The sequence below is a fragment of the Bradyrhizobium sp. CCBAU 51627 genome (assembly GCF_028128765.1).
GTDB lineage: Bacteria > Pseudomonadota > Alphaproteobacteria > Rhizobiales > Xanthobacteraceae > Bradyrhizobium.
The window spans coordinates 57,899-168,937 of sequence record NZ_LBJG01000002.1; the positions used below are offsets into that span (position 1 = coordinate 57,899).

The 111,039-nt window shown below is 64.4% G+C and carries 112 protein-coding genes, 1 tRNA gene and 1 pseudogene (2 of these 114 only partly in view); 55 read left to right on the top strand and 59 right to left on the bottom strand.

All coding sequences use genetic code 11. The features are described 5' to 3' along the window. The 3 genes from XH88_RS00525 to XH88_RS00535 all read left to right on the top strand — a co-directional run. A protein-coding gene (locus tag XH88_RS00525; RefSeq protein ID WP_271613479.1) for a sn-glycerol-3-phosphate import ATP-binding protein UgpC crosses the window boundary here: on the top strand, positions 1–22 show its 3' portion. The gene continues 1,064 nt to the left of window position 1, outside the view; only the last 22 of its 1,086 coding nucleotides appear in the window; its start codon lies beyond the left edge, outside the window; the stop codon is at positions 20–22. Positions 23–268: 246 nt separating this feature from the next. After that, complete coding sequence (locus XH88_RS00530) at positions 269–694, top strand: Hsp20 family protein (RefSeq protein ID WP_209964972.1); 426 nt, start codon at positions 269–271, stop codon at positions 692–694. A gap of 50 nt (positions 695–744) precedes the next feature. After that, a complete protein-coding gene (locus tag XH88_RS00535; protein WP_271613480.1) occupies positions 745–1,017 on the top strand; it encodes a DUF1150 domain-containing protein in 273 nt (90 codons plus the stop codon). 89 nt (positions 1,018–1,106) lie between these two features. Here the strand turns inward: XH88_RS00535 and XH88_RS00540 are convergent, their stop codons facing one another. From XH88_RS00540 to XH88_RS00550, 3 genes are read right to left on the bottom strand one after another with little or no spacing between them, the layout of a single operon-like run. Further along, the gene (locus tag XH88_RS00540; protein WP_271613481.1) at positions 1,107–2,645 is read right to left on the bottom strand and encodes an AMP-binding protein; all 1,539 of its coding nucleotides are present in this window, start codon (positions 2,643–2,645) and stop codon (positions 1,107–1,109) included. 56 nt (positions 2,646–2,701) lie between these two features. Beyond that, entirely contained in the window at positions 2,702–3,832 is a 1,131-nt protein-coding gene (locus tag XH88_RS00545; protein WP_271613482.1) for a DUF5938 domain-containing protein, read from the bottom strand. Between the two features lie 33 nt (positions 3,833–3,865). Then, the gene (locus XH88_RS00550; RefSeq protein WP_271613483.1) at positions 3,866–4,669 is read right to left on the bottom strand and encodes an SDR family NAD(P)-dependent oxidoreductase; all 804 of its coding nucleotides are present in this window, start codon (positions 4,667–4,669) and stop codon (positions 3,866–3,868) included. 282 nt (positions 4,670–4,951) lie between these two features. Between XH88_RS00550 and XH88_RS00555 the strand changes: the two genes are divergently transcribed. After that, complete coding sequence (locus tag XH88_RS00555) at positions 4,952–5,590, top strand: TetR/AcrR family transcriptional regulator (protein WP_271613484.1); 639 nt, start codon at positions 4,952–4,954, stop codon at positions 5,588–5,590. A 78-nt stretch (positions 5,591–5,668) separates the two neighbouring features. On the opposite strand, the gene XH88_RS00560 is transcribed toward XH88_RS00555, so the two are convergent. The 10 genes from XH88_RS00560 to XH88_RS00605 all read right to left on the bottom strand — a co-directional run bounded on the left by XH88_RS00560 (position 5,669) and on the right by XH88_RS00605 (position 16,746). After that, positions 5,669–6,781, bottom strand: coding sequence for a tetratricopeptide repeat protein (locus XH88_RS00560; protein ID WP_271613485.1), 1,113 nt, complete (start codon positions 6,779–6,781; stop codon positions 5,669–5,671). A gap of 131 nt (positions 6,782–6,912) precedes the next feature. Further along, positions 6,913–7,374 (bottom strand): PTS IIA-like nitrogen regulatory protein PtsN, encoded by a 462-nt coding sequence (gene ptsN, locus XH88_RS00565; protein WP_008141251.1) that lies wholly within the window; start codon positions 7,372–7,374, stop codon positions 6,913–6,915. 197 nt (positions 7,375–7,571) lie between these two features. Further along, the gene (gene hpf, locus XH88_RS00570; RefSeq protein ID WP_271613486.1) at positions 7,572–8,204 is read right to left on the bottom strand and encodes a ribosome hibernation-promoting factor, HPF/YfiA family; all 633 of its coding nucleotides are present in this window, start codon (positions 8,202–8,204) and stop codon (positions 7,572–7,574) included. Between the two features lie 83 nt (positions 8,205–8,287). Further along, on the bottom strand, positions 8,288–9,913 hold the full coding sequence (gene rpoN / locus XH88_RS00575; RefSeq protein ID WP_271613487.1) for an RNA polymerase factor sigma-54: 1,626 nt from the start codon (positions 9,911–9,913) through the stop codon (positions 8,288–8,290). A 90-nt stretch (positions 9,914–10,003) separates the two neighbouring features. Beyond that, positions 10,004–11,005 (bottom strand): LPS export ABC transporter ATP-binding protein, encoded by a 1,002-nt coding sequence (gene lptB, locus XH88_RS00580; RefSeq protein ID WP_271613488.1) that lies wholly within the window; start codon positions 11,003–11,005, stop codon positions 10,004–10,006. A 217-nt stretch (positions 11,006–11,222) separates the two neighbouring features. After that, positions 11,223–11,948, bottom strand: coding sequence for an LptA/OstA family protein (locus tag XH88_RS00585; RefSeq protein WP_271613489.1), 726 nt, complete (start codon positions 11,946–11,948; stop codon positions 11,223–11,225). 5 nt (positions 11,949–11,953) lie between these two features. After that, positions 11,954–12,676 carry an LPS export ABC transporter periplasmic protein LptC gene (gene lptC, locus XH88_RS00590; RefSeq protein WP_271613490.1) on the bottom strand — a complete coding sequence of 241 codons (723 nt, stop codon included), beginning with the start codon at positions 12,674–12,676 and terminating at the stop codon, positions 11,954–11,956. A gap of 249 nt (positions 12,677–12,925) precedes the next feature. Then, positions 12,926–13,540, bottom strand: a complete 615-nt coding sequence (locus XH88_RS00595; RefSeq protein ID WP_271613491.1) for a ribonuclease D — start codon at positions 13,538–13,540, stop codon at positions 12,926–12,928. 153 nt (positions 13,541–13,693) lie between these two features. Then, positions 13,694–15,421: a hypothetical protein gene (locus tag XH88_RS00600; protein ID WP_271613492.1), complete on the bottom strand. Its 1,728-nt coding sequence runs from the start codon at positions 15,419–15,421 to the stop codon at positions 13,694–13,696. Beyond that, entirely contained in the window at positions 15,421–16,746 is a 1,326-nt protein-coding gene (locus XH88_RS00605) for a UbiA family prenyltransferase (protein ID WP_271613493.1), read from the bottom strand. The genes XH88_RS00600 and XH88_RS00605 overlap by 1 nt, the downstream gene beginning before the upstream one ends. Before the next feature lie 255 nt (positions 16,747–17,001). On the opposite strand from XH88_RS00605, the gene XH88_RS00610 reads away from it, so the two are divergent. The 3 genes and pseudogenes from XH88_RS00610 (at position 17,002) to XH88_RS00620 (ending at position 18,895) form a co-directional block, all read left to right on the top strand. Beyond that, the gene (locus tag XH88_RS00610) at positions 17,002–18,273 is read left to right on the top strand and encodes an MFS transporter (RefSeq protein ID WP_271613494.1); all 1,272 of its coding nucleotides are present in this window, start codon (positions 17,002–17,004) and stop codon (positions 18,271–18,273) included. Between the two features lie 95 nt (positions 18,274–18,368). Beyond that, a pseudogene (locus XH88_RS00615) lies at positions 18,369–18,625 on the top strand (type II toxin-antitoxin system ParD family antitoxin). 51 nt (positions 18,626–18,676) lie between these two features. Then, complete coding sequence (locus XH88_RS00620; protein ID WP_442868401.1) at positions 18,677–18,895, top strand: type II toxin-antitoxin system RelE/ParE family toxin; 219 nt, start codon at positions 18,677–18,679, stop codon at positions 18,893–18,895. A gap of 21 nt (positions 18,896–18,916) precedes the next feature. Here XH88_RS00620 and XH88_RS00625 read toward each other — a convergent pair whose 3' ends face one another. From XH88_RS00625 to XH88_RS00635, 3 genes are all read right to left on the bottom strand, one after another. Then, positions 18,917–20,251 carry an MBL fold metallo-hydrolase gene (locus tag XH88_RS00625; protein WP_271613620.1) on the bottom strand — a complete coding sequence of 445 codons (1,335 nt, stop codon included), beginning with the start codon at positions 20,249–20,251 and terminating at the stop codon, positions 18,917–18,919. Continuing rightward, positions 20,235–20,621: a hypothetical protein gene (locus XH88_RS00630; RefSeq protein WP_271613495.1), complete on the bottom strand. Its 387-nt coding sequence runs from the start codon at positions 20,619–20,621 to the stop codon at positions 20,235–20,237. Before XH88_RS00630 ends, XH88_RS00625 begins: the two co-directional genes overlap by 17 nt. Positions 20,622–20,776: 155 nt before the next feature. Beyond that, positions 20,777–20,863, bottom strand: a tRNA-Leu gene (locus tag XH88_RS00635). Positions 20,864–21,024: 161 nt separating this feature from the next. On the opposite strand from XH88_RS00635, the gene XH88_RS00640 reads away from it, so the two are divergent. Next, a complete protein-coding gene (locus XH88_RS00640) occupies positions 21,025–21,990 on the top strand; it encodes a complex I NDUFA9 subunit family protein (RefSeq protein WP_271613496.1) in 966 nt (321 codons plus the stop codon). A gap of 78 nt (positions 21,991–22,068) precedes the next feature. On the opposite strand, the gene XH88_RS00645 is transcribed toward XH88_RS00640, so the two are convergent. The 3 genes from XH88_RS00645 to XH88_RS00655 all read right to left on the bottom strand — a co-directional run bounded on the left by XH88_RS00645 (position 22,069) and on the right by XH88_RS00655 (position 25,060). Next, entirely contained in the window at positions 22,069–22,809 is a 741-nt protein-coding gene (locus XH88_RS00645; protein WP_271613497.1) for an SDR family oxidoreductase, read from the bottom strand. Between the two features lie 3 nt (positions 22,810–22,812). After that, the gene (locus tag XH88_RS00650; protein ID WP_271613498.1) at positions 22,813–24,138 is read right to left on the bottom strand and encodes an FAD-binding oxidoreductase; all 1,326 of its coding nucleotides are present in this window, start codon (positions 24,136–24,138) and stop codon (positions 22,813–22,815) included. A 115-nt stretch (positions 24,139–24,253) separates the two neighbouring features. Further along, complete coding sequence (locus tag XH88_RS00655; RefSeq protein ID WP_271613499.1) at positions 24,254–25,060, bottom strand: undecaprenyl-diphosphate phosphatase; 807 nt, start codon at positions 25,058–25,060, stop codon at positions 24,254–24,256. A 170-nt stretch (positions 25,061–25,230) separates the two neighbouring features. Between XH88_RS00655 and XH88_RS00660 the strand changes: the two genes are divergently transcribed. From XH88_RS00660 to XH88_RS00670, 3 genes are all read left to right on the top strand, one after another. Continuing rightward, a complete protein-coding gene (locus tag XH88_RS00660) occupies positions 25,231–25,923 on the top strand; it encodes a glutathione S-transferase family protein (protein ID WP_271613500.1) in 693 nt (230 codons plus the stop codon). Beyond that, a complete protein-coding gene (gene queG / locus XH88_RS00665; protein ID WP_271613501.1) occupies positions 25,872–27,047 on the top strand; it encodes a tRNA epoxyqueuosine(34) reductase QueG in 1,176 nt (391 codons plus the stop codon). The genes XH88_RS00660 and queG overlap by 52 nt, the downstream gene beginning before the upstream one ends. 201 nt (positions 27,048–27,248) lie before the next feature. Further along, the gene (locus XH88_RS00670; RefSeq protein ID WP_271613502.1) at positions 27,249–28,037 is read left to right on the top strand and encodes an acyl-CoA thioesterase domain-containing protein; all 789 of its coding nucleotides are present in this window, start codon (positions 27,249–27,251) and stop codon (positions 28,035–28,037) included. A 10-nt stretch (positions 28,038–28,047) separates the two neighbouring features. On the opposite strand, the gene XH88_RS00675 is transcribed toward XH88_RS00670, so the two are convergent. Further along, entirely contained in the window at positions 28,048–28,836 is a 789-nt protein-coding gene (locus XH88_RS00675) for an alpha/beta hydrolase (RefSeq protein WP_271613503.1), read from the bottom strand. Positions 28,837–29,087: 251 nt separating this feature from the next. Here XH88_RS00675 and infC point away from each other — a divergent pair, with 251 nt between their 5' ends. Further along, positions 29,088–29,627 (top strand): translation initiation factor IF-3, encoded by a 540-nt coding sequence (gene infC / locus XH88_RS00680; protein ID WP_271613621.1) that lies wholly within the window; start codon positions 29,088–29,090, stop codon positions 29,625–29,627. A gap of 63 nt (positions 29,628–29,690) precedes the next feature. On the opposite strand, the gene XH88_RS00685 is transcribed toward infC, so the two are convergent. Next, the gene (locus XH88_RS00685) at positions 29,691–30,089 is read right to left on the bottom strand and encodes a hypothetical protein (RefSeq protein ID WP_271613504.1); all 399 of its coding nucleotides are present in this window, start codon (positions 30,087–30,089) and stop codon (positions 29,691–29,693) included. Positions 30,090–30,364: 275 nt separating this feature from the next. On the opposite strand from XH88_RS00685, the gene rpmI reads away from it, so the two are divergent. Both rpmI and rplT read left to right on the top strand, forming a co-directional pair. Then, positions 30,365–30,565, top strand: coding sequence for a 50S ribosomal protein L35 (gene rpmI, locus XH88_RS00690; RefSeq protein WP_027535561.1), 201 nt, complete (start codon positions 30,365–30,367; stop codon positions 30,563–30,565). 94 nt (positions 30,566–30,659) lie between these two features. Next, positions 30,660–31,019, top strand: coding sequence for a 50S ribosomal protein L20 (gene rplT / locus XH88_RS00695; RefSeq protein WP_014490867.1), 360 nt, complete (start codon positions 30,660–30,662; stop codon positions 31,017–31,019). Between the two features lie 8 nt (positions 31,020–31,027). On the opposite strand, the gene XH88_RS00700 is transcribed toward rplT, so the two are convergent. Beyond that, positions 31,028–31,441, bottom strand: a complete 414-nt coding sequence (locus XH88_RS00700; protein WP_271613505.1) for a hypothetical protein — start codon at positions 31,439–31,441, stop codon at positions 31,028–31,030. Positions 31,442–31,592: 151 nt separating this feature from the next. Between XH88_RS00700 and pheS the strand changes: the two genes are divergently transcribed. The 4 genes from pheS (at position 31,593) to XH88_RS00720 (ending at position 36,526) form a co-directional block, all read left to right on the top strand. Beyond that, positions 31,593–32,675 carry a phenylalanine--tRNA ligase subunit alpha gene (gene pheS, locus XH88_RS00705; RefSeq protein ID WP_271613506.1) on the top strand — a complete coding sequence of 361 codons (1,083 nt, stop codon included), beginning with the start codon at positions 31,593–31,595 and terminating at the stop codon, positions 32,673–32,675. 215 nt (positions 32,676–32,890) lie between these two features. Continuing rightward, the gene (locus XH88_RS00710; RefSeq protein ID WP_271613507.1) at positions 32,891–33,337 is read left to right on the top strand and encodes an endonuclease domain-containing protein; all 447 of its coding nucleotides are present in this window, start codon (positions 32,891–32,893) and stop codon (positions 33,335–33,337) included. Next, positions 33,334–35,742 carry a phenylalanine--tRNA ligase subunit beta gene (pheT, locus tag XH88_RS00715; protein ID WP_271613508.1) on the top strand — a complete coding sequence of 803 codons (2,409 nt, stop codon included), beginning with the start codon at positions 33,334–33,336 and terminating at the stop codon, positions 35,740–35,742. Before XH88_RS00710 ends, pheT begins: the two co-directional genes overlap by 4 nt. Before the next feature lie 13 nt (positions 35,743–35,755). After that, the gene (locus tag XH88_RS00720) at positions 35,756–36,526 is read left to right on the top strand and encodes a sulfite exporter TauE/SafE family protein (RefSeq protein WP_271613509.1); all 771 of its coding nucleotides are present in this window, start codon (positions 35,756–35,758) and stop codon (positions 36,524–36,526) included. Positions 36,527–36,678: 152 nt separating this feature from the next. Here XH88_RS00720 and XH88_RS00725 read toward each other — a convergent pair whose 3' ends face one another. Next, on the bottom strand, positions 36,679–38,070 hold the full coding sequence (locus XH88_RS00725) for a flavin monoamine oxidase family protein (protein WP_271613510.1): 1,392 nt from the start codon (positions 38,068–38,070) through the stop codon (positions 36,679–36,681). Positions 38,071–38,257: 187 nt separating this feature from the next. On the opposite strand from XH88_RS00725, the gene XH88_RS00730 reads away from it, so the two are divergent. Beyond that, on the top strand, positions 38,258–39,169 hold the full coding sequence (locus tag XH88_RS00730; RefSeq protein WP_271613511.1) for a YiiX/YebB-like N1pC/P60 family cysteine hydrolase: 912 nt from the start codon (positions 38,258–38,260) through the stop codon (positions 39,167–39,169). Between the two features lie 168 nt (positions 39,170–39,337). Here the strand turns inward: XH88_RS00730 and XH88_RS00735 are convergent, their stop codons facing one another. Continuing rightward, positions 39,338–39,613 carry a metal-sensitive transcriptional regulator gene (locus tag XH88_RS00735; RefSeq protein ID WP_024338640.1) on the bottom strand — a complete coding sequence of 92 codons (276 nt, stop codon included), beginning with the start codon at positions 39,611–39,613 and terminating at the stop codon, positions 39,338–39,340. A gap of 86 nt (positions 39,614–39,699) precedes the next feature. On the opposite strand from XH88_RS00735, the gene XH88_RS00740 reads away from it, so the two are divergent. Both XH88_RS00740 and nikR read left to right on the top strand, forming a co-directional pair. Beyond that, positions 39,700–42,162: a heavy metal translocating P-type ATPase gene (locus tag XH88_RS00740; protein WP_271613622.1), complete on the top strand. Its 2,463-nt coding sequence runs from the start codon at positions 39,700–39,702 to the stop codon at positions 42,160–42,162. A 57-nt stretch (positions 42,163–42,219) separates the two neighbouring features. Beyond that, on the top strand, positions 42,220–42,663 hold the full coding sequence (nikR, locus tag XH88_RS00745; RefSeq protein WP_271613512.1) for a nickel-responsive transcriptional regulator NikR: 444 nt from the start codon (positions 42,220–42,222) through the stop codon (positions 42,661–42,663). A 162-nt stretch (positions 42,664–42,825) separates the two neighbouring features. On the opposite strand, the gene XH88_RS00750 is transcribed toward nikR, so the two are convergent. Together XH88_RS00750 and XH88_RS00755 are read right to left on the bottom strand one after the other, a co-directional pair. Beyond that, positions 42,826–43,773 (bottom strand): hydroxymethylglutaryl-CoA lyase, encoded by a 948-nt coding sequence (locus XH88_RS00750; RefSeq protein WP_271613513.1) that lies wholly within the window; start codon positions 43,771–43,773, stop codon positions 42,826–42,828. Then, positions 43,770–44,945, bottom strand: coding sequence for a CoA transferase (locus tag XH88_RS00755; RefSeq protein ID WP_271613514.1), 1,176 nt, complete (start codon positions 44,943–44,945; stop codon positions 43,770–43,772). Before XH88_RS00755 ends, XH88_RS00750 begins: the two co-directional genes overlap by 4 nt. Before the next feature lie 119 nt (positions 44,946–45,064). On the opposite strand from XH88_RS00755, the gene XH88_RS00760 reads away from it, so the two are divergent. The 3 genes from XH88_RS00760 (at position 45,065) to XH88_RS00770 (ending at position 48,667) form a co-directional block, all read left to right on the top strand. Beyond that, entirely contained in the window at positions 45,065–46,021 is a 957-nt protein-coding gene (locus XH88_RS00760) for a LysR family transcriptional regulator (protein WP_271613515.1), read from the top strand. 407 nt (positions 46,022–46,428) lie between these two features. Continuing rightward, the gene (locus XH88_RS00765; protein WP_271613516.1) at positions 46,429–47,841 is read left to right on the top strand and encodes an MFS transporter; all 1,413 of its coding nucleotides are present in this window, start codon (positions 46,429–46,431) and stop codon (positions 47,839–47,841) included. 85 nt (positions 47,842–47,926) lie between these two features. Next, the gene (locus XH88_RS00770) at positions 47,927–48,667 is read left to right on the top strand and encodes a sulfate transporter family protein (RefSeq protein ID WP_271613517.1); all 741 of its coding nucleotides are present in this window, start codon (positions 47,927–47,929) and stop codon (positions 48,665–48,667) included. A 6-nt stretch (positions 48,668–48,673) separates the two neighbouring features. Here XH88_RS00770 and nth read toward each other — a convergent pair whose 3' ends face one another. After that, entirely contained in the window at positions 48,674–49,423 is a 750-nt protein-coding gene (gene nth / locus XH88_RS00775) for an endonuclease III (RefSeq protein ID WP_271613518.1), read from the bottom strand. Positions 49,424–49,445: 22 nt separating this feature from the next. Between nth and XH88_RS00780 the strand changes: the two genes are divergently transcribed. Together XH88_RS00780 and XH88_RS00785 are read left to right on the top strand one after the other, a co-directional pair. After that, the gene (locus tag XH88_RS00780) at positions 49,446–49,964 is read left to right on the top strand and encodes a DUF2244 domain-containing protein (RefSeq protein WP_271613519.1); all 519 of its coding nucleotides are present in this window, start codon (positions 49,446–49,448) and stop codon (positions 49,962–49,964) included. A gap of 56 nt (positions 49,965–50,020) precedes the next feature. Next, positions 50,021–50,917: a bifunctional helix-turn-helix domain-containing protein/methylated-DNA--[protein]-cysteine S-methyltransferase gene (locus tag XH88_RS00785; protein WP_271613520.1), complete on the top strand. Its 897-nt coding sequence runs from the start codon at positions 50,021–50,023 to the stop codon at positions 50,915–50,917. A 124-nt stretch (positions 50,918–51,041) separates the two neighbouring features. Here the strand turns inward: XH88_RS00785 and XH88_RS00790 are convergent, their stop codons facing one another. The 8 genes from XH88_RS00790 to dnaK all read right to left on the bottom strand — a co-directional run bounded on the left by XH88_RS00790 (position 51,042) and on the right by dnaK (position 58,418). After that, positions 51,042–51,665, bottom strand: coding sequence for a 2,3-bisphosphoglycerate-dependent phosphoglycerate mutase (locus XH88_RS00790; protein ID WP_271613521.1), 624 nt, complete (start codon positions 51,663–51,665; stop codon positions 51,042–51,044). Positions 51,666–51,692: 27 nt separating this feature from the next. Beyond that, positions 51,693–52,508, bottom strand: a complete 816-nt coding sequence (gene dapB / locus XH88_RS00795) for a 4-hydroxy-tetrahydrodipicolinate reductase (RefSeq protein ID WP_271613522.1) — start codon at positions 52,506–52,508, stop codon at positions 51,693–51,695. 253 nt (positions 52,509–52,761) lie between these two features. Next, positions 52,762–53,073, bottom strand: coding sequence for a DUF1330 domain-containing protein (locus XH88_RS00800; RefSeq protein ID WP_128948834.1), 312 nt, complete (start codon positions 53,071–53,073; stop codon positions 52,762–52,764). 24 nt (positions 53,074–53,097) lie between these two features. After that, the gene (gene pyrF, locus XH88_RS00805) at positions 53,098–53,808 is read right to left on the bottom strand and encodes an orotidine-5'-phosphate decarboxylase (protein WP_271613523.1); all 711 of its coding nucleotides are present in this window, start codon (positions 53,806–53,808) and stop codon (positions 53,098–53,100) included. 6 nt (positions 53,809–53,814) lie between these two features. Continuing rightward, positions 53,815–54,393: an NADPH-dependent FMN reductase gene (locus XH88_RS00810; RefSeq protein ID WP_271613524.1), complete on the bottom strand. Its 579-nt coding sequence runs from the start codon at positions 54,391–54,393 to the stop codon at positions 53,815–53,817. Between the two features lie 56 nt (positions 54,394–54,449). Continuing rightward, positions 54,450–55,049: a class I SAM-dependent methyltransferase gene (locus tag XH88_RS00815; RefSeq protein ID WP_271613525.1), complete on the bottom strand. Its 600-nt coding sequence runs from the start codon at positions 55,047–55,049 to the stop codon at positions 54,450–54,452. A gap of 88 nt (positions 55,050–55,137) precedes the next feature. Beyond that, positions 55,138–56,274, bottom strand: coding sequence for a molecular chaperone DnaJ (gene dnaJ / locus XH88_RS00820; RefSeq protein WP_209965054.1), 1,137 nt, complete (start codon positions 56,272–56,274; stop codon positions 55,138–55,140). 242 nt (positions 56,275–56,516) lie between these two features. Next, a complete protein-coding gene (gene dnaK / locus XH88_RS00825; RefSeq protein ID WP_092289553.1) occupies positions 56,517–58,418 on the bottom strand; it encodes a molecular chaperone DnaK in 1,902 nt (633 codons plus the stop codon). Between the two features lie 334 nt (positions 58,419–58,752). Between dnaK and XH88_RS00830 the strand changes: the two genes are divergently transcribed. Next, entirely contained in the window at positions 58,753–59,694 is a 942-nt protein-coding gene (locus XH88_RS00830) for a hypothetical protein (RefSeq protein ID WP_271613526.1), read from the top strand. 185 nt (positions 59,695–59,879) lie between these two features. Next, the gene (gene pncA / locus XH88_RS00835) at positions 59,880–60,602 is read left to right on the top strand and encodes a bifunctional nicotinamidase/pyrazinamidase (RefSeq protein ID WP_271613527.1); all 723 of its coding nucleotides are present in this window, start codon (positions 59,880–59,882) and stop codon (positions 60,600–60,602) included. Between the two features lie 99 nt (positions 60,603–60,701). Here pncA and grpE read toward each other — a convergent pair whose 3' ends face one another. Continuing rightward, a complete protein-coding gene (gene grpE, locus XH88_RS00840; RefSeq protein WP_271613528.1) occupies positions 60,702–61,307 on the bottom strand; it encodes a nucleotide exchange factor GrpE in 606 nt (201 codons plus the stop codon). 99 nt (positions 61,308–61,406) lie between these two features. Beyond that, entirely contained in the window at positions 61,407–62,495 is a 1,089-nt protein-coding gene (hrcA, locus tag XH88_RS00845) for a heat-inducible transcriptional repressor HrcA (protein WP_271613529.1), read from the bottom strand. 169 nt (positions 62,496–62,664) lie between these two features. Here hrcA and rph point away from each other — a divergent pair, with 169 nt between their 5' ends. Genes rph through hemW form a run of 3 tightly spaced genes read left to right on the top strand, consistent with a single transcriptional unit; the run spans position 62,665 to position 65,169 of the window. Beyond that, the gene (rph, locus tag XH88_RS00850) at positions 62,665–63,378 is read left to right on the top strand and encodes a ribonuclease PH (RefSeq protein WP_271613530.1); all 714 of its coding nucleotides are present in this window, start codon (positions 62,665–62,667) and stop codon (positions 63,376–63,378) included. Positions 63,379–63,389: 11 nt separating this feature from the next. Then, positions 63,390–64,025, top strand: coding sequence for an RdgB/HAM1 family non-canonical purine NTP pyrophosphatase (gene rdgB, locus XH88_RS00855; RefSeq protein ID WP_271613531.1), 636 nt, complete (start codon positions 63,390–63,392; stop codon positions 64,023–64,025). Continuing rightward, complete coding sequence (gene hemW / locus XH88_RS00860; RefSeq protein ID WP_271613532.1) at positions 64,012–65,169, top strand: radical SAM family heme chaperone HemW; 1,158 nt, start codon at positions 64,012–64,014, stop codon at positions 65,167–65,169. The genes rdgB and hemW overlap by 14 nt, the downstream gene beginning before the upstream one ends. Before the next feature lie 102 nt (positions 65,170–65,271). Here hemW and XH88_RS00865 read toward each other — a convergent pair whose 3' ends face one another. Further along, positions 65,272–66,504 (bottom strand): penicillin-binding protein activator, encoded by a 1,233-nt coding sequence (locus tag XH88_RS00865; RefSeq protein WP_271613533.1) that lies wholly within the window; start codon positions 66,502–66,504, stop codon positions 65,272–65,274. Between the two features lie 344 nt (positions 66,505–66,848). Between XH88_RS00865 and rsmI the strand changes: the two genes are divergently transcribed. From rsmI to XH88_RS00900, 7 genes are all read left to right on the top strand, one after another. After that, entirely contained in the window at positions 66,849–67,799 is a 951-nt protein-coding gene (gene rsmI, locus XH88_RS00870; RefSeq protein WP_271613534.1) for a 16S rRNA (cytidine(1402)-2'-O)-methyltransferase, read from the top strand. Continuing rightward, the gene (locus XH88_RS00875) at positions 67,786–68,187 is read left to right on the top strand and encodes a YraN family protein (RefSeq protein ID WP_271613535.1); all 402 of its coding nucleotides are present in this window, start codon (positions 67,786–67,788) and stop codon (positions 68,185–68,187) included. Before rsmI ends, XH88_RS00875 begins: the two co-directional genes overlap by 14 nt. 10 nt (positions 68,188–68,197) lie before the next feature. After that, a complete protein-coding gene (gshB, locus tag XH88_RS00880) occupies positions 68,198–69,142 on the top strand; it encodes a glutathione synthase (protein WP_271613536.1) in 945 nt (314 codons plus the stop codon). A 316-nt stretch (positions 69,143–69,458) separates the two neighbouring features. Continuing rightward, positions 69,459–70,274: a Flp pilus assembly protein CpaB gene (gene cpaB / locus XH88_RS00885; RefSeq protein WP_271613537.1), complete on the top strand. Its 816-nt coding sequence runs from the start codon at positions 69,459–69,461 to the stop codon at positions 70,272–70,274. Positions 70,275–70,284: 10 nt separating this feature from the next. After that, positions 70,285–71,802: a type II and III secretion system protein family protein gene (locus tag XH88_RS00890; RefSeq protein WP_271613538.1), complete on the top strand. Its 1,518-nt coding sequence runs from the start codon at positions 70,285–70,287 to the stop codon at positions 71,800–71,802. A gap of 51 nt (positions 71,803–71,853) precedes the next feature. Next, positions 71,854–72,591: a CpaD family pilus assembly protein gene (locus XH88_RS00895; protein ID WP_271613539.1), complete on the top strand. Its 738-nt coding sequence runs from the start codon at positions 71,854–71,856 to the stop codon at positions 72,589–72,591. Then, on the top strand, positions 72,588–73,877 hold the full coding sequence (locus XH88_RS00900; protein WP_271613540.1) for an AAA family ATPase: 1,290 nt from the start codon (positions 72,588–72,590) through the stop codon (positions 73,875–73,877). The genes XH88_RS00895 and XH88_RS00900 overlap by 4 nt, the downstream gene beginning before the upstream one ends. Before the next feature lie 42 nt (positions 73,878–73,919). Here the strand turns inward: XH88_RS00900 and XH88_RS00905 are convergent, their stop codons facing one another. Both XH88_RS00905 and XH88_RS00910 read right to left on the bottom strand, forming a co-directional pair. After that, positions 73,920–74,696 carry a tetratricopeptide repeat protein gene (locus XH88_RS00905; RefSeq protein WP_271613541.1) on the bottom strand — a complete coding sequence of 259 codons (777 nt, stop codon included), beginning with the start codon at positions 74,694–74,696 and terminating at the stop codon, positions 73,920–73,922. 82 nt (positions 74,697–74,778) lie between these two features. Next, positions 74,779–75,024 carry a PilZ domain-containing protein gene (locus XH88_RS00910; protein ID WP_011083489.1) on the bottom strand — a complete coding sequence of 82 codons (246 nt, stop codon included), beginning with the start codon at positions 75,022–75,024 and terminating at the stop codon, positions 74,779–74,781. Positions 75,025–75,241: 217 nt separating this feature from the next. Here XH88_RS00910 and XH88_RS00915 point away from each other — a divergent pair, with 217 nt between their 5' ends. From XH88_RS00915 to XH88_RS00925, 3 genes are all read left to right on the top strand, one after another. Further along, on the top strand, positions 75,242–76,780 hold the full coding sequence (locus tag XH88_RS00915; RefSeq protein WP_271613542.1) for a YifB family Mg chelatase-like AAA ATPase: 1,539 nt from the start codon (positions 75,242–75,244) through the stop codon (positions 76,778–76,780). 97 nt (positions 76,781–76,877) lie between these two features. Next, entirely contained in the window at positions 76,878–77,345 is a 468-nt protein-coding gene (locus XH88_RS00920; RefSeq protein ID WP_271613543.1) for a hypothetical protein, read from the top strand. 126 nt (positions 77,346–77,471) lie between these two features. After that, entirely contained in the window at positions 77,472–79,697 is a 2,226-nt protein-coding gene (locus XH88_RS00925) for an ATP-binding protein (RefSeq protein ID WP_271613544.1), read from the top strand. A 78-nt stretch (positions 79,698–79,775) separates the two neighbouring features. Here the strand turns inward: XH88_RS00925 and XH88_RS00930 are convergent, their stop codons facing one another. The 8 genes from XH88_RS00930 to hisB form a co-directional block, all read right to left on the bottom strand. Continuing rightward, complete coding sequence (locus XH88_RS00930) at positions 79,776–80,015, bottom strand: hypothetical protein (protein WP_271613545.1); 240 nt, start codon at positions 80,013–80,015, stop codon at positions 79,776–79,778. Positions 80,016–80,115: 100 nt separating this feature from the next. Further along, positions 80,116–81,072 (bottom strand): type I pantothenate kinase, encoded by a 957-nt coding sequence (gene coaA, locus XH88_RS00935; RefSeq protein ID WP_271613546.1) that lies wholly within the window; start codon positions 81,070–81,072, stop codon positions 80,116–80,118. A 35-nt stretch (positions 81,073–81,107) separates the two neighbouring features. Then, a complete protein-coding gene (locus XH88_RS00940) occupies positions 81,108–81,431 on the bottom strand; it encodes a phosphoribosyl-ATP diphosphatase (protein ID WP_271613547.1) in 324 nt (107 codons plus the stop codon). Positions 81,432–81,507: 76 nt separating this feature from the next. Continuing rightward, positions 81,508–82,281, bottom strand: coding sequence for an imidazole glycerol phosphate synthase subunit HisF (hisF, locus tag XH88_RS00945; protein WP_271613548.1), 774 nt, complete (start codon positions 82,279–82,281; stop codon positions 81,508–81,510). 3 nt (positions 82,282–82,284) lie between these two features. After that, entirely contained in the window at positions 82,285–83,031 is a 747-nt protein-coding gene (hisA, locus tag XH88_RS00950; RefSeq protein WP_271613549.1) for a 1-(5-phosphoribosyl)-5-[(5-phosphoribosylamino)methylideneamino]imidazole-4-carboxamide isomerase, read from the bottom strand. Further along, positions 83,019–83,669, bottom strand: coding sequence for an imidazole glycerol phosphate synthase subunit HisH (gene hisH / locus XH88_RS00955; RefSeq protein ID WP_271613550.1), 651 nt, complete (start codon positions 83,667–83,669; stop codon positions 83,019–83,021). The genes hisA and hisH overlap by 13 nt, the downstream gene beginning before the upstream one ends. Further along, positions 83,666–84,196, bottom strand: a complete 531-nt coding sequence (locus XH88_RS00960) for a DUF2628 domain-containing protein (RefSeq protein ID WP_271613551.1) — start codon at positions 84,194–84,196, stop codon at positions 83,666–83,668. The genes hisH and XH88_RS00960 overlap by 4 nt, the downstream gene beginning before the upstream one ends. 68 nt (positions 84,197–84,264) lie before the next feature. Then, positions 84,265–84,858, bottom strand: coding sequence for an imidazoleglycerol-phosphate dehydratase HisB (gene hisB / locus XH88_RS00965; protein WP_271613623.1), 594 nt, complete (start codon positions 84,856–84,858; stop codon positions 84,265–84,267). A gap of 191 nt (positions 84,859–85,049) precedes the next feature. On the opposite strand from hisB, the gene hslV reads away from it, so the two are divergent. The 5 genes from hslV to XH88_RS00990 are packed head-to-tail and all read left to right on the top strand — an operon-like array spanning position 85,050 to position 89,212. Next, the gene (gene hslV / locus XH88_RS00970; protein ID WP_271613552.1) at positions 85,050–85,610 is read left to right on the top strand and encodes an ATP-dependent protease subunit HslV; all 561 of its coding nucleotides are present in this window, start codon (positions 85,050–85,052) and stop codon (positions 85,608–85,610) included. 4 nt (positions 85,611–85,614) lie between these two features. Continuing rightward, positions 85,615–86,100, top strand: a complete 486-nt coding sequence (locus XH88_RS00975) for a GNAT family N-acetyltransferase (protein WP_271613553.1) — start codon at positions 85,615–85,617, stop codon at positions 86,098–86,100. Beyond that, positions 86,100–86,702: a DUF2585 domain-containing protein gene (locus XH88_RS00980; protein WP_271613554.1), complete on the top strand. Its 603-nt coding sequence runs from the start codon at positions 86,100–86,102 to the stop codon at positions 86,700–86,702. The genes XH88_RS00975 and XH88_RS00980 overlap by 1 nt, the downstream gene beginning before the upstream one ends. A 52-nt stretch (positions 86,703–86,754) precedes the next feature. Beyond that, positions 86,755–88,059: an ATP-dependent protease ATPase subunit HslU gene (gene hslU, locus XH88_RS00985; RefSeq protein WP_271613555.1), complete on the top strand. Its 1,305-nt coding sequence runs from the start codon at positions 86,755–86,757 to the stop codon at positions 88,057–88,059. Positions 88,060–88,087: 28 nt separating this feature from the next. Next, positions 88,088–89,212 (top strand): hypothetical protein, encoded by a 1,125-nt coding sequence (locus XH88_RS00990; protein WP_271613556.1) that lies wholly within the window; start codon positions 88,088–88,090, stop codon positions 89,210–89,212. Here XH88_RS00990 and XH88_RS00995 read toward each other — a convergent pair. Genes XH88_RS00995 through XH88_RS01005 form a run of 3 tightly spaced genes read right to left on the bottom strand, consistent with a single transcriptional unit; the run spans position 89,209 to position 91,980 of the window. Next, positions 89,209–89,802, bottom strand: a complete 594-nt coding sequence (locus tag XH88_RS00995) for a Smr/MutS family protein (RefSeq protein WP_271613557.1) — start codon at positions 89,800–89,802, stop codon at positions 89,209–89,211. The genes XH88_RS00990 and XH88_RS00995 overlap by 4 nt on opposite strands. Next, positions 89,799–91,298 (bottom strand): murein transglycosylase A, encoded by a 1,500-nt coding sequence (gene mltA / locus XH88_RS01000; RefSeq protein ID WP_271613558.1) that lies wholly within the window; start codon positions 91,296–91,298, stop codon positions 89,799–89,801. The genes XH88_RS00995 and mltA overlap by 4 nt, the downstream gene beginning before the upstream one ends. Further along, positions 91,276–91,980 (bottom strand): Tim44/TimA family putative adaptor protein, encoded by a 705-nt coding sequence (locus XH88_RS01005; protein WP_271613559.1) that lies wholly within the window; start codon positions 91,978–91,980, stop codon positions 91,276–91,278. The genes mltA and XH88_RS01005 overlap by 23 nt, the downstream gene beginning before the upstream one ends. 411 nt (positions 91,981–92,391) lie before the next feature. Here XH88_RS01005 and secB point away from each other — a divergent pair, with 411 nt between their 5' ends. Continuing rightward, positions 92,392–92,877 carry a protein-export chaperone SecB gene (gene secB, locus XH88_RS01010; RefSeq protein ID WP_209965116.1) on the top strand — a complete coding sequence of 162 codons (486 nt, stop codon included), beginning with the start codon at positions 92,392–92,394 and terminating at the stop codon, positions 92,875–92,877. Here the strand turns inward: secB and dnaQ are convergent. The 4 genes from dnaQ to XH88_RS01030 are packed head-to-tail and all read right to left on the bottom strand — an operon-like array spanning position 92,874 to position 95,728. Continuing rightward, a complete protein-coding gene (dnaQ, locus tag XH88_RS01015; protein WP_271613560.1) occupies positions 92,874–93,590 on the bottom strand; it encodes a DNA polymerase III subunit epsilon in 717 nt (238 codons plus the stop codon). The two genes, secB and dnaQ, sit on opposite strands and share 4 nt — an antisense overlap. 40 nt (positions 93,591–93,630) lie before the next feature. After that, the gene (coaE, locus tag XH88_RS01020) at positions 93,631–94,230 is read right to left on the bottom strand and encodes a dephospho-CoA kinase (RefSeq protein WP_271613561.1); all 600 of its coding nucleotides are present in this window, start codon (positions 94,228–94,230) and stop codon (positions 93,631–93,633) included. A gap of 37 nt (positions 94,231–94,267) precedes the next feature. Next, positions 94,268–94,876, bottom strand: coding sequence for a Maf family nucleotide pyrophosphatase (locus XH88_RS01025; protein ID WP_271613562.1), 609 nt, complete (start codon positions 94,874–94,876; stop codon positions 94,268–94,270). Between the two features lie 9 nt (positions 94,877–94,885). Continuing rightward, complete coding sequence (locus tag XH88_RS01030; RefSeq protein ID WP_271613563.1) at positions 94,886–95,728, bottom strand: pyruvate, water dikinase regulatory protein; 843 nt, start codon at positions 95,726–95,728, stop codon at positions 94,886–94,888. A 460-nt stretch (positions 95,729–96,188) separates the two neighbouring features. Here XH88_RS01030 and hemJ point away from each other — a divergent pair, with 460 nt between their 5' ends. The 7 genes from hemJ (at position 96,189) to XH88_RS01065 (ending at position 104,818) form a co-directional block, all read left to right on the top strand. Further along, positions 96,189–96,623, top strand: coding sequence for a protoporphyrinogen oxidase HemJ (hemJ, locus tag XH88_RS01035; protein ID WP_271613564.1), 435 nt, complete (start codon positions 96,189–96,191; stop codon positions 96,621–96,623). 254 nt (positions 96,624–96,877) lie between these two features. Next, positions 96,878–98,143: a transcription termination factor Rho gene (gene rho, locus XH88_RS01040; RefSeq protein WP_271613565.1), complete on the top strand. Its 1,266-nt coding sequence runs from the start codon at positions 96,878–96,880 to the stop codon at positions 98,141–98,143. Positions 98,144–98,454: 311 nt separating this feature from the next. Next, a complete protein-coding gene (gene mnmE, locus XH88_RS01045) occupies positions 98,455–99,801 on the top strand; it encodes a tRNA uridine-5-carboxymethylaminomethyl(34) synthesis GTPase MnmE (RefSeq protein ID WP_271613566.1) in 1,347 nt (448 codons plus the stop codon). Positions 99,802–100,223: 422 nt separating this feature from the next. After that, the gene (mnmG, locus tag XH88_RS01050; protein WP_271613567.1) at positions 100,224–102,104 is read left to right on the top strand and encodes a tRNA uridine-5-carboxymethylaminomethyl(34) synthesis enzyme MnmG; all 1,881 of its coding nucleotides are present in this window, start codon (positions 100,224–100,226) and stop codon (positions 102,102–102,104) included. Between the two features lie 149 nt (positions 102,105–102,253). Next, positions 102,254–102,886, top strand: coding sequence for a 16S rRNA (guanine(527)-N(7))-methyltransferase RsmG (rsmG, locus tag XH88_RS01055; RefSeq protein ID WP_271613624.1), 633 nt, complete (start codon positions 102,254–102,256; stop codon positions 102,884–102,886). A 28-nt stretch (positions 102,887–102,914) separates the two neighbouring features. Further along, a complete protein-coding gene (locus tag XH88_RS01060) occupies positions 102,915–103,781 on the top strand; it encodes a ParA family protein (RefSeq protein WP_271613568.1) in 867 nt (288 codons plus the stop codon). 149 nt (positions 103,782–103,930) lie between these two features. Next, positions 103,931–104,818, top strand: a complete 888-nt coding sequence (locus XH88_RS01065) for a ParB/RepB/Spo0J family partition protein (protein WP_271613569.1) — start codon at positions 103,931–103,933, stop codon at positions 104,816–104,818. A gap of 140 nt (positions 104,819–104,958) precedes the next feature. Here the strand turns inward: XH88_RS01065 and holA are convergent, their stop codons facing one another. From holA to leuS, 3 genes are all read right to left on the bottom strand, one after another. Next, complete coding sequence (gene holA / locus XH88_RS01070; protein WP_271613570.1) at positions 104,959–105,987, bottom strand: DNA polymerase III subunit delta; 1,029 nt, start codon at positions 105,985–105,987, stop codon at positions 104,959–104,961. A gap of 131 nt (positions 105,988–106,118) precedes the next feature. Then, positions 106,119–106,670 (bottom strand): LPS assembly lipoprotein LptE, encoded by a 552-nt coding sequence (locus tag XH88_RS01075; RefSeq protein WP_271613571.1) that lies wholly within the window; start codon positions 106,668–106,670, stop codon positions 106,119–106,121. Continuing rightward, entirely contained in the window at positions 106,657–109,293 is a 2,637-nt protein-coding gene (gene leuS / locus XH88_RS01080; RefSeq protein ID WP_271613572.1) for a leucine--tRNA ligase, read from the bottom strand. Before leuS ends, XH88_RS01075 begins: the two co-directional genes overlap by 14 nt. A gap of 196 nt (positions 109,294–109,489) precedes the next feature. On the opposite strand from leuS, the gene XH88_RS01085 reads away from it, so the two are divergent. Further along, positions 109,490–110,536, top strand: coding sequence for a GGDEF domain-containing protein (locus XH88_RS01085; RefSeq protein WP_271613573.1), 1,047 nt, complete (start codon positions 109,490–109,492; stop codon positions 110,534–110,536). Between the two features lie 34 nt (positions 110,537–110,570). On the opposite strand, the gene XH88_RS01090 is transcribed toward XH88_RS01085, so the two are convergent. After that, on the bottom strand, positions 110,571–111,039 hold the 3' end of the coding sequence (locus XH88_RS01090; RefSeq protein WP_271613574.1) for a diguanylate cyclase domain-containing protein. The gene runs 1,229 nt beyond the window's last position; only the last 469 of its 1,698 coding nucleotides appear in the window; its start codon lies beyond the right edge, outside the window — the gene reads right to left on this strand; its stop codon occupies positions 110,571–110,573.

Consider the following 111,039-nt stretch of genomic DNA (forward strand, 5'->3'; position numbering starts at 1 on the left):
GCGCAAGCGGATCGAAGCCTGACCGGTTCCGAAGGCGCCGGCCGGCACGATTCGCGAAAACAACCCCATGCACAGTAGAGGGGGCGCTGTTTTCATTGGGATAAATCGCTCCCCGATTCCTCATTGCCGGGCGAGGGCCGAAGCAGTGAATCCACAGCCCTCCGCTACGTCCTTGAACCCGCAGGGGGATATGCCCATATTGCTGACCAAGGGGTGCCTCAATCGGGCCCCGAAACACCAAAGTCGCTTCGAGAGGACTTTGTAAACTATGTCTCGTGTTCCCACGTTATCCAGTCCGTTTCTTCTGGGCTTCGACGAGATCGAGCGCGTGCTCGACCGTGTCGTCAAAGGCGCCGACGGCTACCCTCCCTACAATATCGAGAGGTGCAGCGGATCGGAGGGCCAGCCCGAGCGCTTGCGCATCACGCTGGCGGTCGCCGGCTTCACCCGCGACCAACTCGATGTAACCATTGAGGAAAACCAGCTCGTGATCCGCGGGCGGCAGCAGGACGACAAGTCCCGGCAATACATCCATCGCGGCATCGCCGCGCGCCACTTCCAGCGCACCTTCGTGCTGGCGGAGGGGATGCTGGTGCTGGGTGCGGATCTGAAGAACGGGTTGTTGTCGATCGACCTCGCCCGGCCCGAACCGGAGAGGATCGTTAAGACAATCGCTATCAATGAGCACGAATAATGGAACGAGTAGCGGACTCGACCGCTTAGTTCGTTAGAGGAGTCGAGACCATGAGTGAAGGTCACGTTGCGTTCGAATACGAAGCCAAGGCCGTCTCGCCCGAGACGCTGGCAACCCTTGGCGAAGGCCATATCGCCTATGTGAAGCAGATCCGCTCCGAGGACGTACCGGACCTGTTCCCCGAGGCGCCGAAGATTGCGCCCGGCCTGAAGCTGTTCGCACTCCACGCCGCCGACGGCACGCCGATCATGCTGACCGACAGCCGCGAAGCCGCGATCGCCAACGCCTGGAGCAACGAGCTGCAAGCCGTGAGCGTGCACTGACACGCGCTTAACGCGCTCAATTGACGAATTCGAATACGCGGGCATGCCTTAATCGAGGTGGCCCGCGTATTTTTTGCGCCAGGCGCCCGCTACTCGCCTGAGCGATCTGCCAACCGCGCGCGGATGCCCGGTTTCAGCACCTTGCCCACCTTGGAGCGCGGAAGGTCGTCCCAGATCTCGATCTGCTTCGGTGTCTTGACGCTGCCGATCCGCTGCTTGACGAAAGCGGCCAATGCGGTCGCATCGACGCGCTGGCCGGCGCGTGGCTGCACCACGGCGACGATGCGTTCGCCCCATTTGTCGTCGGGCAGGCCGATGACGGCGCAGTCCTGCACAGACTCGTGCGCACGCAACGCGTTTTCGACCTCGATCGAATAGACGTTGAATCCGCCTGATATGATCATGTCCTTGGCGCGGTCGACGATGTAGAGGTAACCGTCGCCGTCGATGTAGCCGACGTCACCGGTGTGATGCCATCCATGCGCGGATGCCTCCGCGGTGGCGTCGGGATTTTTGTAGTAGCCCTCCATCACGAGCGACCCGCGCACCACGATCTCGCCGCGCTCGCCCGATGGCAGCAGATTGCCGTCCGCATCCATGATGCCGGCCTGCACCAGCGGGCTGATGCGCCCTGCCGAGGCCAACCGCGGCATCGCGATCGTGCCGTCGGCATTGTAGTGCTCGTCGGGGGACATCATCGAAATCATCATCGGCGCCTCGGTCTGGCCGAACAACTGCGCCATCGGCCCGATGCGCCGCAGCGCGTCCGCAAGCCGCGTGGCCGAGATCGGCGCCGCGCCGTACCAGAAGCATTGCAGCGACCCGAGCTTCGCCGTGTCGAGCCTCCGATGATCGAGCAGCATGTAGATCACGGTCGGCGGCACGAACGTATGCGTGACGCCAAAGCGCTCGATCAGATCGAGGAATTCGCCGATGTCGGGGTGATGCATGATGACGATGCGGCCGCCGAGCGTCATGATCGGGAAGCACAGCACGCCGGCGGCGTGCGTCAGCGGCGCCAATGCGAGGTAGACCGGGCGCCCCTTGAACGGATAGCCCATCAAGGTCAACGCCGACATGGTTTCGATGTTACGGCCCGAGAGCATGACGCCCTTCGGCTTGCCCGTGGTGCCGCCGGTGCCCGGGATCATCGCGAGATCATCGATCGTCTCGCGCTGGTAGGGATCGTCGGCGAGGCCGGCGAGCCAGCCGTCGAACGACGGCGCGAACGGCAGCTCGGCATCGAGGCAGACCAGCACGCGCAGCTTCGGCAGGTCAGACCGGACCGCCTCCACCATCGGCGCGAAGCTCGAATGAAACAGCAGCGCAGAGCAATCGAACTGGTCGAGAATGAATTCATTCTCCGCCGTCTCGTTGCGCGGATTGATGGGGCACCAGACCGCACCGGCGCGTGAGATGCCGAACACGCAAGCGAATGCGCGCGGATCGTTTCCGGAGAGGATTGCGATCTTTTCGCCCGCAGCAATGCCCGATCGGTCGAGCCCGCGCGCGATCCGGTAGCTCAATCGCTGCACGTCGCGATAGCTGAGGTCGCGTCCATCCATGGTGAGGCACGGCGCGTCAGCGCCAAGGGAAGCACCTTTATCGAGATAGTCGATGAAGCGCATGATCGCTCCTGAAGCGGAAGCGGGTGACGCGGAGAACCGCGCCACCCGCGATCTGCCTATTCGTTCACTGTCAGGATCGGCTTGCTGACCAGCCCGAAGCTGCGGAGCTGGCCGAGCAGCTCGCGGTGGCCGAATGCCTGGCAGCCGGAAGCGAAACCGACCCGCTTCGGCGGCTGCTGCAGCAGATGCGCGGCCGCGTAGGCCTGCAGCATGCCGGTCTGTTTGTAGTTGCTGTTGCCGTAGATGATGCAGTGCGCGCGTCCCAATGGGCCGGAGGCATGCACCGAATCCAGCGACTTGTTGACGCGCGGGTTCTCGCGCGGCGGCATCGTGTTCATGACGCCCGCAGCGGTCTGGGCCAGCGCAGCGTAGCGATCGTCGGGGTTCAAATTCTTGGTCGCCTCCAGCGCGGCGGCGACGATCTGCGGCACGCCCAGCATCAGCGCGCGGTTGAACACACCGCCCAACACCTTCACGTTGGCCACGCGCGGATCGCGCTTGAACCACACCGGGTGCGAGGTACCACCCCAAGGCAGCGCCAGCGCGAGCTCATGTTGTCCGGGGATGGCGAGATTGATGAGGCCGGCGTCGGGCTGGTGCTCGACGTACTTGTTCTGCTCGAGGTAATAGGCCTTGGCCATCGCGGCGTTGACGAGGATGGTCTGCGTCGAGGCAATGGTCGGGCTGCCGCCCCAGAACACGGCGATGTCAAGCGTATCGAGGCCCGGCGTCTCCAGGCACAGCTGCGCGGCAATCTCGCCGGTGGTGTACATCTGCGCGATGCCGGGCGACAACAGCAGGCCGGCATTGGCGAACTTCGTGCCCCACTCCTGGTCCAGCGTGATCAGCCAGTCCTGCTCGCCAGTCGTATCGGTGTAGTGGCATCGGGCAGCCCAACAGGCCTGCACCACCTCGCTGCCGAACCTGGCGAAGGGGCCCACGGTGTTGAGCACCACCGAGGCGCCGCTGAACAACTCCGTCAGCGCACTCACGGTGTGCGGCACTTCCACCACCTCGTAGTCGGCGGTCTCGATGCCGGGCACGTTCGTCTTCATCGCGGCGTTGAGCTTCTCGGCGCTGCGGCCGGCGGCGATGAAGGGAATGTTGTACTCGCGCAGGTATTCACAGACCAGCCGGCCGGTGTAGCCGGACGCGCCATAGACGATGACGGGCTTCTTCGCGCTCATTGCTTTCCTCCGGGATGTTCGATGTCAGGTTTGCTACATGCCCATGCCGCCATCGACCGGCAGGCCAATGCCGGTGATGAAGCGCGCCTCGTTCGAGCACAGGAACACCGCGGCGTCGGCGATGTCGCCGACCTCCGCGAGCTTACCGAGGGGCGTCTGCTCCACCACTGAGCCGACCGCGGCATTGACGTCGGGCGCGAGGCCGATTTTCACGATGTCATTGGCGAGTTGCAGGCCCATGTCGGTCGGGATCAGGCCCGGATAGATGCAATTGACGCGGACGCCATAGCCGAGCTTGCCGGCTTCCATCGCAGCGACACGCGTCATGCGATCGACCGCGGACTTCGTGCCGGAGTAGACCGCGATGCTCGGAAAGGCGATCGTCGCCGCGACAGACGCGATGTTGACGACCGCGCCGCCCTTGCCCGCCGGTCCGCCCGGTCGCATCGCGCGGAAGGCGTGCTTCATGCCGAGCACGGTGCCGACGATGTTGACGTCGCACATCCGCCGCGCGTCCTCGGCCTTGACCTCGGCGATCAGCGACGTGATCTCGATGCCGGCATTGTTGATGAGGATGTCGTAGCCGCCGAGGGTGGCGACAGTCTTGGCCACCGCCCGCTCCCATTGCGCGTCATCGGCGACGTCGAGCTGGACGAAGCCCGTCGCGACCTCATCCGTTGCGATCGCGTCCGCACTGGCGCGGCCGGCCTCTTCCAGAATGTCGGCGATCATGATCGAGGCGCCGGCGCGCGCCAACGCCTGTGCGATCGCCGCGCCGATCCCTCGGGCACCGCCGGTGACCAGGGCTTTCCTGCCTGCAAGGCTCTTCCCACTCATGACGCACTCCTCCGTTGCTGGTGATTGATTCGTGCAGCGTCAAACGCGCGCACGTCAGGTCGATGGGCGCGGGCCATTCGGCTGCGCTCAGCGAAGCGTTTCCTCCATGATCGGACGTCTTGACGACTGTCCAAATTCTTGGCGCGCAACCTCGGCCAGAAACTTGACACTTGTCAAGAAGGAATTTGACAGATGTCAAGGAACGTGGTTGGGAGGAGTGGAGCTATCAGGCGGTCGACGCGGTATAAGCCGGTGAAAGAACGGGACTGAGGAAGGAACGGGATGGCGCGGCAGGTGACGGGGGCGGCCCGACGTGTGGCGGAAGCGGCCGAGGTGCTGCGCGACGAAAAGTTCAACGCGCGGCGCATCGAGCTGGCCGAGGCCGCGCTCGAAACGCTTGGAGAGCTCGGCTTCGCACGCACCAGCCTGCGCGAGATCGCGCAGAACTCGGCGTTTACGCACGGCGTGTTCCACTATTACTTCAGCGACAAGCTCGACCTGATCTGCTGCTGCGTCCGCCACTACAAGGCGAAATGCGTGACGCGATATGACGAGGTGGTCGCGACCGCAACCAGCCGCGACGAATTGACGGAGGGCTTTCTCGCCAAGCTTGCGGCCACACTGCAGAACGAAGCCCGCATGCACCGGCTTTGGTACGATTTGCGCGCGCAGGCGATGTTCGAGGCGGCGTTTCGCAAGGATGTACTGGAGATCGACAAGAGCCTGGAGGCAATGATCTGGCGGATCGCCTCGCGCTATGCCGAGCTCGGCGGCAAGCGCCCAGTATCGTCGCCAGCCGCGCTCTATGCGCTGTTCGACGGTCTATTCCAGAGTGCGCTGCTCAGGCATCTCGCGGATGACAAGACGGCGATTCCCGAACTGCTCGACGAGGTCAGGCGCCTGTTGCCGACAGTCTGTTGATGCGCGCGAGCAGCGCGCCAGCGCTTCGCTGCGTCCGGGGCACGAGAGCGGAGATGCAGGTTCGTTAGACGCCACGCATCACTTCACAAACCCAAGCCCTTCACGCGCCGTATCAACGGCCCATTTGTCGGTCGGCGGCAGCGCGAGCACGCTGTTGAAATCCGCGCGCGCGTGCTTGGAGTCGGACATCAGCATGTAGAGGAGGCCGCGATTGACCAGGGTGTCCTGGTTCTTGGGATCGATTCGAAGCGCCTCGCCATAGTCGGCGAGCGCGCGATCGTACTCTCCCAATTCGCGATATGCAGCGGCCCGGCGTTTGTAGGGCGTCGCATTTGTCGGCTGCAGCCTGATCGCTTCGTCGCAATCGGCAACGGCGCGTTTATCGTCGCCCTTCTTGTGCCACGCGATCGCGCGAATGAGATAGGCGTCGACGAAAGCCGGAGCGATCCTTGTGACCTCGTCAAACTCGCGGATGGCAGCATCAGCGTCGCCCTTTTTCAGGAAAACGACGGCCCGGCAATAATGGCCGCCGGATTTGTTGGGCTCCAGGCGCACCGAGCTGTTGCAATCGTCGAGAGCTGCGTCGAGCTCGCCTTTGCGAGCATAGATGTTGCTTCGCAGCTCGTAAGGCGCCCCGGCGGTCGGATTGCGCTGCATGGCCTCGCTGTAGTCAGCGGCAGCGCGATCGGCATCGCCCTTTGCTTCGTACGCTTCGCCCCTCCTCAGGAGAGCGAAATAGGCTTGCTTGGGATTGCGCTCGAGGGCCTCGGTGAACCCGGTGATCGCGAGATCGAAATCGCCCTTGTTGAAATATTCGAGGGCGCGCGAGGTATAGGACGGCCCGTAGCCGGGATCGAGGCGAATCGCCTCGTTGTAGTCGGCCATGGCGTGATCGCGATCGCCCTTGGCAGACGTGGCGCGGCCCCGGCAGTTGTAGGCGCGCCCGAAATTCGGATCGATCCGGATCGCCGCGCTGCAATCCTCAAAGGCGCGATTCCAGTCGTGCTTGAGGTACCAGGCTTCCCCGCGCAGCTCATAGGCCGTTGCGTTGGTCGGATCGGTTGCGATGACCTCGGTCTTCTCGGCGATGACGCGATCGTTTGACGCGTCGTCAGGGTGAGCCACGACGGTTGCGGCAATGGTGATGGAGCATACGAGACCGAAAATCCGGCCGAGCGAACCGCAAATCATTTTTCAAAATCCGCGCCAAATCCCTGAGGTCGCGTCGTGCGCAGCCGGGCGCGTGCGGATCTGATCGACAGCGCCCGGCTGCAAATAAGTCGCAGACGGCGCGGCGCCGGTTCGAACGGGAAGGAGACGGCTTACGCCGCGGTCGCCGGCGGCAGGGCCAGCACCGAATAGATCGCCTGGGCATCGCGCGAGGCGCGCAGCTTCTTGGCGATGTCCTGGTCGCGGAGCAGGCGGGCGATGCGGGCGAGCGCCTTGAGGTGATCGGCGCCGGCGCCTTCGGGCGCGAGCAGCAGGAAGACGAGATCGACCGGCTGGCCGTCCATCGCCTCGAAATCGATCGGACGATCGAGCCGCGCGAACAGGCCGAAGATCTTTTCCAGCTTGGGCAGCTTGCCGTGGGGAATGGCAACGCCATAGCCGACCGCGGTGGTGCCGAGTTTCTCGCGCTGGAGCAGCACCTCGAACACGGAGCGCTCGTTCTGCCCGGTCAACTCGGCGGCCTTGGCCGCGAGTTCCTGGAGCGCCTGCTTCTTGCTATTGACCTTCAATGCCGGGAGAATCGCCTCGGGTGCGACCAGATCGGTAATCGGCATGGAAGTCTTCCGAGGTGAATGAAGCCGTCAGGTTCCGAATTGGCCAACTTGATAGACCAAGCTGAGCCGGCGTCAATAACATGAAGCAGGAGGCGCACTTAGCCCCGTTCCTGATGTGGGGCGCTTCTACTCCAACGCAATCCCGGTGCCAACTGCCGCGTGCGGCTTTGCCCGGTCATTGTTAAGGGCTGTGGTTGCTACGGGGGCCCGGTTTCGGTCCTAACCGCCGCTTTGCCGTCCGGTTTGGCACCCGGCGGGTCAATCCAGCCGACATTGCCGTCGGCCCGTCGGTAGATGATGTTCACCCGGCCCGAGGAGCCATGCTGGAATACCAGGCAGGGTGCCCCGCTGAGGTCGAGTTCCATGACGGCTTCGCTGACCGACATCTGCTTCAGCGATGTCGTGGCCTCGGCGATGATCACCGGGCTGTAGCCGGTGACCTCGTCCTCGTCGTCCCCCTCGCCGGGGGCTTCCAGCACGTAACTGGTGGCGTCGAGCGCAGCCATGGCTGCGGAGGCGACGTGGGCCTTGCGGGCCGAGCGGTCCTTGAGCCGGCTCTTGTAGCGCTTCAGCCGCTTCTCGATCATGATCAGCGCCTGGTCGGCGCTGGCATAGGCGTCCGGCGCATTCGAATCGGCCTCGAGCGTGATTCCCGAATCCAGATGCAGCGCGCAGTCGGTGCGGAAGCCGAAGCCGTCCTTGGACAGCGTGATGTGGCCGGAATAATTGCCGTCGAAATATTTGCGCAGGACCTCTTCAGTCCGGTCGGTCACGCGGCCACGCAGGGCCTCGCCGACGCTGACGCTCTTGCCCGAAATCCGAAGAGTCATGTGATGCCTCGCTTGGTTTGATTGCCCAGCTTGGATCGGTCGCGATGGGACGGTGAGAGTAGCGCGATTTCGCGCCAGCGCAATCAGGCCGGCTCGGGATTGCGGGAGCGATCGGACAATGCGGTGGAGAGGACGTTACCAAGAGCGCTCTGCTTGTCGCGACGGCGTTGCACCGAGGACGGAATGCGCATGGCTTCGCGGTACTTCGCGACCGTGCGGCGGGCAATATCAATGCCCGAAGCGCGTAACCGTTCCACGATGGTGTCGTCGGACAGGATCGCCGACGGCTCTTCCGAATCGATCAGCTGCTTGATGTGGTGACGAACCGCTTCGGCCGAATGGGCCTCGCCGCCGTCGGCCGAGGCGATCGAGGCCGTGAAGAAATATTTCAGCTCGAACGTACCGCGATTGGTCGCCATGTATTTGTTGGCGGTGACGCGCGACACCGTGGATTCGTGCATCTGGATGGCATCGGCGACCGCCTTCAGATTCAGCGGCCGCAGATGGGCGACGCCGTGGGTGAAGAAGCCGTCCTGCTGGCGCACGATCTCGGTTGCAACTTTCAGGATGGTGCGGGCGCGCTGGTCGAGCGCGCGCACCAGCCATGTCGCGTTCTGCAGCGCGTCGGTGAAGTAGGATTTGTCGCCGTCCTTGCCGATCTTCTTCGACAGCTCGGAATAATAGGTCTGGTTCACCAGCACGCGCGGCAAGGTGTCGCTGTTGAGCTCGACATGCCAGCCGCCGTCCGGCCCCGGCCGGACATAGACGTCGGGCACCATGGTCTGCAGCCGCGCCGAGCCGAACTTCATGCCGGGCTTGGGATTGAGACGCCTGATCTCGCCGATCATGTCGGCGATGTCCTCGTCGTCGACGCCGCAGAGCTTGCGCAGGCTCGCAATGTCGCGCCTGGCGAGAAGATCGAGGTGCTCGACCAGCGCCTGCATTGCGGGATCGTAGCGGTCGAGCTCGCGGAGCTGGATCGCCAGGCATTCGCTCAAATTGCGCGCGCACACGCCGGGCGGATCGAATTTTTGCAGCACGGCAAGAACGTCCTCGACATCCTTTTGCGAGGCGCCAAGACGTTCGGCGGCCTGACCGAGATCACCAGGCAAATAGCCGGCCTCGTCGACGAGGTCGATCAGATACTGCCCGATCATACGCTGCGCCGCGCCGGTGAAGGCGACCGACAGCTGCTCGGCAAGGTGGTCGGACAATGTTGTCTCGGCCGCGACAAAGGCTTCGAGATTGTAGTCCTCGTCGCTGGAGGCACCGCCGCCCCATTCGGTGTAGGTGGTGGGCGCAGCGTCCTGGGCGTTGCGCGCGGCCGCCTCCGCCGGCTCCTCGGAGAAGACGTTGTCCAGGCCCGTGTCCAGCGTCTGCTCGATCTCGGCGCGGGTGCCGAGATCCTTGCTCATCCATTCTTCCTGGCCGGGCTCGAAGGCCTCGCCGCTGCCGCCAAAGCCGTCAGTGTCGCCCGAACTGCCCGAATCGTCGCCATCCTGGTCGTTGAACTGGCCGGCCTCGGCCGGAGCCTCGCCGGGGGCCTCGTCACTCGCCCGCTCCAGCAGAGGGTTACGCTCGAGTTCCTCCTCCACGAAGGTCGTGAGATCGAGATTGGACAATTGCAGCAGCTTGATCGCCTGCATCAGCTGCGGCGTCATGACCAGCGACTGCGATTGCCGGAACTCTAATCTCTGCGAAAGCGCCATCTAACAAGAACCGTTACCGAAAATTGGTCCAATTCTTGCTTATCTTAGTCTGAGCCCGATGTACACGCCTTGACGAAACGCAAAAACGGGCTAAAGGCGGAATTCCTCGCCAAGGTAAAGGCGGCGGACGTCGGGATCGGCGACGATCTCGTCAGGGGTCCCCTCCGTCAGGATTTCACCGGCATAGACGATGTAGGCGCGGTCGGTGAGGCCGAGCGTCTCGCGCACATTGTGGTCGGTGATCAGGACGCCGATGCCGCGGTTGGTGAGATGGCGGACGAGGTCCTGGATGTCGCCAACCGCGATCGGATCGATGCCGGCAAAGGGCTCGTCAAGCAGCATGTAGTTCGGACGCGTCGCCAACGCGCGCGCAATCTCGACGCGGCGGCGCTCGCCGCCGGACAGCGCGATCGACGGGGATTTCCGCAGGCGCGTGATGTTGAACTCGTCGAGCAGCTCGTCGAGCTGCTGCTCGCGCTTCTTGCGCGAGGGCTCGACCACTTCGAGCACGGCGCGGATATTCTGCTCGACTGTGAGGCCGCGGAAGATCGAGGCTTCCTGCGGCAGATAGCCGATGCCGAGGCGCGCGCGCTGGTACATCGGGAGCTTCGTGACGTCATGACCGTCGAGCTCGATGGCGCCGCGATCGGCCTTGATCAGGCCGGTGATCATGTAGAACACGGTGGTCTTGCCGGCGCCGTTGGGGCCGAGCAGGCCGACCGCCTCGCCGCGGCGGACATAGATGCTGACGCCACGCACCACCTGGCGGCTGCCAAAGCTCTTTTCCACGCTATGCACAGCCAGGAAGCCGGGCCGGCGCAACAGCTGCGGCCCGCCGGAGCCGTTCGATGTGGAACCGGATCTGGCCCTGGGAGGCTGCGCCGGGGCCGGACGCGGCCGTGGCGGGGCCTCGACCCCATAGGGATCGGAAGCCTGCATGGCCTGGTCACGGGCAATCGGCGGCGCGTCCCGCACCGGGCTCGGCACCAGGCCCCCGATGCTGTCACCGAGCGCGGTGATGTCCTGACGGGCAAATCCTGGCCGGCCGCGCTTGGCGGGACGCCGACGGAACATGCTGAAGAGATCGACCATCCCCGCCTTCTAGCCTTCTACTGACCCTGCGCGGTGCTCGCGCGGTCGCGCCGGCCTCTCGATTCGCCGACGCAGCATGAATGAAGGGATGTCTCATGCGCAGTGAAACACGCCCGAAAAGCGGCAGACCCCGCTTCGAAAGCCCTGCGCGCTAGATACAGTCTCGCCGCGCAAGCTTCAACCTCGGATCGGCCGCATCAGGGCCAACTTATTGAATTCACTTTTGTTTACTTCCACCGGGCAATTGCAGGGGCGAACCTGGGCCCGGTGTCACGGGCGTTCCGCATTTGCCGTTCGAGCCGCCCTGGGTCTGGATGAACAGGCCCTGCACCTTGCCGCTGTCGGACTCCACCCGGGAGACGCCGGTGGTCATGTCGACCATGAGGCGGTCGCCGCGCAGCACGTTCTGGCATTGGGTCAGCACCACCTGGCTCCCAGCGCCACCGACCATGGTGATGAGGTTGGTCTTGGTGTCGAACACGGCGGTCTCGCCGGTCACGACCTGATCCTTCTGGGTCACCACGACGTTGCCGCGCGCTTCCAGCCGCTTGATCGAGGAGGCGCCGCCCGGCCCAGGCGTCGCAGCTTGCATCGGCGCTGCCTTCGCGCCCTTGGCAGGAGCCGCCTGAGGCGCGGCCTGCTTGTCGCTGCTCGATTCATAGAACACCACCAGCGTCTTCGAGGTCATGGTGGTGTCGCCCTGCACGACCTTCACATTGCCGGAGAAGGTCGCCTCCTTCTTCTTGTCGCGCATCTCGAGCGAGGCGGCTTCGATCTGGATCGGCTGATCGCGGTTCTGCGAAAAGCCCTGCATCGCGTTAGGCACGCCTTGCATGCTGCCTTGCGCGCGCGCCGCATCCATTGCGCCCAGCGCGAGGCCCGCGGCAAGCCCAGCCGTACAGAGGAACGCGCACCATTCATTGCGCAGGAAAATATTGGCCATGAAAATCACTTTGGGTTCGCAGATTTGTTCCGGGACTTCGCCGGCGGCGGCGCGGGCTGCTCGACGGGAGCAGGCGTCGCGTCATCCATGCTGATCTTGTCCAGATGCATCACGACATTGCCTTCGAAACGAATGACGTCACCGCCTTCCGTGATGCGCAGCCGATCGGCCGTCAGCGTGCCGTTGGTCAGCTTGACGTCGACACGCTCGTCCGAGGAGACCGTGCCCTTGTTCATGTCGACGAAAGCCGAATTGAGCCGCGCCTCGTAGCCGGTCGAGGTGCGCAGGAAGATGTCCTTGTGCAGGTCGAGCTGCTGCTGCTTGTTGTCGAAGCGGCCGGTGCGGGCATCGAGCAGCAGGGTCGACCTGTCTTCCATCAGCACCTTTGCACGCAGATCATTGAGATCGACATGATCAGGGTCGGTGATGTCCTGCGTCGCGGTCTTGGCCCATAGCTCGTAGGGACGCTGGTCCGGGGTGAAGCCGGAGAGGTGCGGCGATTCCATCGTGATCTTGGTGCCTGTCACCACGAGATTTCCGGAGTCGAGCTTGATCGGGATCTTGAAGGGATTGAGGAAGGTCGAGACGGCGACGATCGCGGCAATGGACGCGGCCACCGTCGCCGGCACCGCGATGCGCAGAATCCGCACCAGGCGGCTGTGGCGCGCCGCGCTGGCGAACTTCGCCGCTAGCGCGGCGTCATAGGTGGGGTTCTGGGCCGAATTCACCGCTGCTCCAGGGTGCCGCTCGCCTTGTCCGGTTGAAGGCCGCGCCATTGTACCCGGCAACGTCCGAAGATGCAGCCCGCGAGAGGCCGCAGGAAAGTGTCCGAAACGGGGCGCCGGCCTCCGCCCGCGTGCTTCAATCGTTCCGGCGCGATGCAAGGCATCGAACTACGGTGCGCAGTTGCATACCTGAGAATCTCGAGATTCCCAGTTCGGTTCTTCGAGCCGCCCCGGAATGACGGCGAAACCGGCCTAGGAATGCGCGAAAATGTCCTCTTCCGCCCAGCCCTGGAGGTCGAGCAGGGCCCGGGTCGGCAGGAAGTCGAAACAGGACCTGGCCAGCTGGGTACGGCCCTCCCGGACCAGCATGGCATCCAGCCGCTCGCGCAGGGCATGCAGATGCAGCACGTCGGAGGCGGCATAGGCGAGCTGCGGTTCGGTCAGGCTGTCGGAACCCCAGTCGCTGGACTGCTGCTGCTTGGAGAGATCGACATTGAGCACCTCTCGCACGAGGTCCTTGAGGCCGTGGCGGTCGGTATAGGTGCGGGTCAGGCGGGAGGCGATCTTGGTGCAGTAGATCGGGCCGGTCATCACGCCGAAGGTCTGGTACAGCACTGCGACGTCGAACCGGGCGAAATGGAAGATCTTCGTGTTGGCGGGATTGGCGAGCAGGGCCTTCAGGTTCGGCGCGTCAGTGTGCCCCTTGGGGATCTGCACCACGTCGGCGCTGCCGTCGCCTGGCGAGAGCTGGACCACGCAGAGCCGGTCGCGATGCGGGTTGAGCCCCATGGTCTCGGTGTCGATCGCCACCGCGCCGGTGTAGCGGGAGAGATCGGGCAGGTCGCCGCGATGCAGGCGTACGGTCATGGCGTTTCAAACCTTCAATCTAATCTGCGCTGGACCAAATTACCGCCTCAAGCAGCAACTGGCGAGAGCCGGCCGGGTCGAAGACCCGCCAGCAACCTTGCGCGCCGCGATGTAGCTGCTGGTCACGGCCGGCGCAAGCATCGGCACCGTATTTCAACCGGCCGGCGCGCGTTCGGCGGCCGAGACGCAGAGCCTTCTGGTCCGGAACACCACGTCACGCTGCGAGGACAACGTCTCGCAGCGGTCGACGACGTAATCGATGCCGTGCCCCGCGGCGTAGGCCATTCGTGCCCCGTGGGACTCCAGCGCTTCCGTCTCGCTCATCCGCTCGTGCCAGATCCGGTAGTAGGACGGTGTCCACATCGCGGCGGCACCGCGCTTGTAGTCGACCCAGATGCGGCGATGCGCCACGAATTCGAAGATGCTCACGCGCGCGAGCGCGAGGTCCGCGGGATGCGCCATCGCGGTTTCCGGACGATGAGGAAGCGGCAGGAAGATCGCATCGGTCCGTGTCGCAGCGCTCGCCCAATCGCCGAGGCTCTTCCACTCACCGATCGCATCGTTGTAGAGGCGGTTGTCGGCGACGTTCTGCCAGACCGCAAGCGGCCATAGCACCAGGCCCGCCAGCGCCAACGCCGCATAGCCGAATCGGCGATGCCAGGCGGGCACGTCGTCCGTCACGCCCCTGGCCAGGATCACGCCCACAACCAGCAGAACGACGAGCGCGATTGCGATGCCGTTGATGCCAAGGCAAAGCACCAGCAGGCAGCCCGGCAGGAAGGCCATCGCACGGCCACGGCTCAGCCAGTTGGTCGCGAGCGCCGCCAGGGCAAGTCCGGCCAACAGATAGATCTGCGTCCCCGAGCGCAGCAGTTGAAGATTGAGAACGAGATTCGCGCTTGAGACGAATGGAATGACGATACCGGCCGCATAGACCAGGAGCGCGCCGAGATAGGCCGCCTGCAACGCGCGCGCCCGGGGTCCGAACCACGCAAACGCGGCGGCGCCGGCGGCGATCACCGCGACCATCGCGAGGATGCTGTCGAGATCGACCGCCGAGATCAGCGAATGGCCGGCATAATATTCACGAAGATAGGACGGATAGTCGAAACCGGACGGCTTGCCGAACTCGGGATTGCTGAGCACGGCATGCAGGACCGGATAGGCAATCGGGAGCGAGATCATGAGGCCGCCGAGGGTCCGCCAGCAGACGGTCCGCAGCGTCGTCTCGCCTTGAACCACCGCGTTGACCGCGACGAGAACCAGCAGCGGCGCCAGCCAGACGGCAACGAAGGCATTGACAAAGAAGGTGACGCCGCAGGCGATGGCCGCCGACATGAACCATCGCCGCGCCGCAAAATAGATTGCGAGCAGGACGGTTCCGTTGGCGATCTCGGAATGCGTGAAATAATCCACGAACAATCCGCCCATGCCGACCCGGCTGTAACCGTCGAGGAACGCGATCGCGCACAGGATCAGGCTGAAGACGATCTTGTCGCGCCGCGTGACGACGCCCAGCAGCGAAGCGCAGCACAGGAAGCCGACGAAAGACAACAGGCGCGACAGATAATTCAGGACGAAGAACAGCAGTTCCGTCTGCCCCACGTCCTTCTGCGTATCGCTCAACAGGATCCAGACGCCGGAGGCGAAATAGCGCAAGGACTGGATGAAGGCGTCATCGTGGAACTGCGGCTCGTTGCCGAGTCCGGCGACGATCGGCAAATGGAACAGGTTGTTCTCGATGCCGAAGACGAAGCCGGTGCGCAGCAGGGACACCACGGCGGCGAACGCCGCAATCACCAGCGTATCCACGATCGCAGGCGAGAGCGCCCGCAAACTGCTCCGGCCCGCCGTAGCCAGGCTCGATGTCGCGAGGCTCATCAGATCGCCGCCAGCATGATGCAGACCATCGCCGCCACGGTGGCGCGGCTGGCGCCGTCCCGGAAGGCATAGAGAATCGGATCATCCGGCATCTCGCGGCGATGCGCGATCATCAGGGCGCGGCCGAACCAGTAGAGCAGCAAAGGCGCGAGCAGCCACAGCATCCAGGGCCGGCTGTAGAGCGGCGTGACCGCAGAGGAGGAGACATAGAGCGCAAACACCGTCACCGCGTTCATGGCGCTCGCGGCCGCCATCGCGGCGATGACGTGCAAATCGCTGATGCGATAGTCGCGGTTGGACGGATCGGAAAGGCCTTCGCCCTGGCGCATGCTGAGCTCGCTGAAGCGCTTGATCAGCGCGAGCGATGTGAAGACGAACAGCGAGAACACCATCAGCCATTCCGACAGCACGACGCCGGCCGCGACCGCGCCGGCGACGATGCGCAAGGAATAGAGGCCGGCGAGCGTGACGACGTCGACCAGCATCTTGCGCTTGAGCACGAGCGAATAGGCGATGGTGGTGGCGAGATAGGCGGCGAGCACGCCGAGGAAGAGCGGCGAGATGCATAGGCTGGCGACGAGCGCAAAGCCCCACAGCACAGGGATCGCCGAGAGCGCCGACGAGATCGGCAAATCGCCGGCCGCAAGCGCGCGATGGCGCTTGGTCGGGTGCTGGCGGTCGGCGGCGAGATCGAGCAGATCGTTCATCAGATAGGCGCCGGACGCGCAGGCCGAGAACGCCAGGAACGCCAGCAGCGTCGTGCCGAGCGTGGCAGGATTGATCTGATGCGCGGTGATGACGGGCACGAACAGCAGCGTGTTCTTGGCGTATTGATAGACCCGCAGCGCCTTCGCCCAGGTCTTCAAGCTCGCGCGGCCGCGGCTGGCGCGGTCGATACGCTCGATCGCGGCGGGATCGAACGGCAGACGATCGCCGGCGGCAAGATCCGAGGGCGTCACCACGCCGTCGAAACCGAGATGCGCGGCGATGCCCGCGGCATGGGCAGCGAAGCGGCCCGCGACCAGAAAGATCTTCGCGCCCCGCGCCCGCGCCGCCAGCGCCTGGTTCAGCATGTCGGCATCGTAGGGCAGGTGGGCGTAGTCGAGCTCGGCGCGTGCCAGGATCTCCGTGAGCGCCGCCATGCCGGCGCGGCCGCCCGCGCCGAAGCGGGCGAGCATGCGGGCAGGGCTGGAGAACAGCGCCTCCATCAGCAGCTCGGAGCGCAGCAGCGCGCCTTCGAGATCGATCACGAGCGTGCGAGCCTGCGCCGGGGCGGCCTGCGGCGCGGTCTCGCGCGAATCGTACTGCCTGACGGGCTGCTCCATCCGAAAACGCTCTGACTTGCCGCCAGACGCCGGTCCATAGGCTGGCCGGAGGCGGAAAAAGGACGGCCGCGAGCCTAGGCGGGATTGGCTAAGGGCGGCTTAACCGGCCAGGGAAGGGGCCGGCCGCCAAGCTGTTGCACGGATCACACAATCCGGCGCGGTCGCGATATACCAGCGGAACTTGATGCACGCGGCGGTGGAAATCGCTCGCGCCAATCCTATCTGAGGCCAGCTTCTCTTCACGCCTCAGGTGCCATGACAGACCAGACGCTCGCCGCGCCGATCGACGATCAGCAGGAACGCCAGCGCGGCTTTACGCGCTATCAGTCACTTCTGGTGGCGCTGCTCGCATTCGCGCAGTTCACCATCATTCTCGATTTCATCATCATGTCGCCGCTCGGCGCCATCATGATGCCCTCGCTCAACATCACGGCCGCGCAGTTCGGCGTCGCGGTGTCGGCCTATGCGTTCAGCGCCGGCTTGTCGGGCATCCTGGCGGCCGGCTTTGCCGACCGGTTCGATCGCAAGCGGCTGCTGTTGTTCTTCTATACCGGCTTCACGCTCGGCACCGCGCTCTGCGCCGTCGCGCAGGACTACCATGTGCTGCTGCTCGGCCGCGTCGTGACCGGCTTGTTCGGCGGCGTGATCGGCTCGGTCGTGCTCGCCATCGTCACCGACCTGTTTCCGCTGCATTTGCGCGGCCGAGTGATGGGATTCGTCCAGACCGCCTTTGCCGCGAGCCAGGTGCTCGGCGTGCCGGCCGGGCTGTTTCTCGCCAATCGCTGGAGCTGGCATGTCTGCTTTGCCGCGATCGTCGGCCTTGCGATCGTGACCATCGCCATCATCGCCTTCGCCATGGAGCCGGTCGATGCGCATCTGAAGCTGAAGCAGGACAGAAACCCGTTCCACCATCTGGTCGCGACCGTGTTCGAGCCGCGCTACACGCTGGCATTTGCGGTCACGACCTTGCTGGCGACCGGCGGCTACATGCTGATGCCGTTCTCCAGCGCCTTCACCGTGAACAATATCGGCATCGACATCGTGCACCTGCCAACGATCTATCTGGTCTCCGGCCTGTTCAGCATCGTCACGGGCCCGCTGGTCGGCCGCGCGGCCGACAATTTCGGCAAATATCCGACCTTCGTGTTCGGCTGCGCCATGACCGTGCTCATGGTGCTGATCTACACCCATCTCGGCCACGTCTCGCTGGTGACCGCGATCACCGTCAACGTGCTGCTGTTCATCGGCATCTTCTCGCGCATGATCCCGTCGCAGGCGGTGATGTCGGCGATTCCCGATCCGAGCCAGCGCGGCTCGTTCAGCGCCATCAGCGCCTCGCTCCAACAGCTCTCCGGCGGCCTCGGCTCGGTGCTCGCGGCCGCGATCATCTCGCAGCAGCCCGACGGTTCGCTGCTTCATTTCGAGCGGATCGGCTACGTCGTCGTCACGACCACGCTCATCACGATGGTCGCGATGTATTTCGTGCAGAAATCGGTGGCGGAGCGGACGGGGAAACGGGTGGTCTAGGGGCGGCCCCTTTTGGCCGAAAGGACCATTACTCGCTTGATTGAAAGTGCAATCCAATAATAGTTATTGGCTGACCATCGATGGTGAAGCGCGGCATGGCGGTCAGTGCGGATCTGGGCGAAGCCCTTGAAAACTTTGTAATAAAGCTGGTTGCTTCGGGTCGTTACCACTCTAAAAGCGAAGTGCTGCGGGAGGGTGTGCGGCTCATTCAGGAGCGCGAAGCTCGGCTGGCGGTATTGGACGCTGCGATCGCACGCGGACTTGATGATGCCGATGCGGGTCGGCCAAAGCAAGCTCCGAAGTCTTCGACCGGCTAGAGGCCAGACTAACGAGTAAAGCAGACCGCACGTGATTGTCGTCATCACCGCGGAAGCCGAAGCTGACCTCGAGGACATCGCATCATATGTCGCCGAGCAAAGCCCGCGGAGCGCTCACGCTTTTGCACGCGCTACGAGAGAAGTGCGAATCCCTTGCTGACGCACCGCGCGGCTATCCCTTGGTCCCGCGCTACGAACACAAAGGCATTCGTCGGCGGCCATTCGGAAACTATCTGATCTTTTACCGGATCGGTCGCGATTGCCACCGCCAGCAATTGCAGCCCGTTCGCGGGCGCGAGCATTAGGATTGCGCGTGCCCTTCTTGCTCAGGCAGCGAAGATGAAGCGTGTGCCCGTGTAGGAACGGAGGAGCTTGTTCGGTATCTCGGCCTTGGCTATCTCGTAGAACGGCTCACCAGTGCAGTGCAGCGGAATGACGTAGTCGATATCCATATTCTTCAGCGCTGCGATCGTGTCGCGCACATAGTCCTCCTTGTAGGGCGCGAGGTGGAACCCGCCGATCACCGCATGAACCTTGCTGATACCCGAAGCCGCTTGGGCTTGTTTGATTGCGTTGATTACTCCGCGATGGCTGCAAGACGTCAACACTATCAATCCGCGGTCTTTTAGATTGAATGCGGTGGCGATCTCGTGCCGGAACTGGTCCGGGATGACAGCCTTCGTCCGTTCGTCCTCCGGAAGCTTGTCCGCATAGCATCCAATGCCGTGGTCCACGCCGATCTTCATGGCGCTGGGTGAGAGCAGCTTCTCGAAGCTCGTCTGACCGATTGGGCCGGTGGAGAAGCCGTGATCGGCGACCAGTGCCGGTCCTTCTGCATAGGTTACCACCACATTCGCGTCTTCTAGCGCCTTGCGATCCAGGGCTCCGAAATCGCCGCGTACCGGCGGGGCTGTCCACTCGCGCGAGCAGAATGCCTCCTCGCCGCCGATGTAGAGGGGCAGCTTGGCTTTCAGCTTGCCGTTGCTTTGCTTCAGGAAGCCGGCGAGACCACCGAAATGATCGTAATGACCGTGGCTCAGGACAAGGGCGTCAAGCGCGGTTGGATCTATCCCTACGAGATTGGTATTGTTGACCAGCGCGTCCGGCGTGAAGCCGAAATCCATCAGGACATTTCGTGTTTCGGTGCCGCGCCGTGACTCGACGTGCATCGACAGTCCGAACTCGCTGATGAGCGTTTTGCCAGGTGGCTTGCCACCACCTATGCCCCAGCCGAAGTGCTCGATCTCGACACCGGAAACTTTCCGGCTCGGCGCGACAGCGAATTGATAGCTATCGACGACCACGCGCACGGCCACGCGATCGACCTCCGGAAGCTTGCCGGAGATCGTTTCTGCGCGCACCGGCTTGCCGCTGCCGATCAGCGTCGCCACAATAGCGCTGAGCAGAACGGCACCGCCACCGCACACCACGTCGCGTCGATGAATTGCGTTGCACTGGCATATGAGCATGATTAATCCTCCCTCTGCGTGGCCTTGCTGCCGCAAGGCGTCACGCGAAAAACGCACCCAGGGCGGAGGCGTTGGGGTGCCGAACACGCCAGCGTCTGGCAGTCCGCACACCGAGGAATAGACGCATTCTATCCCGCGCAGGATACCGTGGCCAATCACATTGGTCCGGTACGGGTCACAGGCAGAAATCACCAATAGGGCCGCCTCTGTGATTTCCGCTCTCGCTCTTGTAGCCGGCCTTCGCCAGCTCATCGGCGATAGCCCTGAGCGACCGGCGACCGTCCTTTGGCGTCTTTCGGCGCAGCCGCTTCGCCATGGCAACGGCGTTGAGCTTCGCGACCAGCCGGGCCTTCTCAAGCTGGGCGAATACGCCCGCGATCTGGCGCATGGCGATCTTGAACGGGTCGCTGGTCTCCGTGAGATCGTCGCCCGAACAGGTAAGCACCCGAACACCTCGCTGTCCGCGTGGCATCACGCCAGAAGTATCGGCCGGCCCATGAACCGCTTCGTCACTTTCCGGCCCGGCGGTATCGATGACCAAAACCCGGAGCAGCGCATCCAAACCTGGACCATGTGGCGAAACAAGTTGAGAAGTGCGTGTCTAGATGGATGTGAGAGTCATTCGATAGCTCATACACGCTGTGTCTCCGGTTATGTGTACCGGTCAGCGGCTCAAATTCCCTGCAAATGAGCGATTTCAACCACTTGGGTTAGGGGTGGTGCCCAGGAAAGGACTCGAACCTTCACGGCCGTTAAGCCACTGGCACCTGAAGCCAGCGCGTCTACCAATTCCACCACCTGGGCATGCCGTTTGGGGCACCGAGGCGGTTACTACGGTTCGGTGACGCCGTTGTCAATTCATGCGTGCCCCCCGTTTGGGCTTGCCGATTGCGCATTGCAAACCGGGCCGATACAAGCCTGATATCTCGCACTTGTTCGCAGAAATGGACCGCAGGATAGCTCCCATGGCATCGAATCTGGAAACTCTCGTCACGGTTTTCGGCGGATCGGGCTTTTTGGGCCGGAATGTCGTCCGCGCGCTGTGCCGGCGGGATTACCGTATCAGGGTCGCGGTGCGGCGGCCGGAACTCGCCGGATACCTCCAGCCCTCGGGCAAGGTCGGGCAGGTCCACACCATCCAGGCGAATCTGCGCTATCCGGCCTCGGTCGAGGCGGCCGTGCGTGATTCGCATGTCGTGATCAACCTGGTCGGCATCCTCGCCGAGGGCGGCGAACAGACCTTCGACGCCGTCCAGGCCAAGGGCGCCGAGACCGTCGCCAAGGCGGCGGCCGCCGCCGGCGCCAGCCTGGTGCATGTCTCGGCGATCGGCGCCGACGCCGAATCGCCCTCGCGCTATGCCAAGGCCAAGGCGGCCGGCGAGGCCGCGGTGCTGGCCGCCGTGCCGTCGGCCACGATCTTCCGCCCCTCCGTGATGTTCGGCCCCGAGGACCAGTTCACCAACCGTTTTGCGGCGCTGGCGCGGATGTCGCCGGTACTGCCGCTGATCGGCGGCGAGACGAAGATGCAGCCGGTCTATGTCGGCAACGTCGCCACCGCGATTGCCGATGCCGTCGACGGCAAGGCCAAGGCGGGCGCGACTTACGAGCTCGGCGGCCCGGAAGTACTGACCATGCGCGAGATCATCGAGGCGATCCTCGCAATCACCCACCGCGAGCGTGCGCTGCTGCCGCTGTCGTTCGGCCTTGCCCGCCTCCAGGCCGCGGTCCTGCAATTCGCACCGGGCGCGTTCAAGCTGACGCCGGACCAGGTGACGCTGCTCGAACGCGACAACATCGTGTCGGATGCGGCGAAGGCCGCAGGCCTGACGCTGGAGGGCCTCGGCATCACCCCCGATTCGCTTGAGGCGATCGCCCCGCAATATCTCTGGCGCTTCCGCCCACAGGGCCAGTTCCAGCGCAAGAGCGCGTAGCCGACGCCAACGGCGGTCTTTCTTGACCTCTCCCGCAAGCTTGCGGGAGAGGAAGCGCACCGTCAGCGCGGCGAGATCTCAAAACTTCAGCTGCTTGAACACCGCCTCCGGCAGCGTCTTGATGATCAGCATCACGAGGCGCCATTTGCCGCTGACGTAAACAACGTCAGTCTTGTTCTCGACGGCGCTGAGGATCGCATCGCCGACCACAGGCGCCTCGACGGTGAGCGGGCCGATCAGCTTCATGCCCTCGGTCATTCTGGTGCGGACGAAGCCGGGCTTGACGGTGACGACATGCACGCCGCCGCGGCTGGCGCGGGCGCGCAGGCCCGAGAGGAAAGCCGTGAAACCGGCCTTCGCCGATCCGTAGACATAATTCGAGGCGCGGCCGCGATCGCCGGCCACCGACGAGACGCCGACGATCGTGCCGCTGCCGCGGCCAAGGAACTTCTCCGCGAACAGGCCGAGGATCAATGCGGGGCCTTCGTAGTTCGAGCGCATGATCGTGGTGGCATGCGCGAGATCGCTCTCGGCGTCTTGCTGCACGCCGAGCAGGCCGACGATCGAGATCACGACGTCGGGCAACGCGGCAAGGCCGGCGACAAAGCTCTCGAAAGACGCCGTATCGAGCACATCGAATTTGTGCGTGCTCGCTTCGACGCTGTAGCGCGCGCGCAGATCGGCGGCGTCCGGCTCCAGCGCGACGGCGTCGCGGCCTGCGAGGGCGACGTCGTAGCCTGCCTTGGCAAAGGCGCGCGCCGCGGCGCGGCCGATATCGGAGGAGCCACCGAGCACCAGAACGGACTTGCGTGACGTCACGGTTTAAACCTCGTCGAACAGGCGTTGTGAAAGTCTGGAGCGAATGTTTCCGGCGGGATCGAGCGCTTTGCGGATCGCATTGAAGCGCGACAGCGCAGGATAGCCGGCCGCGAAGGTCGCGCGCGACTGCCGCGCGTCCTTGGCGAGATAGAGCCGTCCGCCCGCCGCGACGACCAGGCGGTCGATCTCGTCGAGGAAGTTCAGGATGTCACCCTTGACAGGAAAATCCAGCGCCAGGGTGTAGCCGGGCAGCGGAAACGACAGCAGGCCGTCGCCATGGCCGAGCTTCTTCAGCACCGCCAGGAACGACGCATCGCCGCGCTTCGAGACGCGCCCGAGGATCTCGCCGAGAACCTCGCGCGCGCGGACTTCCGGAATCACGCATTGATGCTGCAGGAAGCCGCGCCGTCCATAGATGCGATTCCAGTCGGCAATGCTGTCGAGCGGAAAGAAATACGGATAGAGCGAGACCACATGCTCGCCGCCGGCGCGCCGCGCGCCCATGCGGTAATAGAGCTCGTTGAAGGCGCGGATGCTGTAGCGGTTCAGCGTCATCGACGGCAGGTCGACCGGCACGGCGAGCCCCGGATCTTTGCCGACAGGGAATCGATCGGCGCCTTGGGCAAGCTCGTCAGCGCGCGCGTGCTCACCGAGATAAATCAGCGAGCGGCCGAGCTCGCTGCCGCGGGCCACACAATCGATCCACGCCACCGAATAGGTCGCAGAGTTGCCTGCCTCGAGCGCGCGCATGGCGGCATCGAGGTCGGACGCGGAGATCACCCGCTCGCGGATCCACCCCGTTTCGACGCGGCGCAGCCGCACCGTCGCCTCCAGGATCACGCCGGTGAGGCCCATGCCGCCTGTTGTCGCGAAGAAGGCATCGGAATTCTGCTCGCGCGAGACTTCGATGGTCTCGCCCGCGCCTGATCGTAGCAGGATGCTGTCGACATAGCGGCCAAAGCCGCCCTCGCAATGATGGTTCTTGCCATGCACGTCGGCGGCGATGGCGCCGCCGACCGAGACGAAGCGCGTGCCCGGCACCACTGATGGCAGGAAGCCGCGGGGACCAAAGGTGTCGATCAGGTCGGACAGCAGCACGCCGGCCTCAACGCGAATACGCCCGGTCGCCGGATCGAACCACCTGACCCGGTCGAACCCGGTCATGGCGATGGTCCTGGCAGCGCCGATCGCGGCATCGCCATAGGCGCGACCGTTGCCCCTCGCCACCGATCCGGCAACGACAGCGCCGGCCACCGCCTCGAACGAGCGCGGCCGCAGCATTTCGCTTTCGACGACCGGGAAACGTCCCCAGCCGCTGACTGTCGTCATCGTTCAGCTCCGCCCGCGGGCCACCCCGCTTTCGGGAACCTGCCTAGCGGCGAAAAGCTGATTTTGCGTTGAAAAGACCGCTCCAACCGGGCTGCGTAGCCCGGATGGACCGTATTTACCGCCCCAGCGCCAGCGCGATCAGGCCGAGCGTGCCGACGATGACGCGCCACCAGGCGAACACCACGAAGCCGTGGCGGGTGACGTATTCCAGGAACGACTTCACCACGATGATCGCGGTGATGAACGACACCACGAAGCCGATCGCGACAATGCCCATGTGGTCCATCGTCATCTCGGCGCGGCTCTTGTAGAAATCGTAGGCGAACGCACCGATCATGGTGGGGATGGCGAGAAAGAACGAGAACTCCGCCGCCGCCCGCTTGTCGGCGCCCAGCAGCATCGCGGCGACGATGCTGGCACCGGAGCGCGACACGCCCGGGATCATCGCCACGCACTGGGCGATGCCGATATAGAGATACATCAGCAGCGGAAACTTGGTGGCGTCATGCTCGCGCGGCTTGAGATCGAGCCTGTCGACGCAGAGCAGGATGGCGCCGCCGACGATCAGCGTGAAGCACACGACCCACGGATTGAACAGCACGCTCTTGATATATTTGCCGGCGATGAGGCCGACGATAACAGCGGGCAGGAACGCCACCAGCACGCCGATCACGAAGCGGCGCGAATAGGTGTCGCCCGTGAAGAAACCGATCACGACATCCCACAGCTTCTTGAAGTACAGCCCGACGATCGCGAGGATCGCACCCAGCTGGATCAGAACCGTAAACGAATCCCAGAACGCTCCCTCGCCAAGGCCGAAGAAACGTTCAGCGAGCAGCAGATGGCCGGTCGAGGAGACGGGAAGGAACTCGGTCACGCCCTCGATGATGCCGAGGATCACTGCCCGTATTGTATCTGACATATTTACGGTCCATTTCCGCTGGAAAAGCGGGGCTCTTCTCGCCTATTCGCCCCCATGCCGCAATCGCAAAAATGCGCCATCACGCCCTTGCTTCGCGGTTTTGAGGAACTAGTGTGGCGTCGCACAAACATTGATGGATTCTTAAGCACCATCAAATAGTCAAAGGATTCATGTTTACCCTGTTTCATCATCCGTTCTGTCCGCATTCGCGCTTCATCCGCCTGATCGCGGGCGAATATGGGCTCGAACTGAAGCTGATCGAGGAGCGCAGCTGGGAACGCCGCGAGGCATTTCTGCTGCTCAATGCGGCCGGCACGACACCGGTTCTGGTCGACGACGAACAGCCGCCTGTCCCGGGCGGAGCCATCATCGCGGAGTATCTCGACGAGGCCTACGGCGCCGAGATGGGCGCCAAGCGACTGATGCCGGAGACGCTTGCCGAGCGCGTCGAGGTGCGCCGGCTGATGGCCTGGTTCAACGAGAAGTTCTTCGAGGAGGTCTCGCACCCGCTCGTCACCGAGCGCATCTACAAGCGCTTCATGAGCGAGGAGAATGGCGGCGGGCCGCCTTCGGCCGACGTGATGCGCGCGGCCAAGGCCAACGTGCGCTATCATCTCGCCTATATCGGCTGGCTGGCGCAGACGCGTAATTTCCTTGCCGGCGACCGGCCCACCTACGCGGATCTCGCCGCCGCGGCGCATCTCTCGGCGATCGACTATCTGGGCGACGTGCCATGGAGCGAGGACGACGCAGCAAAGGCGTGGTACGCGCGGGTGAAATCCCGCCCGTCGTTCCGCCCGCTCTTGAGCGAATGGCTGGCCGGCGTGCCGGCGTCGCGGACCTACGTGGACCTGGATTTCTGAAGACCGATCCGACTGAACTGAAGACGGCCCTGGCGCGCGAGGCGCGTGCGCTCGGCTTCGACTGCATCGGCATCACCGCGCCCGGCACGATCGACAAGGCCGGCGCACATTTCCTCGAATTCATCGCGTCGGGCGGCCACGGCGACATGGACTGGCTCGCCAACCAGCCGGAGCGGCGCGTCGATCCGCGCGGGCTGTGGCAGGACGTGCGCAGCGTCATCATGCTCGGCGTCAACTATGGTCCTGACCAGGATCCGCTCGCAATCCTCAAGCATCGCACGCGCGCGGCGATCTCGGTCTATGCACAGGGCGACGACTATCACGACCTCATCAAGAAGCGCCTGAAGGCGCTGGCGCGCTGGCTGGTCGCGACCGCGCCGTCGGACGTGAAAGTGTTCGTCGACACCGCGGCGGTGATGGAGAAGCCGCTTGCGCAAGCGGCGCATCTGGGCTGGCAGGGCAAGCACACCAACCTGGTCTCGCGTGAATTCGGCTCATGGCTGTTTCTCGGCGCGATCTACACCACGCTCGACCTGCCGCGCGACATGGCCGAGATCGATCATTGCGGCTCGTGCCGGGCCTGCCTCGACATCTGCCCGACCGCGGCCTTCCCCGCGCCCTACAGGCTCGATGCGCGGCGCTGCATCTCGTATCTCACCATCGAGAATAAGGGGCCGATCCCGCAGGAATTTCGCAAATCCATCGGCAACCGAATCTATGGCTGCGACGACTGCCTCGCAGCCTGTCCTTGGAACAAGTTTGCGCAGGAGGGCCGTGAGGCCAAGCTCGCCGCGCGCGAGGAGCTGCGTGCGCCTGATCTCGCCGAGCTTTCGCGGCTGGATGACGCGGCGTTTCGCGCGCTGTTCACGAAGTCGCCGGTGAAGCGGATTGGCCGCGACCGCTTCTTGCGGAACGTGCTGATTGCGATCGGCAACTCGGGTGATGCGGCGCTGGCGCAGGAGGCGCGGCGATTGCTCGAGGATGAAAGCGCACTTGTGCGTGGCGCTGCAGTGTGGGCGTTGAGCCAGTTGGTACCGAGCGATGAGTTTGCGGCGATGAAGCTGGCCGTGCTGAGCAGCGAGCACGACGATAGAGTTCGTGAAGAGTGGCACGCCGCCTCCTAGCTATCGGTGTCATTCCCCGCGAAAGCGGGGAATCCAGTACGCCGCGGCTTCTCGATCCATCACTGCCGTCTCGGCGTACTGGATCGCCCGGTCAAGTGTTTAGACCGGGCGATGACAGCGTTTGTGTGGCTACACGCGCGCATCTCACCACCCTTGATTTCCTCATCCATTCCCGCAAAGTCGCGCATCATGACAACAAACATGCCTTTCTTCACCCGCGACGGCGACACATTCCATCCGACGGAAGTCGCCAACGGCCCGTGGGATCCGAAATCGCTGCACGGACGCGTCATCGTCGGCCTGCTCGGCTTCGCCATCGAGGAGCGCCACTCCGGTCCTGAATTCGTGCCGGCACGGTTGACCGTCGACATGTTTCGGCTGCCGACCATCGACAAGGCGATTCAGGTGACGACGCGCCTGGTGCGCGACGGCCTGCGCATCCGCGTGGTGCAGGCGGAGCTCTTCTCCGGCGGCATCAGCATGGCGCGCGCCTCGTGCCAGCTGCTGCGCAAGACGCAAAACCCTGATGGCAACGTCTGGTCGCCGCCGAACTGGGACGTGCCGAGGCCCTCAGACATTCCAAAGCCCACCGATCCCCGGCTCGGCATGAACGGCAAATGGACCACGCGCCCCATTGTCGGCCATATGGGTTCGCTCGGCCCGCGCCGGCTGTGGATGAGCGAGGTGCGCGAGCTTGTTGCCGATGTGCCGATGACGCCGTTCGTCCATGTCGCTGTGGGCGCCGACTTCGCCAGCCCGTTTGCAAATGCCGGCGACAAGGGACTCGCCTACATCAACAGCGACGTGACGATTTATCTGCACCGTCTGCCGGTGACGAACTGGATCGGCTTCGATGTGGTGAACCACCAGGCCGCCGACGGCGTCGCGATTGGTGAATGCTGGCTCTACGACGAGCAGGGCCCGATCGGCACCGCGACGGTCGCCGCACTGGCACAGCGCAAGCCGATGGCGAATCCGTCGAAGCGGTAGTTCGCCTTCGTCACAAGATCTCCGCCACCGCGGCAAGAATGCGCGCGATGTCTTGCGGCCGGGACAGACGGTGATCGCCGTCCTGGATCAGGGTGAGCACAACATCGTCGGCCGGCAACCGATGCGTCAGCGCGAAGGCGTGCTGCCACGGCACATCAGGATCCTGCGCGCCTTGCAGGATGCGGACGGGACAGCCGAGATCGATGGCGCTGCCGAGCACGAGATGGTTGCGTCCCTCCTCGATCAGCCGGCGCGTGATCGGATAGGGCGTGCCGTCGCCATATTCGGATGGCCTGAGCCAAAAGCCCTTGGTCTCGATCTCCTTCTTCACGTCGGGCGAGAATTTCTTCCACATCAGCTCTTCCGTGAAATCGGGCGCGGGCGCGATCAGCACCAGGCCCGCCAATGAGGCTTTGCCCGCACGCTTCCTGATCTCGCGCGCGAGCAGCAGCGCCATCCAGCCGCCCATGGAGGAGCCGATCAGGATTTGCGGACCGGTGCAGAACCGCTCGAACACCGCGACGCTGTCCTCGAGCCAGCTCCCGATGGTTCCGTCGGCGAAATCGCCGCCGGATTCGCCATGACCGGAATAGTCGAACCTCACAGCGGCACGGCCGTGCTCTGCGGCCCAGCCATCCAGTGCCACCGCCTTGCCGCCCTGCATGTCCGACTTGAAGCCGCCGAGCCAGACGAGACCGGGTCCGTTTCCGGCGCGGCTGCGCACCGCGATCCTGCGCGCTGACGGACCCTCGCCAACATTGATGAAGTCGAGCGCGGCATCGGAAATAGCTGAGGTCATGGAACGTTTACTCTGGCTGTGGGGTTTGAGGTCTCGAGAAGCGTCCGGCGGGCAACCGTATCTTGGTATTGATCCTTTGGGACGCTTGCGGAACAGGGGCAAGGTGTCTATGTCGAGCACCGTGCCGATAGGCGTGGCCAAAATGCCTCGCATTTGAGGGTTTTTCGCTTCTCGCACGGGCGACTTGCTTGCCGGCATCAGTATCTTCCTTCAAAATAGCCGCTTCCTTTCACAGCTTTGGAGAACCACCCATTCGCCGTCCCAATAGAGCCCCGGCCCCTGCTGCCAAAGACGGGCCGCGCATCAATGATGATATTCGCAACGCGCAGATCCAGCTGATCGATCAGGCCGGTGACAACAAGGGCACCGTCGAGACGATGCTGGCCATCAAGATGGCCCAGGAAGCTGGCATGGATCTCGTCGAGATTTCGCCGAATACCAGCCCTCCCGTCTGCAAGATCATGGACTACGGGAAGTACAAGTATTCAGCGCAGAAGAAAGCCGCCGAAGCCCGCAAGCGACAGAAGACCGTCGAGATCAAAGAGATCAAGCTCCGCCCGATGATCGATGACCACGATTATGACGTGAAGATGCGCGCGATGCTGCGGTTCTTCGAAGAGGGCGACAAGGTCAAGATCACCCTGCGCTATCGCGGCCGCGAAATGGCGCACCAGGAGATCGGCACCAAGCTGCTGGACAAGATCAAGACCGACGTCGCCGAGCTCGCCAAGGTCGAGCAGGACGCCCGGTTCGAGGGCCGTCAGGTCGTCATGGTGCTGGCGCCGCGCTGAACTCAGCTTTTCAGGACCGAGAATTCAACGGCCCGTCCGGATTTCCGGCGGGCCGTTTTGTTTTCAGGTTCGTGTCGCCTGCCAGGTGCCGCTGCACTGGTCGCCTGAGATGACGCCCCTCCAGGAACCGGCCCCTGCTGCGCCACCGAGCCGGCCGCCGCCGCTGGCGTGGGAGGCGCCGACCGACACCTGGACGGCGACGGCGCCACTGCGATTGACGGTGCCGGACACCCGGCCGCCGCCGGCGGACGAGACCCGGCTGCCTGTGACGGTGAAGGGGACACTGTAGCCCGAGCTGCAGACGCCGCGTGTGGTGGCGAAGGTGACATTCCAGACGCCGTCATAGCCACCGATGCGAGCATCGGCGGTCGACGGGACAGCGGCCGCGGCGAGCGCGGCGAACAGCGCGAGATGACGCGGACGGGTCAAACCAGACGAAATCGATGGGAAAAAGTGGGCCATTTTGGTCCTGCTCCGGACGGGACGGCGTGAACATCGGGGTGGCAACCCCCAATAGTCGGCGAGCGGGTTCCGGCGGTTCATCGTTGCCTTCTGGCCCGTCCTCTGTCATAAGCCCAGCCTTCATCGCCCGGCTGATTTACGGGCTGCCGTGGCGGTGTCTCGTGCGGGTTTTGCGCTTATTCGCTAAAACCTGAGCACAATCAACGCTCTAACGAGCATTTTTGACGGCCATGCCGCCTTCGCGGGCGGAATTCTGTGGCCATGAGGAGAGCCAAATGCCCAAGCTGAAGACCAAATCGGGCGCTAAAAAGCGCTTCAAGGTGACTGCCACTGGCAAGGTGATGTTCGCCCATCGCGGCAAGCGTCACGGCATGATCAAGCGGACGAAGAAGCAGATCCGTCAGCTCCGCGGCACCAGCGTGCTGTTCAAGACCGACGGCGACAACGTCAAGAAGTACTTCTTGCCGAACGCCTGATCGCGTCCAAAGGACGTCGAAGATCATTGCCATCTCTGCCGCGCTCTTCGCGCGGCAATCCGAAACCTAAGTCATCTTTCGAAGGATACTCGTCATGTCTCGCGTCAAACGCGGTGTGACCGCCCACGCCAAGCACAAGAAAGTCTACAAGGCCGCCAAGGGCTTCTACGGCCGCCGCAAGAACACCATCCGCGCTGCCAAGCCGGCCGTGGAGAAGGCCCAGCAGTACGCCTTCCGTGACCGCAAGCGTAAGAAGCGCACCTTCCGTGCGCTCTGGATCCAGCGTCTCAATGCGGCGGTGCGTCCGTTCGGCCTGACCTACAGCCGATTTATCGACGGTCTCGCCAAGTCGGGCATCACCGTGGACCGCAAGGTGCTGTCGGATCTCGCGATCCACGAGCCCGCGTCGTTCCAGGCGATTGCCGAGAAGGCCAAGGCCGCGCTCGCCGCCTGAGGCTTGCGCTAGCGGGCCGTCTGGCCCGCAGCCTTCAGCGCGCGCTCAGAGTAACGCTGGGCGACCTCCGCCCGGCAGAATGCCGTAAACGAGACATACATGGTGCCGGACTTGTTCCGGTACTTGATATCACATGCGTGCATCTCGCGCTTGTAGGCTTGGTTCTGCGACGCGTTGAGGCCGGGCTTGAAGTCGGATTCGCATTTCTTTTCGACGGCAGCGCCGAGTTCGACATCGCCGCTCGCGGTCAGTTCGCAATCCCTGAAGACTTTCATCGCGCTTTCGCAGCCCTTCTGCGCGCTGATGGTGTCGGCAACCTCGTCCAGCGTCATGGATTTGTCCATGCAGACCATGGCACGCGCCGGGGTGCCGGCTACCGACAGAACCACGGCCACAGCGGCCAAACAGCATTTCGAAAGCATCGCACAGGTCTCCTCGTATCATGTCTTGGTGCCGGGTCCCCACGCGAGGTTCAATCCAGCCGTTCAGAGGCTCGAATGACCGGCTTTTTGCTTGACGTTACGCCCTTCCGGCGGCGACAACCCAGCCGAATTTGGAGCTAAGGATTTGACAGTGTCCGACCTCGCAACGCTCGAAACATCCATCCTCGACCAGATCGCCGCCGCAGGCGATGAAGCCGTGCTCGAAGCGGTGCGCGTCGCAGCGCTCGGCAAGAAGGGCTCGATCTCGGCGCTGCTCGCCACGCTCGGCAAGATGTCGCCGGACGAGCGCAAGACCCGGGGCGCGGCGATCAACCAGGCCAAGGACAAGGTCACCGAGGCGCTCGCTGCCCGGCGCGACGTGCTGAAGTCGGCTGCGCTCGATGCGCGGCTGGCATCCGAGACGGTCGACGTCACGCTCCCCTTGCGCGATGCGCAGGCCGAGGCCGGCCGCATCCATCCGCTCAGCCAGGTCTGGGACGAGCTGACCACGATCTTCGCCGACATGGGATTCTCGGTCGCCGAAGGTCCTGACATCGAGACCGACGACTACAACTTCACCAAGCTGAATTTCCCGGAAGGCCATCCCGCGCGCGAGATGCACGACACGTTCTTCTTCCATCCGAAGGAAGACGGCTCGCGCATGCTGCTGCGAACCCACACCTCGCCGGTGCAGGTGCGCACCATGCTGAGTCAGAAGCCGCCGATCCGCGTGATCTGCCCGGGCCGCACCTATCGCATCGATTCGGATGCGACCCACACGCCGCAATTCCACCAGGTCGAAGGCCTCGTCATCGACAAGCACTCGCATCTCGGCCACCTCAAATGGATCCTGCACGAGTTCTGCAAGGCGTTCTTCGAGGTCGACCACATCAACATGCGCTTCCGCCCCTCGTTCTTCCCGTTCACCGAGCCGTCGCTGGAAGTCGACATCCAGTGCCGCCGCGACAAGGGCGAGATCCGCTTCGGCGAGGGCGAGGATTGGCTGGAGATTCTCGGCTGCGGCATGGTGCATCCGAACGTGCTGCGCGCCTGCGGCATCGATCCCGACGAGTACCAGGGTTTTGCCTGGGGCATGGGCATCGACCGCATCGCCATGCTGAAATACGGCATCGCCGATCTGCGCCAGCTGTTCGACAGCGACGTCCGCTGGCTGAGCCATTACGGCTTCAAGCCGCTGGAGGTGCCGACGCTGGCGGGAGGGCTGAGCGCGTGATGGCGGTGATTGGCCATACGACGACTTCCTCCGTTCCCGCCGCGGAGACAGCCCTCTTCCTGACCCTCCCCCGCATGCGGGGAAGGGAATGGATGGAGCTTGCGCGTGGCTTCTATTTCGTGGGGACGTATTCTGTACCCACTCGACAGGTCGAACTCCCTCCCCCGCTTGCGGGGGAGGGTTGGGGAGAGGGTTTCTCCGCAATGGGGCTGCCAATGGTCGATCCCAAACATCCCGAATGGAAAGTGCCGGCCAAACTGCGCGAAAATGCCCGCGCACTCAGGCGCAACTCGACTGATGCAGAACGAATCCTCTGGTCGGAGCTGCGAGCCGGTCGATTGAACGGCGCGAGCTTCCGCCGCCAAGTGCCAATCGAGCACTACGTCGCCGATTTCATCTGCCATGCAGCCAAGCTCGTCATCGAGCTCGATGGCGGTCAACACTTTTCCGATGAAGGCGAGCGCGCCGACGCGCGCCGCTCTGCCGAGATCGAATCGAAGGGATTTCGTGTCCTCCGCTTCAGCAATCTCGACGTCATGACCAACCGCACGGGCGTTCTCGAAACAATCGCGGCTACCATCGTGGAGAGAGCCCCCACCCCAACCCTCCCCCGCAGGCGGGAGAGGGAGCAGACCGTCTCCGTGGAGAAAAAGCAGCCATGAAATTCACCCTCTCCTGGCTGAAGGATCATCTCGACACCGACGAGCCCCTGGAAAAGCTCGCCGACAAGCTCACCATGATCGGGCTCGAGGTCGAGAACATCGAGGACAAGGCGAAGGCGCTCAAGCCGTTCACCATCGCAAAGGTGATCTCGGCCGAGCAGCATCCGAACGCCGATCGCCTGCGCGTCTGCATGGTCGACACCGGCGACGGGGCTGCGCCGGTGCAGGTCGTGTGCGGCGCGCCGAATGCGCGCGCCGGCCTCGTCAGCGTGTTCTCGGCCCCCGGCACCTACATTCCCGGCAAGGACATCACGCTCGGCGTTGGCACCATCCGCGGCGTCGAGAGCCGCGGCATGCTGTGCTCGGCGGCCGAACTGCAGATCTCCAACGACCATGACGGCATCATGGAATTGCCGGCGGACGCGCCGATCGGCGCGGCTTACGCCGAATGGGCCGGGCTCGGCGATCCCGTGATCGAGATCAATCTGACGCCCAACCGGCAGGACTGCACCGGCGTGCACGGCATCGCGCGCGATCTTGCCGCTGCTGACATGGGCAAGTTCAGGGATCCCGGCATCAAGCAGATCAAGGGCGAATTCCCCTGCCCGGTGAAGGTCACGGTCGAGGACGCCGCGCTGTGTCCGGGCTTCGCGCTGCGCCTCGTGCGCGGCGTCAAGAACGGCCCGTCGCCGGAATGGCTGCAGAAGCGGCTGACCGCGATCGGCCTGCGTCCGATCAATGCGCTGGTCGACATCACCAACTTCATGACCTACGACCGCGCCCGCCCGCTGCACGTGTTCGACGCCAGGAAGGTGAAGGGCAATCTGGTCGTGCGCCGCGCACGCGAGGGCGAGAGCCTGCTTGCGCTCGACGGCCGCACCTACAATCTCGATCCCGCCATTTGCGTCATCGCCGATGAGCACGGTGTCGAATCGCTTGCCGGCATCATGGGTGGCGAGGCCTCCGGCTGCGACGAGACCACCACCGACGTGTTGATCGAGTCGGCGCTGTGGAACGAGATCAACATCGCCCAGACCGGCCGCAAGCTCGGCATCACCTCGGACGCGCGCTATCGTTTCGAGCGCGGCGTCGATCCGGCCTTCATGGTGCCGGGGCTGGAGCTCGCGACCAAGCTGGTGATGGAGATGTGCGGCGGCACGCCGTCGGAGAACGTCGTGGTCGGCAACGCGTTCGGCGACGACCGCCTGATCGAGTTCCCGGTGACCGAGGTGAAGCGTCTCTCCGGCATCGAGGTGCCGATGCCGGAGATGAAGCGCATCCTGACCCATCTCGGCTTCATGATGGCCGGTCCCGGCCCCGTCGTGAAGGTCGCGGTGCCGTCCTGGCGCTCCGACGTGCATGGCAAGGCCGACCTCGTCGAGGAGGTCGTGCGCATCTACGGCGTCGACAAGGTGCCGATGACGCCGTTCGAGCGCGGCGAGGACGCGCGCAAACCGGTGCTGACGCCGCTGCAGCTGCGCACCCGCCGCGCAAGGCGCGCACTCGCGAGCCGCGGCATGACGGAAGCTGTGACGTGGTCGTTCATCACCAAGCCTGCGGCACAATTGTTCGGCGGCGGCCAGCGCGAGCTCGAAGTCGCCAACCCGATCGCCGCTGACCTCTCCGACATGCGGCCGAGCCTGCTGCCGGGCCTGGTCGCGGCCGCCCAGGCCAACGCCGATCGCGGCTATGGCGACGTCGCGCTGTTCGAGGTCGGGCAGGTGTTCAAGGGCGATCGCCCGCAGGATCAGTTCATGGCCGCGAGCGGCGTGCGCCGCGGGCTTGCCTCGTCGGAAGGGCTGGGGCGGCACTGGTCGGGCTCGGCGCAGGCCGATGTGTTCGACGCCAAGGCCGACGCACTCGCGGTGCTGGCTGCCGCCGGCGCACCGATGCAGGCGCTGCAGATCGTCGCCGGCGGTCCCGCCTGGCTGCATCCGGGCCGCTCCGGCACGATCCAGATCGGCCCGCAGAACGTGCTCGGCACCTTCGGCGAAATGCATCCGCGCGCGCTGGAAGCGCTGGGCGCCGACGGCCCGCTTGTCGTGTTCGAAGTGACGCTCGACCGCATTCCCGAGGCGAAGAAGAAGCCGACCCGCGCCAAGCCGCTGATCGAGCTGTCGGCATTCCAGCCTGTCTCGCGCGACTTCGCCTTCATCGTCGATCGTGCCGTGAAGGCCGGAGACATCGTCCGTGCGGCGCAGGGCGTCGACAAGAAGCTGATCACCGGCGTCAACGTGTTCGACGTCTACGAGGGCAAGGGCATCGATGACGGCAAGAAGTCGGTCGCGGTCGCAGTCACGCTGCAGCCGCGCGAAAAGACGCTGACTGACCAGGAGATCGACGCCGTCGCCGCGAAGATCGTGGCGGAGGTCACGAAGAAGACCGGCGGCACGCTACGAGCATGATGCCGAATAACGCATGACTCTTGCGGATCTCCTGACAAAGGATATCAGCCTCACCATTGCGATGGCGCTCTGCGCCATCGCTTTCGTTTCCGGCACGGCGCGTGGCTTCTCCGGCTTCGGCGCGGCGCTGATCTTCATGCCGCTGGCGAGCAGCGTCGCGCCGCCGCGACTGGTTGCCGCGCTGCTCCTCGTCATCGATTTCGTGTCCGCCGCACCATTGCTGCCTGACGCGTGGCGCAAGGCGGATCGCAGAGCCACGGCGGTGATCGTGCTCGGCGCGCTGGTCGGCGTGCCTCTCGGCACCTATTTTCTCAGCGTGCTCGAGCCCGTCACCACGCGCTGGATCATCTCCGGCTTCGTCGCCGCCCTCCTGCTTCTGCTGCTGTCGGGCTGGCGCTATCGCGGCAAGGACCATGTCTGGCTCTCGGTCGGCATCGGCGGCCTCTCCGGCTTCTGCAGCGGCCTGGCGCAGACCGGCGGGCCGCCGATCGTCGGCTATTGGCTCGGCCGCCCCATCGCCCCGATCATCGCACGCGCCAATATCCTGCTGTTCTTCGGCGCCTCCGATTGCTTCTCGATGATCAGCTACGCCGCCACCGGCCTGATCTCGCGCGAATCGCTCGCGCTGTCGCTGATCGTTGGTCCGGTCTATGCGCTCGGCGTCGCCTTCGGCGCCTCGCTGTTCGGCCGCGCCAGCGAAACCGTCTTCCGCAGGATCTGCTTTGCGCTGATCGCAATCGCTGTGATCACCGGGCTGCCGGTGCTGGATGGGATCTTGCGTTAGCTCTCCAGTGTCGTCCTGGCGAAAGCCGGACCCATTACCCCGGTCAGCACTTATAGCTACGGCTGGTAACCACGTGTCTTCGCCGAACTACTCCATGGGGTAATGGGTCCTGGATCTGCGCTCCGCTTCGCTTGTCCAGGACGACGGCGGCCCTAATGCCGCGGCGCGCGACGGCGTTTCTTCGTCGATTGCGTCGGCACCTCGGCCGGCTCGTCCTTCAGCGCACCGATCTTGCGGAGCGCGGCATCGGCGGCGCGCTCGCCGCTGTCCCAGGCGCCGTCAACCGTGCCCCAGAGCGTCTCATGGGTGGCCTCGCCGGCGAGAAACATGTTGCCGATCGGCTCGGCCAGGACCCTGCGTGAGAGCTGGCCGCCGGGTGAGGCCGCCGACATCGCGCCCATCACATAGGGCGAGGCGTTCCAGCGCGTCGCGGCGATCTTCTTCACGGCGGCAGCCGCCTCGCTGCCGAACAGCTTGGTGATCCATTCCCTGGCGAAGGCGGCCATCGCCGTCTCGCCCTGCTCGGAGAGATCGCGCCCGAACGAGCCGCCGACGTCGATCGAGCACAGCGAGGAGCCGCCGATATTGGCCAGCATCAGCGCGGTGCGGGTCGAGTTGCTCTGCTCGATCAAAATGTCGTCGCGCGAGAGGCCGAGCGGATTTCCCGGCAGCTGCAGCACGATGTGATCGTAGCTGCCGAGCGTAAGCTTGGACGCCGCATCCCACGTGCGCTTGGGGATGTCGGGCGCAAACTTGATCGCGCCCGACAGGAGCACATTGGTCGAGACCGTGATGATGGCAGCGCGCGCGACGATCTTGCCGGCCTGCGTCTCCACGCTGACATCGCGATTGCTCCAGAGAATCCGGCTCGCCGGGGTCGCGAGCGCGACCGGCGCCTGCTCGCCGAGCCTTGCGATCAGGGTGCCCAGACCCTGGCGACAGGCGATCGGCGCATTGCGGTCCTGCGCGCGCGCCTTGTCGATCGCCGACAGTTCCTTCAGATCCTTGCCGGCAAAGCTCGCGCCGAGCACGAACTCGGCGGCGCCGGCCCAATCGCCGAGATCTTTCGGCAGGACCGACGCACAGGACGTATCGAGCTTGCCGCGCGCAGCCTCGTCGATGGCCCTGTTGGCGCGGACCAGCGCCGCCAGAAATTCCTCGGTCTCGCCCGCACGCGCATTGCGGCGACCGACGCGTATCTTCTGGCCCGACGGTGCCGGAGAGACATCGAGTCCGGCCCCCCGCGCCAGCCGGATCATCGGATTGATATCGGGATTGTGCATCCAGCGCGCGCCACGATCGAACGGCACATCGAAGGTGGAGGTATCAGTGATGCAGCGTCCGCCGACCTGCGAGGTTGCTTCCAGCACGATCACCCTGCGATTGGCCGCCATGATGCGCCGCGCCGCAGCGATGCCGGCCGCACCGGCACCAATCACGACAATGTCAGCCTCGCGCGGCAGCGGCGCGGCCGTTGCGCGCAGGACCGGCGCTGCAGCAAGGGCCGCCGACGCCGATAGGAAGCTGCGGCGCGTGATTGTCATGTCATGGTTTCCAGAAACTTGCGGCCAACGGGAACAGCCGGCGAACCTTGCCGCATCTGATGGTGCGCAGCAACCGTCATGGTGAATCAATCGTGCTTGAACTCATACAGCCATGAACCGAATTGCAACCGGTTTCGACCATGATAGAGATGGAAAAAAGACGGCCAGAAAGGCCCGGGGAGAGATCATGGGGACGGTCCTAGATTCAGTCGGCAAAGTAATTGCCGCGTACCTCTCGAAGGAGGTGCCGGGTTACGAGCCGTTCACGCCGAGCGACCCCGAACATTTGCGCGGCGTGATCCAGCCCGGCGACGTCATGCTGGTCGAGGGCAACAACCGCATCTCCGGCATCATCAAATATCTGACGCAGTCGACCTGGTCGCACGCCGCGCTTTATGTCGGCCCGGTCGAGGGCGCGGTCGAGCCGGACGGCGAGCCGCACGTGCTGATCGAGGCCAATATTGGCGAAGGCGTCACCTCCGCACCGCTGTCGAAATATTTCCCCTATCACACCCGCATCTGCCGGCCGGTCGGGCTGTCCTACGAGGACCGCATCACGGTCTGCCGCTATGCGATCAACCGCATCGGCTTCGGCTACGACACCAAGAACATCATCGATCTGATGCGCTTCCTGTTCCCGCTGCCGGTGCCGCAGCGCTGGCGACGGCGCATGATCGCGCTCGGCTCGGGCGATCCGACCAAGATCATCTGCTCGGCGCTGATCGCGCAAGCCTTCGACGCCGTGCGCTATCCGATCCTGCCGAAGATCACCAAGGCCGGCAGCCGCGCCGCGCGCCGCGAGATCCTGCACATCCGCGATTCCTCGCTCTACATGCCCCGCGACTTCGATATCTCGCCCTATTTCGAAGTGGTCAAACCCACCATCGTGCACGGCTTCGACTACACGGCCCTGCACTGGGCCGACAAGCAAAAGCCGCTCGAGGAGGTGGCGGGCTCATTCGGTGTGTTTCCAGAAACGTTCCGTGCGCCGCCGCTCGTTCCTGAAGCGATTGACGAAGAAGCGCAGGCTTCGGCTGAGCAAGTGATGCCGGCGACGACGGTCGATCGCGTCACCGCCTCCAAACTGTCCCGCTGCTGAAGAAGCTCGCGATGTACCGACCGCGGCGCAGACTAGCTCGCGAAAGAGCAGCATAGAGAGCTTTCCCCACAGCGTCATTGCGAGCGAAGCGAAGCAATCCAGACTGCCTCCGCGGAGCAACTCTGGATTGCTTCGTCGCTGCGCTCCTCGCAATGACTGCGGTGAAATCTACCGCTCCGCCCGCCCGATCACCGCCATCAGCTCCGCGATCTTCTCGCGCTGATCCGCCTTGTCGCCGCTCGCGATCGCGTGCTCGACGCAATGGGCGACGTGATCCTTCAGGATCTCTTCCTCGACCCGGCGCAGCGCAGCGCGCACCGCCGAGATCTGCGTCACGATGTCGATGCAGTAGCGGTCTTCCTCTACCATTTTCGACAAGCCGCGAACCTGGCCCTCGATCCGGCCGAGACGTTTTCCGACAGATGCCTTGATGTCCTTGCGCATGAGGTCTATATACCCCTACCGGGTATAGGTTGCAAGACCAGGCGCGGGATCGGAGCATGGCAATGAACAACAACGAACACGGGGCAATGAACAACAACGAACACGGGCATCACCCCGAAGCGGCAACCCAGGCCGGATGCGGCTGTTCCGCAGAAGCAGCGCCGCCGACCGCCAAGCCCGCGACCTCATCCTGCTGCGGTGGACACGGCGATCACGCCGGCCATGCCCATCATCACGCCCATGGCCACGGTGACGCCGCAACGAAGGTCAAGGACCCCGTCTGCGGCATGACGGTCGAACCGGCGACGTCAAAGCACCGCTTCGAGCACCACGGCGAGACCTTCCATTTCTGCTCGGCCGGATGCCGCACCAAATTCGTCGCCGATCCCGCAAAATACCTCACCAAGGGCAAGGCGACCGAGCCCGAGATGCCCGCGGGCACCATCTACACCTGCCCGATGCATCCGGAGATTCGCCAGGTCGGACCCGGCAGCTGCCCGATCTGCGGCATGGCGCTGGAGCCAGAGGTCGCGAGCCTGGAGACCGGACCGAATCCGGAGCTCGCCGACATGACGCGGCGCTTCTGGATCGGCGGCGCGCTGGCGCTGCCGCCCGTCGTGCTGGAGATGGGCGGCCATCTCGCCGGGCCGCACAACTTGATCGACCCCGTAATGTCGAACTGGATCCAGCTCGTGTTCGCCACGCCCGTCGTGCTGTGGGCCGGCTGGCCGTTCTTCGTCCGCGGCTGGCAGTCGCTGCTGACGCGCAACCTCAACATGTTCACGCTGATCGCGATGGGCACGGGCGTCGCCTATGTCTACAGCCTGATCGGCACCCTGGCGCCGCAGATTTTCCCCGCCACCTTCCGCGGCCATGAGGGCGCGGTCTCGGTCTATTTCGAGGCGGCCGCCGTGATCACGGTCCTGGTGCTGCTCGGCCAGGTGCTGGAACTGCGCGCACGCGATGCGACGTCAGGCGCGATCAAGGCGCTGTTGCAGCTCGCGCCGAAAACCGCGCGGCGCGTCGATGCTGACGGCAGCGAACACGAGGTCGAGATCGATACGCTTCATGCCGGCGATCGGTTGCGGGTTCGACCCGGCGAGAAGGTGCCGGTCGACGGCGTCATCATCGAGGGCCGCTCCTCGCTCGATGAATCGCTCGTGACAGGCGAATCCATGCCGGTGACAAAGGAAGTCGATGCAAAAGTCATCGCCGGTACGCTCAACCAGTCCGGCAGCTTCATCATGCGCGCCGACAAGGTCGGACGCGAGACGCTGCTGTCGCAGATCGTGCAGATGGTGGCGGATGCGCAGCGCTCGCGCGCGCCGATCCAGCGGCTGGCAGACCAGGTCGCCGGTTGGTTCGTGCCGACAGTGATCGTTGTCGCCATCGCGGCCTTCGCCGCATGGGCCTGGTTCGGGCCGGAGCCGCGGCTGGCCTTCGGCCTCGTCGCCGCCGTCAGCGTTCTGATCATCGCCTGCCCCTGCGCGCTGGGTCTGGCAACCCCGATGTCGATCATGGTTGGTGTCGGCCGCGGCGCGCAGGCCGGCGTGTTGATCAAGAACGCCGAGGCGCTGGAGCGGATGGAGAAGATCGACACGCTGGTGGTCGACAAGACCGGCACGCTGACCGAGGGCAAGCCCAAGGTGGTCGCGGTCGTGCCCGCACCCGGTTTTGTGGAAGGCGACATCCTGCGACTTGCGGCCAGCGTCGAGCGCGCCAGCGAGCATCCGCTCGCGGACGCCATCGTGCGCGCAGCGAAAGAGAAGCAGCTCGCCCTCGGCCAGGTCGAAGGGTTCGATTCGCCGACCGGCAAGGGCGCGACCGGCAAGGTCGATGGCAAGAGCATCGTGCTTGGCAACGCGAAGTATCTCACGTCGGTCGGCATCGACACCAAGCCGCTCGACGGCGAGGCCGAGCGCCTGCGCGGCGACGGCGCGACCGTCATCAACATGGCGGTCGACGGCCGGCTTGCCGGCCTGTTCGCGATCGCCGATCCGGTCAAGGCCTCGACCCCGGAGGCGCTGAAGGCGCTCGCCGCCGAAGGCATCAAGGTGATCATGCTGACCGGCGATAACAGCACCACGGCCGAAGCGGTGGCGCGCCGGCTCGGCATTGCCGATGTCGAGGCCGAAGTGCTGCCGGACCAGAAGAGCGCGGTGGTGGCAAAACTGCAGAAGGCCGGCCGCAGCGTCGCGATGGCCGGTGACGGCGTCAACGATGCCCCGGCGCTGGCCGCGGCGGAGGTCGGCATCGCCATGGGCACCGGCACTGACGTCGCGATGGAAAGCGCCGGCGTCACGCTTTTGAAGGGCGATCTCACCGGCATCGTGCGGGCGCGAAAGCTGTCGCAGGCCACAATGAGCAATATCAGGCAAAACCTGTTCTTCGCCTTCATCTACAACGCCGCCGGCATCCCGATCGCCGCCGGCATCCTCTATCCGGCCTTCGGCCTGCTGCTGTCGCCGATCATCGCGGCCGCGGCGATGGCGCTGTCCTCGGTGAGCGTGGTCGGCAATGCCCTGCGGCTGCGCGCGACGCGGCTGTGAGGGCGACGAAATCCGTGTAGAACAGGTCCATTCGGCCGCGTTCGCGGAGAGGGCCTGATGCAGCGGATTACGATCACGATCGAGGACGATCTTTTGGCGGAGATCGATGCGGCCGCCGAGGCGCGCGGCTACCAGAACCGCAGCGAGATCATCCGCGATCTCGCCCGTGCCGGGCTGCAGCAATCGAGCGAGGATACGGCACAGGCCGGCACCTGCGTCGCCGGCCTCGTCTATGTCTACGACCACGCCGCGCGCGACCTCTCAAAGCGGCTGGTGCAGGAATTCCACGGCCATCACGATCTCGCGCTGGCGACCCTGCATGTTCATCTCGACGACAACAATTGCATGGAGATGACCGCGCTGAGGGGCGACGCCGCCGAGCTCAGGCATTTTGCGGATCACATCATCGCCGAACGCGGCGTGCGTTACGGGCGCGTGGTGATGATTCCGACGGGAGAGAGCAAGACGAGGGTGCGGAAGCACGGACATCGGCATGAGTAGGCCGAAGCTCTCGTGCCCCGGACGCAGCGCAGCGCTTCTTCAGCGGTGCGCTGCAGAGCCGAGGCCCAGAAGCCGGAGCTAGATGGGGTCCCGGCTCTGCGTCGCGTCATTTTATGCCGCGCCGCGTCCGGGACACGAGAATTGGGCCTGAAGCTAGAAGGATCACGCCGCCCTCGCCGCACGTCCACCCGGCAAGCCCGCCCGCGCGAGGCCGCCGTAGAGCTGCTCGTTCGGCATCTCCTCCCGCAAAATGCTGCGCACCTCGATCAGCTTCTCGAGATCGATCCCGGTCGCAAAACCCTTGCTCTCGCACAGGAACACCAGATCCTCGAACACGACGTTGCCGGTCGCGCCGGGCGCGAAGGGGCAGCCGCCGAGGCCGCCGAGCGAGCCGTCGAGGATACGCACGCCTTCGTCCAGTGCCGCGGCGGCATTGGCGATGCCCATGCCGCGGGTGTCGTGGAGATGGATGCAGATCGGCTTTGTCCCTGCGAGCTTGACCGCGGCGCGCGACAAGTCGGCGACCTGCTTCGGCCCGGCATAGCCGACCGTGTCGGCGATCGCGACGAAATCGACGCCGGCCTCGAGGCATTTGTCGACGAGACGCAGCACCTCTTTCGGATCGACCGCGCCTGTGATCGAGCAGCCCAGCGCCATCGAGATCGCCGCGTTCACCAGCGGCTTGTGGCTGCTGGCATCGCGCAGCTCGCAAAGGCGCTTGATGTTGGCGATCGCGGATTCGCGCGAACGATGCGCATTGGCCTGGCTGTGCTCCTCCGTCGCCGACACCACCGAGGCGATCTCGCCGACGCCTGATTCCAGCGCCTCGTTCACTCCGCGCTCGTTGAGCGCGAGCGCGATGCCATGCGCGCCCGGCAGGCTCGCCACCGTCGCGATGACGTCGCGGACATCGACGAATTGCGGAAAGGTCTTGGCCGGCAGGAACGAGCCGACCTCGAAATGCCTGGCACCGGCGGCGTATTCCTCGCGCACCCAGCGCTGCTTCGCTTCGGTCGACGGAAATGTCTTCACGAGCTGGAGCCCGTCGCGCAAGCCGACTTCGCGCAAGACGACGCGGTCGGCGGGATAAGTGGTCTCGACCCGGCTCATGCGCGCCTCCCAGCGGCTTTTGACGTGACGTCATTGCTGTCGATCTCGGCGCGAACCGCCGACGTGTCGGCGCCGAGCGGCGAGACCTTCAGGCCTTCGCCGAGATGATCCCCGTTCCACTCGATCGGCAGCGTCGGCACATGGAATGGCTTGCCGTCGGCGGCGATGTTGGTGACGAGGCCACCCGGCCGCAGCACATGCGGATCGGTCAGGAGATCCTCGGGACGGTTGATCGGCGAAAAGCAGATGTTGAGCGCATCCAGCTTTTGCGACAGCTCCGCCACGTTCCACTGCCTGACGATCTCGGCCACGCGCGGAAGAATCCGCGGGCGCGCCAGGATGCGATCGGTCGTGGTGCGCAAGGTGGGATCATCCAGGAGCTCGCTCAGGCCGAACTCGCGGCAGAACGCCTGCCAGTGGCCCTCGGTCACGACGCCGATGAAAATACGGCCATCGCCGGCGGCGTCGAAAATGTCGTAGATCGGCCAGGCGTGTTCGCGCTCCGGCATCGAGCGCGGCTTGTTGCCGGTCATCTCGTATTCGACCATGTGCTGGGCGACCAGGAACAGGCAGTTCTCGAACAGGCCGACGCGGATATCGGCGCCGTCGCGCTTGCCACCGCGCTTCTGATAGAGTGCGGCGAGAATCGCGATCACGCCGAACATGCCGCCCATGATGTCATTGGCGGAGGAGCCGACGCGCTGCGGCTTCTCCTGGGTGCCGGTCATGGCGGCAAGCCCCGACATCATCTGCACGACTTCGTCGAGCGCGGGACGATGCTCGTAGGGGCCGGACAGAAAGCCCTTGTGGCCGGCGACGATCAGATGCGGATGCCGGCGGCGCAATTCCTCGGCGCCAAGCCCCTGCTTTTCGAGCAGGCCGTCGCGAAAGTTCTCGAGGAACACATCGGCTGTCTCCAGCAGCCGATGCATGATGTCGCGATCATCAGGCTTCTCGAAGTCCAGCACCACGCTGCGCTTGCCGCGGTTGAACAGCGGGAAGAACGCCGTGCCCATTCCGCCGAGGGAACGGGTCTTGTCGCCGGCTGGCGGCTCCACCTTGATCACCTCGGCCCCGAGCTGCGCGAGGATCATGCCGCAGGTCGGGCCCATCACCATGTGGGTCATTTCGACGACCCGCACGCCTTCGAGCGGCAATCCGGTCTCAGCCATCCGTCACTCCCTGTCGTTCGGCGTCGAAGACTAGGTCTTCACAAGCGTTCTTAAAAATATAATCTATCGAAGAATGCCTTCGCTCTTATAGAACGCTTCACCGCCAATGCTGATCTGACATGGATTCGCGCCAGCTCCGCTATTTCATCGCCGTTTACGAGCAGCGGAACCTGTCGCGCGCCGCCGACCAGGTGAATGTCGCCCAGTCCGCGCTCAGCCATCATATCTCGAACCTGGAAGCCGAGTTCGCCACGCCCTTGTTCGAGCGCAAGTCGCGCGGCATGGACCCCACCGCGGCCGGCGAGCGGCTCTACGAGCACGCTCGTATCATCCTGCGCGCGATGGCGGAGGCCGAGACTGAGGTGCGCGAGGGTGCGCGCGTCATTGCCGGCGAGATCTCGATCGGCATGGCCAATTCCGGCGTCAAGGCGATCGGCGTCGAGCTGATGCGCACGGTGCTGACGAAATATCCCAAGCTCAAGCTGTCGCTCACCGAGAGCCTGTCGGGCGCGACGCTGATGCATCTGATGATCTCCAATGTCGACCTCGCGCTGGTCTACAATCCGCCGTCGGAAAAGGAGCTGATCACCGAGGCCGTGCTCGAAGAGGAGATGTTCCTGGTCGGCATTCCAAAGCTGGTCGGCAAGGGCAAGACGCCGATCCGGTTCGAGGAGCTGAGCCGGCTGCCGCTGATTCTGCTGCGCTATGGCCTCGGCCTGTCCTCCCGTGCGCTGCTCGACGATCCCGTCCTGCTCAAGCGGCTGGAGGGCGGCGCGATCCTGCACGCCAACTCGATCACGGGCATGACCGGCGCGCTGGTGGAAGGGCTCGGCTGCACAATCGCCACCAAACTGTTCGCACGCGAGGAGCTGGCGGCCGGTCGCCTGATCGCGCGCAAGGTGGTCGAGCCGAAATTGACCCGCACGCTCTACCTCTGCCGCCTGCGCAACCGCCCGATGACCTACGCGATGGAAGAGATGCGCCGGTTGATGCTGTCGCTGATCGCCGAGCAGGTGCGCGAGGGTGCCTGGCAGGCGGAGCTGGTGGGGCAGGAGCGGTCTCCGCGGGGACGATGAGAGTCGACTCCCGCGCCCTCTCCTCGTCATTGCGAGCGCAGCGAAGCAATCCAGAGTCTTTCCGCGGAGGGATTCTGGATTGCTTCGCTGCGCTCGCAATGACGCGCGGATAGACTTTCCCGTTACAAGCAGGCGGTCGGGATTCGCGGAGACTCCCCTTCACCGGAATTTTTCTAACCCAAATTCCGGCCTCTCCCCGCTTCCGTGTACGCTAAAGCTTCGGCGGACAAGCGGGGAGAGGCAAAAAACAGCCGCCTTCGAAATTCTCGAACGCTCCCATCGATATGTTCTTCTGGATTTCAGCCATCGACCCGCCAACATGGGCGCGGTCCGGCAGAGCTTACCGAAAAATCACAGAGACAGGCCGCCGGGAACCGCGCGCGATCCGCGCGCCATGGGAGGACATCATGAGCGTTGTCGGCATCGACACTGGCCTTGAGCTCGGCACTGCACCATCAGGACCGGACGAGATTTCGCGACGACTCGAGGGAATGCGAGCGACGGGCTACGTCTGGAAGCTCGTCATCCTGCTTTCGCTCGGCGGCTGCTTCGAGATCTACGATCTGTTCCTGATCGGCTACATCGCGCCGGGCCTTAGCCGTAGCGGATTGCTTTCCACGACGACGCAGGCCTTCTTCGGCTTCTCCGGCATCGGCGCCTTCGTCGCCGCCACCTTCGCCGGCCTGTTCGTCGGCACCTTCTTCCTCGGCTTTCTGGCCGATCGATTCGGCCGGCGCGCGATCTTCACCTATGCCCTGCTCGCCTACAGCGCCGCCTCCGTGATCATGGCCTGCCAGACCTCCTCCGGAGGCCTTCTGTTGTGGCGCTTCCTCGCCGGTATCGGCATCGGCGTCGAGGTCATCACCATCGATGCCTACATCACCGAGCTGGTGCCGAGCCGGATGCGCGGGCGCGCCTTTGCGGTGAACCAGTCGATCATGTTCATCGCCGTGCCCGTTGTCGCCTTCCTCGCCTGGTGGCTGGTGCCGCTCGCGCCTAACGGCGTCGAGGGCTGGCGTTGGGTGGTGCTGATCGGCGCCGCCGCCAGCATGATCATCTGGGTGCTCCGGCTGTTCCTGCCCGAGAGCCCGCTCTGGCTGGCGCGTCACGGCCGCACCGAGGACGCGTTCCGGATTCTTGCGACGCTCGAAGCCAGAAGCGGCGCAGCGGCGAACACCTCAGCTCCGCCCGCGCGGCCCGCGACACAAACGACCGCACGCGTGGCCTTCGCCGATCTGTTCCGGCCGCCCTATGTCTCGCTCGTCGTCCTGTTCATGGTGTTCAACCTCTGCCAGGCCTTCGGCTTCTACGGCTTTGCCAATTGGGTGCCGACCCTGCTGGTCGAGAAAGGCATCACCGTTACCAAGAGCCTCCAATATTCCTTCATCGTCGCCTTCGCCTATCCGATCGCACCGCTGCTTGCCGCGAGCTTCGCCGACAGGTTCGAACGCCGCTGGATCATCGCCGGCGCCTGCATCGCCATCATCGTGTTCGGCATGGCGTTCGCACAGATGACCGCGCCGGCGCTGCTGATCGTCTGCGGCGTGCTGCTGACGGCCTGCAATACGACAATGTCCTACGCTTATCACGCCTACCAGACCGAGGTGTTTCCAACCCAGATCCGTGCGCAGGCCTCCGGCCTCGTCTATTCGATGAGCCGGCTCTCCGCGACGTTCTCGGGCTTCATCGTCGCCTACATGCTGAAGGAGGCCGGCGTCACCGGCGTGTTCGGCCTGATCACCGCCGCCATGCTGATCGTGGTGATCGCCATGGCTCTGTTCGGTCCCGACGTCCGCGGCAAGGCGCTGGATACGGTGTAGCACCACAGGTACCTTGCGCCGCAGATCCCTTGCCGAAGCGAGCGGGGGTGTCTACCTCTCGCTGGTGATTTCGTGAGAGGTTCCCATGCTGGATGCCGCCGTCAAGGCGCTGTCGCAAATGATGTCGCCGCCGATGCGATCGATCCTGTGGCGGTCGATCGGGGTTGCGCTCGTGCTGATATCAGTGCTGGCGATCGGGCTGCAGCGGCTGCTCAGCTGGTTCGCGACCTATGGCGAGGTCTGGCTGGAGGGTCTGCTCGGGCCGAGCTGGCACTCGTCGCTGGAGGTGCTGGCCTGGATCATCTCGATTGCCGCCGGTTTCGGCGTCGTGTTCGGCAGCGTATTCCTGATGCCCGCGATCACCTCGCTGGTGGCGAGCTTTTTCGTCGACGACGTCGCCGACATCGTCGAGCGCGAATATTACCCCGCCGAGCGGCCGGGCGCTGCGCTGCCGTTCAACCAGGCGATGCTCGAGGGGATCAAGACCGCGCTGCTGACCATCGTGGTCTATCTCGCCGCCTTGCCGCTGGTGTTCCTGGCCGGCGCGGGCTTTCTGATCTTTTTTCTCGCGGCAGCGTGGCTCTTGAGCCGCGAATATTTCGAGCTTGCCGCGATGCGCTTCCGCTCGCCCGAGGATGCCAAGGCGATGCGACGCGACAATGCCGCGGTCATCTTCACCGCCGGCCTGTTCATCGCCGCCTTCGTCTCGATCCCGGTCGTGAACCTGGCGACGCCGATCTTCGGCATGGCCTTCATGGTTCACATGCACAAGCGACTGTCGGGCCCGCGACCCGAGATGATCGAGCCGGCGCGACAGATGCGGTGAGGGTGCTCACACCGTCTTCTCCGGCCATCGGCAGAGATCGTTGATCAGGCAAACCTCGCAGCGCGGCTTGCGCGCGAGGCAAGTATAGCGGCCGTGCAGGATCAGCCAATGATGGGCATGCAGCATGAACTCGGCCGGGATCACTTTTTCGAGGCCGAGCTCGACGTCGAGCGGCGTCTTGCCGGGCGCGAGGCCCGTGCGATTGCCGACGCGGTAAACGTGCGTGTCCACTGCCATGGTGTGCTCGCCGAAGGCCATGTTGAGCACGACGTTCGCGGTCTTGCGTCCCGCGCCGGGCAGCGACTCGATCTCGGTGCGCGTGCGCGGCACCGAGCCGCCAAAATCGCTGAGCAGCTTGGCCGATAGCGCGATCACGTTCCTGGCCTTGGTGCGATAGAGGCCGATGGTCTTGATGTAGTCGCGCAAACGCTCCTCGCCGAGATCGAGCATCTTCTGCGGGGTGTCGGCGACTTTGAACAATTCCCGTGTCGCCTTGTTGACCCCGGCATCGGTCGCCTGCGCGGACAGCACCACGGCGACCAGCAGCGTGAACGGATTGACGTGCTCGAGCTCGCCCTTCGGCTCGGGATTGGCCTTGTGGAAACGACTGAAGACCTCGCGAACTTCGGCCGGTGTCCAGGGTCTCGTCGCCTTGAGAGATTTCTTCGCGGGCTTGGGCTTCGCGGTGACCGCCTTTGCCCTTTTCTTCGGCACAGCCGCTTTGCGCGGGGCCGGCTTGCGGGTGATTTTCGCCATGATCGGGATATACTGAGGGACGATGAGCACAGGCAACGAAATTGAGCGCGAGAACGAGCAGCAGATCTTCTCCGCGCTGCTGACGCCGCATCGCTCGCTCAACCGCACCGGCTTCCTCGCCGTGATGTTGTTCCTGAGCGTCGTCAGCTTTGCCACCGGCCTGGTCTTCCTGATGAAGGGCGCCTGGCCGGTGCTCGGCTTTTTCGGCCTCGACGTGCTCGTGGTCTGGTGGGCCTTCAAGGTCAATTTCCGCACCGCCCGGGCGCGCGAAGAGATCACCGTCACGACCTCGGAATTGCGCGTGCGACGTATCAGCCATCGCGGCCAGGTCGCCGAATGGACCTTCAATCCGCTCTGGGTCCGCCTCGACATGGAGGTCGACGAGGACTTCGGCATCGAGCATCTCTACCTGATCTCGCGCGGCCGCCAGATCCAGATCGCAAGGTTCCTTGGGCCGGACGAAAAGGCGAGCTTTTACAAAGGCTTGAGCGAGGCACTCAATGCCGCCAAGCGGGGCCCGACCTACAACCCGGTCACCTGATCGGCGGGTCGGAAATCGGGTGGTTTCGACCCGGTGTCGCGCCTACATTTTCGCTCATGATGACACTCGCCATACATGACCAGCGCCTGGCCAGGCCGGGCTCCCAGAACGCCGCGCTGCGCGACTATGATTCAGTGCGCCGGGCGATCGCCTTCATCTCGGAAAACTGGCGCGCGCAGCCGACCATCGAGGCGATGGCGGATGCGGCCAGCGTCACGCCGGATGAGCTGCACCATCTGTTCCGCCGCTGGGCCTCGATTACCCCGAAGGCTTTCATGCAGGCGCTGACGCTCGACCACGCCAAGGCGTTGTTGCGGGATTCCGCGAGCATCCTCGACGCGGCGCTCGACTCAGGCCTGTCGGGACCTGGCCGCCTGCACGATCTCTTCGTCACCCATGAAGCGATGTCGCCAGGCGAATGGAAGAACGGCGGCGCGGGGCTCACCCTGCGCTACGGCTTCCATCCCTCGCCCTTCGGCACGGCCATCGTGATCGCGACCGACCGCGGGCTCTCGGGCCTCGCCTTCGCCGATCCCGGCGAGGAGAAGGCCGCGCTCGCCGATATGATGCGCCGCTGGCCCAACGCCACTTACGTCGAGGACCACGAAGGCACCGCGCCACTTGCGGCGCGCATCTTCGACACCAAGCTGTGGCGGCCGGACCAGCCGCTCCGCGTGGTGATGATCGGCACCGATTTCGAGGTGCGGGTGTGGGAGACGTTGTTGAAGATTCCGATGGGCCGCGCGGTGTCCTATTCGGACATCGCCTGTAACATCAACAAGCCAAAGGCCTCGCGCGCCGTCGGCGCCGCTGTCGGCAAGAACCCGGTCTCGTTCGTCGTGCCTTGCCACCGCGCGCTCGGCAAGAGCGGCACGCTCACCGGCTATCACTGGGGCATCACCCGCAAGCAGGCGATGCTGGGCTGGGAAGCCGGACAGCTCGGGATGCAGTAGTTGAGATGCCGGAAGGTGGGCAAGGGCGCACAGCGCCGTGCCCACCATCTCTCTGAAACCGTCGAAAGAACGTGGGCACGATTCCCTTTTGCCCACCCTTCGGCCCAGCGTGTGCGGCGAAAACCTACCCCGCCAGATCCTGCTTCGACGCCACCGTCGAATCCGCATTCAGCCGGTAGATGATCGGCACGCCGGTCGCGAGCTCGCGCTTCAGGATGCCTTCAGGCGAGAGCTTTTCCAGCACCATGATCAGCGCGCGCAGCGAATTGCCGTGGGCGGCAACCAGCGTGCGCTTGCCGTTGAGCACGCCGGGCAGGATTTCCTGCACGTAATACGGCAAGGCGCGCGCGAGCGTGTCCTTCAGGCTTTCGCCGCCGGGCGGCGGTACGTCATAGGAGCGGCGCCAGACATGGACCTGCTCCTCGCCCCATTTCTTGCGGGCGTCGTCCTTGTTGAGGCCGGAGAGGTCGCCATAGTCGCGCTCGTTCAGCGCGAGGTTCTTCGAGGTCGGCAGGCCCTGCTGGCCAAGTTCATCGAGGATGAGATCGAGCGTGTGCTGCGCCCGCGTCAGGACCGAGGTGAAGGCCACGTCGAACACAAGCCCCTGCGCCTTGAGCTTGCGCCCGGCTTCCTTGGCTTCCTTGACGCCGAGCTCGGTGAGATCAGGATCCTTCCAGCCGGTGAACAGGTTCTTCAGATTCCATTCGCTCTGGCCGTGGCGCACGAGCACGAGAAGACGTTCGCTCATTGACTGCTTTCCGTTCGCTATTTTCGGTTAGATATCGGCGAGGCCGAGCACGTCGGCCATCGAGTAGTGCCCCGGCGTCTTGCCATGCGCCCACAGCGCCGCCTTCAGCGCGCCATGGGCGAACAGCATGCGATCCTCCGCCTGATGCGACAACGTCAGGCGTTCGAACGGGCCGAGGAAGGTCACGCTGTGATCGCCGGCGACGGTGCCGCCGCGCAAGGAAGCAAAGCCGATCGCGCCGGGCTTGCGCGCGCCGGTGATGCCGTCGCGGCCGCGTTCCGAATGGTCCTCGAGCGAGATGCCGCGGCCAGCCGCTGCCGCCTGGCCCAGCATCAGCGCGGTGCCGGAGGGCGCATCGACCTTCATGCGGTGATGGGATTCGACGATCTCGATGTCGAAGTTCTCGTCGAGCGCCTTGGCGACGCGCTTGACCACCGCGGCGAGCAGATTGACGCCGAGGCTCATATTGCCCGACTGCACCACGACCGCTCGGTTGGTGACGCTCTTGATCACGGCATTGTCGGAAGCGGACAGCCCGGTGGTGCCGATGACATGAACGATGCCGCGCTCGGCCGCGATTGCGACATTGGCAATGGTCGCGGCCGGCACGGTGAAATCGAGGATGCCGTCGGCGTCCTTCGACATCGCCCAGAGGTCGGCGGAGAGCTTGATGCCATTGGCAGGCAGGCCCGCAAGCACGCCGGCATCCTTGCCGAGCAGCTCCGAGCCGGGCGCCTCCAGGGCGCCGGCCAATACCGCGCCTTTGCTGTCGGCAATCGCCCGCGTCAGGGCTCGGCCCATCCGGCCGCCGGCTCCGGCTACAATCAAGCGCATGTCTGACATGGTGCGATCCTCTCAGCTGCGTTGTAGCGGCGGGAGGCAGTTCCGGCAACCGAGGGGCCATGAGCGCGCGGCATGCTCCCACCCCCCTCCTGGAGGAGGTGGGTCGATCGCGCGCAGCGCGAGCGGGGTGGGGTGACGGTCCCTCCGCGACGGACAGTGCCCGAGTGGAGAGATCACCCCACCCCGTCACGCAATCTCGCTTCGCTCGATTCCGTGCCGCCTCCCCCTCCAGGGGAGGGTAAGAAAGAGAGCCTCAACCGTCCTGCGGCTGCGGGCCGTCATAGCCCTCGATGATGATGAGGTCGGCGATCGAGTGCGGCTGCCGCACCTTGATGTTGGCCTGGTATTCCGGCGAGTTGTAGCAGGCGATCGCGGTCTGATAATCAGGAAATTCGATCACGACGTTGCGCGTGCGGCTGGCGCCCTCGACAGTGGTGAACTTGCCGGCACGAACGACGAAGCGGCCGCCCCATTTCTTGAAAATGGGACCGTTGGCGACGGCATAGGGCTTGTAGCCCTCGTCATTGCTCACATCGACGCGTCCGATCCAGTAGCCTTTTGCCATGTTCTTCTCCCTTGTTGTTGTTGGTCAGCCGAGCGCCTGCGCGACCTCGGCCTGGATGGCGTCCGCGACTGCCTTGGGCTCCGCGGCTTCCACCACCGGTCGTCCCACCACGAGATAGTCCGCGCCCACGCTGATCGCGCGACCGGGTGTCATGATGCGCTTCTGGTCACCGGCTGCCGCGCCCGCCGGACGTATGCCAGGCGTGACCAGAGCCATCTGGTGGCCGACGATCTTGCGCAAGGCTCCGACTTCCTCGGGCGACGATACCAAGCCATCGATGCCGAGCGCCTGCGCCTGCTGCGCGCGCGCTTCGACGAGCTCGGAGACGCCGAGCCGATAGCCCGCCGCGTGCAGATCGTCCTCGTTGTAGGAGGTGAGCACAGTGACGGCGAGGATCTTCAGCTTCGAAGAGCCGCGGCCTTCGACGGCGCCCTTCATCGTCTGCGGATAGGCGTGCACCGTCAGGAAGGTCGCGCCTGATTTCGTGATGCTCTCGACACCTTGTGCTACGGTGTTGCCGATGTCGTGCAGCTTGAGATCGAGAAAGACCTTCTTGCCGCTGTCGGCAAGCTTTGCCACCAGCGGCAATCCACCGGCATAAGCCAGGCGATAGCCGATCTTGTAGAAGGTGACGCTGTCGCCGAGCCTTGCAATCATCGCCTCCGCGGCGTCGACGCTGGGCAGATCGAGCGCAACGATCAGGCGGTCTTTCGGGGCGATTGCGGCTGGCGTCATGTCACCTCACATCATGCGTTGGGAAATGTCGATCAACTGCCGCACCAGCTCCTTCAAGGCAGCGATATCGCCCTCGTTCTTCAGCCTGTCCATATCGTCATAGGCTTGGTCGGCAAAGGCGAGCGTGAGCTGACTGGCAATCACATTGGCGTGGCACGACGTCAGGATCAGCCGCAACGCCTGGAGCGCGCGGGCAGCGCCAAGCCGGCTCTGCGAGGCGCCGGCGAGCGCAAAGGTGCGATTGCGGAACACCTCGCCGCGCGCCTCGTGCAGTTCGTGGACGCGACTGACCCAGTCGATCGCGTTCTTGAGCAGCGGCGGTACCGAAGCATTGTATTCGGGCGAGACGATCAGCACGCCGTGATGCGCACCGATCATGCGCTTCAGATTGATCGCGTTCCTGGGCACGCCGGACTTGGCCTGGAGATCGCCGTCGTAGATCGGCAGCGGAAAATCGGCGAGCGAGATGCGGGTGACATCGACGCCGGCCTGGGCGAATTCATACGCGGCGACCGCCGCCAGCTTCACGTTGTGCGAGCCGGTGCGGAGCGAACCAGGAATGATCAGGATTTTCGGAGCTGACATCCAATCCAATGCGTTCGGCGAAACGAGCCGCCGCGCATGGAAGAAAGCCGGCGGAATTAGTCCTTGCGATACACCCAGACGCGGGCCGGCGGAAGGTTCATCCAGATCCGTTCCGAGGCCTCTGTGGACACGCCGGGCAGCGATTTCGGGATCGGCGGCACCACCGCATAGGTGAACTGGACGAAGGGCGCGCCCGGCGCCAGCGCCGTGAAGGCGTCGCGGATCAGCCGCAGCCGCGTCAGCATCGGTTTCGTGACCAGCGGCAGGCCGGAGACGACGGCGCTCGCCGGCGCGCTCAGGATATTCCAGAGCGTGTCGCGCAGGCGATAGGCATCGCCTTGCACCACCTTGGCCTGCGGATAGCGATCGCGCAGCAGGGCGCAGAAGCCCGGATTATATTCGACGAGGACGAGGCGCTTCTGGTCCACGCCGCGCTCGACCAGGGCCGAGGTGATGGCACCCGTGCCGGGCCCGAGCTCGACCACCGGCGCGTCCGAATCGGGATCGACGTAGTGAGCCATGGTCCGCGCCAGCAGCTTGCCCGAGGGCATCACCGCGCCCATGTGGAGCGGCTTTTCGATCCACGACCTGAGAAAACGCACCTCGTCATCGAGACGGGGCTTCTTCAACGCACGCGCGGACGATGGCAATGGCATGTCAGGACCGGACGGGACCGCGCGACCGCGGCGTGTCAGAAAATGGTCATAAAGACGTATAGGCCGAAGACGATACGGTCAAGCCGAGTCAGTTCGCCCGATTACCGAAGAAATCCTTGACCTTGGCGAAGAAGCCCTCGGATTCCGGCTGGGTGTTGCCGGAGGAGAGCTTGTCGAACTCGGCCAGTAATTCCTGCTGTTTCTTTGTGAGGTTCTGCGGAGTCTCGACCACGACCTGGACATACATATCGCCCATCTGACGCGAGCGCAGCACCGGCATACCCTTTGATGCAATGCGGAATCGCCGCGCTGACTGGGTTCCGGCCGGGACCTTCACCTTGGCCTTGCCCTTGTCGATGGTCGGCACCTCGAACTCGCCGCCGAGCGCGGCGGTGACCATCGAGATCGGCACGCGGCAATGCAGATCGGCGCCGTCGCGCTGGAAGAACTGGTGCTGGGCCAGCGACAGGAAGATGTAGAGGTCGCCGGGCGGGCCGCCGCGGACGCCGGCCTCGCCCTCGCCGGCGAGCCTGATCCTGGTGCCGTCCTCGACGCCTTGCGGGATGTTGACCGACAGCGTCCGCTCGCGGGTGACGCGGCCCTGACCCGAGCAGGACGGGCAGGCGTCCTCGATCATCTGGCCGCGGCCCTGGCAGCCGGGGCAGGTCCGCTCGAGCGTGAAGAAGCCCTGCGACTGCCGCACGCGGCCGGCGCCGCCGCAGGTCGAGCAGGTCTTGGGCTTGGTGCCGGCCTTGGCGCCGATGCCGGAGCAGGCCTCGCAGGTAACCGAGACCGGGATCTCGATCTGCGCGGTCTTGCCGCCAAAGGCTTCCTCGAGGGTGATTTCCATGTTGTAGCGCAAATCGGCGCCACGCTCGCGGCCGCCGCGGCCGCGCTGCCCGGCCATGCCGAACAGATCTTCGAAGATATCGGAGAAGGAAGAAGCAAAGCCCGCGCCGAAACCGGCGCCACCGCCGCCGGGACCGCCCTGCTCGAACGCGGCATGGCCAAACCGATCGTAGGCCGCGCGCTTGTCCTTGTCCTTCAGGATCTCATAGGCCTCGTTGATTTCCTTGAACTTGACCTCGCTGGTCGCATCCCCGGGATTGCGGTCGGGATGGAATTTCATCGCTAGCTTGCGGAATGACGACTTCAGCTTGCTCTCGTCGGCCGTGCGTTCGACTTCGAGGGTTTCGTAGTAGCAGCGCTTGGTGGACGTGGACATGTCTGACTCAGGTCTATCCGATCGCGATTCAAGTCGGAGCGAAACAACGTCGCCACGCGACGATATAGTCAGCCTTCCGCATCACTGCAGAGGGCTGCATGGCAGCATTGAGCATAACGGCTGGGAATTGATTGATCGTAACGGGCGCACCCGCCTGTCCCGACACGAAAGCCTCCCCCTTGAGGGGGGAGGCCGCTTCAGCGTGTGGGGTCCAAGCCGTCCGCATCATACCCTCTTGGGGCTTATGCAGACTTCTTGTTGTTCTTGTCGTCGTCGACCTCGGTGAACTCGGCGTCGACAACGTCATCCTTCGCAGCGTCCTTGGCCGCATCGGCTTCGGCCTGCTGCTTGTACATGGCCTCGCCAAGCTTCATCGAAGCCTGAGCCAGCGTGTTGGTCTTGGCCTTGATCGCCTCGGCATCGCTGCCCTTCAGCGCTTCCTTGAGGTCGCTGACGGCATCCTCGATGGCGCGGCGCTCGGTCTCGGAGACCTTCGAGCCATGCTCGGCCAGGGCCTTCTCGGTGGAGTGCACCAGCGCGTCGGCATGGTTCTTGGCGTCGACCGCCTCGCGGCGCTGCTTGTCGGCCGCGGCGTTGGCCTCGGCGTCCTTGACCATCTTGTCGATGTCGGCTTCCGACAGACCGCCCGAGGCCTGGATGCGGATCTGCTGTTCCTTGCCGGTCGCCTTGTCCTTGGCCGAGACGTTGACGATGCCGTTGGCGTCGATGTCGAAGGTCACCTCGATCTGCGGCATGCCGCGCGGGGCCGGCGGAATACCCATCAGGTCGAACTGGCCGAGCATCTTGTTGTCGGCCGCCATTTCACGCTCGCCCTGGAAGACGCGGATGGTGACCGCGTTCTGATTGTCCTCGGCGGTCGAGAACACCTGGCTCTTCTTGGTCGGGATCGTGGTGTTGCGGTCGATGATGCGGGTGAACACGCCGCCCAGCGTCTCGATGCCCAGCGACAGCGGGGTCACGTCAAGCAGCAGCACGTCCTTGACGTCGCCCTGCAGCACACCGGCCTGGATCGCGGCGCCGATCGCCACGACTTCGTCCGGATTGACGCCCTTGTGCGGCTCCTTGCCGAACAGCTGCTTCACGACTTCCTGGACCTTCGGCATGCGCGACATGCCGCCGACCAGCACGACTTCGCCGATTTCACCGGCGGTGACGCCGGCATCCTTCAGCGCCTTGCGGCAGGGCTCGACGGTCTTCTGGATGAGGTCGTCGACCAGCGCCTCGAACTTGGCGCGGGTGAGCTTCATCGTCAGATGCTTCGGGCCGGTCTGGTCCGCGGTGATAAAGGGCAGGTTGATCTCGGTCTGCGTCGTCGACGACAGCTCGATCTTGGCCTTTTCAGCGGCTTCCTTCAGACGCTGCAACGCGAGCTTGTCGTTGCGCAGGTTGATGCCCTGCTCCTTCTGGAATTCGTCGGCGAGATAGCCAACGAGGCGCATGTCGAAGTCTTCGCCGCCGAGGAAGGTGTCGCCGTTGGTCGACTTCACCTCGAACACGCCGTCGCCGATTTCGAGAATGGAGATATCGAACGTGCCACCGCCGAGATCGTACACGGCGATCGTGCCGGCCTTGGTCTTGTCGAGGCCATAGGCGAGCGCGGCCGCGGTCGGCTCGTTGATGATGCGCAGAACTTCAAGGCCCGCGATCTTGCCGGCGTCCTTGGTCGCTTGGCGCTGGGCGTCGTTGAAGTAGGCGGGAACGGTGATGACGGCCTGATCGACTTTCTGGCCGAGATGGGCTTCCGCGGTCTCCTTCATCTTCTGCAAGATGAAAGCGGAGACCTGCGAGGGCGAGTAGGTCTGGCCGTCGGCCTCGACCCAGGCGTCGCCGTTGGAAGCCTTCACGATCTTGTACGGAACGAGCTTCTTGTCCTTCTCGACCATCGGGTCGTCGTAGCGGCGGCCGATGAGGCGCTTCACTGCGAAGAAGGTGCGCTCGGGATTGGTGACGGCCTGGCGCTTGGCCGGCTGTCCGACGAGGCGCTCGCCGTCATCGGTCACGGCGACGATCGAAGGCGTCGTGCGCATGCCTTCGGAATTCTCGATGACTTTGGCGTTCTTGCCATCCATCACGGCGACGCACGAATTCGTGGTGCCGAGGTCGATCCCAATGACCTTTCCCATGGTCCTGATATCCTTCTTTTTGCGGCAGGTTGGTTGGGCCCAGAAGGCACCCAATCCGAAACCCCCTAAGATCAAACATTCGCGATATTGCGATGGTTGAGGCTCATATAGGAGGGGGGGAGGGGCCCGCAAGGACCGAACGCAAGTTTGGACCGTGAAAACATTGGGTTTTGGAAGATCATATCCGGGCCCAACCGCCCTTGCGGATGAGGGATTATTAACAGGTCGGTGATCCGCCGGCTCGCCGGCCGGAAGGTGGCCCCGCCCTGTTACCGGCGCGCCAGCCCGCCTGGCGACCATCGAACGGCCTCAATGTGAACCAATCAGAGTGCCCATGAAGCTGACCCGCCCCCTCGCCGCGCTCGTCCTTCTCGTCATCTCCGCATGTCCGGCGCTCGCGGCCGACGCCGTCTACCCGCCTGGCCTGCGCCTCGGCATGGTGCCGCTGGTCGGCCTCAGCAAGGCCAAGACTTTCCCGGGCTTCGAGAACGAGGATGGCAGCGTCAAGGTGCTGATCACTGAGCTGCCGTCGGCGGCTTATGGCGAGGTCGTGGCCGCCTTCACCGCCAATCCGGCGGGCAGCAACGGTATCAAGCCGGACAAGATCGAGACACCGGCAGGTCTTGCTTATTTCACCACCGAGAGCGGCAAGGCCGGCACCACCCCGGTGAAGCGGTATTCGATGATCGTGCCGGGCACCGGCTTCTCCGGCTATGTCGCGGTGCAGGTCCCCGAAAACGCCTCGAAGATCTACACCGACGAGGCGGTGAAGCAGATGTTTGCGACCGCCGCCATCCGCAAGGAGGTGTCGGCGGAAGAACAGCTCGGGCTGATGCCGTTCAAGATCACCGAGCTTGCAGGCTTCAAGGACATCCGCACGCTCGCGCCGGGAGCCAGCATCATCCTGGCCGACGGCAATGAGAGCGCAGGCTATGAATCCAAGCCGTTCATGATCCTCGGCCTGATCGGCGCGACCCCCCAAGCCGCCGACGATCGCGCCCGTTTCGCCCAGGAGGCCGCGCTCCAGATCCCCGGCGTGCGCGAATCCCGCGTCACCATGTCCGAGCCAATCCGCATCAACGGCCAGCAGGGCTTTGAGACCCGGATCGATGGCATCAGCGGCAAGGACAAGACGCCGGTGACCGTGGTGCAGTGGATTCGCTTCTCGGGCGGCGGCGCCTCGCTGCGCATCATCGCCAGCGCGCCGCGCGATCAGTGGTCGGACGCCTTCACCCGCTTCCGCGCCGTGCGCGACGGCATCCAGCCGAAGGGGTAGCATCCGCCGCATATTCGGTGCCGTCCCGCCTCCCCGTGCGCAATTGCGCACGGGGCCGGGACGCCGCTACGTTGCGTGGCGGCAGCCCAAGAGCTCACCAAACCCGGCTGCATTTTCGGGCTTCTGTTCGTATACGAACGGAACTAGGCTTCCCCGGCTTGGATCATCATGGAGGGAGGCGAACGATGCTTGATCGACGAAAAATCCTCGCGACGCTTGGGACGACGGCGCTTGCGGCGCTGGCGCCAACCGCCCTGCTTGCGGCCGCATCCATCAAGCCGGACGAGACTTCCGCGCTGCTCGTGATCGACGTGCAAAACTGCTTCCTACCGGGCGGCAGCCTCGCGGTGAAGGAAGGCGAACAGGTCGTGCCCGTCATCAACAAGATCGCGAAGGGCTTCGCGAACGTTGTGATGACGCAGGACTGGCACACGCCCGGCCACATCTCGTTCGCCTCAGTCCATTCCGGCAAGAAGCCGTTCGAGACCATCGACCTGCCTTATGGAAAGCAGGTGCTGTGGCCGGACCATTGCGTGCAGGGCACCGACGGCGCGTCGCTGTCGAAGGATCTCTCGATCCCGCAGGCCGAGCTCATCATCCGCAAGGGCTTTCACAAGAATGTCGACAGCTATTCGGCCTTCCTCGAAGCCGATGGCAAGACCTCGACCGGTCTCGCCGGCTATCTCAGGGGACGCAAGATCAAGCGCGTCTTCGTCGCAGGCTTAGCAACGGACTTCTGCGTCGCCTGGACCGCGCTCGACGCGCGCAAGGCGGGATTTGAGGTCTATGTCGTGGAAGACGCCTGCCGCGGCATCGACAATCAGGGCTCGCTGGCCAAAGCCTGGGCCGATCTGGCCAAGGCCGGCGTTAAGCGGATTCAGTCCGCGGATATCGCGGTGAGTGCGTAAGATAGTAATCGGTCCTTCCGGGGCAATGCGAAGCATCGAACCCGGAACCTCGAGATTCCGGGTTCGGCTCTACGGGCCGCCCCGGAATGACGCAAAGCCTCAATTCGCTTCGTTGCTGTTCGCGGCGGCCGCGGGTTTTGCGCCGCCCTTGGCGACACCGACCAGCGCCGGGCGCAGCACGCGCTCGCCGATGGTGTAGCCGGCCTGCATGACCTGCACCACGGTGCCCGCGGGCACCGTGGCGTCAGGGACTTCGTACATCGCCTGCTGGAAGTTCGGATCGAACTTCTGGCCCTGCGGGTCAAACTTCTTCACGCCGTGCTTTTCCAGCGCGTTGAGCAGCGAGCGCTCGGTAAGCTCGACGCCCTCGATCAGTCCCTTCAGGCCGGCATCGGCATTGGCGCGTGCGTCCGCCGGAACGGCATCAAGGGCGCGCTGAAGATTGTCGGCGATGTCGAGCACGTCGCGGGCAAAACCGGTGACGCCGTAGAGCTTGGAGTCGGCAACCTCCTTGGCGGTTCGCTTGCGCAAATTCTCCATCTCGGCCAGCGTCCGCAGCATACGATCGCGCGCCTCGGCGGCTTCCTTCTGCAACAGCTCAATCGAGCCCGGCTCGGGATCGTCGGGCATGATGTAGGGTTTCGACACTACGGGCTCGCCGGTCGGCGCGGCCGTGTCTTCGGGTTGCCGGGTTGGATCGGTCATCGGCTGCTTCTCGAACTCGTCTCAGGGGGAGGTTTTCTTGCCCGGATATCGTGCTTCGGGCGCTGAAAATCAAGCGCCCGTGATCGGCTCAAACGCCGGTCAGCCCCCCAGCAGGCGGCTGACGATGCGGGCGGCATAGTCCACGGTCGGGATCACACGGGCATAATTCAGCCGCGTCGGCCCGATCACGCCCAAAACGCCGACGATACGGCCGGCGGCATCCCGATAGGGGGAGATGATGGTGGATGAGCCCGACAGGGAAAACAGCTTGTTCTCGCTGCCGATGAAAATCCGCACGCCTTCGGCGGTTTCGGCGCGCCCGAGCAGGTCGATCACGCCGCGCTTGGTCTCGAGATCGTCGAACAGCAGCCTGACACGCTCGAGGTCCTCCAGCGCGTGCAGGTCTTCCAGCAGATTGGCGTGGCCGCGAACGATGAGTTGACGGTCCTCGTTCTCGCCGCCGGACCAGCTGGCGATGCCGGCGGAGATGACCTTCTGGGTCAATTGATCGAGCTCGGCACGGGCCTCTGCGAGCGCAGTCTCCAGCTCGAGCCGCGCCTCGGCCAGGGTACGGCCGCGGATTCGCGCGTTGAGGAAATTGCCCGCTTCGGTGATCGCCGAGGAGGGAACTCCGGGCGGCAACGTCAGCACCCTGTTTTCGACCTGGCCGTCCTCACCGACCAGGATCACCAAGGCCTTTTCGGGTTCCAGCCGGACGAATTCGATGTGCTTCAGCCGCGCATTGGATTTTGGAGTCAGCACCACCGCTGCGGCGCGCGTCAGGCCGGAGAGCCGGGTCAGGGCCTGATCCAGCGCCGCCTCGACCGAGTGGACCTGGCCGACGGACGTGAGCTGGCTCTGGATCGACTGCCGTTCGGCGTCGTTGAGGTCGCCCACCTGCATCAAGGCATCCACGAAGAAGCGCAGGCCGAGTTCCGTCGGCAACCGGCCGGCCGAAGTGTGCGGGGCATAGATCAGGCCGAGCTGTTCCAAATCGGCCATGACATTGCGGACCGAGGCCGGCGACAGCGGCATGGCGATCAGCCGCGAAATGTTGCGCGAGCCGACCGGCTCGCCGGTCGCGAGGTAACTTTCGACAATTTGTCGAAAGATGTCGCGGGAACGCTCGTTGAGCTGGGCGAGGCCTGCGCGCGGCGCGATCAGATGGATCGGATCGTGATGGGCCACAGACGGTAACTCCTCTCAGATGCTCATAATTTGTCCATCCGGGGCGGTTCTGACAAGCGTGACCTTTGCGGGGTGGAGATCAGGGGGTGAAAAAGCCTTGCTGCCCACCTTCACCCCACCTACAAGCACCGCGAACAGCCCTACCCTTGCGAGTTTTGGAGGATTTCCCATGCGGCCAAGCCGCCGTGCGCCCGACGAATTGCGCCCCGTGACGCTGGAGCGCGGCGTGGTCAAATATGCGGAAGGCTCCTGCCTCGTGAAATTCGGCGACACCCATGTGCTTGTGACCGCCACGCTGGAAGAGCGCCTGCCGCCATGGCTGAAGGGCCAGGGCCGCGGCTGGGTCACCGCCGAATACGGCATGCTGCCGCGCGCGACCTCCGAACGCACCCGCCGCGAAGCGGCCGCCGGGAAGCAAAGCGGCCGCACCGTCGAGATCCAGCGCCTGATCGGTCGCTCCTTGCGCACCATTGTCGATCTCGAAGCGCTCGGCGAGCGCCAGATCACGGTCGATTGCGACGTGCTCCAGGCCGACGGCGGCACCCGCACGGCCTCGATCACCGGCGCCTGGGTCGCGCTCGCCGATTGCATCAACTGGATGAAGGCGCGCAACATGGTCAAGACCAATGTGATGCGCGACAACGTCGCCGCCATCTCCTGCGGCATCTACAACGGCACGCCGGTGCTGGATCTCGACTATGCCGAGGATTCGGAAGCCGAGACCGACGCCAATTTCGTCATGACCGGCGATGGCCGCATCGTCGAGGTGCAAGGTACCGCGGAACGCGAGCCGTTCACGCAGGACGAGTTCCTGGCGCTGATGGCGCTGGCGCGCAAGGGCGTGTCGCGGCTCGTGGACTTGCAGAAACTCGCCGTCGCGTAGTCAATAGGCCCATGCACCGTCGAATCACCGGAAAGCTCGTCATCGCCACCCACAATCCCGGCAAGCTCGCCGAGATGCGGGAGCTGCTCGCGCCTCACGGCGTCGAGGCGGTGTCGGCCGGCGAGCTCGGCCTGGCCGAGCCCGACGAGACCGGCAACGATTTCCGCAGCAACGCCGCGATCAAGGCGATCGCGGCGGCGCAGGCGGCGAAGTTGCCCGCGTTCGCAGATGATTCCGGCGTCGTGGTCGACGCGCTCGACGGCGCGCCCGGCATCTACAGCGCGCGCTGGGCCGGGCCATCAAAGGATTTCGCCGCGGCGATGGCGCAGATCGAGCGCCTGTTGCAGGAGCGCGGCGCGACCACGCCGGACAAGCGCAGAGCCCATTTCGTCTCCGCGCTCTGCGTCGCCTGGCCCGACAATCATCTCGAAGAGGTCGAGGCCCGCGTCGACGGCACGCTGGTGTGGCCGCCGCGGGGCACCTCAGGCTTCGGCTACGATCCGATGTTCCTGCCCGACGGTCACGGCCGCACCTTCGGCGAGATGGAAAGCATCGAGAAGCATGGCCTGCCACCGCTCGGCCTCGGCCTGTCGCACCGCGCCCGCGCCTTCGTGAAACTGGCGGAGATCTGCCTTGAGCCACGCTGACAAGGATGCGTTCGGCGTCTACGTGCACTGGCCGTTCTGCCTATCGAAATGCCCCTATTGCGACTTCAACAGCCATGTCCGCCACGCCGCGATCGATGAGACGCGCTTTGCTTCTGCCTTTGCGCGCGAGATTGCGACGACCGCCGCGCGCGCCTCCGGCCGCGAGGTCAGCTCGATCTTCCTCGGCGGCGGCACGCCCTCGCTGATGCAGCCGGCCACCGTCGGCGCCGTGCTCGATGCCATCGGCAAGCACTGGAGCGTCGCCAAGGATGTTGAAGTCACGCTGGAAGCAAACCCGACCAGCGTCGAAGCCACGCGCTTCGCCGGCTATCGCGCCGCCGGCGTCAATCGCGTCTCCCTTGGCGTGCAGGCGCTCGACGATGCCTCGCTGAAAGCTTTGGGCCGCATGCACAGCGCGCGCGAGGCGCTCGATGCCGTTGCGATCGCGCGCCGTTCGTTCGACCGTTACTCGTTCGACCTGATCTACGCCCGGCCCGACCAGACGCCGGCGATGTGGGCCGACGAACTTCGGCTCGCCATCGACGAAGCCGCCGAGCATCTGTCGCTCTACCAGCTCACCATCGAAGAAGGCACGCCGTTCTTCGGCCTGCATCAGGCCGGCAAACTGAAGACGCCGGACGAAGCGGCCGCGCGGGCGCTCTACGACGTGACGCAGGAGACCTGCGACAAGCTTGGGCTACCCGCCTACGAGATTTCCAACCACGCGCGGCGCGGCGCCGAATGCCGGCACAATCTCGTCTACTGGCGCGGCGAGGAATATGCCGGCATCGGCCCCGGCGCCCATGGCCGCCTCGACATCGACGGCGTGCGCCATGCGACCGCGACCGAGAAGCGCCCCGAAGCCTGGCTGCTGCGCGTCGAGACCAACGGCCACGGCATCGTCACCGACGATCTCCTCAACAGCGAAGAGCGCGCCGACGAATTCTTGCTGATGGGATTGCGCCTGGCTGAAGGCATCGACCCCGAGCGCTACACCGCACTCTCCGGTCGCCCGCTCGATCCCCGCCGTATCGCCCTGCTGCGCGAGGAAGGCGCGATCACAGTCGATGCGAGCGGACGCCTGCGCGTCACGAGCAGCGGCTTCCCGGTGCTGGATGCCGTGGTCGCGGATCTGGCGGCTTAGCGAAATCTCGTAGCCCGGATGGAGCGACGCGAAATCCGGGGTTCGTCGACGCCGAAAGACTGTTCCCGGACTGCGCTTCGCTCCATCCGGGCTACGAAACCATCACGCCCCAAAACTCTTCGGCGAGCCCGCGACAGCAACGCCGCCGCCCGTCGTCACCTTCATCACCGCAAGGCCTCGCTCATTGGTGCCGTCGGCGCGGAAGCGGAAAAGGCCGTCGATGCCGGCGAAACCAGATGGATTGGTGAGCACGTCGGAAGAGAAGCGTGTGGTGCCCTGCGTGCGCGCGAGCGCGGCGACGAGGGCGACCGCGTCGTAGGCGAGCGTCGCGGTGCGGATCGGCTCGGCCCCGTATTTGGTGCGGTAGCGACCGGAGAAAGCGCGAAAACCGGCGGGATCCGGCGCCGCGTAAAGGCCGCCCTGCAGAGCCGGGCTCGCGTAGACACGCGGATTATCCCACAGGCCGGTGCCGAGCATCTGGATGTTGCGCAAGTTCGCGCCTGCCGCGGTCATCGCATCCGCGACCGCGACGACGGCGTCGCCGTCATCGGCAATGAACAGCGCATCCGCACTGCCGAGTTGCTGCGCCACGTTGCGCGCCGGCGTGGCGCGATCGGCGCCGTATTTCTCGAACGCAACGATGCGACCGCCGCGCCGTGGTACCGCTGATTTCACCGTGGCTTCGACCACGTTGCCATAGGCATTGTCGGGCACCAGGACGGCGACGGCGCGTTTCCCGATGCCGGCGGCATATTCGACGATGCGGTTGACGTCGGACTCCGGCAGGAAGCTCAACAGGTAGACGCCACGACCGGCGATGCTCGAATCGGTCGAGAATGCGATTACCGAGATGCCGCGCGTGCGTGCGACCTGCGCCACGGCCGGCACCGATTGCGCGAACAGCGGCCCCAGAATGATCTCGGCACCTTCGTCGACCGCCTGCTGCGCACCCGCCTGCGCGCCTTGCGGGCTGCCATTGTCGTCCTTGATCAGGAGCTGGATGTTCGGATTCTGGAACTCGGCCAGCGCCATCTCAGCGGCGTTGCGCATCGATTGCGCCGCAAGGCCGGCATTGCCAGCGGCCGAAAGGGGCAGGATCAGCGCGACCTTCACCCCGCCGGTGCCGGCGGTGGTCGCCTGCTGCGGCGGACCGGCGGGGTGGGCCGGCGGCGAGGAACCGCTGAACGGGCTGGAGAACTGGCTGAGACTCTGCTGCACACCGGCGCAGGCCGAGAGCAGGGGCGTGCCGAGCAGCAGGCCCAGCGCGCTTCGCCGGGTCGCTCCCGCTGATCGGGGCCCCTGAACGGAAGACTTTGGATGACGCGGGCCCTGCATGGCAGCTTCTCTTCTGACCGGCCGTCGCAGCCTGTCACAACACTCTTGGCTCCTGCCGCGACACAAGCATCGCGGATCCAGGCATATTGTCGGCAAATAGTTAACCAAAACAAAAGGATAATGCCCGCTTAAGGCAGCGTTCCTCCCGTCCTGGCAGCGGCTCGCCGTCCGTACCGCAGCATCAAGGCGGCGTTTCCGCCGCTAATATGGCGTGAGCGCTTTATTCCCTCTCGAATGCGATCCGGATGGATCACATTCCCGTCCTCCTCGCCCCTCGCCTCAGCACGATCTTTTTCTGAGGACCGGTTCCCAGCCCTCCAGATCGTGCCTAAGTTGACCTCATTATGCGCGCAAAGCCGGCCCCGATAAATACGCCTGAAGCTCAAGACGCCGCCTCGCGCGGCTTCTCGATCGACGCCCATCGCGTTATGGCACCGAAGGCCGCGCCCGGCCTCTATCTGATCGCAACGCCCATCGGCAATCTCGGCGACATCACGCTGCGGGCGCTTCAGACCCTCGCCGGCGTCGACGTCATCGCCTGCGAGGACACGCGCATCACGCGCCGCCTGACCGAGCGCTACGCCATCGCGGGCCAGCTCAAGCAGTATCACGAGCACAACGCAGAAGCCGCGCGCCCAAGAATCCTGGAGGCTCTCGCCGCGGGCGGCTCGGTCGCGCTGGTCTCGGATGCCGGCACGCCGCTGATTTCCGACCCCGGCTTCAAGCTGGTGCGAGAGGTCTGCGCTGCCGGCCACGCAGTCTATGCACTGCCCGGTCCGTCCTCGGTGCTGGCGGCGCTGTCGGTCGCGGCGCTGCCAACCGATCGCTTCTTCTTCGAAGGCTTTTTGCCGGCGAAGTCGGCGGCGCGAAAGTCGCGCCTTCTGGAACTCGCGCGCATCGATGCCACGCTGGTAATGTTCGAATCCGGGAATCGGATGCAGGCCACCTTGACTGATCTCGCCGAGATCATGGGCGATCGGGATGCCGCGGTCTGCCGCGAGCTGACCAAACTGCATGAAGAAGTCAGGCGTGCGCCCGTCGCCGAGCTCGCGCGACAAGCGGATGCGCCCGAGACGCGTGGCGAGTTCGTGCTGGTGATCGGCCCGCCCACCGCAGACGCCGAGGTGCTGACATCGGACGCGCTCGACGATCTCTTGCGCGAGCAGCTGTCGGAGCACAGCGTCAAGGATGCCGTGGCGCATGCAGTTGCGCTCTCGGGGCGGCCGCGCCGTGAGGTCTATGCCCGCGCGCTCGAGCTCGCAAAAGACCTTCGGGGCGGCGATGGCGAAGACTGAGATCCCGGCGGAACCCAAAATTGCTTCGCCCGAGCGCGTCGCCGCGTTCCGGACCGGCATATCCGCCGAGAGCCGCGCGGCCGCCTATCTCATGGCCAAGGGCTACCGCATCCTCGCAAGACGCTACCGCACGGCGCATGGCGAGATCGACCTCGTGGCGCGGCGCCGCAACCTGATCGCCTTCGTCGAGGTCAAGGCCCGCGCCAGCCACGACGAGGCCGCCTATGCGGTGACGCCGCGCCAGCAGCAGCGCATCATCGATGCCGCGCAGGGCTGGCTTGCCACGCATCCCGAGCATGCGGAATTCGAACTGCGATTCGACGCCATGCTGATTGCGCCGCGATCACTTCCGCGCCATGTGTTGGCGGCATTCGACGCCTCGACCTGAAAGGCAGACCATGAAACTGAACGTCGCCGTCCAGATGGACCCCATCGCCCGTATCAATATCAAGGGCGATTCCACCTTCGCGCTGCTGCTGGAGGCGCAGAAGCGCGGCCATGGCCTGTCTTATTACACACCCGACAAACTCTCGATGGTCGGCGAGGAGATCGTTGCGCCCGTGCAGCTGCTGACCGTGCGCGACGAGGCCGGCGATCATTTCAGCCTTGGCGAGCCCAAGCGCGAGGCGCTGAACGGATTTGACGTGGTGCTGCTGCGCCAGGATCCGCCGTTCGACCTCGCCTACATCACCTCGACGCACCTGCTCGAGCGCATCCATCCGAAGACGCTCGTCGTCAACGATCCGGCATCGGTGCGCAATGCACCGGAAAAGCTGTTCGTGATGAACTTTCCACAACTGATGCCGCCGACGCTGATCTCGCGCGACTTGGATGAGATCAACGCGTTCCGCGACAAGTACGGCGCGGTGGTGATGAAGCCGCTGCACGGCCATGGCGGCGCCGCAGTGTTCCGCGTGATGCCGCAAGACATGAATTTCGGCTCGTTGTTCGACATGTTCTCGGTCACCTTCAAGGAAGCCTGGGTGATCCAGCAATTCATTCCCGAGGTGAAGCACGGCGACAAGCGCATCATTCTTGTGAACGGCGAGTTCGCCGGCGCCGTGAACCGCGTGCCTGCCACCGACGACCTCCGCTCCAACATGGTGCGCGGCGGCGCCGCCCAGGAGACCGAGCTGACGCCGCGCGAGCGCGAGATTTGCGCCACCGTCGGCCCGGCGCTGCGCGAGCGCGGCCTCCTGTTCGTCGGCATCGACGTCATCAACGGCAATCTCACCGAGATCAACGTGACCTCGCCAACCGGCATCCGCGCCATCGGGCGGCTCGGCGGCCCGGATGTGGCCGCGAAGATCTGGGACGTGATCGAGCAGAAGCGGGCGAAATAGGCGTCGGCCAGCGACGCCCGAATTACCAACCCGTCACCGTCATCGTTGTGCGCGCGGGGCGCCGCCCCGCCCATCACTAACCACCCATTCACCATGACGCTCCGCGCCCGTCTCCGCGCGCACCCGCACAGCTACGTGAAACTACGGGGCCACTGGCCGAGCGAATAACGCGCCGTTCACCATCTGCCTAAAACGCCGGCCGTCACCGCTCACCGCATTCGGCCTCGCAACACCCCTTATACTTTTACTCCCTACTCATCGATGCGGGGGAACCCGCCACGTGCGGTCCGAGTGCCCCGCGTATGAGTAGAAGCGTATGAACACCGCACGCATTGTCGTTCTCGTCATCGCACTGGGCGCCGGCGGCGTCGCTGCGTATCTGGCGAGCAGCTACGACAACAAGCCCGCGCCCGCTGCCCCGGTGGCCGAGAAGCTGCCGACGGTCGAGGTGCTCGTCGCCAAATCCGACATTCAGCTCGGTCAGGCCGTGAAGGCGGAGGATCTGCAATGGCAGACCTGGCCGCAAGCGACTGCCAGCAGCGCCTTTATCCGTCGCGACAGCAGGCCCGACGCGCAGACCCAGCTCGCCGGCTCGATCGCGCGCGTGCCCTTGATGCAGGGCGAGCCGATCCGCGAGCAGAAGCTGGTGAAGGCCGACGGCTCCGGCTTCATGGCCGCGATCCTGCCGTCCGGCATGCGGGCCGTGTCCACCGAGATTTCAGCCGAGACCGGCGCCGGCGGCTTCATCCTGCCCAATGACCGCGTCGACATCGTGCTGACGCGACGCCTGAAGAATCCCGACACCAACGGCCCGACCGCCGGCAACGACCTGGTCCTGTCGGAGGTTGTCCTGAGCAACATCCGCGTGCTCGCGATCGACCAGGCGCCGAAGGAAAAGGATGGCCAGAACGCCGTGATCGGCAAGACCGTCACGCTCGAGCTTCGGCCTGACCAGGTCGCGACGCTCTCGGCCTCGCGTCAAGGCGGAACGCTGACGCTCGCGCTTCGCAGCATCGCCGATGCCAACGCAACCGACAATTCAGCCGAGGACCTCGCGCTCAAGCAGCGCCAGAACGGCGTGAACGTAATCCGCTACGGCGTACAGGCGCGACAACTAACGTCACAGAAGTGATGGGGACAGCATGAACTACGGGGAATATCGGGCGGGCCTGTGCATTCGGGGGAAGCGCACTGGCTCGTTCTGGGCGGGGGCGATGCTGATGCTGGGGCTGTTCGCCGCTCCGGACTGGGTCCGGGCTGCGGATGCGCCGGTCGGAGACCAGGCGCCGATGCAGGCGCCGGATCTCGGGGTATCGCCGGTCGCGACCATCGCGCCGGCAAGGACGCGCTTCCTGTCGCTCGGCGTCGGCAAGTCGGTCGTCATTGACCTGCCACGCGAGGTCAAGGACGTGCTGGTGGCCGATCCCAAGATCGCCAACGCGGTGATCCGCTCCTCGCAGCGAGCCTATATCATCGGCGCCCAGGTCGGCCAGACCAACGTGGTGTTCTTCACCGCCGACGGCCAGCAGGTCGCCTCGTACGACATCGCGGTGAAGCGCGATCTCAACGGTATGCGCGCGGCGCTGCGCCAGTCGATGCCCGGCGTGCAGATCGAGGGCGTGGGCGACAGCGTCATGCTGACCGGTTCGGTGTCGAGCCCGGTGGAGGCCCAGCAGGCCGGCGACGTCGCCGCAAAACTGGTCGGCGGCGCGGACAAGGTCGTCAACAACATCGTCGTGCGCGGCCGCGACCAGGTGATGCTGAAGGTCGTGGTCGGTGAAGTCCGCCGCGACATCGTCAAGCAACTCGGCGTCGATCTCAGCGCCAGCCTCAACGCCGGCACCGCGGTCGTCAATTTCAACAATTCCAATCCGTTCTCGGTCTCCGGCGGCCCGCTCGTCAGCAACAACGGCCTCGGCGTCACCGGCCTCGCCAAGGGCGTCGCCACCGTCAACGCCACGATGCGCGCGATGGAAACCGCGGGCGTGATGCGGACGCTGGCCGAGCCGAGCCTGACCGCGATCTCGGGTGAATCCGCGACGTTCGTCGCCGGCGGCGAATTCCCGATTCCCGGGGGCTACGCCTGCGATCCGGTCACGCACGTTTGTACCACCCAGGTCACCTACAAGAAGTTCGGCATCTCCCTGAATTTCACCCCGGTCGTGCTCAGCGAAGGCCGCATCAGCCTGCGCGTAATGACCGAGGTCTCCGAGCTGTCGAATACGAATTCGATTACCTTGACCCAGGCTGTGTCCTCGACCTCGAGCAACTCGATCACGATCCCCTCGCTTCAGACCCGCCGCGCCGAGACCACGCTGGAAATCCCGTCGGGCGGCTCGATGGCGATGGCCGGCCTGATCCAGCAGCAGACCAAGCAGGCGATCAACGGCCTGCCCGGCCTCGACCAGGTGCCGATCCTCGGCGCGCTGTTCCGCAGCCAGGACTTCGTCAACAACGAGACCGAGCTGATGGTGATCGTGACGCCCTACGTGGTGCGCGCGGTCGCCCAGAAGGAATTGTCGCGGCCCGACGACGGCTTCGCGCCGTCCTCGGATGCGCAATCGGCGCTGCTCGGCCGCATGAACCGCCTCTATGGCATCGCGCGCCGCATCGATCCGATCGACGGCGCCAGCGGGGATTTCGGCTTCATCATCGACTGACACGAACTGTTTGGGGACCGGGGCAAAACACGGGGAAGAGGGGACCAGGCGATGACGAAGACATCCGCCGATCGACGCCGCAATTTGCGCACCGCACTCGCGCTGACGGGGCTCTCCGTGCTGCTGGGAGCCTGCAACACCACGGGTGAGGTCGTCACCACCCAGACGGTGCCGACCGACTACCGCATGCGTCATCCGATCGCGGTGCAGGAAGGCAAGCGCTCGATCGTGATCTTCGTCGGCAAGGCGCGCGGCGGCCTCTCGGCAGCACAGCACGCCGACGTGATGGGCATCGCGCGGGACTGGGTGCGCGAAGGCACCGGGTCCGTCGTCGTCGACGTGCCCATCGACACCGCGAATTCGCGCGCGGCTGCTGCGACCTATCACGAGATCCGCGCCGTGCTCGGCAGCGGCGGCGTGCCCTCGCGCGCCATCGTCCAGCATCCCTACCGCCCCGAAGATCCCGGCCTGCTGCCGACCATCCGGCTGAGCTATTCCAAGATCACCGCGGTCGCCGGGCCCTGCGGGCTCTGGCCCGAGGATATGGGACCGTCGATCCTCGACCCCGGCTACAACGAGAACCAGCCCTACTTCAATCTCGGCTGCGCCAGCCAGCGCAACCTTGCAGCCATGATCGACAACCCCGCCGATCTCGAGCAGCCGCGCGCGGAGACGCCCGCCTATACGGCGAGACGCGATATCGCTTTCGACCGCTACCGGAAGGGCACGCCGACCACGACCGCTTATCCCGAGGCTGACAAGGCCAAACTCAGCGAAATAGGCAAATGACGGGCATCCACGACGAAGAGGCGGACGATCCGCAGCACCGCGACGAGCACATTGCGCCGGTTCCCCGCATCTCGGTGCAGGCCTTCTGCGAGACCGAGCAGACGCTCGCCGCGGTGACTGCGGCCGGCGAGGACCGCCGTCTCGCCAAGGCGCATCTCACCGCCAAGAGCGGCGGCCTCGCCGCTGCGATCGAAGTCTATGAAACGATGCCGACGCCGAACGTCATCGTGATCGAATCCGACGGCACCCGCGACATCCTCGAAGGCCTCGACGATCTCGCCGGTGTCTGCGATCCTGGCACACGCGTGGTCGTGATCGGCAATCCCAACGACACCGCGCCCTATCGCGAGCTGGTGCGCCGCGGAGTCAACGACTACGTGGTCGGGCCGGTCGAGACCATCGACGTGGTGCGCTCGATCTGCAGCCTGTTCTCGGCCTCCGAAGCCATCATCACCGGCCGCATCATCGCGGTGGTCGGCGCCAAGGGCGGCGTCGGCGCCTCGACTATCGCGCACAACGTGGCCTGGACCATCGCGCGCGACCTCGCGCTCGATTCCGTCGTGATCGATCTCGACCTCGCCTTCGGCACCGCCGGCCTCGACTACAACCAGGATCCGGCGCAGGGCATCGCCAATGCGGTGCTGTCGCCGGATCGGCCGGACACGGCCCTGATGGAGCGCCTGCTCGCCAAATGCAGCGAGCATCTCAGCCTGCTTGCGGCGCCCGCCGCGCTTGATCGCGTCTACGATTTCGGCGCGGAAGCATTCGATGCGATCTTCGATACGCTGCGCATGACCACGCCCTGCATCGTGCTCGACGTGCCGCATCAATGGTCGGCATGGACCAAGCGCGCGCTGGTCAATGCCGACGACATCGTCATCGTAGCCGAGCCCGATCTCGCCAATTTGCGCAACACCAAGAACATGCTCTCGGTGCTCAAGACGGCGCGGCCGAACGACCGGCCGCCGCTCTACTGCATCAACCAGGTCGGCATGCACAAGCGGGCCGAGATCGACGTCAAGTCCTTCGCCAAGACGATGGAAGCCCAGCCGCTTGCGGTGATTCCATTCGATTCAAAGCTGTTCTCGACCGCAGCCAACAACGGCCAGATGATCGCGGAGGTCTCCAAGAGCCACCGCACCACCGAGCTGTTCCAGACCATGGCCAACCGCCTCGCCGGCCGCGGCGAGGTGCGCAAGCCGAAGCGCTCGCTGCTCGGGCCGCTGCTGAAGAAGCTGAGGGCAAGGACCGGACGCGGATCGGCGAGGCATCGCAAAGCGTCGTAAGCGCGCGAGCGTTCTCCCGCGCACGCCAATTGCAGCGGCGGATTACTTTTCCGCCCGCTGCTGCTGTTTCTTCGACAGCAACTGGCGCAGCGCCGTGACCTTGGCGGCCGCCTGATCCGGCGGCAAATCGGCCTTCACGAGGATTTCAGCCTCGCTCTCGCGGCCCTCCAACCCTAGCACGAGCGCGAGATTGGCACGGATTCGCGTGTTGTTCTGATTCCGCTGATAGGCGCGGCCGAGCACCTGTTCGGCCTTCGGCAGATTGTTTTGCAGCATATAGGACAGGCCGAGATTCGACAGCACCGACGGCTCGTCCGGCACGATCTTCAGCGCAGTCGCATAATATTGCTGCGCTTCCTCGTTGCGGCCGAGCTGATCGAGCACCGCACCCTGTGCCGACAGGATGTGCCAGTCCGGATCTTCAGGCGTATGCGCGCGGCTCAGCACATCGAAAGCCTGCTGGAAATTGCCATTGTCGGCGAGCGCGCGACCGTAGCCGGCGAGCAGCGCCTTGTTGCTGGGATGGGCGAGCACCGCCTGCTCCATCACCGCGACCGCCTGGGCGCGCTGCCCGCTCTCGCGGAGCGCCTTGCCGTAGTCGAGGGCGATGTTGGGATCGCTTGGCCTGGCGCGATAGCGCTCGCGCAGGCCGTCCATGTCGGGCCTGCCGTCCGCCGTCGCCGCCGGTTCCGACTTGCCGCCGAGCGCGCCGGTGACATCCTCCAGGCCCGTGGTCTGGCAGCCACCGAGGGCAAGCACCGCGAGCGCGGGAAGCAGGAATCTCGCCGGGGAAGAGGCGAGGAACGAACGCTTGGACATACTCTGATCACCGCCGGCGGACTGATCAGAGATGCTTTGCCGATTAACGCTAAAGTCCGGTTAAGAAACCGATCGGTGCGGCTCAGTCCGTGAATTCCGCACCGAATTCGCAGCCGATGCGCCAGCGCAGGCGGCACTGACGCGAATAGTCCGGCGCAAAGATGATAGTGAATTGCGGCGGCACTTCCAGGAATTCCGCCACGACCTTCACGCCCCCGTCCGAGATATCCGTGATGGTGCAGTCTCGCGGCAGCGAGCCCGCGCCGAAATGAATCTTGGCCAGCCGGCTGCACACCCGTCGTTCGCTTCTGCGGCGATTTGCAAGCATTTGAATTCTTCACCCGTTAGATCACGGCCCATCCCGCATGCGCAGGAATAGCGGACATTCGTTGGAATGTGCTGAGGAGAGCCGCTCGCATTCGAGGCGTAATGTCCGGAGCCCGTTTACGATTTGCTAGGATTCGCGGCGGCTTCGCTTTCGTTCCCGTATTGTTCTTGCCAGACCCGTCGAGCTCTGCTACCCCTAATTGTGCGAAGGGGGCAGCATGGTTCAGCGGGTTTCGACAGTCGCCTTTGAGGGGATCGAGGCCCGCGCGGTCGACGTGCAGGTGCAGGTCGCGCCCGGCCTGCCGGCCTTCGCCATCGTTGGCCTTCCCGACAAGGCGGTGTCGGAGGCGCGGGAGCGGGTCCGTTCGGCGTTGATTGCTTCAGGGCTGGCGCTGCCGGCGCGGCGGATCACCGTCAATCTGGCGCCCGCCGATGTCCCGAAGGAAGGCAGCCACTACGACCTGCCGATCGCGCTCGGCCTGATGGCCGCGATCGGCGCCATTCCGCCGGATGCACTGTCCGGCTTCACTGTGCTCGGCGAGCTCGGTCTCGACGGATCGATCGCGCCGGTGGCCGGCGTTCTGCCCGCCGCGATCGGCGCCAATGTGCGTGAGGAAGGCTTGATCTGCCCCGCCGCCTGCGGCTCGGAAGCGGCCTGGGCAAGCCCGGATATCCAGATCATCGCCGCCCATTCGCTGATTCAGATCGCCAACCATTTCAAGGGCACGCAGGTGCTGTCGCGGCCCGTGCCGAAGGTGCATGAAGCGGCAAGCTCGCCGCTCGATCTGCGCGACATCAAGGGCCAGGAGAGCGCCAAGCGCGCGCTGGAGATCGCGGCCGCCGGTGGCCATCATCTCCTGATGATCGGCGCGCCGGGCGCCGGCAAATCGATGCTGGCGGCGCGCCTGCCCTCGATCCTGCCGCCGCTGTCGCCGGGTGAATTGCTCGAGGTCTCGATGATCGCCTCCGTCGCCGGCGAGATCGAAGGTGGCGCATTGACCTCGCGGCGGCCGTTCCGCTCACCGCATCATTCCGCCAGCATGGCTGCGCTCACTGGCGGCGGCGCACGCGCCAAGCCCGGTGAGATCTCGCTGGCGCATCAGGGCGTGCTGTTCCTCGACGAGCTGCCCGAGTTCGACCCGCGCGTGCTGGATTCGCTGCGCCAGCCGCTGGAGAACGGCGAGGTTTCGGTCTCCCGCGCCAATCACCGCGTCACCTACCCTGCGCGTTTCATGCTGATCGCTGCGATGAATCCCTGCCGCTGCGGCACCGCGTTCGAGCCCGGCTATGCCTGCAAGCGCGGCCGCGTCGACCGCTGCACGGCTGACTACCAGGCACGCATCTCCGGCCCGCTGATGGATCGTATCGATCTGCGCATCGAAGTTCCGGCCGTGACCGCGGCGGACCTGATCCTGCCACCGCCGGCGGAAGGCTCGGCCGAAGTCGCCGCACGCGTCGCGGCCGCACGCGAGATCCAGCTCGCGCGCTACGTCAATGCCGGCATGCCGCAGGTCCGCACCAATGCCGAGGCGCCGGCCGCGGTGCTCGAAGACATCGCCAAGCCTGATACCCAGGGACAAAAACTGCTGCGCGACGCCGCCGAAACCATGCGGCTGTCGGCGCGTGGTTATCATCGCGTGCTGCGGGTGGCGCGGACGCTCGCCGATCTCGACCGCGCCGAGAAGATCGGCCGGCTGCATCTGGCCGAGGCGCTGTCCTACCGCGCACTCGCAGAGGATGTGCGGCAGATGGCCTGATCGGCCGGCGCATCAACCCGGCGGTAACGAGTTTCCTTTACGCTCTGCAAACCATAAGGCCCACAAGCTCCGTACCGGGCCCGGCGAGTAGAGTGTCATGTTGCGTTTCAAGGTCCTGGCCTCGGTGGTTCCCCTGTTGCCTGCTGCGGTGTTCGCCCGGAGCGGGATCGGATCGGTCTCGCATCCCTGCATCGCCGTCGGCGACACCTCGGTCGAGCTCACCTCTTTGTTCTGGAGGGCCCCTATCCAGATCGCCTTCACCGACGATCCCGCGCAGGCCACCGTGCGCGTGCAGATCACCGACGACGCGGACGCTGCCGACTTTGCCGTCGTCGACGACGGCGCCAGCAACGAGCCGAGCGCTTGCCAGGACAATCCTTCGACGCATCTGGTCGCGATTTCCAGCGAGGGCGGCCGTGATCGTCCCACGGTCTATCTCACCAGCGAAGGCCCGGCCGATTACCGCATCTATGTCCGCTCAAAGACGTTTTCGCAGAAGGAAGCCGCGGCCCTGATCGTCGGCGCTCGCGGCGGCCACCGCCACCTTCAGGCCGCCTCGCTCTGAAGCGCGTTAATGCCTCGTCAACCCTGTTTCGAGGCCCGTGCAAAGCCTCAAGCTGTTCGCAAGGTCGGCAAGACATCGTCGCGCATGGCGGCGGCAGGTTTCGGGTAAGAGTCGGGGTCGGTGGCAATGGATCGGACGTTCCGGATCAAGGTGCGTATGCGCCGCTTCAGGCGACAGCATCCCAGAATTGCCTTCGCGATCCGCTCCTTCATGATCTTCTCGGCGACGTTCGGCGGGGCCTATGGCTTCGTCACCGGCAGCCGCTCGGAAAATTCCGGCTACGATCCCAACACCTTTGCGATCGGCGCGAGCTTCCTGTTCGCGCTGGCGTGCCTTGGCCTGGCGACGCTGAGCATGCGGCTGCGCTTCGTCAACAAGCGGATGCGCAAGCTCGCCGCCCATAACGAGGCGCTGATCGACCGCAATTGGGAGCTGAAGGAAGCCGAAGAGCGCGCCCGCGGCCTGTTCGAGCAGCAGGGCGATCTCATCGTGCTGCGCGACCATCAGGGCCGCATCACCTTCGCCAACGATGCTTATTGCGCCCTCGCCGGACAGGCGCGCAGCGCGCTTGTCGGCACTCGCTTTGACTTTGACGTGCTGGAGCAGGGCGACGGCGCGCGGGAGAGCAACGGCACGCGCATTCACGACCAGAGAATCTCAACGCCGCTCGGCGCGCGCTGGATCTCCTGGCGCGAAGGTTTTGTGCGGCTCGACGCCGGTCAGCCCGCGGAACTGCAAAGCGTTGGGCGAGACGTGACCGATCGCACCGAGACCGAACGCGCGCTGTCAGATGCCCGCGACCAGGCCGATGCCGCCAACCGCGCCAAATCGCGGTTCCTCGCGATGGCCTCGCACGAGATCCGCACCCCCCTCAACGGCATCATCGGCATGGGCGGGCTTCTGCTCGACACCACGCTGACGCCGGAACAGACGACTTACGCCAGGGCGGTGAAGACCTCAGGCGAAGCGCTGATGGCGCTGATCGAGGAGCTGCTCGATTATTCCAAGATCGAGGCCGGCAAGCTCGATCTCGATCAGCGTCCCTTTGCACTCTCGATCCTGATCGAAGAGATCACCGAACTGCTGGCACCCCGCGCCCAGGCCAAGAAACTCGAGATCGCAGCTTACGTCGATGAACGATTGCCGCTTGAGGTCACCGGTGATGCCGCGCGGCTGCGCCAGGTGCTGCTGAACCTCGCCGGCAACGCCATTAAATTCACCGCGTCGGGCGGCGTTGCGCTGATCGTCGAGCCCGGCATCTGGCCGAACGAAATCAGCTTTCTGGTGCGCGACACCGGCATCGGTATCGCACCCGAAGCACAATCGCGCATCTTCCGGGAGTTCGAGCAGGCCGACGACCGCGTCGCCCGCACCTATGGCGGCACCGGCCTTGGCCTCGCGATCAGCGAACGCATCGTCAAACGCATGGGCGGCCGCATCACGCTGGAGAGCGAGCCCGGCAAAGGCTCGACCTTCGAGGTCGCAATTCCGCTCGCGCCCTCGCCAGGCAGCGCCGGACAGGCATCATTCCCGAGTCCCGACCTCGCCGGCAAGTCGATCCTGCTGGTGGCCGACGGCATCGAAGCATCCCTGATCGCACGGCGGCTGGAGCGCTGGGGCGGCCAGACCTGCCTGGTCGCGGACGCGACTGTCGCCGAAGCGCTGCTGCCTGAGCGCTCGTGGCACGCAGTGCTGCTCGATCGTGCGTTTGGTTCCGATATCACCGATCGCCTGGGCGAAGCCGCCCGCGCCCATGCGACGCAACGGCTGGTGCTGCTGACGCCGAGCTCGCGTCATGAAAAGCTCTCGACCGCTTTCACAGGCTTCCTGGTGAAGCCGCTCCGCGCAGCCTCGCTCGCCGCGCGCCTTGCGCTGGCACCGGAAATTGCTTCGCCCGATCTCGCGCCGGAGCCCGTCGAACCGGCAACGGTCAGAACGCACGTGAGCGGCCTCTCGATCCTGGTCGCCGAGGATAATGAGATCAACGCGCTGCTGATGCGGTCGCTGCTGACGAAGCTCGGTCACCGCGTCGTCATCACGGTCCATGGCGAGGCCGCGCTGGAATCCTGGCTCGCAGCCTCATCGGCCGGCACGCCCTATGATCTGGTTTTGATGGATATCCAGATGCCCCAGCTCGACGGCATCGAAGCGACCAAACGCATCCGCGCCCACGAGGCCGCGACCGGCAACCACCGCACGCCCATCCTCGCGCTCACGGCGAACACGCTGGTGGAAGATCGCTACGCCTGTTTCGAGGCAGGCATGAATGGATTTTTGATCAAGCCGCTCGATCGCGAGAAGCTGGACGAAGCCCTGGCTGGGCTGGCGGCCTCGCGGCAGCTAGCGGTCTGATCCAGAACTTCGCAGGGAACCTGATCGCGACCGGCAAGTGAGCCGAATGCGCATCAGAATGTGGAACGGGTCAGCAGACTAAGCGGCATAAGCAGCAAAGCGCGGCGCGGATAGCTTGTCAGGCGCCTCCCGAGTTCCCCTGAAGACCGTGTCGGTCTGCGCTGCGCGCTTGCAATGCGGGCAGACGAAGAAATGCGCGATGACCGGAACCGGCTCGTCCGCGAGCAGTTCCGAACGGTACCACCTCATCTCGATATGGCAGTCCGGGCAAATCGGTGCTTCGAGCTGCTCCGCAGCACTTCTGAGACGATCGACCATCGAACCCCCGCGTTTGTGAAGGTCATAGCCGAATACCTCAAGCCGGTCTGCAACAAAAGATGCTCTGCCCAACCGCATGCGGCTGCGCAAAGTGGCGAGATCACAGCCGCCTGAGCGCCACGCTCTCCACCGCGTGGTCGGCGCCCTTCTTCAGGATCAGCGTCGCGCGCGGCCGCGTCGGCAAAATGTTGTCCTCGAGATTGGCGAGGTTGGTGCGCTCCCAGATCGCGGTGGCGGTGGCGATGGCCTCCTCGTCCGACAGAAGGGCATAACGGTTGAAGTAGGATTTCGGATTGGTGAAGGCGGTGTCGCGCAGCGCCAGGAAGCGCTTGATATACCAGGTCCGGAGCGCCGCCTCGTCGGCGTCAATATAGACCGAGAAGTCGAAGAAGTCGGAGACGACGGGCACCGCCTTGCCGTCGCGCGGCAGCTTGCCGGTCTGCAAGACATTGACGCCCTCGACAATCAGGATGTCGGGCTGATCGATCTCGGCCCATTCGTTGGGCACGATGTCGTAAGTCAGATGCGAATAGACCGGCGAGCGCACATGGCGGCGGCCCGACTTGATGTCGGACAGGAAATTGAGCAGTAGCGGCAGGTCGTAGCTCTCCGGAAAGCCCTTCTTCTGCAGGATGCCTTGCTGCTCCAGCAGGGCCTTCGGGTAGAGGAATCCGTCGGTGGTGATGAGATCGACCTTCGGACGCGGCGACCAGCGCGCCAGGAGAGCCTGGAGCACGCGGGCGGTGGTGGACTTACCGACTGCGACCGAGCCGGCGACGCCGATGATGTAGGGCACCTTGCGGTCGCGGATGTTGAGGAACTGGCGCTCGGCGTAATACAGGCGCTGCATCGCATCGACATAGATCGAGAGCAGGCGCGAGAGCGGCAGATAGATGTCCTCGACTTCTTTGAGGTCGAGGCGGTCGTGCAGCGAACGCAGGCGGTCGAACTCACCCGGCTCCAGCGTCATCGGCGTGTCGTCGCGCAGACGTGCCCACTCCTCGCGCGAATAGACGCGGTATGGATTATACTGCTGCTCGGGTGCGCGGATATCCATGACCGACCTTTCCGTTGCGATCTGTTCGCCCTTGCCTACGCGCCCTTGCGCGACGCCTTCTCTTCCAGCCCTGACATATTGGTCCGCTTGTCCAGCGCCACCTCGACCTCCTCCAGCTTTACGCCGCGGGCCTTGAGCAACACAAGGAAGTGGTAGAGCAGGTCGGCACTTTCAGCGATCAGATGCGCGCGATCGTTTTCGACTGCTGCGATTACGGTTTCGACTGCTTCCTCACCGAACTTCTTGGCGCAATGCTCGGCGCCCTTGTCGAGCAGCTTGCGGGTATAGGAGGCCTCGCCACCGGAGGCCGCACGGGCGTCGATGGTCTCGGCGAGATCGTGGATGGTGAAACGCGGCATCGGAATGACTCTGAAACACACAAGGCCGGAGGCACAGTCCCACCGGCCTGTGTAGCATTTTTATGGACGGGAGTCGTCAGGCATCCAGGCGCATGGGTAGTCCGCGCCGGGCCATATGCTCCTTGGCTTCACGGATGGTGAATTCCCCGAAATGGAAGATCGATGCCGCCAGCACGGCGGTAGCATGCCCGTCGCGGATGCCGTCGACGAGATGATCGAGGTTGCCGACGCCGCCCGAGGCGATCACGGGCACGGGAACGCTGTCGGCGATCGCACGGGTCAGCGGAATATCGAAACCCTGCCGCGTGCCGTCGCGGTCCATCGAGGTAAGCAGGATTTCCCCCGCGCCGAGCGCGACCACTTCCTGGGCATATTCGATGGCGTCGATGCCGGTCGAGTTGCGGCCGCCATGGGTGAAAATCTCCCAGCGGTCGCCGCCCGGGCGCTTGACCCGCTTGGCGTCGATCGCGACCACCACGCACTGCTCGCCGAACTTCTCGGCGGCTTCCTTGACGAACTCGCGCCGCGACACCGCGGCGCTGTTGATCGAGACCTTGTCGGCGCCGGCGCGCAGCAATGTCTTGATGTCGTCGACCACACGCACGCCACCACCGACGGTCACGGGCATGAAGCAGGCCTCGGCCGTGCGCCGGACCACGTCGAGCATGATGCCGCGGTTCTCATGGGTCGCGGTGATGTCGAGGAATGTCAGTTCGTCGGCCCCCGCGGCGTCATAGGCGATCGCGGCTTCGACGGGATCGCCGGCATCGCGCAGGTCGACGAAGTTGACGCCCTTGACGACGCGGCCGTCCTTGACGTCGAGGCAGGGGATCACGCGCACCTTGAACATGTGTCAGCTCCTGGGCGCGTTACGGATCAAGGTGAGGGCGGCAGCAGGATCGAGCCGGCCGTCATAGAGCGCGCGGCCGGCGATCGCGCCGGCGAGCTTTTTGGCGCGCGGCGTCAGCATGGCTCTCACATCCTCGATCGAAGCGAGGCCGCCGGAGGCGATCACGGGGATAGAGATGGCATCTGCGAGCGCTATGGTCGCGTCCAGGTTCAGACCCTTGAGCAGGCCATCGCGCGCGATATCGGTGAAGATGATCGCGGCAACGCCGGCATCCTCGAAACGCTGTGCGATTTCCAACGCCGTGACTTGCGATGTCTCGGCCCAACCTTCGACCGCGACCTTGCCGTCGCGCGCATCCAACCCGACCGCGACGCGGCCCGGAAATTTTTTCGCGGCCGCCTTCACCAACTCGGGATCGCGCACCGCAGCCGTGCCGATGATAACGCGGGCGATGCCTTTTTCGAGCCAGGCCTCGACGGTCGCCAGGTCGCGAATGCCGCCGCCAAGCTGCACCGGGATCGGAAGCGTCTTCAACATCGCCTCGACGGCCTGCGCGTTCACCGGCTTGCCGGCAAAAGCACCGTCGAGGTCGACGACGTGAAGATACTCAAATCCCTGCGCCACGAAGCTCTTGGCCTGGGCGGCGGGATCGAGATTGAACACAGTCGCGCGCGCCATGTCGCCCTGCTCGAGGCGCACGCACTGGCCGTTCTTGAGATCGATCGCGGGGAAGAGAATCACGGTTTCCATCGCAAAAAGTTCGAGATCAAAGCGAGGCCGAAGCGCTGGCTCTTCTCGGGGTGAAACTGCGTACCGATAGCGGTGTCCTTCGCGACGATCGCGGTGACAGGCCCGCCGTAATCGGCGCGCGCGAGCACGTCCGCCTCATTGGCGGCGTTGAGGTGGTAGGAGTGCACGAAATAAGCGTGCTGGCCCTTGGGGCCGAGCGGCAGCTTGTTCAGTACCGGATGCTCCTGCAGCAGATCGAGCGTGTTCCAGCCCATGTGCGGGATCTTCAGACTCTCGTCGCGCGGCGTGATCTTCTCCACGTCGCCACCGATCCAGTTCAGGCCTTCGGTGATGACGTGCTCCTTGCCGCGGCTCGCCATCAATTGCATGCCGACGCAGATGCCGAAGAACGGTCGCGCCTTGACACGCACGGCTTCGGTGATCGCCTCGACCATGCCGTTGACGGCGTCGAGCCCGCGCCGGCAATCGGCGAAAGCGCCGACGCCCGGCAGCACCAGGCGGTCCGCCTCATAGGCCTGATCGGGATCGCTGGTGACGAAGACCTTTTGCGGATTCTCCAGGCTGCGCGCGGCACGCTCAAACGCCTTGGCGGCGGAATGCAGATTCCCGGAACCGTAATCGATGATGGCGACGCTCATCTTGACCCTCCCGGTTCTGGAAACAATCCAATGATGCCGCCGGCCGGAATTGGCGGCGGGTTCGAAAATGGCTGGCCCGGCACGTTGCGGGTCGGAGGCGGGCCGCCACGATCAACGGCCCATTGATCGCCAGCGATGCCGCGCTGCTTTTCGCTCCGGCGTTCGAAGAAACGGCGCTCGGCTGTGTCGTGGTCCTCGGCGACGACGATGTCGAGCTGCCGCCATTTGCCGCGTGACAGCGTCCAGCGGCGCAGGCTCGAGGCTTCGAAGCCCATCAGCAACGCGATGATGATGTCGGCGAGGACAATCGAGCTGCGTCCGACCCCGAGGCTGGACAGCCCGGCATCGAACGCGGCGAGGAAGACGAACCAGCCGATCATCGCCAGCCAGAGCCTGTTCCAGGCCAGCCAGACCGGGCCAAAGATCATCGCCCAGAAATGAAAGCCGTCGCGCACGAACACGAACTTGTCGGTCGCGCGCAGATCGGCCCCGCCTGGGGTGGGAGCGTGAACTGTGTAGACAGGCATTGTCGATGCCCCGTGCTCGAGAATTTGAGTCAATGCCGCCGGCGGCGTTTCGTTAGCCGGCGGAGCTATCAGCCGCCGAGCGAGCCCTTGGTGGACGGGATTTCACCCGCCGCCTTGGGATCGATCGCAACGGCGGTGCGCAGCGCCCGCGCCAGTCCCTTGAAGCAGGACTCGGCGATATGGTGGCTGTTATCGCCATATAGGGTCTCGACGTGGAGAGTCACGCCGGCGTTGATGGCGAAGGCCTGGAACCACTCGCGCACCAGCTCGGTGTCGAACTCACCGATCTTGTCGCGGGGGAAGTCGGCCTTGAACACCAGGAACGGGCGACCCGAGATGTCGAGAACCACGCGCGTCAGCGTCTCGTCCATGGGCATGTGCACGCCGGCATAGCGGGTGATGCCCGCCATGTTGCCGAGCGCCTGCTTGACCGCCTGGCCGAGCGCGATGCCGGTGTCTTCGGTGGTATGGTGATAATCAATGTGCAGATCGCCCACCGCCTTGACCGTGAGGTCGATGCGGGAATGACGGGCGAGGAGATCGAGCATATGGTCGAAAAAGCCGATGCCGGTCGCAATGTTGGACGCGCCGGAGCCATCGAGGTTCACGGAGACCTCGAGGTCGGTTTCCTTGGTCTTGCGCTTGATCGTCGCGGTGCGCATTGAGAACAGGCCTTCAGTTGAGCTCATGGCCGAAAACGCCGGTCTTTTAACAGCCAAATGACACCTTCGCTACTGCGGGATGGGCTGGGCCGGGCTCTACTTCTGCCTATGGTGAGCAAATTTAGGGCCGGAGCGGGCCGTTGTGCCGCAGCCTGCGACCGCCTAAATCAGGCCGGACAACGAGGTACTTCATGCAGGATTCCCAGAGCAGCTCACCGGTCTGGCACGGCACCACGATTTTGACGGTCCGCAAGGGCGGCAAGGTCGTGGTCGGCGGCGACGGCCAGGTCTCGATCGGCCAGACCGTGATCAAGTCCAACGCCAAAAAGGTCCGGAAACTCGGCAAAGGCGACGTCATCGGCGGCTTTGCCGGCGCGACCGCCGACGCCTTCACACTATTCGAGCGACTGGAGAGCAAGCTCGAGCAATATCCCGGGCAGTTGACCCGGGCAGCCGTGGAGCTCGCCAAGGATTGGCGCACGGACCGCTATCTCCGCCGGCTGGAAGCCATGATGATCGTGGCCGACAAGGACGTCTCCCTGGTCCTCACAGGCACCGGCGACGTGCTCGAACCCGAGGCCGGCGTCATGGCGATCGGCTCCGGCGGCAATTACGCGCTCGCCGCGGCCCGCGCCCTTGTAGACACCGACAAGGACGCCGAGACCATCGTCCGTCGCTCCCTCGATATCGCCGCCGACATCTGCGTCTACACCAACCGCAACGTCACCATCGAAAGCCTGGCGACGGGTTAAGCCTGTGGCGCCCACCTATACTTTCCGCCCGATGAACACGGCCGATCTGCCGCTGATCCGGCGGTGGCTCGGCGTGTCGCATGTGCGGCAATGGTGGGGTGATCCGGACGAGCAGTTTGCGCTCGTCAGCGGCGATCTCGGTGAGCCGGAGATGGACCAGTTCATCGTGTTGGCCGCGATGCGACCCTTCGGCTATCTTCAGTGCTATCAGCTCACCGCCTGGAATACGGGCCTCGGACCGCAACCGGAGGGCACGCGTGGGATCGACCAGTTTATCGGCGAAAGCGACATGATCGGCCGCGGCCACGGTTCGGCGTTCATCCGCCAATTCGTCGACGGCAGCTTCCGGCAGGGCCTGCCGCGCATGGTGACCGATCCGGATCCGCGCAACGCACGGGCCCTGCGCGCTTATGAGAAGGCAGGCTTCGTCCGCGAGCGCATGGTGGACACCCCCGATGGGACCGCACTCTTGATGGTGCGCGAGCCGTGATGCTGACACACACGCAAGCCAGCAGGGCCGCAGCTTCGCCGCTCGCCTGGACCGGCATCGCGCTGCTCTTGCTGGCGCTGCAGGCCTCGATCCTGTTTGCGATGGGGCGGGTGCCGATCTGCACCTGCGGCTATGTCAAGCTCTGGCATGGCGTGGTGAACAGCTCGGAGAACTCCCAGCACATCGCCGACTGGTATAGTTTTTCGCACGTGCTGCACGGCTTCCTGTTCTACGGACTGACGTGGCTGCTGTTCTCGCGGCGTCTTGGCTGGCCGGCACGGCTGATCATCGCGATGCTGATCGAGGGCACCTGGGAGATCGTCGAGAACTCGCCTGTGATCATCGAGCGCTACCGCGCCGGCACGATCTCGCTTGATTACTACGGCGACAGCATCGTCAACTCGGTCTCGGACACGCTGTTCATGGTGATGGGGTTCCTCACCGCACGCGTGCTGCCTGTCGCGGCAACCGTCGCACTCGGGCTCGCCTTCGAGATCATGCTTGCGCTGCACATTCGCGACAATCTGACGCTCAATATCCTGATGCTCGTCCATCCGATCGAGGCCGTGAAGCAATGGCAATCCGGTCCGCCGATCATCTGACGATCAAAAAAGCGGCTTGTCCCCGTCGGCTTCTGATCCTAGCTAAGGTCCCATGACAGACTTCTCTCCCCGCGAAATCGTTTCCGAACTCGACCGTTTCATCGTCGGCCAGAGCGACGCCAAGCGCGCCGTCTCGATCGCGCTGCGCAACCGCTGGCGCCGACAGCAGCTTACCGGCTCCTTACGCGAAGAGGTTCTGCCGAAGAACATCCTGATGATCGGCCCGACCGGCGTCGGCAAGACGGAAATCGCGCGCCGCCTCGCGAAGCTCGCGAATGCGCCGTTCCTGAAGGTGGAGGCCACGAAATTCACCGAGGTCGGCTATGTCGGCCGCGACGTCGAGCAGATCGTGCGCGATCTCGTCGAGGTTGCGATCGCCCAGGTCCGCGAGCGCAAGCGCAAGGACGTGCAGGCCCGTGCCCAGCTCGCCGCTGAGGAGCGCGTGCTCGATGCGCTGGTCGGCGCCAATGCGAGCTCGGCGACGCGGGAATCCTTCCGCAAGAAGCTGCGCGCAGGCGAGCTCAACGACAAGGAAATCGAGATCGAGACGCAGTCCTCGGGCGGCGGCATGCCGATGTTCGAGATTCCGGGCATGCCCGGCGCGCAGATGGGCGCGATCTCGATCGGCGACATCTTCGGCAAGCTGGGCGGCCGCAGCAAGACGCGGCGGCTGACGGTGGAGGGCTCGCACGAGATCCTCGTCAACGAGGAATCCGACAAGCTGCTGGATACCGACCAGCTGACGCTGGAGGCGATCAGCGCGGTCGAGAACAACGGCATCGTCTTCCTCGACGAGATCGACAAGATCTGTGCTCGCGAAGGCCGCGCCGCCGGCGACGTCTCCCGCGAGGGCGTGCAGCGCGATCTGCTGCCGCTGATCGAGGGCACCACGGTCTCGACCAAGCATGGTGCGGTGAAGACCGACCACATCCTGTTCATCGCCTCCGGCGCCTTCCACGTCGCCAAGCCATCCGACCTGCTGCCGGAATTGCAGGGCCGGCTGCCGATCCGCGTCGAGCTGCAGGCGCTGACCCGCGACGACATGCGGCGCATCCTGACCGAGCCCGAGGCCTCGTTGATCAAGCAATATGTCGCCTTGATGCAGACCGAAGGCGTCACGCTCGACATCACCGACAGCGCCATCGACGCGCTCGCCGACGTCGCGGTCGCCGTCAATTCCACCGTCGAGAACATTGGCGCGCGGCGGCTGCAGACCGTGATGGAGCGGGTCCTGGACGAGATTTCCTTCACGGCCCCCGACCGCAACGGCGAGACCGTGAAGGTCGATGCCGATTTCGTGCAGAAGCACGTCGGCGACCTCGCCAAGAACGCCGATCTGAGCCGGTTCATTTTGTAATTCTGGCCTGCCGCGCTATGGATGCGGCGTGACCGCGCGCATCCTGCAAAACCCCTGGCGACTTCTGCTCGCGATCAACGCGGCGGTGATCGCCGGCGTCTTCGTGCACAAGATCCAGCTGCCGCCTTACGTCCCCTATATCCATCTCCTCGTCGACTACCATTTCGGTTTCATCAAGCGCGCGCTGATCGGGGCGATCGTCGCGCTGTTCACCGACAAGGTGCCGGTCTGGCTGGTGTTCGCGCTCGGCGGGGCGGCATGGCTGATGACGCTCGGCCTCTACGCAAGACTGTTTCAGAAGACGTTCGGCTTCACGGCGAAGACGCTGCCACTGTTCGTCTTCATCGCGGGCTCGCCGTTCTTCTTCAAGAACTTCATGCACACGCTCGGCCATTTCGACATCTATGGCTGCGCGCTCGCGATCATCCTGCTCTTGATGCCGGCGGACTCATTGCTGTTCGTGGCGACGGCGGCGCTGTTCTCGATCATTCTCGTCCTGATCCACCACATTCATCTCTTGATGTATGTGCCGACGATCATCACCATCGTCGTGACCAGGCATTATCTCGCCTACGGCCTCAATCGCGGCAACGTCGCCTTTGGCTGCATCGCTTTCGTTCTGGTGTCCGCGCTGTTCTTCGCCGCGCAGTTCCTGGGGACGATGCCGATCCCGGAAGCCGATTTCGTCGCTTACTTGAAGACCCGGATGGCCGATCCCTCACGGAACGATCTCCTGCAATTCGCCTATATCTGGTATCAACCGCTGGCGAAGGAAATTACGGACACCTGGGCTTGGCTGCCGCACAACAGCCTCGGCATGCCCGTGTTCGCCCTGCTGATCTGGCTGCACACGCCGCTGTGGCGTTATTTTGCGAAACTGATCGGTGCACTCGCGAGCGAGACTCACCGCAGGCTCGTCATTGCGGCCCTGGTCGGCGTCAGCCTCGCCTATCTCGTGATGTTCGCGATGGTGTTCGACTATTCGCGCTGGATCTCGAACTGGGCGGTCTGCATGTTCCTGATCCTGCACGCGGTGAAGATGCTGCCGGCAAAGCAGGAGACGGCACTGATTCCGGGGGAGGATCAGAGGACCAACATCTTTGGGCTGATCCTCACCCTGATCCCGCGAGTTGGAATCGTTCGGCCGTTCTAGTAGCGGGCCCGCCGGATCCGCACATAAAGCGCGCCCTCGCCGCCATGGCCGATCGCGGCTTCCTCGAAGCCGACCACGAAGGCGCGGAATTCCGGCAGGCTCAGCCATTCCGGCACCTGCCGGCGCAGCACGCCACTTTCGCCGCCGCTGCGGCCTTTGCCGGTGATGACGAGCACAAAGGTCAGGCCGTCGTGATGGGCGCGATGCAGGAAACCGGTCAGGGCGCGATGCGCGCGCGCCTGCGTCATGCCGTGCAGATCAAGCCGCGCCTCGATCTCGCTGCGGCCACGCGACAGTTTTGTGCGCTCGCGCTTGCCGAGCGGGGCGAGCGGCGGCATCGCCGGCTTGGATGGACACGGGGCTGGAGTCGCAGCCAACGACCGCGGCGATGGTGCGGGCTTTGCAACTAGCGCTGCGGGCGCAGGCTCGGTGCGCGACGCGCCGTGCACCTTCGTCGCGCGATGCTTGCGCAGCGGCTTGACTTGTTTTGCGACGAGGTCCCACAGCTCGCGGTCTTCCTCGCTGAGCGCACGACGGCGCGGCGAGGGGCGCGGCGGATCCAGCACGGGCGGACGGGACGATCGCTTCATTGCTGGTGGGAACGACTTTTCATATGCCTGCGCGGTTCGCGGACAGGCTCTATCACAGGACGCGGCGCCGGCAACGGCACTGGGCCGGCAATGGCCACGGTCTCGCCCTTCGGGTCCTTGGCGGAATTGCCCTGCGGAAACAGTTTTGCGATCTTCTCCGACGGCCGCGGGTCCGGCACCGGCAGCCGCGCCGCGCGCACGCCGGGATCGAGGCTCTTCGGCACCAGCATGACGAAATGCATGGGATGGCGCAGCCGGCCCGACAGGCGGCCGGCTTCAGCGCCGGCCCCAAAATAGAGATCAGCGCGAGCCGGGCCGATGATGGCCGAGCCGGTGTCCTGCGCGATCATCAGGCGATGGAACGGCGTCTTGGCGCGGTCGGACTCGATAGGCAGCTCGCCTTCAATGAAGAACGGCGTGCCGTAGACGTGCAGCGACTTGTCGACCGCGATCGACCGGCCGGCGGTAAGCGGGATGCCTTGCGCACCCACCGCTTCGTCCTTGTCGGACAGGTTGACCTCGTGGAAGAAGATATAGGACCGGTTCTGCCGCCGCAGCTCCTTTGCGCCGTCGGGATTCTGCGCCATCCACTCCCTGATCTTCTGCATCGACATCTCTTCCTTCGGAATGATGCCGCGCTCGATCAGGACACGCCCGACGGCGGTGTAGGGATAGCCGTTATACGAATCGTAGTTGAGACGGATGGTGCTGCCGTCGTCGAACTTGATCCGCGCCGAGCCCTGGATCTGGGCGAACAAGAGATCGGTCGGGTCCTTCAGCCAGGCGATCTCCAGCCCACGGCCGGCGATCTTGCCGTCCTCGATCTCGCCACGGTCGTAATAGGGCACCAGCTTGCGGCGGCCGATCTTGCGATAGACCGGGCCCTTGTTGGGCAGGCTGACCGAGGCCTGATTGAAGCCACGCACGAACAGGTTGGAGGGGCGGCGGTAGACCGGGACGTTGTAGACCTCGGTCTGCGTGCGCGATCCCTCCAGCACCGGCTCGTAATAGCCGGTGACGAAGCCGTCGGGCTCGCCAAGGCGCGAAATGCGCAGCGGCGAAAAATTCTCCTCGAAGAAGGCCTTTGCCTTGGAATCGTCGGTCACGTCGAGCGTCTTGGCAACGCGGCAGGGCTCGCTCAATGAGCCGCCCAGTGCTTTCGGCTCGGGCGCAGCGGTCTGCGCGTTGATCGAACGGCAGCTGGCGCGAAAGGTCTTGTACGCGGCGAGATGATCGTCATCGCTCCAGCCCTTCACGTCGGCCCAGGCCAGCGGCAGATATTGCGCACCGGGAATCTCGAACGGGAGAGGCAGCTGAGGATAGGGCAGCGCGCGCGGCGGGATCGCGGCCGCTTCGGGGAGACGATGATGATGGCTGCGGTAGTGGCGCCGCGCAGCCTCGGCGCCAAGGGAAAACGAAGCCAGCACGACGAGGCCTGCGCAAAGCGTCGTCGCGCCGTTCTTCAGAAGATTCTTAATTCGCGCTTCCGGTGCCAACCAGCTTCCAGTTCGGATCGCGAGAGGTGATGTCGCGGGCGAAAGTCCAGATGTCGGTGATGTCGGCGACCTTGTCGGCGTTGCCATCGACAATGTTGCCGGCCCTGTCACGGGTGACCGAGATCATCTGCGAGACGAAGCGCACGGTCAGCTGTGCCGTACGGTCGCGCAGCTCGGCGCCGACGAGCTCGGCCTTGTCGATCGAGACGAAGCGGGTCTCGGTCTTCTGCTCGTTCTTCTCGCGTTCCCTGATCGCGGCGTCGAAACTCTCATAGACGTCAGAGGACAAGAGGTCGCGGAGCGCGCGGCGGTCGCCATTGGCAAAGGCCAGCACGATCATCTCATAGGCGCCCCGTGCGCCTGAGAGGAAATGACGCGGGTCGAAGGTGGAATCCTTGTCGACGATGGCGTCGAAGCCTTGAGCGAGTGCGGTGCCGGGCTCGGCCAGGCCCTTCCAGCGGTCGGAGGGCGGGGCCGGCTCGGCTGTGGGCGCGAGCGGCGGCTGGTCGATCACCTTGCCCGGCATCGTTACGACGTTCTTGTCCGGGGCACCCCCGAGCGCATTGCGAGCGGTGCGGTCGAACGGCGGCCGCTCATTGCCGGTTCGCTGCCCCAGCACGCTGCGCAGCCGCAGGAAAATAAAGACCGCCAGCGCTAGGAAGATGATGGTGTAGATGTCCACGTCGGATCGCTTTCTGGTCTTAAACTCAGGTCTGCTTTGAGGTCGCTGCCGGGAAAATCGATCCGGCCAGTAGACCGTTCCATACCCGAACGGCAAGATGACATCACCATTTTAGGCCCGCGCGTCATGTCCGCCCGGATGTAGGCACGAAACTTGGCCCAGCCAATGGCGCCTTTTGGCACAGCCGCAAGTGTAGCGCGTTTTATGCTTAAGGGGAAACCCGATCATGGGTGGAAATCGCGCATCTTCAAGGATTTAACGTGCTATTGGTGCTCTGGGCTGGTCAAACGTCATAGTTGCGGGTGTGGCCGGGATTGCCCCTGCGAAGCCGTTCGTCCTTGTGGAATGAGGCAGCCCTATGTTAGCCAACCGCCGCGAAATTCAGCCCCAATCGGGTAAGGAGACACTCTGATGACCAACGGTAACGGCACCCCTCCCGAGGCGGCCCAGGCTCCCCAGCTCAATGTGCTGGCGCAATATACCAAGGACCTCTCGTTCGAAAATCCGAACGCGCCGAGCTCGCTCCAGCCGCAGAGCCAGCCGCCCCAGATCAATATTCAGATCAACGTCGGCGCCAATAATCTCAGCGAAACCGAATTCGAGGTGACGCTGTCGGTCGAAGGCAAGGCCGAGACCGCGGGCAAGGTGATGTTCTCGTTCGAACTCGCTTATGCCGGCGTGTTCCGCATCGCGAACGTGCCGAAGGAGAACCTGCATCCGCTGGTCATGATCGAGTGCCCGCGCCTGTTGTTCCCGTTCGCCCGCGAGATCATCGCGACCGCTGTGCGCGACGGCGGGTTCCCGCCACTCATGCTCGACCCGGTCGATTTCGTCGGTCTCTATCGCCAGAACATGGAGCGGCAGATGGCCGCCCAGGGTCAGGCCGGACAGGCTTAACCAGCCGGAAGGGCGGTCGGAGCGGCGAGGTACTCGTTCCAGATTGCCTTGTCGCCCATCGTTGCGATGAAAGCCCGATGGGCCTCCCGCTCGGCGTCCGTTACCCGCGGCGCCAGCGGCACCAAGCGCTGCCGCCGCGGCGCATCGCCGGCGGCATTGATACGAATCTCCTGGGCTTCCGACGCCAGCAGAAGCTGCGACTGCCGCGCTCCGACCAGATCGACATAGACCTCCGCAAGCAGTTCGGAATCGAGCAGCGCGCCGTGCTTGGTGCGGTGTGAATTGTCGATCGAATAACGCGAGCAGAGATCGTCGAGCCGGTTCGACACGCCGGGATGCTTGCGCCGCGCCAGCAGCAACGTATCGACCAGCCGCTCGCGCGGAATCGCGGCACGCTTGATCCGGTCGAGCTCGGCATTGATGAAGCTGATGTCGAACGAGGCGTTGTGGATCACCAGCGGCGCATCGCCAATGAATTCCAGAAACTCGTCGACGATCTCGTGGAACAGAGGCTTGGTCGACAGAAACTCGGCCGACAGCCCGTGCACCGCGAAGGCTTCCGCCGGCATATCGCGTTCGGGGTTGATATAGACGTGGTACGTCTGCCCTGTCGGCATCCGGTTGAAGATCTCGACACAACCGATTTCGACCAGCCGATCGCCGCGAAGCGGATCGAGGCCGGTGGTTTCGGTATCGAGAACGATTTCACGCATGATTTGGGACGCCGTGCAGGAAGCCGTGCAAGTGGGCGAATCAGGCCCGCCGCTGCGGCATCTTAACGACCTCGGCCAGGATGTGCGTGATTTGCGCGCGCACCGGCTCAAGTCCGTGTGACGTATCCACTACGAAATCAGCCCGCTTGCGTTTTTCGGCGTCCGGCATCTGCTTGGCGATGATGGCCTCCAACTTGGCCTCATCCATGGTTCCCCGTGCCAGCACGCGCTCGCGCTGCAATTCCGGCGAGGTCGAGACCACGACCACGGCATCGACGCGTTTCTCGCCGCCGGTTTCGAACAGCAGCGGAATGTCGAGGACCACGACCGGTGCCTTGGCCGCTTCCGCATCGGCAAAGAATTTTTGCCTGGAAGCGCCGAGCATCGGATGGACGATCTGCTCGAGCTGCTTGATCGCGGCCTGGTCATGCACCACGCGCGCCGACAGTCTCTGCCGGTCGACCTTGCCGTTTGCCGTGGTGCCGGGAAAGGCGGCCTCGATGGCGGGCGCGGCCTCGCCTTCATAGAGCTGATGGACGGCGGCATCGGCGTCGTAGACGGGCACGCCGGCCTCCGCGAACAATTTCGCGGTGGTGGATTTGCCCATCCCGATCGAGCCGGTCAGTCCGAGTATCCGCATCAGTGCAAAATCATCCCTGCAAAATCATCCCTGCCAGTCACACCGCAACTAGCCGCTCACGCCGCAGGAACGCAAGCAACGGCAACAGCGGCAGGCCGAGAATGGTGAAATGGTCGCCCTCGATCCGCTCGAACAGATGGATGCCAAGGCCTTCGAGCTGATAGGCACCGACGCTGGTGGTTACGGCATCGCCGGCGGCGTAGAGATAGGATGAAAGCTCCGCCTCGGTCATGTCTCGCATCGTCATGCGGGCGACCGACACCTCCTCGAAGACAATCTTGCCGTCATGCGCCATCGCGACGGCGGAATTCAGCTCATGAGTGTTGCCGGCGAGATCGCGCAATTGCGCCAACGCCGCTGCCCGGCCGGCGGGCTTGTTGAACAGCCGGTCGCCAAGGGCCAGCGTCTGGTCGGCACCGATCACATAGCTTCCGGGACGATTGACCGAGACCGCTTTCGCTTTCTCGCGCGCCAGCAGCAGGCCGATCTCGCGCGGATTCGAAAGCCCGGACGCGGCCTGAATGCCGCGCTCGTCGATATCGGCGGTAACAGCCTCGAATTCGAGTCCGGCATTCGCCAGCAGCGTTTTTCGTGCGCTGCTCTGCGAAGCCAGGATCAACGGAGATCTACCGCGCCACAGACTCATCGCCGCCACTTATTGTTCTGAAGGCCGGTTGCGCTGGCGATCGCTGTAGAGCTTCATGATCGCTGCCGCAGTTTCCTCGATCGAGCGCCGCGTGACGTCCAGCAGCGGCCAATCGTGCTTGGCACTCAGCTTGCGCGCAAACGCCACCTCCTCGGTCACCGATTGCTTGTCGGTATAGGTGTCGCTGCCCGATTCGGCGCCCATCGAGAGCAGACGGTTCTGGCGGATCTGGATCAGGCGTTCCGGCGTCGCGTGCAGGCTCACCACCAGCGGCCGGGTCAGCGTCTCCAACTGTGCGGGCACGGGAATGCCTGGAACCAGGGGCACATTGGCGGTGCGGATGCCGCGATTGGCGAGATAGATCGACGTCGGCGTCTTCGAGGTGCGGGACACGCCGACCAACACGACGTCGGCCTCCTCGAGGCCTTCGGCATGTTGGCCGTCGTCATGGATCATCGTGTAGTTCAGCGCATCGATGCGCTTGAAATATTCGGCGTTGAGCACGTGCTGCGCGCCAACACGGCCCGTGGTCGCCGCGCCAAGATAGGCCTCGAACAATTGCATGACCGGGCCGATGATCGAGAGGCTCGGAACATTGATCGCCTTGCACTTGTCCTCCAGCCTAGACACCAGGTCCTTCTCCAGCAACGTGAACAGCACGATGCCGGGCGCTTCCTCGATCTCGTCGAGCACGCGGTCAAGCTGCTTCTGGCTGCGCACGAGCGGATAGACGTGCTCGACCGGCGTGACGTTGGCGTATTGCGCGGCGACGGCGCGCGCGACCGTGATCAGCGTCTCTCCGGTGGAGTCGGAGACGAGATGCAGATGGAAATAATTGCTCGAGGTCGGCACAAAAACTCTTTTGAATGTCGTTGGGTGGTTTGTGGATTTCTGTGGAGCTTAACCCCTCGGAAAGGGATGCGCGACATCACGGGCGGGATAAGTGCCGATTTTCTTCACACCACTGCCCGTCAGAACAAGTCCGGCGCCATCCCGGGCGGGAAGCGGGATTGCGCGGACAACCCCCTTGATAAGCTGCCGACAGAAAGGCGCAAGCCTTTGAAGCGCGGCGGCTTATCTGAACAGGCCCAGGCTGTCCGGGACATGTTGATGGATGTGAACAAGCGCGCGCGAACGCGCGGATGGAATTGCGTGAGCCCAATCCACGGTCACTCAGACTCAAACCTTTAAGAATCTAAGATTCTAGATTTGAGGAAGGCGCTACGGACGGATATGTGTGAAGGTGAGACCTTAACGAGTTCTTACTATCCCCAGACCGCCTGATCGCTGGGCGCAAAGTCGGACGCCGGACATGTTTGAAGACGTCTATCTCTGGATCAAGGCGCTGCACGTAATCGCGGTGATGTCCTGGATGGCCGGCATGCTCTATCTGCCGCGGCTGTTCGTTTATCACTGCGAGGCCGAGATCGGCTCGAAACAGTCTGAAACCTTCAAGGTGATGGAACGCCGCCTGCTCAAGGCGATCATCAACCCCGCCATGATTGTCACCTGGCTCGCCGGGCTTTATCTCGCCTGGGCCGGCCATTGGTTCACCTTCGGCTGGCTGCACGTAAAACTGGCAATGGTCCTGGCGATGTCCGCGGTCCACGGCTTTTTTTCCCGATGGCTGAAGGAATTTGCGGCCGACCGGCGCCCCTACAGTCAGAAATTCTTCCGGATTATCAATGAGGTGCCGACCGTCCTGATGATCATTATCGTCATCATGGTGATCGTGAAGCCGTTCTAGGCAGCAATCGCGAACGATCGCTCAGCGCTTCGGCTTGCGGAGTGGAAAGCGATTTTCTATATTATCGATATCCCACCCAACGCAGGCGGATGTGGTTGTGTCTGAGCTTTCCAGAGGCCGGACACCGCATCAGGTTTGAAGCCCCACCGGCACTCACCTTGCTAGACCTGCGGACCTTACCTGCACCTGCTCGCGTCCGCATTTCAGAGCCACCTCGCACCCCCTTTCCAAGGTTACCCCACAGGACCATCCCAATGCGGGAAATTAAACTCCAGGACCTCAAGTCGAAGACGCCGGCCGAGCTCGTCTCGTTCGCGGAAGAGAATGGGGTCGAGAATGCCAGCACCATGCGCAAGCAGGAGCTGCTGTTCGCCATCTTGAAACAGCTTGCACTCGCTGAAACCGACATCGTCGGCGAAGGCGTCGTCGAGGTGCTCTCCGACGGTTTCGGCTTCCTCCGCTCGCCCGATGCCAATTATCTGCCGGGTCCGGACGACATCTACGTTTCGCCCTCGCAGATCCGCCGTTTCGGCCTGCGCACCGGCGACACCATCGAAGGCCACATTCGCAGCCCGAAAGAGGGCGAACGCTATTTCGCGCTGCTGAAGGTCAATACGCTCAACTTCGAGGATCCGGAAAAGGCCAAGCACAAGGTCAATTTCGACAACCTCACGCCGCTGTTTCCGAATCAGCGCTTCCGCATGGAAATCGACGATCCGACGCGGAAAGACCTGTCCGCACGCGTGATCGACATCGTCGCGCCGATCGGCAAGGGCCAGCGCGCATTGATCGTGGCGCCGCCGCGCACCGGTAAGACCGTGCTGATGCAGAACATCGCGCATTCGATCACGGCCAATCATCCGGACTGCTATCTGATCGTGCTCTTGATCGACGAGCGTCCGGAAGAAGTCACGGACATGCAGCGCTCGGTGAAGGGCGAGGTGGTGTCGTCGACCTTCGACGAACCGGCCGTGCGTCACGTCCAGGTCGCCGAGATGGTGATCGAGAAAGCCAAGCGCCTCGTCGAGCATGGCCGCGACGTCGTGATCCTGCTCGATTCGATCACGCGCCTCGGCCGTGCCTACAACACGGTGGTGCCGTCATCCGGCAAGGTGCTGACCGGCGGTGTGGATGCGAACGCGCTGCAGCGGCCGAAGCGCTTCTTCGGTGCGGCCCGCAACATCGAGGAGGGCGGCTCGCTGACGATCATCGCGACCGCGCTGGTCGATACCGGCAGCCGTATGGACGAGGTCATCTTCGAAGAGTTCAAGGGCACCGGTAACTCGGAACTGATCCTCGACCGCAAGGTCTCGGACAAGCGCACCTTCCCGGCAATCGACATCTCGCGCTCCGGCACCCGTAAGGAGGAGCTCATCACCGATCCTCAGGTGCTCAAGAAGATGTACGTGCTGCGCCGCATCCTCAACCCGATGGGCACGATGGATGCGATCGACTTCCTGCTCGACAAGCTGCGCTCAACCAAGAGCAATGCGGAGTTCTTTGACTCCATGAACACCTGAGTGCAGTGCAATAAGGTTTTGAGGGCGCCTTCGGGCGCCCTTTCTTTTTGTGCGGCATTGCTGCAGGAGAAGTGCAGCATAGCGGATCATCGGGGCAGGTTACGGGCAATCCTTTATCCCATTGATACCTCTCACTAATACTTGACTTTACGCCGCCCGACGCTGTGAGCGAGAGGAAATTTCGCAGCAAATGCTGCATGCTCTTTTGCACTGCAATATTCGTTTTGCTGCGATCCGAAGCGCAGCAAATGTGAACGGTCAGTGTTCAAGCAGGCCGTTTGCCTTTTCCTCGCCAGCCGGACAAATAGGCCATGCACCCGCGAGACCAGACCATCTTTGCGCTGTCATCCGGCCGTCCGCCGAGCGCGATCGCCGTGGTGCGCGTCTCGGGCGCGCAAGCCGGTCAGGTCCTGACAGCGCTCGCGGGCAGGCAGCCGGCGCCGCGGCAGGCCAGCCGGCTGTTGCTGCATGACGCCACGGGCCAGCCGATCGACGATTCGGTCGTGCTTTGGTTTCCGGGGCCGGGCAGTACGACCGGCGAGGACGTCGCCGAATTTCACGTCCATGGCGGTCGCGCGGTGCTCGCCGCGCTCCTTGCGGCTATTTCTGCTATTCCGAATACGCGCGCGGCCGAGCCCGGCGAGTTCACCCGGCGGGCCTTCGAGAACGGCAAGCTCGATCTCACGGAGGCGGAGGGGCTTGATGATCTCATTCATGCCGACACCGACCGTCAGCGGCGGCAGGCGCTGCGACAGTTGCAGGGCCTGCTCGGCGATCGCGCACGCGACTGGCGCGAGCGCATCATCGAGGCGTCGGCGCTGATCGAGGCCGGAATCGATTTTTCCGATGAAGGCGATGTGCCCGCGGAATTGAGGGCGCCGGCGACCAAGGCGATCAAGGCGCTGCACGATGAAATCGCAAAGGTCCTTGCGACGCAGGGACATTCCGAACGCCTGCGCCACGGCCTGGTGGTTGCGATCGCCGGCGAGCCGAATGTCGGCAAGTCGACCTTGATGAATCAGCTCGCTCGCCGCGAGGTCGCGATCGTCTCGCCGCATGCCGGCACCACGCGCGACGTGATCGAGGTGCAGCTCGATCTCGATGGCTATCCGGTCACGGTCATCGACACCGCCGGGATTCGCGAGACCGATGATCCCGTCGAGCAGGAAGGTGTCCGGCGGGCGAGGGCGCGGGCCGAAGATGCCGATCTGGTGCTGTGGTTGGTGGAGGGAGCGGCCGCAGCTGATCCGGACGCGATGCGGTCACTTCGGAAATCCGGAGACAGCGACCGGGGGGACGGGACGGTCTGGATCGTGCGCAACAAGATTGATTTGGGGGCAGCCGGACCGGGGGGCGAGTTCGGAATCTCGGCGAGCCGTGGCGATGGCATTCCCGAGCTGGTCGAGGCCATTGTGAAATTCGCGACCGAGTTCTTCGGAACCAATGAGGGCGCATTGGTCACCCGGGCCCGCCAGCGAGATCTGTTGGCTCAAGCGTCGGACAGCTTGCGCCGGAGTCTGGAGCTTATAGAAGAGGGCGAGGAACTCGCCGCCGAAGAGCTGCGCGCAGCTGCTTATGCTCTGGGGCGTTTGCTCGGCCGGGTGGACGTCGAAGACGTCCTTGGGGCCATCTTTCAGAAATTCTGTGTCGGAAAGTAGCGCTGGTTCTACATTGTAAAACTAGTGCTTGTTCCGTTTCTTGTGCTCCACGTGAAACAACCAGTGCCCGCCCGTTTCACGTGAAACATCACCGTCTTCGCCGACATGGCTCGGTGGTCGTTCCTATCCTCGCTCATTGCGAGGAGCCCCTCGACGAGGGAGTCTAGGCGGCTCCGAGGGCTGGACTGCGTCGCTGCGCGCGCATAACCGACGTTGCGGCGAGAGTCCTGTTCAACAGCTCACATTATCTATCTCCGTTGCGCCACCACTCTGTTTCACGTGAAACAGCAACAATTCCAACGCTCCTCCTACTGTGCATGGGGTTGTTTTATGTGAAACCAGCGGGCGCTCGTTTCACGTGAAACATTGGTCCCATCAGTTTCTACTTCCGGCTTTCGTACCTCTGAGTTAGAAGTCCGCCCATGCCACCAGAGCCAGAGAGTTTCGACGTCATCGTCATTGGCGGCGGCCATGCCGGCTGTGAGGCTGCGGCTGCCTCTGCCCGCGTTGGGGCGGCGACCGCTCTGGTAACACATCGCTTCTCCACCGTTGGCGCGATGTCCTGCAATCCTGCCATCGGCGGCCTTGGCAAGGGCCATCTGGTCCGCGAGGTCGATGCGCTCGATGGTCTGATGGGTCGGGTTGGCGATGCCGGTGGCATCCAGTTTCGCGTCCTCAATCGCCGGAAGGGTCCCGCTGTGCGTGGTCCCCGGGCCCAGGCCGACCGGAAGCTCTACGCCGCCGCCATGCAGACCGCGATCCAGGAGACTGCGGGCCTTTCCGTGATCGAAGGCGAGGCCGACGAACTGATCGTGGTCGATGGCCGGGTGAATGGACTGCGCCTGGCCGACGGCCGGGAGCTCCGGGCAGGGGCTGTCGTCGTCACCACCGGCACCTTCCTTCGTGGTCTGATCCATCTCGGTGAGAAGAACTGGCCCGCCGGCCGGGTCGGCGAGGCCCCTGCGATGGGCCTATCGGCCTCCTTTGAGCGTGCCGGGTTCACGCTCGGGCGGCTCAAGACCGGTACGCCGCCGCGCCTGGACGGCACCACGATCGACTGGTCCGCCGTTGAGATGCAGCCCGGAGACGAACCGCCGGAACCATTTTCGGTGATGATCAAGCGGATCACGACCCCGCAGATCCAGTGCGGCATCACCCGGACCACCTCCGCGACCCATGAAGTGATCCGCGCCAATGTCCATCGCTCCCCGATGTACTCTGGCCAGATCAAGAGCTCCGGTCCCCGCTATTGCCCCTCGATCGAGGACAAGATCGTCCGCTTCGGCGATCGCGATGGACATCAGATCTTTCTGGAGCCGGAGGGGTTGGACGATACGACGGTCTATCCCAACGGCATCTCGACCTCGCTGCCGGAGGAGGTCCAGCTCGCGATCCTCGCCAGCATCCCGGGCCTTGAGCGGGTCAGGATGGTCCGACCCGGTTATGCCATCGAGTACGATCACATCGATCCCAGGGAGCTCGATCCGACCCTGCAGACCAAGCGTCTGCGCGGTCTCTTCCTGGCCGGGCAGATCAATGGCACCACCGGATATGAGGAGGCCGCCGGGCAGGGCATCGTGGCCGGCCTCAATGCGGCGCTCTCTGCCAGTGGTGCTGCACTGACGGTGTTCGACCGCGCCGACGGCTATCTCGGCGTGATGATCGACGATCTCGTCACCCGCGGGATCAGCGAGCCGTATCGGATGTTCACCTCGCGCGCCGAATACCGGCTGACCTTGCGGGCGGACAATGCCGACCAGCGCCTGACCGAGAAGGGGATCGCCCTGGGCTGTGTCGGCACTGCCCGGATCCGGCATCATCGCACCAAGATGGGCGCTCTGAACGCCGCCCGGACCCTGTCGAAGTCTCTGACCATCACGCCGAACGAAGCGATCAAGCACGGACTGTCCCTGAACCGGGATGGCCAGCGTCGCTCAGCCTTCGAGCTGATGGCCTACCCGGACATCGGCTGGAGCCAGGTCCGCGCCATCTGGCCGGAGCTGTCTGTGATTGATCCCGTGATCGCCGCCCATCTCGAGATCGACGCCAAATACGACGTCTATCTGGAGCGCCAGAGCGCCGATGTCGAAGCCTTCAGGCGGGACGAGGGGATGGTGCTGTCGGAGGTCGACTACAGCCTCGTCCCCGGTCTCTCCAATGAGGTGCGAGCCAAGCTCGAAAAGGCGCGGCCCTTCACCGTCGGTCAGGCCGGCCGCATCGACGGCATGACGCCAGCGGCCCTCGGCATTCTCGCAGCCTATCTTCGCCGCGAGGCGCGCAAGATGTCCAAGGCCATCGCATAGGGTTTCACGTGAAACAGCGCGGACCGGGCGGGGACAGACCGCTATCGCGACGACCTGGAGCGGGCGAGGGCGGTCGTCACCGCCCGGAGCCGGCGCCGACCCGACCAAGGATCGATAAGGCGAGTGCCAACGACCAGGCACTCGATTCCATCATCGCTGCCGACAAGCGCGCCGCGCTGAAGCTGGCGCCCGTTTCACATGAAACGGAGGTCCGGCTCGACCGCTACATCGCGCTGCTCCGGGAGTGGCAGGCCAAAACCAACTTGGTGGCTCCATCGACCCTGCCCCACCTCTGGACCCGGCACATCGCCGACTCGCTTCAGCTCGTCGATCTCGCGCCGTCAGCAAAGCGTTGGGCCGACCTCGGCAGCGGCGGCGGCTTCCCCGGCGTCGTCCTTGCCTGCGCCATGGCTGGCATACCGGGCGCGTGCGTGCATCTCGTCGAGCGCATCGCCAAGAAGGCCGCGTTTTTGCGCGAAGCAATCCGCGTCACCGCATCTCCGGGAGTCGTACATCTCGCTGAGATCGGGGATAATGTGGATAGAATCACCGGTCCCGTCGATTGCGTCACCGCGCGCGCATTGGCTCCTCTACATCAACTCATCGGCTTTGCGGAGCCGCTGATGCGCCAGGGCGCCAGGGCGTTGTTTCCGAAGGGTCAAGATGTAGAGGCTGAATTGACCGAGGCCGCTAAATATTGGAATATTCAGCCGCAGCTCCACCGAAGCCGGACAGGGGACGGGTGGATCGTCGAACTGGGTTCGGTTGAACGGCGCGGCTGAGGCGCTCAGGGGTGAGTGGGGAATTTCGATGACCGTGATGGACGAACCGCAGCAAGACCAGACCGCCCAGGAGACGGAGCACGTCCCGCACGGCCACCCGCGCATTCTGGCGCTGGCGAATCAGAAGGGCGGCGTGGGGAAGACAACCACAGCGATCAACCTCGGAACGGCACTCGCCGCGATCGGCGAGCGCGTCCTGATCGTCGATCTCGATCCTCAGGGCAACGCCTCGACCGGCCTCGGCATCGATCGCCGTAACCGTTCCTGCTCGACCTATGACGTGCTGATCGGCGAAGCCCCTCTGCGGGAAGCAGTGGTGTCCACCGCGGTGCCGCGGCTGCACATCGCGCCCTCGACCATGGACCTCTCCGGCCTCGAGCTCGAGCTCGGCACCACGGCCGGCCGCGCCTTCAAGCTGCGCGACGCGATCGGCGCGCTCAACAACAATGTCTCGCCGGAATCGGACTACACGTATGTATTGATCGACTGCCCGCCCTCGCTGAACCTGCTGACCGTGAATGCGATGGCTGCATCGGACGCGATCCTGGTGCCGCTCCAGTGCGAGTTCTTCGCGCTCGAAGGTCTGTCGCAATTGCTGCAGACGGTGGAGCAGGTGCGCTCGACCCTCAATCCGAACCTGTCGATCCACGGCATCGTGCTGACCATGTTCGACTCGCGTAACAACCTCTCGAACCAGGTCGTCGCCGACGTCCGTCAGTTCATGGGCGAGAAGGTCTACAAGACCATGATCCCGCGTAACGTGCGTATTTCGGAAGCGCCGTCCTACGGCAAGCCGGTTCTGGTCTACGATCTCAAATGCGTCGGCAGCGAAGCCTATTTGCGGCTTGCCACCGAAGTGATTCAGCGCGAGCGCGAACTGCGTGTCACGCATTGACGGGACGTTGATCCGTAGGATGGGTAGAGCGCGGCGAAACCCATCTCCCAAGCGCAGATGGCGATGGGTTTCGCTTCGCTCTACCCATCCTACAAGTTTCGAAAATTCAGGTTCTGGAGTGCTGCAGCGTGAATCCAAGGGAGCTGGCGATGGCGGATGAAGCGCGTTCGCGACTGGGCCGGGGTCTTGCAAGTCTGATCGGTGACGTCGGCGGCGAGGCCCAGCACGTCGACCGTCCGCGCGCGCAGCGCAAGGTGCCGATCGAGTTCATCAAGGCCAATCCGCGCAATCCGCGCCGGACTTTTTCGGACGCCGAGCTCAAGGAGCTCTCCGAGTCCATCAAGCAGCACGGCGTGATCCAGCCGATCGTGGTGCGTCCCGTGAAGGGCGCACAGGATCGCTACGAGATCATCGCCGGCGAGCGGCGCTGGCGCGCCTCGCAGATGGCCGGCCTGCATGAAGTGCCGATCGTCCCGGTCGACATCTCCGACAGCGATGCGCTGGAATTCGCGATCGTCGAGAACGTGCAGCGCGAGGACCTCAATCCGATGGAAGAGGCGCAGGGCTATCACGCGCTCGCCAACGAGTTCAAACGCAGCCAGGAAGATATCGCAAGAGTCGTCGGCAAGAGCCGCAGCCATGTCGCCAACATGATGCGGCTGACCAAGCTGCCGGCCGAGGTGCAGGCGTTCATCGCCACCGGCGAGCTGACGGCGGGTCACGCCCGCGCGCTGATCGGCGTGCCCGATCCTCTTGCTGCCGCCAAGCGCATCGTCGAGGAAGGCCTCAACGTCCGCCAGGCCGAGGCGCTCGCGCATGAAGAGGGCGTACCGGAGCGCAAGCCGCAGAAGGCGCGCAGCACCGGGGGCAAGGAGAAGGATCCTGATACGATCGACCTGGAGAAGCGCGTCAGCGACGCACTCGGCCTCAAGGTCACCGTCAATCACCGCGACCCCGGCGGCTCGGTCCAGATCAATTATCGCAACCTCGATCAGCTCGACGAGGTGATGAAGCGGCTGGCGAAGGGCGCGCTGTAGCCCGGCTGTCGTCCTGGCTAAGGCGAACTTTCTCCACGCGTCATCGCGAGCGAAGCGAAGCAATCCAGAGTCTTTCCGCGGAGGGATTCTGGATTGCTTCGTCGCAAGGGCTCCTCGCGATGACGGGCCAGAGTGTGGTCCTACCCCCGCCGCCTTGCATTCACGGCAATCGCCATCAGCGCGCGCTGGGCGATGGTGGCGGCGAGCGTGGATTGCTTGCGGGTGTCGAGCGCAGCGGTTGCGAGCTGCTCGATGACAGCGGCGAGCTTTGCCACGCTGAAGTTACGCAGCGCGGTCTCTACTGCGGGCTTTCGTGAAAAATGCAGCCGCGGGAATCCGCCGTCGAGCACGGCGGAGGCCGGCGTGCCGTCGGCAATCGCAAGCGCGGATTTGTGCAGCCACGCGGCCTGGCGCTGCGCGGCCGAGATGATCACGCCGGGATAAGTGCCGGCGATCATGGCCTTGGCGAATTCGGTCTCGACGATGTCGGGCCGGCCGGCGAAAGCGCCGTCAACGATCGGATCGAGCTTGAGCTCGGACGCATCGGCAACGACGGACATCACGTCATCCAGCGTGATCTCGCCTTTGCCGTGAGCATAGAGCGTGAGCTTGCGCAGCTCGTTGCGCGAGGCCTGGCGGTCGCCGCCGAGGAACGACATCAGCGCGGCGCGGGCGTCCTGGGCGATGCGTAAGTTCGCGATGCGAAGCTCTTCCTCCATCAGCTTCGCCAAATCGCGCTCGGTGTCGGGATAGCAGCCGATCGCCACGGCGGTCCTGGCCTTCTCGCATGCCTTGCGCAGCGGCGATTCCGGGCGCAGCTCGCCGGCCTCGATCACGATGCGGCAATCCTTCACGCTCATCTCGGCCAGCGTGTCGACGCCGGCAGCAAAGCTGCGCGATCCCGCGCGAATGCGAATGGCGCGGCGACCGCCGAACAGCGGTACGGTCATGGCTTCGTCGACCAGGCGCGACGGTTCGGCGGAGAGCTCGTCACCGTCGAGTTTGACAAGCGAGAATGGATCGTTGGGATCATCGACGGCGGAGGCAATCAGCGCGTCGGCGCGCTCGCGCACCAGGCCGGCATCAGGACCATAAAGCAGGACGATCGGCCGGCTCGAATCGGGGCGAGCGAGGAAGGCGTCGATCTCTTTTCCGCGCAGCGCGACCATCGGGCCTAGACCGTCATTCCGGGGCTCGCAAAGCGAGAACTACAGTAGGCAATTGCGCACCTGAGAAACCAGAGGTTGGGGATCGAGATTCCGGGCTCACGCTATGCGTGCCCCGGAATGACGGAAAGTTGTTACGTTCCGGCGGTGAAGAACGCGGCGAGCCGGGTGTTGATGTTCTCGGCGATCTCGTTGGCGGCACGATCCTCGGCGTCACGCACCGCGCGGTTGCGGGCAAAACGCTGGTAGGAGCCGGGCAGGTCGTACGACACCCGCGAGAAGGTGGTGCCGGTCATCACCGACTTGCCAGTCGCGACCTCGATCAGATTGTACTGGCAGTCGATGCCGTAGTTCTCTGTGTTCGGCAGGCCGGTGGCTGGATCGACGATCAACGACGTCCTGCTGGAGGTGAAACGGATATCCAGCCGATGAGTCGGCGGCATGCCCGTTGCCGAGCCGTAGAGCTTGAACGCGAGGGCATTGCGGACCTCGACGCCGACGCGGGCTTCGCGCGAGGCGTTGGCCTTGGGGATTGGCGGCAGCTCAACGCCCATCAGCTTTTCACGCAGGCCCGGGGTGCCGTCGGTATGCTCGGCATACATCGGCTGGAAGCAGCCGGCCGTCGTCGCCGCCAACGCGGCGACTGCCAGCAATCGGGCTGCGATGCGGATCCTAGCCGACAACATTCACGATCCTCTTGGGGACAATAATCACCTTGCGGACGGGCTTGCCGTCCAGGGCCAGTTTTACAGCATCGAGGGCCAAAGCGGCAGCCTCGATTTCCGGATTCTGGGCCGCTGTTGCAACCGTGACCTCACCCCGCTTTTTGCCGTTGACCTGGACCACCAGGGTCACGCTGTCTTCAACCAGCAAATCGCGTTCGATTTGCGGCCAATCGGCCTCTGAAGCCAGTCCGGGCTGGCCCAGAACCTGCCAGCACTCCTCGGCCAGATGCGGCATCATCGGGGAGAACAGCTGGACCAGGATCTGGCTGGCCTCCCGGATCGCCCAGGCCAAATCCGGAGCGAGATCCGCCGCCGACTGGCCGAGGCGCTGGAGCACCTCCGAAAACGTGTTGGTGAACTCGCGGATATGGGCGAGGCAGACGTTGAAGTGGAGCCGCTCGATGCCCGATGTGACCTTGTCGAGCGCGCCATGGGCGGCCTTGCGCAAGGCGGTCGCGTCGTCACCGAACGAGGCCGGCCGAGCTGCCGGGGCAGCCTTGCCGAGGTCCGCGGCATCGCTCACCAACCGCCATAGCCGCTGCACGAAGCGCGAGGCGCCTTGCACGCGCTCGTCGCTCCAGATCACGTCACGGTCGGGCGGGGAGTCCGACAGCATGAACCAGCGGGCGACGTCGGCGCCATAGGTCGCGATAATGTCGTCGGGGTCGACCGTGTTCTTCTTCGACTTCGACATCTTCTCGATCGGGCCGATCGTGACGTCCTCGCCGGTGCTGAGCAAGGTCGCGCGGCGGCCATTGCCGCCGACCTCGATCTTCACCTCGGCCGGCTGCACCCAGTTGCCGTCGGCCTTCTGATAGGTCTCGTGCACCACCATGCCCTGCGTGAACATGCCCGCGAACGGCTCGTCCAGCGCGATGTGTCCGGTCGCCTTCATGGCGCGAGTGAAGAAGCGGCTGTAGAGCAGATGCAGGATCGCGTGCTCGACGCCGCCGATATACTGGTCGACCGGCAGCATCCGGTTCGCAATGGCGGGCGTCGTCGGTGCGGTCGCGTTCCAGGGGTCGGTGAAGCGCGCGAAGTACCAGGACGAATCCACGAAGGTGTCCATGGTGTCGGTTTCGCGCTGAGCCTTGCCGCCGCATTTGGGGCAGGTGACGTGCTTCCAGGTCGGGTGATGGTCGAGCGCATTGCCCGGCCTGTCGAAGCTCACGTCTTCCGGCAGGACCACCGGCAACTGGTCATCCGGCACCGGTACCACGTCGCACGTCGGACAGTGGATGACGGGAATCGGGCAGCCCCAATAGCGCTGGCGCGAAATGCCCCAGTCGCGCAGGCGGAAATTGACCTGACGCTCGCCGACCGGCGCATTGCCGCGTATCTCGCTTTCCAGGCGCTTTGCGACTTCCTCCTTGGCCTCGTCGATCGTCATGCCGTCGAGGAAGCGGGAATTGATCATGCGGCCGTCACCGTCATAGGCAGTGTCGGTGATGACGAAGGATTTTGGATCCTGGCCCTCGGGGCACACCACCGGCGTATTGCCGAGGCCGTACTTATTGACGAAGTCGAGGTCGCGCTGGTCATGCGCGGGGCAGCCGAAGATCGCGCCCGTGCCGTATTCCATCAGCACGAAATTGGCGACATAGACCGGCAGCTTCCAGTTCGGGTCGAACGGATGAACAGCCTTGATGCCGGTATCAAAGCCCTGCTTCTCGGCGGTGTCGATGATCGACTGCGCGGTGCCGATCTTCTTGATGTCGGCGATGAACTCCGCAAGCTTCGGATTCTTCGCGGCTGCGGCCTGCGCCAGCGGATGATCCGCCGAGATCGCCATGAACTTCGCGCCGAACAGCGTGTCGGGGCGCGTCGTAAAGATCTTTAGCTCGGCCTCGCCGGCGGGCGTCGTCGCTTGATCCAGCGCGAAGCGGATCAAGAGCCCCTCGGAGCGGCCGATCCAATTGCGCTGCATCAGCCGCACCTTGTCGGGCCAGCGGTCGAGCCCATCGAGTGCCGACAGCAATTCCTGCGAGTACTTCGTGATCTTGAAGACCCACTGGCTCATCTCGCGCTGTTCGACGACAGCACCGGAGCGCCAGCCGCGGCCGTCGATCACCTGCTCGTTGGCGAGCACGGTCATGTCGACCGGATCCCAATTGAGCTTGCGCTTCTCACGCTCGGCGAGGCCCGCGGCGAGCATGTCCAAAAACATCTTCTGCTGATGCTTGTAGTAGCTGGGGTCGCAGGTCGCGAATTCGCGGCTCCAGTCCAGCGACAGCCCGATCGAGCGGAGCTGTTTCTTCATCGCGGCGATGTTGTCGTAGGTCCAGGCCTTCGGCGCGACCTTGCGCTCGATAGCGGCGTTCTCGGCCGGCAGTCCAAAGGCGTCCCAGCCCATCGGGTGCAGCACGTTGAAGCCCTTGGCGCGCATGAAGCGAGCCAGCACGTCGCCGAGCGTGTAATTGCGGACATGGCCGATATGGATGCGCCCGGAGGGGTAGGGGAACATCTCCAGCACATAATATTTCGGCCGCGAATCGTCGTTCTTCGAGACGAAGATCGCCTGTTCGTCCCATATGCGCTGCCAGCGCGGTTCGGCGTCGCGGGCGTTGTAGCGTTCGGAGGTCATGGAATCGTTGCGTTTTCGTGGTTTCGGCGGCCTGAAGAGGCCGGACTAGGCCATAGAAGTCCTCGGGGGGTCAATGGGTTGCCGCCGGAACTGGTGGCCCGCAATGCTGCTCCGCAAAAGTACGGATGAGGGCATTGGGATCGGATTAAGGGGTCGGTGCGAGTTTGGCCGCCAATAAGGTACCCCGCGTCAGGCAATGGCCTCAAATTTCGACGATCCCGACTATGACTATGCCGCCTCCATCGCCGGCCGGGCGGTGCGGAGCATGGCCGAGCAGCGGATTCCGCCGACGCCGACCAATTTCGCCATCTGGTTCCAGTATTACGCCGGCGGCCATGACGACCTGCGCAACGCCATCGATCTCCTGATCGACCACAACCGTCCCTTCGACAGCCGAACCAATCAGGAGCTGTTCGAGACCTATATCGCGCCCCATGTGAGCGCGGCCGTCGTCGATACGTCCGAGCGGCTGCATGCTCTCATGGGCGCGGCGAAGGAGTTTCTGGCGACCGCGATCGCCGACAACCGCTCCCAGATGCAGGTGATCAGCCAGGTTGCCGATCAGGGCCGGGCGGGCGTCGACCCGAAGGCGCTGGTCGCCCGGCTCATGAACGAGCTGGCGCGGGCCGCAACGAGAACGACGCGACTCGAGGCAGGCTTTGCGGAAAAGACCCGCGAGCTCGATGTCATCAGAGATTCGCTCTCCAAGTCCGAGGAGCGCGCCCGGACCGACACATTGACGGGACTCGCCAACCGGCGCGCGCTGGATGAGTTCCTGCGCAAGGCGCAGACGGCGGCGGATTGGGGCGAGCCGCTGAGCGTCCTCCTGCTCGACATCGACCACTTCAAGACCTTCAACGACAATTTCGGCCACGGTGTCGGCGACCAGGTATTGCGTTTGATGGCAAACGTGTTGCGCGAAAAGGTTCGCGTGCAGGATCTGCCGGCCCGCTACGGCGGCGAGGAGCTGATCGCAGTGCTGCCCGATGCCGATCTTGCAGCGTGCACTGAGATCGCCGAGCGCATCAGGCGCGCGATCGCGGAGTGCACCATCACGCGCCGTTCGACCGGCGAGGTGTTGCCGAACATCACGGTTTCAATCGGCGTGGCACAGTATCGGATTGGCGAGGCGATCGCCGATTTGATCGAGCGCTGCGATCGCGCGCTCTATCTCGCCAAGGGCGGCGGCCGCAATCGCGTCGTGACCGAGAACGAACTCGACCACGCCGTTGCTGCAGGTTGACAGCGCACAGCGAGATCAGGACAGCAGTCGTGCTTTAACCTGCCATCGCGATCCTGGCAGCGCCGTCCTCGATCGCCTGCACGCCATGCTCGACGACATTGTTGCGGCCGCGATGCTTGGCGGCGTAGAGCGCCGCGTCGGCAGCTTCGATCAGATCGCCCGGACGCAAGGCTTCGTTCGGTCGCGCCGCCGCGACGCCGATCGACACCGTGACGACCATGTGAGCCGAAGTGATGTGAGGCAGGCAGAGTTTCAGCACGGCCGCGCGCACCTGCTCGCCGATCTCGACGGCGCGATTGACGTCGCTATTCGGGACCAGCAGGCAGAATTCTTCGCCACCATAGCGGGCTGCAAAGCCCATTGTATCGGCGGCGATACCGGACAGCGATTCGCCGAGCCGGGTCAGGCAGGAATCGCCTTCGAGATGGCCGTAGGTGTCGTTGAACAGCTTGAAATGGTCGACGTCGATCATCAGAAGCGCGAGCTCGCTGCCATATTGTTGC

What these genes read in the sequence shown, in the direction of transcription:
- XH88_RS00620 (WP_442868401.1), top strand. Translation starts at nt 18,677, where the DNA reads ATGTCGCCGAGCAAAGCCCGCGGAGCGCTCACGCTTTTGCACGCGCTA.
- XH88_RS00600 (WP_271613492.1), bottom strand. Translation starts at nt 15,421, where the DNA reads ATGAGCCTCGCGACATCGAGCCTGGCTACGGCGGGCCGGAGCAGTTTG.
- XH88_RS00770 (WP_271613517.1), top strand. Translation starts at nt 47,927, where the DNA reads ATGCTGGATGCCGCCGTCAAGGCGCTGTCGCAAATGATGTCGCCGCCG.
- XH88_RS00685 (WP_271613504.1), bottom strand. Translation starts at nt 30,089, where the DNA reads ATGGCCCACTTTTTCCCATCGATTTCGTCTGGTTTGACCCGTCCGCGT.
- XH88_RS00815 (WP_271613525.1), bottom strand. Translation starts at nt 55,049, where the DNA reads ATGCCATTGCCATCGTCCGCGCGTGCGTTGAAGAAGCCCCGTCTCGAT.
- XH88_RS00865 (WP_271613533.1), bottom strand. Translation starts at nt 66,504, where the DNA reads ATGCAGGGCCCGCGTCATCCAAAGTCTTCCGTTCAGGGGCCCCGATCA.
- XH88_RS00530 (WP_209964972.1), top strand. Translation starts at nt 269, where the DNA reads ATGTCTCGTGTTCCCACGTTATCCAGTCCGTTTCTTCTGGGCTTCGAC.
- hslU (WP_271613555.1), top strand. Translation starts at nt 86,755, where the DNA reads ATGACAGACTTCTCTCCCCGCGAAATCGTTTCCGAACTCGACCGTTTC.
- grpE (WP_271613528.1), bottom strand. Translation starts at nt 61,307, where the DNA reads ATGACCGATCCAACCCGGCAACCCGAAGACACGGCCGCGCCGACCGGC.
- cpaB (WP_271613537.1), top strand. Translation starts at nt 69,459, where the DNA reads ATGAACACCGCACGCATTGTCGTTCTCGTCATCGCACTGGGCGCCGGC.
- XH88_RS00655 (WP_271613499.1), bottom strand. Translation starts at nt 25,060, where the DNA reads ATGTCAGATACAATACGGGCAGTGATCCTCGGCATCATCGAGGGCGTG.
- XH88_RS00895 (WP_271613539.1), top strand. Translation starts at nt 71,854, where the DNA reads ATGACGAAGACATCCGCCGATCGACGCCGCAATTTGCGCACCGCACTC.
- XH88_RS00810 (WP_271613524.1), bottom strand. Translation starts at nt 54,393, where the DNA reads ATGTCAGCTCCGAAAATCCTGATCATTCCTGGTTCGCTCCGCACCGGC.
- rsmI (WP_271613534.1), top strand. Translation starts at nt 66,849, where the DNA reads ATGCGCGCAAAGCCGGCCCCGATAAATACGCCTGAAGCTCAAGACGCC.
- lptB (WP_271613488.1), bottom strand. Translation starts at nt 11,005, where the DNA reads ATGGTCGATCTCTTCAGCATGTTCCGTCGGCGTCCCGCCAAGCGCGGC.
- XH88_RS01075 (WP_271613571.1), bottom strand. Translation starts at nt 106,670, where the DNA reads ATGTTGTCGGCTAGGATCCGCATCGCAGCCCGATTGCTGGCAGTCGCC.
- XH88_RS00555 (WP_271613484.1), top strand. Translation starts at nt 4,952, where the DNA reads ATGGCGCGGCAGGTGACGGGGGCGGCCCGACGTGTGGCGGAAGCGGCC.
- XH88_RS00735 (WP_024338640.1), bottom strand. Translation starts at nt 39,613, where the DNA reads ATGCGCAAGGACATCAAGGCATCTGTCGGAAAACGTCTCGGCCGGATC.
- rplT (WP_014490867.1), top strand. Translation starts at nt 30,660, where the DNA reads ATGTCTCGCGTCAAACGCGGTGTGACCGCCCACGCCAAGCACAAGAAA.
- nth (WP_271613518.1), bottom strand. Translation starts at nt 49,423, where the DNA reads ATGGCGAAAATCACCCGCAAGCCGGCCCCGCGCAAAGCGGCTGTGCCG.
- XH88_RS00905 (WP_271613541.1), bottom strand. Translation starts at nt 74,696, where the DNA reads ATGTCCAAGCGTTCGTTCCTCGCCTCTTCCCCGGCGAGATTCCTGCTT.
- ptsN (WP_008141251.1), bottom strand. Translation starts at nt 7,374, where the DNA reads ATGCCGATTACCGATCTGGTCGCACCCGAGGCGATTCTCCCGGCATTG.
- coaE (WP_271613561.1), bottom strand. Translation starts at nt 94,230, where the DNA reads ATGCGGATACTCGGACTGACCGGCTCGATCGGGATGGGCAAATCCACC.
- hisB (WP_271613623.1), bottom strand. Translation starts at nt 84,858, where the DNA reads ATGCGCACCGCGACGATCAAGCGCAAGACCAAGGAAACCGACCTCGAG.
- gshB (WP_271613536.1), top strand. Translation starts at nt 68,198, where the DNA reads ATGAAACTGAACGTCGCCGTCCAGATGGACCCCATCGCCCGTATCAAT.
- XH88_RS00755 (WP_271613514.1), bottom strand. Translation starts at nt 44,945, where the DNA reads ATGGCTGAGACCGGATTGCCGCTCGAAGGCGTGCGGGTCGTCGAAATG.
- XH88_RS00670 (WP_271613502.1), top strand. Translation starts at nt 27,249, where the DNA reads ATGCCTTTCTTCACCCGCGACGGCGACACATTCCATCCGACGGAAGTC.
- pyrF (WP_271613523.1), bottom strand. Translation starts at nt 53,808, where the DNA reads ATGACGCCAGCCGCAATCGCCCCGAAAGACCGCCTGATCGTTGCGCTC.
- XH88_RS00545 (WP_271613482.1), bottom strand. Translation starts at nt 3,832, where the DNA reads ATGAGCGCGAAGAAGCCCGTCATCGTCTATGGCGCGTCCGGCTACACC.
- XH88_RS00830 (WP_271613526.1), top strand. Translation starts at nt 58,753, where the DNA reads ATGAAGCTGACCCGCCCCCTCGCCGCGCTCGTCCTTCTCGTCATCTCC.
- XH88_RS00725 (WP_271613510.1), bottom strand. Translation starts at nt 38,070, where the DNA reads ATGACAATCACGCGCCGCAGCTTCCTATCGGCGTCGGCGGCCCTTGCT.
- XH88_RS00930 (WP_271613545.1), bottom strand. Translation starts at nt 80,015, where the DNA reads ATGGTCGATCGTCTCAGAAGTGCTGCGGAGCAGCTCGAAGCACCGATT.
- XH88_RS00640 (WP_271613496.1), top strand. Translation starts at nt 21,025, where the DNA reads ATGGCATCGAATCTGGAAACTCTCGTCACGGTTTTCGGCGGATCGGGC.
- coaA (WP_271613546.1), bottom strand. Translation starts at nt 81,072, where the DNA reads ATGGATATCCGCGCACCCGAGCAGCAGTATAATCCATACCGCGTCTAT.
- XH88_RS00915 (WP_271613542.1), top strand. Translation starts at nt 75,242, where the DNA reads ATGGTTCAGCGGGTTTCGACAGTCGCCTTTGAGGGGATCGAGGCCCGC.
- rho (WP_271613565.1), top strand. Translation starts at nt 96,878, where the DNA reads ATGCGGGAAATTAAACTCCAGGACCTCAAGTCGAAGACGCCGGCCGAG.
- XH88_RS00900 (WP_271613540.1), top strand. Translation starts at nt 72,588, where the DNA reads ATGACGGGCATCCACGACGAAGAGGCGGACGATCCGCAGCACCGCGAC.
- XH88_RS00925 (WP_271613544.1), top strand. Translation starts at nt 77,472, where the DNA reads ATGGATCGGACGTTCCGGATCAAGGTGCGTATGCGCCGCTTCAGGCGA.
- secB (WP_209965116.1), top strand. Translation starts at nt 92,392, where the DNA reads ATGACCAACGGTAACGGCACCCCTCCCGAGGCGGCCCAGGCTCCCCAG.
- dapB (WP_271613522.1), bottom strand. Translation starts at nt 52,508, where the DNA reads ATGTCAGACATGCGCTTGATTGTAGCCGGAGCCGGCGGCCGGATGGGC.
- XH88_RS00960 (WP_271613551.1), bottom strand. Translation starts at nt 84,196, where the DNA reads ATGCCTGTCTACACAGTTCACGCTCCCACCCCAGGCGGGGCCGATCTG.
- queG (WP_271613501.1), top strand. Translation starts at nt 25,872, where the DNA reads ATGGCTGGCCGGCGTGCCGGCGTCGCGGACCTACGTGGACCTGGATTT.
- XH88_RS00585 (WP_271613489.1), bottom strand. Translation starts at nt 11,948, where the DNA reads ATGGCCAATATTTTCCTGCGCAATGAATGGTGCGCGTTCCTCTGTACG.
- XH88_RS00550 (WP_271613483.1), bottom strand. Translation starts at nt 4,669, where the DNA reads ATGAGTGGGAAGAGCCTTGCAGGCAGGAAAGCCCTGGTCACCGGCGGT.
- mnmE (WP_271613566.1), top strand. Translation starts at nt 98,455, where the DNA reads ATGCACCCGCGAGACCAGACCATCTTTGCGCTGTCATCCGGCCGTCCG.
- rdgB (WP_271613531.1), top strand. Translation starts at nt 63,390, where the DNA reads ATGCACCGTCGAATCACCGGAAAGCTCGTCATCGCCACCCACAATCCC.
- XH88_RS01065 (WP_271613569.1), top strand. Translation starts at nt 103,931, where the DNA reads ATGGCGGATGAAGCGCGTTCGCGACTGGGCCGGGGTCTTGCAAGTCTG.
- rpoN (WP_271613487.1), bottom strand. Translation starts at nt 9,913, where the DNA reads ATGGCGCTTTCGCAGAGATTAGAGTTCCGGCAATCGCAGTCGCTGGTC.
- XH88_RS00650 (WP_271613498.1), bottom strand. Translation starts at nt 24,138, where the DNA reads ATGACGACAGTCAGCGGCTGGGGACGTTTCCCGGTCGTCGAAAGCGAA.
- XH88_RS00800 (WP_128948834.1), bottom strand. Translation starts at nt 53,073, where the DNA reads ATGGCAAAAGGCTACTGGATCGGACGCGTCGATGTGAGCAATGACGAG.
- XH88_RS00995 (WP_271613557.1), bottom strand. Translation starts at nt 89,802, where the DNA reads ATGAAGCGATCGTCCCGTCCGCCCGTGCTGGATCCGCCGCGCCCCTCG.
- XH88_RS00760 (WP_271613515.1), top strand. Translation starts at nt 45,065, where the DNA reads ATGGATTCGCGCCAGCTCCGCTATTTCATCGCCGTTTACGAGCAGCGG.
- XH88_RS00910 (WP_011083489.1), bottom strand. Translation starts at nt 75,024, where the DNA reads ATGCTTGCAAATCGCCGCAGAAGCGAACGACGGGTGTGCAGCCGGCTG.
- XH88_RS00720 (WP_271613509.1), top strand. Translation starts at nt 35,756, where the DNA reads ATGACTCTTGCGGATCTCCTGACAAAGGATATCAGCCTCACCATTGCG.
- XH88_RS00610 (WP_271613494.1), top strand. Translation starts at nt 17,002, where the DNA reads ATGACAGACCAGACGCTCGCCGCGCCGATCGACGATCAGCAGGAACGC.
- nikR (WP_271613512.1), top strand. Translation starts at nt 42,220, where the DNA reads ATGCAGCGGATTACGATCACGATCGAGGACGATCTTTTGGCGGAGATC.
- hisA (WP_271613549.1), bottom strand. Translation starts at nt 83,031, where the DNA reads ATGGAAACCGTGATTCTCTTCCCCGCGATCGATCTCAAGAACGGCCAG.
- XH88_RS00605 (WP_271613493.1), bottom strand. Translation starts at nt 16,746, where the DNA reads ATGGAGCAGCCCGTCAGGCAGTACGATTCGCGCGAGACCGCGCCGCAG.
- XH88_RS00740 (WP_271613622.1), top strand. Translation starts at nt 39,700, where the DNA reads ATGAACAACAACGAACACGGGCATCACCCCGAAGCGGCAACCCAGGCC.
- hemJ (WP_271613564.1), top strand. Translation starts at nt 96,189, where the DNA reads ATGTTTGAAGACGTCTATCTCTGGATCAAGGCGCTGCACGTAATCGCG.
- hisF (WP_271613548.1), bottom strand. Translation starts at nt 82,281, where the DNA reads ATGTTCAAGGTGCGCGTGATCCCCTGCCTCGACGTCAAGGACGGCCGC.
- XH88_RS00730 (WP_271613511.1), top strand. Translation starts at nt 38,258, where the DNA reads ATGGGGACGGTCCTAGATTCAGTCGGCAAAGTAATTGCCGCGTACCTC.
- XH88_RS00560 (WP_271613485.1), bottom strand. Translation starts at nt 6,781, where the DNA reads ATGATTTGCGGTTCGCTCGGCCGGATTTTCGGTCTCGTATGCTCCATC.
- XH88_RS00980 (WP_271613554.1), top strand. Translation starts at nt 86,100, where the DNA reads ATGCTGACACACACGCAAGCCAGCAGGGCCGCAGCTTCGCCGCTCGCC.
- leuS (WP_271613572.1), bottom strand. Translation starts at nt 109,293, where the DNA reads ATGACCTCCGAACGCTACAACGCCCGCGACGCCGAACCGCGCTGGCAG.
- pheT (WP_271613508.1), top strand. Translation starts at nt 33,334, where the DNA reads ATGAAATTCACCCTCTCCTGGCTGAAGGATCATCTCGACACCGACGAG.
- XH88_RS01085 (WP_271613573.1), top strand. Translation starts at nt 109,490, where the DNA reads ATGGCCTCAAATTTCGACGATCCCGACTATGACTATGCCGCCTCCATC.
- XH88_RS00675 (WP_271613503.1), bottom strand. Translation starts at nt 28,836, where the DNA reads ATGACCTCAGCTATTTCCGATGCCGCGCTCGACTTCATCAATGTTGGC.
- XH88_RS00700 (WP_271613505.1), bottom strand. Translation starts at nt 31,441, where the DNA reads ATGCTTTCGAAATGCTGTTTGGCCGCTGTGGCCGTGGTTCTGTCGGTA.
- mnmG (WP_271613567.1), top strand. Translation starts at nt 100,224, where the DNA reads ATGCCACCAGAGCCAGAGAGTTTCGACGTCATCGTCATTGGCGGCGGC.
- pncA (WP_271613527.1), top strand. Translation starts at nt 59,880, where the DNA reads ATGCTTGATCGACGAAAAATCCTCGCGACGCTTGGGACGACGGCGCTT.
- XH88_RS00595 (WP_271613491.1), bottom strand. Translation starts at nt 13,540, where the DNA reads ATGACCGTACGCCTGCATCGCGGCGACCTGCCCGATCTCTCCCGCTAC.
- XH88_RS00920 (WP_271613543.1), top strand. Translation starts at nt 76,878, where the DNA reads ATGTTGCGTTTCAAGGTCCTGGCCTCGGTGGTTCCCCTGTTGCCTGCT.
- XH88_RS00660 (WP_271613500.1), top strand. Translation starts at nt 25,231, where the DNA reads ATGTTTACCCTGTTTCATCATCCGTTCTGTCCGCATTCGCGCTTCATC.
- rph (WP_271613530.1), top strand. Translation starts at nt 62,665, where the DNA reads ATGCGGCCAAGCCGCCGTGCGCCCGACGAATTGCGCCCCGTGACGCTG.
- XH88_RS00875 (WP_271613535.1), top strand. Translation starts at nt 67,786, where the DNA reads ATGGCGAAGACTGAGATCCCGGCGGAACCCAAAATTGCTTCGCCCGAG.
- holA (WP_271613570.1), bottom strand. Translation starts at nt 105,987, where the DNA reads ATGGTCGCGCTGCGCGGAAAAGAGATCGACGCCTTCCTCGCTCGCCCC.
- XH88_RS00780 (WP_271613519.1), top strand. Translation starts at nt 49,446, where the DNA reads ATGAGCACAGGCAACGAAATTGAGCGCGAGAACGAGCAGCAGATCTTC.
- dnaK (WP_092289553.1), bottom strand. Translation starts at nt 58,418, where the DNA reads ATGGGAAAGGTCATTGGGATCGACCTCGGCACCACGAATTCGTGCGTC.
- rpmI (WP_027535561.1), top strand. Translation starts at nt 30,365, where the DNA reads ATGCCCAAGCTGAAGACCAAATCGGGCGCTAAAAAGCGCTTCAAGGTG.
- hisH (WP_271613550.1), bottom strand. Translation starts at nt 83,669, where the DNA reads ATGAGCGTCGCCATCATCGATTACGGTTCCGGGAATCTGCATTCCGCC.
- XH88_RS00710 (WP_271613507.1), top strand. Translation starts at nt 32,891, where the DNA reads ATGGTCGATCCCAAACATCCCGAATGGAAAGTGCCGGCCAAACTGCGC.
- XH88_RS01060 (WP_271613568.1), top strand. Translation starts at nt 102,915, where the DNA reads ATGACCGTGATGGACGAACCGCAGCAAGACCAGACCGCCCAGGAGACG.
- XH88_RS00785 (WP_271613520.1), top strand. Translation starts at nt 50,021, where the DNA reads ATGATGACACTCGCCATACATGACCAGCGCCTGGCCAGGCCGGGCTCC.
- XH88_RS00940 (WP_271613547.1), bottom strand. Translation starts at nt 81,431, where the DNA reads ATGCCGCGTTTCACCATCCACGATCTCGCCGAGACCATCGACGCCCGT.
- hslV (WP_271613552.1), top strand. Translation starts at nt 85,050, where the DNA reads ATGCAGGATTCCCAGAGCAGCTCACCGGTCTGGCACGGCACCACGATT.
- XH88_RS00890 (WP_271613538.1), top strand. Translation starts at nt 70,285, where the DNA reads ATGAACTACGGGGAATATCGGGCGGGCCTGTGCATTCGGGGGAAGCGC.
- dnaJ (WP_209965054.1), bottom strand. Translation starts at nt 56,274, where the DNA reads ATGTCCACGTCCACCAAGCGCTGCTACTACGAAACCCTCGAAGTCGAA.
- XH88_RS00765 (WP_271613516.1), top strand. Translation starts at nt 46,429, where the DNA reads ATGAGCGTTGTCGGCATCGACACTGGCCTTGAGCTCGGCACTGCACCA.
- hpf (WP_271613486.1), bottom strand. Translation starts at nt 8,204, where the DNA reads ATGACTCTTCGGATTTCGGGCAAGAGCGTCAGCGTCGGCGAGGCCCTG.
- XH88_RS00750 (WP_271613513.1), bottom strand. Translation starts at nt 43,773, where the DNA reads ATGAGCCGGGTCGAGACCACTTATCCCGCCGACCGCGTCGTCTTGCGC.
- XH88_RS00540 (WP_271613481.1), bottom strand. Translation starts at nt 2,645, where the DNA reads ATGCGCTTCATCGACTATCTCGATAAAGGTGCTTCCCTTGGCGCTGAC.
- XH88_RS01025 (WP_271613562.1), bottom strand. Translation starts at nt 94,876, where the DNA reads ATGAGTCTGTGGCGCGGTAGATCTCCGTTGATCCTGGCTTCGCAGAGC.
- XH88_RS00790 (WP_271613521.1), bottom strand. Translation starts at nt 51,665, where the DNA reads ATGAGCGAACGTCTTCTCGTGCTCGTGCGCCACGGCCAGAGCGAATGG.
- XH88_RS00535 (WP_271613480.1), top strand. Translation starts at nt 745, where the DNA reads ATGAGTGAAGGTCACGTTGCGTTCGAATACGAAGCCAAGGCCGTCTCG.
- dnaQ (WP_271613560.1), bottom strand. Translation starts at nt 93,590, where the DNA reads ATGCGTGAAATCGTTCTCGATACCGAAACCACCGGCCTCGATCCGCTT.